109 protein-coding genes and 1 riboswitch (1 of these 110 running past the window's edge) are annotated in these 115,343 nt (G+C 65.4%); of the genes, 32 read left to right on the forward strand and 77 right to left on the reverse strand.

Annotation, left to right across the window (positions count from 1 at the left end; translation table 11 throughout):
* Positions 1–74 precede the first annotated feature (74 nt).
* Both R3P95_RS03745 and R3P95_RS03750 read right to left on the reverse strand, forming a co-directional pair.
* Positions 75–1,496, reverse strand: a complete 1,422-nt coding sequence (locus tag R3P95_RS03745) for an NAD(P)/FAD-dependent oxidoreductase (protein ID WP_317547336.1) — start codon at positions 1,494–1,496, stop codon at positions 75–77.
* Positions 1,493–2,998 carry a gamma-aminobutyraldehyde dehydrogenase gene (locus R3P95_RS03750; RefSeq protein ID WP_317547337.1) on the reverse strand — a complete coding sequence of 502 codons (1,506 nt, stop codon included), beginning with the start codon at positions 2,996–2,998 and terminating at the stop codon, positions 1,493–1,495. Before R3P95_RS03750 ends, R3P95_RS03745 begins: the two co-directional genes overlap by 4 nt.
* Before the next feature lie 142 nt (positions 2,999–3,140).
* Here R3P95_RS03750 and R3P95_RS03755 point away from each other — a divergent pair, with 142 nt between their 5' ends.
* Both R3P95_RS03755 and R3P95_RS03760 read left to right on the forward strand, forming a co-directional pair.
* Positions 3,141–3,605, forward strand: coding sequence for an Lrp/AsnC family transcriptional regulator (locus tag R3P95_RS03755; RefSeq protein WP_032376836.1), 465 nt, complete (start codon positions 3,141–3,143; stop codon positions 3,603–3,605).
* On the forward strand, positions 3,602–4,969 hold the full coding sequence (locus R3P95_RS03760; RefSeq protein WP_032404734.1) for an aspartate aminotransferase family protein: 1,368 nt from the start codon (positions 3,602–3,604) through the stop codon (positions 4,967–4,969). The genes R3P95_RS03755 and R3P95_RS03760 overlap by 4 nt, the downstream gene beginning before the upstream one ends.
* Positions 4,970–4,994: 25 nt before the next feature.
* On the opposite strand, the gene R3P95_RS03765 is transcribed toward R3P95_RS03760, so the two are convergent.
* Positions 4,995–6,278, reverse strand: coding sequence for a thymidine phosphorylase (locus tag R3P95_RS03765; RefSeq protein WP_269593453.1), 1,284 nt, complete (start codon positions 6,276–6,278; stop codon positions 4,995–4,997).
* A complete protein-coding gene (locus tag R3P95_RS03770; protein ID WP_283347094.1) occupies positions 6,271–6,684 on the reverse strand; it encodes a cytidine deaminase in 414 nt (137 codons plus the stop codon). Before R3P95_RS03770 ends, R3P95_RS03765 begins: the two co-directional genes overlap by 8 nt.
* 265 nt (positions 6,685–6,949) lie before the next feature.
* On the opposite strand from R3P95_RS03770, the gene sdhC reads away from it, so the two are divergent.
* The 4 genes from sdhC to R3P95_RS03790 are packed head-to-tail and all read left to right on the forward strand — an operon-like array spanning position 6,950 to position 10,364.
* Complete coding sequence (gene sdhC, locus R3P95_RS03775) at positions 6,950–7,360, forward strand: succinate dehydrogenase, cytochrome b556 subunit (protein ID WP_082898767.1); 411 nt, start codon at positions 6,950–6,952, stop codon at positions 7,358–7,360.
* Positions 7,360–7,812, forward strand: coding sequence for a succinate dehydrogenase hydrophobic membrane anchor subunit (locus tag R3P95_RS03780; RefSeq protein ID WP_032397462.1), 453 nt, complete (start codon positions 7,360–7,362; stop codon positions 7,810–7,812). Before sdhC ends, R3P95_RS03780 begins: the two co-directional genes overlap by 1 nt.
* Positions 7,813–7,828: 16 nt before the next feature.
* Positions 7,829–9,580: a succinate dehydrogenase flavoprotein subunit gene (gene sdhA, locus R3P95_RS03785; RefSeq protein WP_032397463.1), complete on the forward strand. Its 1,752-nt coding sequence runs from the start codon at positions 7,829–7,831 to the stop codon at positions 9,578–9,580.
* 1 nt (position 9,581) lies between these two features.
* Entirely contained in the window at positions 9,582–10,364 is a 783-nt protein-coding gene (locus tag R3P95_RS03790) for a succinate dehydrogenase iron-sulfur subunit (RefSeq protein WP_008718029.1), read from the forward strand.
* Between the two features lie 61 nt (positions 10,365–10,425).
* On the opposite strand, the gene R3P95_RS03795 is transcribed toward R3P95_RS03790, so the two are convergent.
* The 4 genes from R3P95_RS03795 to R3P95_RS03810 form a co-directional block, all read right to left on the reverse strand.
* Positions 10,426–11,631: an acyl-CoA dehydrogenase family protein gene (locus R3P95_RS03795; protein ID WP_317547338.1), complete on the reverse strand. Its 1,206-nt coding sequence runs from the start codon at positions 11,629–11,631 to the stop codon at positions 10,426–10,428.
* Between the two features lie 97 nt (positions 11,632–11,728).
* The gene (locus tag R3P95_RS03800) at positions 11,729–12,511 is read right to left on the reverse strand and encodes an ATP-binding cassette domain-containing protein (protein ID WP_317547339.1); all 783 of its coding nucleotides are present in this window, start codon (positions 12,509–12,511) and stop codon (positions 11,729–11,731) included.
* A 2-nt stretch (positions 12,512–12,513) separates the two neighbouring features.
* The gene (locus R3P95_RS03805) at positions 12,514–13,572 is read right to left on the reverse strand and encodes an ABC transporter permease (RefSeq protein ID WP_317547340.1); all 1,059 of its coding nucleotides are present in this window, start codon (positions 13,570–13,572) and stop codon (positions 12,514–12,516) included.
* A gap of 29 nt (positions 13,573–13,601) precedes the next feature.
* Positions 13,602–14,603, reverse strand: coding sequence for a substrate-binding domain-containing protein (locus R3P95_RS03810; protein WP_300523973.1), 1,002 nt, complete (start codon positions 14,601–14,603; stop codon positions 13,602–13,604).
* Between the two features lie 118 nt (positions 14,604–14,721).
* On the opposite strand from R3P95_RS03810, the gene R3P95_RS03815 reads away from it, so the two are divergent.
* Genes R3P95_RS03815 through R3P95_RS03825 form a run of 3 tightly spaced genes read left to right on the forward strand, consistent with a single transcriptional unit; the run spans position 14,722 to position 17,183 of the window.
* On the forward strand, positions 14,722–15,042 hold the full coding sequence (locus tag R3P95_RS03815; RefSeq protein ID WP_068051693.1) for a hypothetical protein: 321 nt from the start codon (positions 14,722–14,724) through the stop codon (positions 15,040–15,042).
* Positions 15,043–15,066: 24 nt separating this feature from the next.
* Positions 15,067–16,536 (forward strand): sensor histidine kinase, encoded by a 1,470-nt coding sequence (locus R3P95_RS03820; RefSeq protein ID WP_317547341.1) that lies wholly within the window; start codon positions 15,067–15,069, stop codon positions 16,534–16,536.
* On the forward strand, positions 16,521–17,183 hold the full coding sequence (locus tag R3P95_RS03825; protein ID WP_068051697.1) for a response regulator transcription factor: 663 nt from the start codon (positions 16,521–16,523) through the stop codon (positions 17,181–17,183). Before R3P95_RS03820 ends, R3P95_RS03825 begins: the two co-directional genes overlap by 16 nt.
* Positions 17,184–17,219: 36 nt before the next feature.
* Here R3P95_RS03825 and R3P95_RS03830 read toward each other — a convergent pair whose 3' ends face one another.
* Positions 17,220–17,588, reverse strand: coding sequence for a hypothetical protein (locus R3P95_RS03830; RefSeq protein ID WP_317547342.1), 369 nt, complete (start codon positions 17,586–17,588; stop codon positions 17,220–17,222).
* 297 nt (positions 17,589–17,885) lie between these two features.
* Between R3P95_RS03830 and R3P95_RS03835 the strand changes: the two genes are divergently transcribed.
* On the forward strand, positions 17,886–19,154 hold the full coding sequence (locus tag R3P95_RS03835; RefSeq protein ID WP_317547792.1) for a D-alanyl-D-alanine carboxypeptidase family protein: 1,269 nt from the start codon (positions 17,886–17,888) through the stop codon (positions 19,152–19,154).
* Here R3P95_RS03835 and yhjD read toward each other — a convergent pair whose 3' ends face one another.
* The 10 genes from yhjD to R3P95_RS03885 all read right to left on the reverse strand — a co-directional run bounded on the left by yhjD (position 19,155) and on the right by R3P95_RS03885 (position 28,379).
* Positions 19,155–20,174 (reverse strand): inner membrane protein YhjD, encoded by a 1,020-nt coding sequence (gene yhjD / locus R3P95_RS03840; RefSeq protein ID WP_283347099.1) that lies wholly within the window; start codon positions 20,172–20,174, stop codon positions 19,155–19,157.
* 114 nt (positions 20,175–20,288) lie between these two features.
* A complete protein-coding gene (trpS, locus tag R3P95_RS03845; protein WP_283347100.1) occupies positions 20,289–21,329 on the reverse strand; it encodes a tryptophan--tRNA ligase in 1,041 nt (346 codons plus the stop codon).
* Positions 21,330–21,370: 41 nt separating this feature from the next.
* The gene (locus R3P95_RS03850) at positions 21,371–22,117 is read right to left on the reverse strand and encodes an exodeoxyribonuclease III (protein ID WP_394855392.1); all 747 of its coding nucleotides are present in this window, start codon (positions 22,115–22,117) and stop codon (positions 21,371–21,373) included.
* A gap of 132 nt (positions 22,118–22,249) precedes the next feature.
* The gene (gene yidC, locus R3P95_RS03855) at positions 22,250–23,152 is read right to left on the reverse strand and encodes a membrane protein insertase YidC (protein WP_317547344.1); all 903 of its coding nucleotides are present in this window, start codon (positions 23,150–23,152) and stop codon (positions 22,250–22,252) included.
* A gap of 63 nt (positions 23,153–23,215) precedes the next feature.
* Positions 23,216–23,554 carry a DUF6412 domain-containing protein gene (locus R3P95_RS03860; protein ID WP_300521001.1) on the reverse strand — a complete coding sequence of 113 codons (339 nt, stop codon included), beginning with the start codon at positions 23,552–23,554 and terminating at the stop codon, positions 23,216–23,218.
* 62 nt (positions 23,555–23,616) lie between these two features.
* Positions 23,617–23,901 carry a DUF6412 domain-containing protein gene (locus R3P95_RS03865; protein WP_068051721.1) on the reverse strand — a complete coding sequence of 95 codons (285 nt, stop codon included), beginning with the start codon at positions 23,899–23,901 and terminating at the stop codon, positions 23,617–23,619.
* A 40-nt stretch (positions 23,902–23,941) separates the two neighbouring features.
* The gene (locus R3P95_RS03870) at positions 23,942–25,372 is read right to left on the reverse strand and encodes a DUF4153 domain-containing protein (protein WP_317547345.1); all 1,431 of its coding nucleotides are present in this window, start codon (positions 25,370–25,372) and stop codon (positions 23,942–23,944) included.
* An 88-nt stretch (positions 25,373–25,460) separates the two neighbouring features.
* A complete protein-coding gene (locus R3P95_RS03875) occupies positions 25,461–26,435 on the reverse strand; it encodes a HAMP domain-containing sensor histidine kinase (protein WP_317547346.1) in 975 nt (324 codons plus the stop codon).
* The gene (locus R3P95_RS03880) at positions 26,432–27,106 is read right to left on the reverse strand and encodes a response regulator transcription factor (RefSeq protein WP_283347107.1); all 675 of its coding nucleotides are present in this window, start codon (positions 27,104–27,106) and stop codon (positions 26,432–26,434) included. The genes R3P95_RS03875 and R3P95_RS03880 overlap by 4 nt, the downstream gene beginning before the upstream one ends.
* Before the next feature lie 133 nt (positions 27,107–27,239).
* On the reverse strand, positions 27,240–28,379 hold the full coding sequence (locus R3P95_RS03885; RefSeq protein WP_068051784.1) for an MFS transporter: 1,140 nt from the start codon (positions 28,377–28,379) through the stop codon (positions 27,240–27,242).
* Between the two features lie 354 nt (positions 28,380–28,733).
* Positions 28,734–28,856, forward strand: a riboswitch (SAM riboswitch).
* 172 nt (positions 28,857–29,028) lie between these two features.
* On the opposite strand from R3P95_RS03885, the gene R3P95_RS03890 reads away from it, so the two are divergent.
* Together R3P95_RS03890 and metX are read left to right on the forward strand one after the other, a co-directional pair.
* The gene (locus R3P95_RS03890; RefSeq protein WP_082323496.1) at positions 29,029–30,378 is read left to right on the forward strand and encodes a bifunctional o-acetylhomoserine/o-acetylserine sulfhydrylase; all 1,350 of its coding nucleotides are present in this window, start codon (positions 29,029–29,031) and stop codon (positions 30,376–30,378) included.
* Positions 30,372–31,520, forward strand: coding sequence for a homoserine O-acetyltransferase MetX (gene metX / locus R3P95_RS03895; protein WP_394855393.1), 1,149 nt, complete (start codon positions 30,372–30,374; stop codon positions 31,518–31,520). The genes R3P95_RS03890 and metX overlap by 7 nt, the downstream gene beginning before the upstream one ends.
* 36 nt (positions 31,521–31,556) lie before the next feature.
* Here metX and R3P95_RS03900 read toward each other — a convergent pair whose 3' ends face one another.
* The 3 genes from R3P95_RS03900 to R3P95_RS03910 are packed head-to-tail and all read right to left on the reverse strand — an operon-like array spanning position 31,557 to position 33,408.
* Complete coding sequence (locus R3P95_RS03900; RefSeq protein ID WP_317547348.1) at positions 31,557–31,874, reverse strand: DUF3017 domain-containing protein; 318 nt, start codon at positions 31,872–31,874, stop codon at positions 31,557–31,559.
* Positions 31,875–31,885: 11 nt separating this feature from the next.
* Entirely contained in the window at positions 31,886–32,743 is an 858-nt protein-coding gene (locus tag R3P95_RS03905) for a bifunctional methylenetetrahydrofolate dehydrogenase/methenyltetrahydrofolate cyclohydrolase (RefSeq protein ID WP_149405382.1), read from the reverse strand.
* A 56-nt stretch (positions 32,744–32,799) separates the two neighbouring features.
* Complete coding sequence (locus R3P95_RS03910; protein WP_317547349.1) at positions 32,800–33,408, reverse strand: pentapeptide repeat-containing protein; 609 nt, start codon at positions 33,406–33,408, stop codon at positions 32,800–32,802.
* A 33-nt stretch (positions 33,409–33,441) separates the two neighbouring features.
* Here R3P95_RS03910 and R3P95_RS03915 point away from each other — a divergent pair, with 33 nt between their 5' ends.
* On the forward strand, positions 33,442–33,906 hold the full coding sequence (locus R3P95_RS03915; RefSeq protein ID WP_188078563.1) for a tRNA (cytidine(34)-2'-O)-methyltransferase: 465 nt from the start codon (positions 33,442–33,444) through the stop codon (positions 33,904–33,906).
* Positions 33,907–34,010: 104 nt separating this feature from the next.
* Here R3P95_RS03915 and R3P95_RS03920 read toward each other — a convergent pair whose 3' ends face one another.
* Positions 34,011–34,295 carry a DUF4349 domain-containing protein gene (locus tag R3P95_RS03920; protein WP_317547350.1) on the reverse strand — a complete coding sequence of 95 codons (285 nt, stop codon included), beginning with the start codon at positions 34,293–34,295 and terminating at the stop codon, positions 34,011–34,013.
* Between the two features lie 275 nt (positions 34,296–34,570).
* Here R3P95_RS03920 and R3P95_RS03925 point away from each other — a divergent pair, with 275 nt between their 5' ends.
* The 3 genes from R3P95_RS03925 (at position 34,571) to R3P95_RS03935 (ending at position 38,870) form a co-directional block, all read left to right on the forward strand.
* The gene (locus R3P95_RS03925) at positions 34,571–35,125 is read left to right on the forward strand and encodes a DUF6764 family protein (RefSeq protein WP_188078561.1); all 555 of its coding nucleotides are present in this window, start codon (positions 34,571–34,573) and stop codon (positions 35,123–35,125) included.
* Between the two features lie 301 nt (positions 35,126–35,426).
* A complete protein-coding gene (locus R3P95_RS03930; RefSeq protein WP_317547352.1) occupies positions 35,427–37,748 on the forward strand; it encodes a DUF222 domain-containing protein in 2,322 nt (773 codons plus the stop codon).
* 168 nt (positions 37,749–37,916) lie between these two features.
* Positions 37,917–38,870, forward strand: coding sequence for a methyl-accepting chemotaxis protein (locus tag R3P95_RS03935; RefSeq protein ID WP_149405376.1), 954 nt, complete (start codon positions 37,917–37,919; stop codon positions 38,868–38,870).
* A 13-nt stretch (positions 38,871–38,883) separates the two neighbouring features.
* Here the strand turns inward: R3P95_RS03935 and R3P95_RS03940 are convergent, their stop codons facing one another.
* Both R3P95_RS03940 and R3P95_RS03945 read right to left on the reverse strand, forming a co-directional pair.
* Positions 38,884–39,813, reverse strand: a complete 930-nt coding sequence (locus R3P95_RS03940; protein WP_317547353.1) for an SDR family oxidoreductase — start codon at positions 39,811–39,813, stop codon at positions 38,884–38,886.
* 120 nt (positions 39,814–39,933) lie between these two features.
* Positions 39,934–40,773 carry a helix-turn-helix transcriptional regulator gene (locus R3P95_RS03945; RefSeq protein ID WP_317547354.1) on the reverse strand — a complete coding sequence of 280 codons (840 nt, stop codon included), beginning with the start codon at positions 40,771–40,773 and terminating at the stop codon, positions 39,934–39,936.
* A gap of 78 nt (positions 40,774–40,851) precedes the next feature.
* Between R3P95_RS03945 and R3P95_RS03950 the strand changes: the two genes are divergently transcribed.
* Positions 40,852–41,577, forward strand: a complete 726-nt coding sequence (locus R3P95_RS03950; protein ID WP_317547355.1) for an SDR family NAD(P)-dependent oxidoreductase — start codon at positions 40,852–40,854, stop codon at positions 41,575–41,577.
* Between the two features lie 14 nt (positions 41,578–41,591).
* Here the strand turns inward: R3P95_RS03950 and R3P95_RS03955 are convergent, their stop codons facing one another.
* The 6 genes from R3P95_RS03955 to R3P95_RS03980 form a co-directional block, all read right to left on the reverse strand.
* Complete coding sequence (locus R3P95_RS03955; protein WP_068051769.1) at positions 41,592–42,092, reverse strand: metallophosphoesterase family protein; 501 nt, start codon at positions 42,090–42,092, stop codon at positions 41,592–41,594.
* Positions 42,093–42,119: 27 nt separating this feature from the next.
* A complete protein-coding gene (locus R3P95_RS03960; RefSeq protein ID WP_068051772.1) occupies positions 42,120–42,878 on the reverse strand; it encodes an iron ABC transporter ATP-binding protein in 759 nt (252 codons plus the stop codon).
* Positions 42,875–43,894, reverse strand: a complete 1,020-nt coding sequence (locus R3P95_RS03965) for an iron chelate uptake ABC transporter family permease subunit (RefSeq protein WP_262498290.1) — start codon at positions 43,892–43,894, stop codon at positions 42,875–42,877. Before R3P95_RS03965 ends, R3P95_RS03960 begins: the two co-directional genes overlap by 4 nt.
* The gene (locus R3P95_RS03970; protein ID WP_068051775.1) at positions 43,881–44,849 is read right to left on the reverse strand and encodes an ABC transporter permease; all 969 of its coding nucleotides are present in this window, start codon (positions 44,847–44,849) and stop codon (positions 43,881–43,883) included. The genes R3P95_RS03965 and R3P95_RS03970 overlap by 14 nt, the downstream gene beginning before the upstream one ends.
* A gap of 33 nt (positions 44,850–44,882) precedes the next feature.
* Positions 44,883–45,851, reverse strand: a complete 969-nt coding sequence (locus tag R3P95_RS03975) for a siderophore ABC transporter substrate-binding protein (RefSeq protein ID WP_317547357.1) — start codon at positions 45,849–45,851, stop codon at positions 44,883–44,885.
* A gap of 77 nt (positions 45,852–45,928) precedes the next feature.
* A complete protein-coding gene (locus R3P95_RS03980; protein ID WP_317547358.1) occupies positions 45,929–49,204 on the reverse strand; it encodes an error-prone DNA polymerase in 3,276 nt (1,091 codons plus the stop codon).
* Between the two features lie 124 nt (positions 49,205–49,328).
* Between R3P95_RS03980 and R3P95_RS03985 the strand changes: the two genes are divergently transcribed.
* Together R3P95_RS03985 and R3P95_RS03990 are read left to right on the forward strand one after the other, a co-directional pair.
* Entirely contained in the window at positions 49,329–51,458 is a 2,130-nt protein-coding gene (locus tag R3P95_RS03985) for an MMPL family transporter (protein WP_317547359.1), read from the forward strand.
* 34 nt (positions 51,459–51,492) lie between these two features.
* Entirely contained in the window at positions 51,493–53,493 is a 2,001-nt protein-coding gene (locus R3P95_RS03990; RefSeq protein ID WP_149405370.1) for an SDR family oxidoreductase, read from the forward strand.
* Positions 53,494–53,502: 9 nt separating this feature from the next.
* On the opposite strand, the gene R3P95_RS03995 is transcribed toward R3P95_RS03990, so the two are convergent.
* From R3P95_RS03995 to R3P95_RS04010, 4 genes are read right to left on the reverse strand one after another with little or no spacing between them, the layout of a single operon-like run.
* A complete protein-coding gene (locus R3P95_RS03995; RefSeq protein ID WP_068051266.1) occupies positions 53,503–54,012 on the reverse strand; it encodes a hypothetical protein in 510 nt (169 codons plus the stop codon).
* 11 nt (positions 54,013–54,023) lie between these two features.
* Positions 54,024–54,788: an alpha/beta fold hydrolase gene (locus R3P95_RS04000; protein ID WP_394855385.1), complete on the reverse strand. Its 765-nt coding sequence runs from the start codon at positions 54,786–54,788 to the stop codon at positions 54,024–54,026.
* A 22-nt stretch (positions 54,789–54,810) separates the two neighbouring features.
* The gene (locus R3P95_RS04005; RefSeq protein ID WP_317547360.1) at positions 54,811–56,400 is read right to left on the reverse strand and encodes a DNA polymerase Y family protein; all 1,590 of its coding nucleotides are present in this window, start codon (positions 56,398–56,400) and stop codon (positions 54,811–54,813) included.
* Positions 56,397–57,209, reverse strand: a complete 813-nt coding sequence (locus tag R3P95_RS04010; protein WP_317547361.1) for a hypothetical protein — start codon at positions 57,207–57,209, stop codon at positions 56,397–56,399. The genes R3P95_RS04005 and R3P95_RS04010 overlap by 4 nt, the downstream gene beginning before the upstream one ends.
* 205 nt (positions 57,210–57,414) lie before the next feature.
* On the opposite strand from R3P95_RS04010, the gene R3P95_RS04015 reads away from it, so the two are divergent.
* Positions 57,415–58,638 (forward strand): serine/threonine-protein kinase, encoded by a 1,224-nt coding sequence (locus tag R3P95_RS04015; protein WP_231893962.1) that lies wholly within the window; start codon positions 57,415–57,417, stop codon positions 58,636–58,638.
* A 136-nt stretch (positions 58,639–58,774) separates the two neighbouring features.
* Here the strand turns inward: R3P95_RS04015 and R3P95_RS04020 are convergent, their stop codons facing one another.
* Genes R3P95_RS04020 through R3P95_RS04030 form a run of 3 tightly spaced genes read right to left on the reverse strand, consistent with a single transcriptional unit; the run spans position 58,775 to position 61,768 of the window.
* Positions 58,775–59,782 (reverse strand): DNA polymerase III subunit beta family protein, encoded by a 1,008-nt coding sequence (locus tag R3P95_RS04020; RefSeq protein ID WP_317547362.1) that lies wholly within the window; start codon positions 59,780–59,782, stop codon positions 58,775–58,777.
* A 52-nt stretch (positions 59,783–59,834) separates the two neighbouring features.
* Entirely contained in the window at positions 59,835–60,482 is a 648-nt protein-coding gene (locus R3P95_RS04025; RefSeq protein WP_068051262.1) for a response regulator, read from the reverse strand.
* Positions 60,479–61,768, reverse strand: coding sequence for a sensor histidine kinase (locus R3P95_RS04030; protein WP_394855394.1), 1,290 nt, complete (start codon positions 61,766–61,768; stop codon positions 60,479–60,481). The genes R3P95_RS04025 and R3P95_RS04030 overlap by 4 nt, the downstream gene beginning before the upstream one ends.
* A 210-nt stretch (positions 61,769–61,978) precedes the next feature.
* On the opposite strand from R3P95_RS04030, the gene R3P95_RS04035 reads away from it, so the two are divergent.
* Both R3P95_RS04035 and R3P95_RS04040 read left to right on the forward strand, forming a co-directional pair.
* Positions 61,979–63,355: a PspC domain-containing protein gene (locus R3P95_RS04035; protein ID WP_317547364.1), complete on the forward strand. Its 1,377-nt coding sequence runs from the start codon at positions 61,979–61,981 to the stop codon at positions 63,353–63,355.
* Positions 63,352–63,612: a hypothetical protein gene (locus R3P95_RS04040; RefSeq protein WP_317547365.1), complete on the forward strand. Its 261-nt coding sequence runs from the start codon at positions 63,352–63,354 to the stop codon at positions 63,610–63,612. Before R3P95_RS04035 ends, R3P95_RS04040 begins: the two co-directional genes overlap by 4 nt.
* Before the next feature lie 5 nt (positions 63,613–63,617).
* Here R3P95_RS04040 and guaA read toward each other — a convergent pair whose 3' ends face one another.
* The 4 genes from guaA to guaB form a co-directional block, all read right to left on the reverse strand.
* Positions 63,618–65,207: a glutamine-hydrolyzing GMP synthase gene (guaA, locus tag R3P95_RS04045; protein ID WP_032397497.1), complete on the reverse strand. Its 1,590-nt coding sequence runs from the start codon at positions 65,205–65,207 to the stop codon at positions 63,618–63,620.
* A gap of 30 nt (positions 65,208–65,237) precedes the next feature.
* A complete protein-coding gene (locus R3P95_RS04050; RefSeq protein WP_317547366.1) occupies positions 65,238–66,992 on the reverse strand; it encodes a GMC family oxidoreductase in 1,755 nt (584 codons plus the stop codon).
* A gap of 186 nt (positions 66,993–67,178) precedes the next feature.
* Entirely contained in the window at positions 67,179–68,318 is a 1,140-nt protein-coding gene (locus R3P95_RS04055) for a GuaB3 family IMP dehydrogenase-related protein (protein WP_037188243.1), read from the reverse strand.
* A 57-nt stretch (positions 68,319–68,375) separates the two neighbouring features.
* Complete coding sequence (guaB, locus tag R3P95_RS04060; protein ID WP_188078559.1) at positions 68,376–69,899, reverse strand: IMP dehydrogenase; 1,524 nt, start codon at positions 69,897–69,899, stop codon at positions 68,376–68,378.
* Positions 69,900–70,198: 299 nt separating this feature from the next.
* Here guaB and R3P95_RS04065 point away from each other — a divergent pair, with 299 nt between their 5' ends.
* Positions 70,199–70,603 carry a DUF5319 domain-containing protein gene (locus tag R3P95_RS04065; RefSeq protein ID WP_032378069.1) on the forward strand — a complete coding sequence of 135 codons (405 nt, stop codon included), beginning with the start codon at positions 70,199–70,201 and terminating at the stop codon, positions 70,601–70,603.
* An 80-nt stretch (positions 70,604–70,683) separates the two neighbouring features.
* Here the strand turns inward: R3P95_RS04065 and R3P95_RS04070 are convergent, their stop codons facing one another.
* The 3 genes from R3P95_RS04070 to R3P95_RS04080 form a co-directional block, all read right to left on the reverse strand.
* Positions 70,684–71,700: an anti-sigma-D factor RsdA gene (locus tag R3P95_RS04070; protein WP_317547367.1), complete on the reverse strand. Its 1,017-nt coding sequence runs from the start codon at positions 71,698–71,700 to the stop codon at positions 70,684–70,686.
* Positions 71,693–72,271, reverse strand: a complete 579-nt coding sequence (locus R3P95_RS04075) for a sigma-70 family RNA polymerase sigma factor (RefSeq protein WP_032397500.1) — start codon at positions 72,269–72,271, stop codon at positions 71,693–71,695. The genes R3P95_RS04070 and R3P95_RS04075 overlap by 8 nt, the downstream gene beginning before the upstream one ends.
* A gap of 136 nt (positions 72,272–72,407) precedes the next feature.
* Positions 72,408–73,235: a hypothetical protein gene (locus R3P95_RS04080; protein ID WP_317547368.1), complete on the reverse strand. Its 828-nt coding sequence runs from the start codon at positions 73,233–73,235 to the stop codon at positions 72,408–72,410.
* 719 nt (positions 73,236–73,954) lie between these two features.
* Here R3P95_RS04080 and R3P95_RS04085 point away from each other — a divergent pair.
* On the forward strand, positions 73,955–74,248 hold the full coding sequence (locus R3P95_RS04085) for a WhiB family transcriptional regulator (RefSeq protein WP_027496361.1): 294 nt from the start codon (positions 73,955–73,957) through the stop codon (positions 74,246–74,248).
* A gap of 65 nt (positions 74,249–74,313) precedes the next feature.
* On the opposite strand, the gene groL is transcribed toward R3P95_RS04085, so the two are convergent.
* Both groL and groES read right to left on the reverse strand, forming a co-directional pair.
* Positions 74,314–75,927, reverse strand: a complete 1,614-nt coding sequence (groL, locus tag R3P95_RS04090) for a chaperonin GroEL (protein ID WP_149405362.1) — start codon at positions 75,925–75,927, stop codon at positions 74,314–74,316.
* Positions 75,928–76,025: 98 nt separating this feature from the next.
* Positions 76,026–76,325, reverse strand: coding sequence for a co-chaperone GroES (gene groES / locus R3P95_RS04095; RefSeq protein WP_008718149.1), 300 nt, complete (start codon positions 76,323–76,325; stop codon positions 76,026–76,028).
* 521 nt (positions 76,326–76,846) lie between these two features.
* Between groES and R3P95_RS04100 the strand changes: the two genes are divergently transcribed.
* Entirely contained in the window at positions 76,847–78,511 is a 1,665-nt protein-coding gene (locus tag R3P95_RS04100; RefSeq protein ID WP_317547369.1) for an Hsp70 family protein, read from the forward strand.
* Here R3P95_RS04100 and tsaD read toward each other — a convergent pair.
* The 8 genes from tsaD to glmS all read right to left on the reverse strand — a co-directional run bounded on the left by tsaD (position 78,496) and on the right by glmS (position 86,860).
* Positions 78,496–79,533 (reverse strand): tRNA (adenosine(37)-N6)-threonylcarbamoyltransferase complex transferase subunit TsaD, encoded by a 1,038-nt coding sequence (gene tsaD / locus R3P95_RS04105; RefSeq protein ID WP_269594421.1) that lies wholly within the window; start codon positions 79,531–79,533, stop codon positions 78,496–78,498. The genes R3P95_RS04100 and tsaD overlap by 16 nt on opposite strands.
* On the reverse strand, positions 79,530–80,021 hold the full coding sequence (gene rimI, locus R3P95_RS04110) for a ribosomal protein S18-alanine N-acetyltransferase (protein ID WP_317532245.1): 492 nt from the start codon (positions 80,019–80,021) through the stop codon (positions 79,530–79,532). Before rimI ends, tsaD begins: the two co-directional genes overlap by 4 nt.
* A complete protein-coding gene (gene tsaB, locus R3P95_RS04115) occupies positions 80,018–80,689 on the reverse strand; it encodes a tRNA (adenosine(37)-N6)-threonylcarbamoyltransferase complex dimerization subunit type 1 TsaB (RefSeq protein ID WP_269594419.1) in 672 nt (223 codons plus the stop codon). Before tsaB ends, rimI begins: the two co-directional genes overlap by 4 nt.
* A 64-nt stretch (positions 80,690–80,753) precedes the next feature.
* Positions 80,754–81,257, reverse strand: a complete 504-nt coding sequence (gene tsaE, locus R3P95_RS04120; RefSeq protein WP_317547370.1) for a tRNA (adenosine(37)-N6)-threonylcarbamoyltransferase complex ATPase subunit type 1 TsaE — start codon at positions 81,255–81,257, stop codon at positions 80,754–80,756.
* Entirely contained in the window at positions 81,250–82,269 is a 1,020-nt protein-coding gene (locus tag R3P95_RS04125; protein ID WP_269594418.1) for an alpha/beta fold hydrolase, read from the reverse strand. Before R3P95_RS04125 ends, tsaE begins: the two co-directional genes overlap by 8 nt.
* A 3-nt stretch (positions 82,270–82,272) precedes the next feature.
* Positions 82,273–83,475, reverse strand: coding sequence for an alanine racemase (gene alr, locus R3P95_RS04130; protein WP_197478044.1), 1,203 nt, complete (start codon positions 83,473–83,475; stop codon positions 82,273–82,275).
* A gap of 80 nt (positions 83,476–83,555) precedes the next feature.
* Positions 83,556–84,989: an NAD(P)H-hydrate dehydratase gene (locus R3P95_RS04135; RefSeq protein ID WP_317547371.1), complete on the reverse strand. Its 1,434-nt coding sequence runs from the start codon at positions 84,987–84,989 to the stop codon at positions 83,556–83,558.
* 8 nt (positions 84,990–84,997) lie between these two features.
* Positions 84,998–86,860, reverse strand: coding sequence for a glutamine--fructose-6-phosphate transaminase (isomerizing) (gene glmS, locus R3P95_RS04140; RefSeq protein ID WP_068051303.1), 1,863 nt, complete (start codon positions 86,858–86,860; stop codon positions 84,998–85,000).
* A 100-nt stretch (positions 86,861–86,960) separates the two neighbouring features.
* On the opposite strand from glmS, the gene R3P95_RS04145 reads away from it, so the two are divergent.
* Positions 86,961–87,821 carry a dienelactone hydrolase family protein gene (locus R3P95_RS04145; RefSeq protein WP_317547372.1) on the forward strand — a complete coding sequence of 287 codons (861 nt, stop codon included), beginning with the start codon at positions 86,961–86,963 and terminating at the stop codon, positions 87,819–87,821.
* 12 nt (positions 87,822–87,833) lie between these two features.
* On the opposite strand, the gene R3P95_RS04150 is transcribed toward R3P95_RS04145, so the two are convergent.
* The 3 genes from R3P95_RS04150 to R3P95_RS04160 are packed head-to-tail and all read right to left on the reverse strand — an operon-like array spanning position 87,834 to position 90,264.
* On the reverse strand, positions 87,834–88,103 hold the full coding sequence (locus tag R3P95_RS04150) for a hypothetical protein (RefSeq protein ID WP_317547373.1): 270 nt from the start codon (positions 88,101–88,103) through the stop codon (positions 87,834–87,836).
* Positions 88,100–89,962, reverse strand: a complete 1,863-nt coding sequence (locus R3P95_RS04155; protein ID WP_317547374.1) for a hypothetical protein — start codon at positions 89,960–89,962, stop codon at positions 88,100–88,102. Before R3P95_RS04155 ends, R3P95_RS04150 begins: the two co-directional genes overlap by 4 nt.
* Complete coding sequence (locus tag R3P95_RS04160) at positions 89,959–90,264, reverse strand: type VII secretion target (RefSeq protein WP_317547376.1); 306 nt, start codon at positions 90,262–90,264, stop codon at positions 89,959–89,961. The genes R3P95_RS04155 and R3P95_RS04160 overlap by 4 nt, the downstream gene beginning before the upstream one ends.
* Before the next feature lie 151 nt (positions 90,265–90,415).
* Here R3P95_RS04160 and R3P95_RS04165 point away from each other — a divergent pair, with 151 nt between their 5' ends.
* Positions 90,416–91,456, forward strand: a complete 1,041-nt coding sequence (locus R3P95_RS04165; protein WP_317547377.1) for an LLM class F420-dependent oxidoreductase — start codon at positions 90,416–90,418, stop codon at positions 91,454–91,456.
* Between the two features lie 6 nt (positions 91,457–91,462).
* Here R3P95_RS04165 and glmM read toward each other — a convergent pair whose 3' ends face one another.
* The 8 genes from glmM to eccCa form a co-directional block, all read right to left on the reverse strand.
* Complete coding sequence (gene glmM, locus R3P95_RS04170; RefSeq protein ID WP_317532241.1) at positions 91,463–92,818, reverse strand: phosphoglucosamine mutase; 1,356 nt, start codon at positions 92,816–92,818, stop codon at positions 91,463–91,465.
* A 106-nt stretch (positions 92,819–92,924) separates the two neighbouring features.
* Complete coding sequence (rpsI, locus tag R3P95_RS04175; RefSeq protein WP_032397516.1) at positions 92,925–93,449, reverse strand: 30S ribosomal protein S9; 525 nt, start codon at positions 93,447–93,449, stop codon at positions 92,925–92,927.
* Complete coding sequence (rplM, locus tag R3P95_RS04180) at positions 93,446–93,889, reverse strand: 50S ribosomal protein L13 (protein ID WP_037188282.1); 444 nt, start codon at positions 93,887–93,889, stop codon at positions 93,446–93,448. Before rplM ends, rpsI begins: the two co-directional genes overlap by 4 nt.
* 174 nt (positions 93,890–94,063) lie before the next feature.
* Positions 94,064–94,405, reverse strand: coding sequence for a TraR/DksA family transcriptional regulator (locus R3P95_RS04185; RefSeq protein ID WP_317547378.1), 342 nt, complete (start codon positions 94,403–94,405; stop codon positions 94,064–94,066).
* Positions 94,406–94,502: 97 nt separating this feature from the next.
* Entirely contained in the window at positions 94,503–94,784 is a 282-nt protein-coding gene (locus tag R3P95_RS04190; RefSeq protein WP_068051312.1) for a WXG100 family type VII secretion target, read from the reverse strand.
* A gap of 64 nt (positions 94,785–94,848) precedes the next feature.
* A complete protein-coding gene (locus R3P95_RS04195; RefSeq protein WP_269594400.1) occupies positions 94,849–95,214 on the reverse strand; it encodes a WXG100 family type VII secretion target in 366 nt (121 codons plus the stop codon).
* A gap of 158 nt (positions 95,215–95,372) precedes the next feature.
* Entirely contained in the window at positions 95,373–96,827 is a 1,455-nt protein-coding gene (locus tag R3P95_RS04200) for a type VII secretion-associated protein (RefSeq protein WP_317547379.1), read from the reverse strand.
* Positions 96,824–100,822, reverse strand: a complete 3,999-nt coding sequence (gene eccCa, locus R3P95_RS04205) for a type VII secretion protein EccCa (RefSeq protein ID WP_317547380.1) — start codon at positions 100,820–100,822, stop codon at positions 96,824–96,826. The genes R3P95_RS04200 and eccCa overlap by 4 nt, the downstream gene beginning before the upstream one ends.
* A gap of 232 nt (positions 100,823–101,054) precedes the next feature.
* Here eccCa and R3P95_RS04210 point away from each other — a divergent pair, with 232 nt between their 5' ends.
* The 3 genes from R3P95_RS04210 (at position 101,055) to mycP (ending at position 105,175) form a co-directional block, all read left to right on the forward strand.
* On the forward strand, positions 101,055–102,044 hold the full coding sequence (locus tag R3P95_RS04210; protein ID WP_317547381.1) for an LLM class flavin-dependent oxidoreductase: 990 nt from the start codon (positions 101,055–101,057) through the stop codon (positions 102,042–102,044).
* 129 nt (positions 102,045–102,173) lie between these two features.
* Positions 102,174–103,787: a type VII secretion integral membrane protein EccD gene (eccD, locus tag R3P95_RS04215; protein WP_317547382.1), complete on the forward strand. Its 1,614-nt coding sequence runs from the start codon at positions 102,174–102,176 to the stop codon at positions 103,785–103,787.
* On the forward strand, positions 103,754–105,175 hold the full coding sequence (gene mycP / locus R3P95_RS04220) for a type VII secretion-associated serine protease mycosin (protein ID WP_394855234.1): 1,422 nt from the start codon (positions 103,754–103,756) through the stop codon (positions 105,173–105,175). Before eccD ends, mycP begins: the two co-directional genes overlap by 34 nt.
* A gap of 8 nt (positions 105,176–105,183) precedes the next feature.
* Here mycP and eccB read toward each other — a convergent pair whose 3' ends face one another.
* Entirely contained in the window at positions 105,184–106,638 is a 1,455-nt protein-coding gene (gene eccB, locus R3P95_RS04225) for a type VII secretion protein EccB (protein ID WP_317547383.1), read from the reverse strand.
* 132 nt (positions 106,639–106,770) lie between these two features.
* Here eccB and eccE point away from each other — a divergent pair, with 132 nt between their 5' ends.
* Entirely contained in the window at positions 106,771–108,459 is a 1,689-nt protein-coding gene (gene eccE, locus R3P95_RS04230) for a type VII secretion protein EccE (protein WP_317547384.1), read from the forward strand.
* A gap of 7 nt (positions 108,460–108,466) precedes the next feature.
* Here eccE and R3P95_RS04235 read toward each other — a convergent pair whose 3' ends face one another.
* From R3P95_RS04235 to infA, 9 genes are all read right to left on the reverse strand, one after another.
* Positions 108,467–109,024, reverse strand: a complete 558-nt coding sequence (locus tag R3P95_RS04235) for an NADPH-dependent FMN reductase (RefSeq protein ID WP_068051320.1) — start codon at positions 109,022–109,024, stop codon at positions 108,467–108,469.
* Between the two features lie 30 nt (positions 109,025–109,054).
* Positions 109,055–109,951 (reverse strand): tRNA pseudouridine(38-40) synthase TruA, encoded by an 897-nt coding sequence (gene truA / locus R3P95_RS04240; protein WP_317547385.1) that lies wholly within the window; start codon positions 109,949–109,951, stop codon positions 109,055–109,057.
* A 5-nt stretch (positions 109,952–109,956) separates the two neighbouring features.
* Positions 109,957–110,544 carry a 50S ribosomal protein L17 gene (gene rplQ / locus R3P95_RS04245; RefSeq protein WP_068051325.1) on the reverse strand — a complete coding sequence of 196 codons (588 nt, stop codon included), beginning with the start codon at positions 110,542–110,544 and terminating at the stop codon, positions 109,957–109,959.
* 34 nt (positions 110,545–110,578) lie between these two features.
* Complete coding sequence (locus tag R3P95_RS04250) at positions 110,579–111,643, reverse strand: DNA-directed RNA polymerase subunit alpha (RefSeq protein WP_008718222.1); 1,065 nt, start codon at positions 111,641–111,643, stop codon at positions 110,579–110,581.
* A gap of 99 nt (positions 111,644–111,742) precedes the next feature.
* The gene (rpsD, locus tag R3P95_RS04255; RefSeq protein ID WP_032397528.1) at positions 111,743–112,348 is read right to left on the reverse strand and encodes a 30S ribosomal protein S4; all 606 of its coding nucleotides are present in this window, start codon (positions 112,346–112,348) and stop codon (positions 111,743–111,745) included.
* A 21-nt stretch (positions 112,349–112,369) separates the two neighbouring features.
* The gene (rpsK, locus tag R3P95_RS04260; RefSeq protein ID WP_027496331.1) at positions 112,370–112,783 is read right to left on the reverse strand and encodes a 30S ribosomal protein S11; all 414 of its coding nucleotides are present in this window, start codon (positions 112,781–112,783) and stop codon (positions 112,370–112,372) included.
* Positions 112,783–113,157: a 30S ribosomal protein S13 gene (gene rpsM, locus R3P95_RS04265; protein ID WP_008718227.1), complete on the reverse strand. Its 375-nt coding sequence runs from the start codon at positions 113,155–113,157 to the stop codon at positions 112,783–112,785. Before rpsM ends, rpsK begins: the two co-directional genes overlap by 1 nt.
* Before the next feature lie 204 nt (positions 113,158–113,361).
* Entirely contained in the window at positions 113,362–113,475 is a 114-nt protein-coding gene (gene rpmJ, locus R3P95_RS04270; protein WP_025347279.1) for a 50S ribosomal protein L36, read from the reverse strand.
* A gap of 89 nt (positions 113,476–113,564) precedes the next feature.
* A complete protein-coding gene (infA, locus tag R3P95_RS04275) occupies positions 113,565–113,786 on the reverse strand; it encodes a translation initiation factor IF-1 (RefSeq protein WP_005140011.1) in 222 nt (73 codons plus the stop codon).
* A gap of 348 nt (positions 113,787–114,134) precedes the next feature.
* Between infA and R3P95_RS04280 the strand changes: the two genes are divergently transcribed.
* Positions 114,135–115,028: a glycosyltransferase gene (locus R3P95_RS04280; RefSeq protein ID WP_317547386.1), complete on the forward strand. Its 894-nt coding sequence runs from the start codon at positions 114,135–114,137 to the stop codon at positions 115,026–115,028.
* A gap of 18 nt (positions 115,029–115,046) precedes the next feature.
* Here R3P95_RS04280 and map read toward each other — a convergent pair whose 3' ends face one another.
* Positions 115,047–115,343, reverse strand: partial view of a type I methionyl aminopeptidase gene (map, locus tag R3P95_RS04285; RefSeq protein ID WP_032397529.1) — the end only. The gene runs 501 nt beyond the window's last position; the window shows 297 of its 798 coding nt (coding positions 502–798); its start codon lies beyond the right edge, outside the window; it ends in the stop codon at positions 115,047–115,049.

Below are 115,343 nucleotides of genomic sequence, written 5' to 3' on the forward strand. Positions count from 1 at the left end.
ACCGGCCAGGACCCACTCCTGTCGGCAACCCACGCTTACATGCGGAGGGGCCCCAGCCAAGACCTCCATACCGTCTAACTGTCGAAGCCCAGACCCAGCGCGTCCATGCCCTTGAGCCACAGTCCTCGTTTACCGCCGTTGCGGTCGGCTCGGGCGAATGCCGCGCGGGTGATGTTGATCCCGATCGACTTGAGGGGCTCGGGCGGGAACGGCAACGGCATGCTGCGCACCATCTTCAGGCGTGTTCGTTCGGTGTCCTTGCCGTCGAGAAGGTCGAGGGCGGTGCGGGCACCGAAGTGCGACGCGCCGACGCCGAGGCCGGTGAACCCGGCGACCGAGGCCACCCGTCCGTTCATACCGAGATCCCAGAAGGCGCTGAACCGCGAGCACGTGTCGATCGATCCGCCCCAGGCATGGGTGGCGCGAATCCCCTCGAGGCTCGGGAACATCTGCAGCAGGTGTTCGGCGAGCAATGCGAACTCTTCGGGATGTTGGGTTCGGCGTGGGTCGGTGTCGCTACCGTAGAAGTAGTGCGCATCCCACCCGCCGAACAGGATGCGGTTGTCCGCCGTCAACCGGAAGTAGTGGAATCTGTTGCCGGAGTCGGCCAATCCTTCGCGGCCGGACCAGCCGATGCCGGCGAGCTGCGCCGACGTCAGTGGTTCGGTCATGATCACGTAGTCCCACACCGGGACGATCCAGTGACGGAGTTTGCGGCGCAACGATTTCGATGCCGAGGTGGCCAGCAGCACCTTGGCGGCCTCGATGGTGCCGTAGCCCGTCTTGACTCGAATACCCCTGTCGGACTTGCTGATCGACAGCGCCCGAGTGTTCTCGTGAATGCGAACGCCGAGCGACTCGGCCGCGTCGGCCAGGCCCCAGGCGAGTTTGGCGGGGTCGATCATCGCGACATCGGGGTCGAACAGTGCACCGCGCGCCATCGGCGAGGTGATCCTGGACCGCACTGCAGCGGCGTCGAGGTATTCCATCGGCTGCGCCAGTCGCCTCCCCTCGTCGCCGAGCTCCCGCAGGTCGTCCACCTGCCAGTCGAAATTGGCGATGTCGAGCTCGCCGGTGCGTTCGATGTCGGCGTCGATCCCGTACTTGTCCGCAGTCGCGCAGATCGCGTCGAGCGTCTCGGTGCCCATCCGCAGCAGTTCCGGTAGTTCGTCGGCGTAGCGATCGAGTCCGTTGCCCAGTCCGTGCGTCAGACTGGCCGCACAGAAGCCGCCGTTGCGTCCGGTTGCACCCTCGGCGATGCGGTCGCCTTCAAGCAGCACGATCGATCGGTTCGGGTTCTCCTCTGCCGCATGCAGAGCCGCCCACAGTCCGGTGAATCCGCCGCCGACGATCACCAGATCCGCTGCAGTCGAACCGGTGTGCCGGGCCCGTGGCTCCGGGCGTTCGGGACGATCGAGCCAGTAGGACTCCGGTGCCGCGCCGGCCACCATGGTCACGCCGCGGTCGGTGGGAGTGGTTGCCCACGGTGCATTCATCGGGCATCTCCCTGCGTTGCAGCGTCGGCGGACGCGAAGACCGTTCGGTGCCAGGGCTTTCGGGCCACACCGGTGATGTCGGTCATGACGTGCTTGACGGTGAGGTACTCGTCGAGCGAGTAGCTGGACATGTCCTTGCCGAAACCCGAGGCCCCGAATCCGCCGTGTGGCATCTCGCTGATGATCGGGATGTGGTCGTTGATCCATACACAGCCGGCGGCGATCTCCCGCGTCGCTCGGCCCGCGCGGTACAGGTCGCGGGTCCACGCCGAGGCGGCGAGTCCGAATTCGGTGTCGTTGGCGCGTCGGATCGCGTCGTCGTCCCCGTGATGCTTGGACACCGTGAGCACCGGACCGAACACCTCGTCGCGATAGATCTCGTCCTGCTCACCGACATCGGCGATCAGGGTGGGCGGATAGAAAGCGCCTCGCCCCTCGGGCACACGGCCTCCGGTCACCACCCTGGCACCTGCGTCGCGGGCCCGATCCACCATCGCAGCCACCCGATCTCGGTGCGCGACGGAGATCAACGATCCCATGTCCGTTGCGGGATCCCTCGGGTCTCCCACGACGACGCGACCCATCAACTCGGCGACTCCGGCGACGAAGTCCTCGTACAGGGATTCGGCGACGATGGCGCGGGTGGCCGCCGTGCAGTCCTGGCCGCCGTTGATCAGCGATCCCGCGACGGCACCGTGGATGGCTGCGTCGAGGTCGGCGTCGTCGAACACCACCAGCGGCGCCTTGCCCCCGAGCTCGAGCTGCACCCGCGTGCCGTGCGCGGCGGCCTGCGCCATGACGCGCCTGCCGACGGGAGTGGAACCGGTGAACGTCATCAGGTCCAGTCCGGCATGGGAGGAAAGAGCGACTCCGGCGTCCACTCCGGTTCCGGTGACGACGTTGAACACCCCGTCGGGCACGCCTGCCTCGGTGGCCAAGCGCGCCAGCCGCAGGGTGGTCAGCGGCGTTAGTTCACTGGGCTTGAGCACGATGGAACACCCGGCCGCCAACGCCGGTATCGCTTTCCACACCGCCATCTGCAGCGGATAGTTCCACGGAGTGATCGACCCGACCACTCCGACGGCGTCCCGGCGGATGGCGGAGGTGTGCTCACCCGAGTACTCCGCAGCAGCCTTGCCGTCCAGGTGCCGCGCCGCCCCGGCGAAGAACTCGATGTTGTCGATGCTGCCCGGAACATCGAATTCGGTTGCCAGCCTTGTCGATTTGCCGGTCTGCGCCACTTCCTCGGACACGAAGTTCTCCGCGTCGGCCGCAACGAGACGCGCCAGTTCCATCAACACGGCGCTGCGGTGCGCGGGGGTGGCGGTGGACCATGCCGGAAAGGCCGATCGAGCATGCGAGAGAGCCGAATCGACGTCTTCGGCGGTGGCCAAACCGACGTCGGCAACGACAGTTCCGGTCGCGGGATCGTCGACCTCGTACCGATCACCGCCACCGTCGACCGCGCGTCCGTCGATCCAACAACCAGGAATGTTCGCCATGCCTGCAGAGTACCGGCGAACCCACTGATTCTCTCTGTTTCGAGCCTTTCGACAACTGATTCTGTCGTTTGAATCGAAAATTGACACGCTTTTCATCGTGGACGGGTTGTGTTCACGGCCACGACAGTGACAAGATCGAGCCATGCCCGAGCAACCGCCCATCGCACTCGACGACGTCTCCAAGGCGATCATCGAGCAACTCCAAGAGGACGGGCGTCGCTCGTACGCCGCCATCGGCAAAGCCGTCGGACTCTCGGAAGCGGCTGTCCGTCAACGAGTTCAGCGCCTGACGGACTCCGGCGTCATGCAGATCGTCGCGGTGACCGATCCGGTGCAGGTCGGATTCAAGCGGCAGGCCATGATCGGCATCAAGTGCACCGGCGACAGTTACGCACTGTCCGAGGAACTGTCGGCGATCGATGCGATCGACTACGTCGTCCTCACCGCAGGATCGTTCGACGTCGTCGTGGAAGTGGTGTGCGAGGACGACGAACAACTCCTGCAGATCCTGAACAAGCAGATCAGAAGTCTCGACGGCGTCACCAGCACCGAAACCCTGGTCTATCTCAAACTCGTCAAGCAGCAATACAATTGGGGAACACGATGACACGAACGACAGCCGAGCTCGACGCTTCCGCAGCCAAGCACCTGTGGGGCCACTTCACCCGCCACGGCGCAGGGGTCACTCCCCCGATCATCACCCGCGGGGAAGGCTCGACCATCTGGGATTCCAACGGAAAGAGCTACATCGACGGCCTGTCGGGGCTGTTCGTGGTCCAGGTGGGACACGGCCGTGAAGAACTGGCCGAGGCCGCAGCCAAGCAGGCCAAAGAACTGGCGTTCTTCCCACTGTGGTCGTACGTCACCGAACCCGCCATCGAACTTGCCGAGCGGCTCGCCGGTTACGCCCCCGGCGACCTGAACCGGGTCTTCTTCACCACCGGTGGCGGCGAGGCCGTCGAGAGCGCATGGAAGTTGGCCAAGCAGTACTTCAAGAAAGTCGGCAAGCCCGGTAAGCACAAGGTGATCTCGCGAGCGATCGCCTACCACGGCACCCCGCAGGGTGCGCTGGCCATCACCGGAATCCCCGCGCTCAAGGAACCGTTCGAGCCGCTGACGCCGGGCGCGTTCCGAGTGCCGAACACCAACATCTACCGCGCCCCCGCTCCCCTGGACACAGATCCGAAAGCATTCGGAATCTGGGCCGCGGACCGCATCGCCGAGGCCATCGAGTTCGAGGGCCCCGATTCGGTGGCCGCGGTGTTCCTCGAGCCGGTTCAGAATGCCGGGGGCTGCTTTCCTCCCCCGCCCGGATACTTCGAGCGCGTCCGTGAAATCTGCGACCGCTACGACGTGCTCCTGGTCTCGGACGAGGTGATCTGTGCGTTCGGCCGGATCGGATCGATGTTCGCGTGCAACGACTTCGGCTACGTACCGGACATCATCACCTGCGCCAAGGGATTGACCTCGGGCTACTCCCCCATCGGCGCAATGATCGCCTCCGACAGGCTCTTCGAGCCGTTCGACGACGGCACGTCGAGCTTCGCGCACGGGTACACCTTCGGCGGCCACCCCGTCTCCGCCGCCGTTGCCATGGCCAATCTCGACATCTTCGAGCGCGAGGGCATCAACGCGCACGTCGCAGACAATGCACCGGCGTTCCGTGCCACGCTCGAGAAACTGCACGACCTACCGATCGTCGGCGACGTGCGCGGCGAGGGATTCTTCTACGGCATCGAGTTGGTCAAGGACAAGGCCACGAAGGAAACGTTCAGCGATGCCGAAGCAGAGCGCATCCTTCGCGGCTTCCTGTCCACCGCACTGTTCGACGCCGGGCTGTACTGCCGCGCCGACGACCGCGGCGACCCGGTGGTACAGCTGGCACCACCGCTGATCTGCGGTCAGAAGGAGTTCGACGAGATGGAGCAGATCCTGCGCAGCGTGCTGACGGAGGCAGGCAACCTGATCTGACCGGGCCCGCTACTGCCCGAGCTCCTCACCGGCCGATGCGGTCGATCACCAGGGGCCTCGGCTGCGAGGCCGTGGCCCCTATCTCCCAACTGGATTCGAGTGCCTGCTGCGCATACTCGAAACGCTCGGGGGTGTCGGTGTACAGCGTCGCCAGTCGATCCCCAGCACGTACCCGATCGCCGGGTTTGGCGTGCAGCCGCACACCGGCCGCGCTCTGAACCGGCTCACCCTGTCGCTCGCGGCCCGCGCCCAGTCGCCAGGCCGCGAGCCCGACGCCCATTGCGTCCAATCCGGTGACGACGCCGTCGGCGGTGGCGGTGAAGTCCTGGCTCTCACGGGCGACGGGTAGTGCGGCATCGGGATCGCCGCCCTGCGCGGCGATCATCGTTCGCCAGCGATCCATGGCAGAACCGTCGGCGAGCTTGTCGGCCGGATCGATGCCCTCGATCCCGGCTGCGGTGAGCATCGTGCGCGCCAAGGTGATCGTCAGCTCGACGATGTCGGCCGGGCCACCTCCGGCGAGAACCTCGACCGACTCCTCCACCTCGAGCGCGTTGCCTGCGGTGAGCCCGAGCGGGGTGTCCATCGCCGTCAGAACCGCCAGAGTCCGCACGCCCGCATCGGTTCCGAGCTCGACCATCGCGGTCGCGAGCTCGCGTGCGTCGTCGACGTTCTTCATGAACGCGCCGCCGCCCACCTTGACGTCCAACACGAGGGCACCGGTGCCCTCGGCGATCTTCTTGCTCATGATCGAGCTGGCGATCAGCGGGATCGATTCGACCGTTCCCGTCACGTCGCGCAGTGCGTAGAGCTTCTTGTCGGCCGGAGCCAGATCGGCACCGGCAGCGCACACGACAGCACCGATCGCCGGATCGGCCAGGATGCGATGCATCTCCTCACCGCTCAGATCCGCTCGCCAGCCGGGGATGGACTCGAGCTTGTCGAGCGTTCCGCCGGTATGTCCGAGCCCTCGACCCGACAGCTGCGGCACAGCTGCCCCGCAGGCGGCGACGAGCGGAGCCAGCGGCAGCGTGATCTTGTCTCCGACACCACCGGTCGAGTGCTTGTCGACGGTGGGCAGCGGCAGCGCCGAGAAGTCCATTCGGGTACCCGACGCGATCATCGCGTTCGTCCACGTACCGAGCTCGCGACGCGACAATCCACGCCACAGAACGGCCATCGCGAGGGCCGACATCTGTTCCGGCGCGACGGATCCGCGGGTGAACTCCGCGATCACCCATTCGATCTGTTCGTCGTCGAGAACGCGCCCGTCTCGCTTGGCGCTGATGATGGATACGGCGTCAGGCATGGTTGTTCACGCGTCCTTCGTCGAGGTTGTCGGGGCCGAAAGCATTCGGAAGCAACTCTGCCAGTCGAGCCGGTCCCGAGACGGTGTCGACGAGCAGATCCGGGCCGCCGAACTCGTACAGCAGCTGTCGGCATCGCCCGCACGGCATCAGAATTTCACGCCTGGAATCGCAGCAGGAAAAGGCCAAGAGTCTGCCGCCGCCGGTCGAGTGCAGGTTGGACACCAACCCGCACTCCGCACAGAGCCCCAAACCGTATGAGACATTTTCCACATTGCACCCGGTGACTATCCGATTGTCGTCCACCAGAGCCGCCGCTCCGACCGGAAAGTTCGAGTATGGGGCGTAGGCACGGCCCATTGCCTCATGAGCATTGTCGCGCAACGTCTTCCAGTCGATTTCGTTCATGGTGAACCATCCAATCACGGTGTCTGAATTGATGCAGAGATCCGGCCTGAAGAGCATCCATCAATTGGGAAGGCAAACCTAACACCGCATTTCGCCACCGTACGAACCTCGAGTCGAATTAGTTCCGTGTTTCGAATGGGTTTACAGTTTCCAGTAAGCGGCTAGTACAACCAGCACTAGGGCCGAATCGCGACAAATCGAGCCAGGCAAGACCGGCCACCGGGGCTCGATGCGTCCACCAACGACGTTGGAGGCATTGCACTCGATGAGTAGCACGACGGAAGTCGCTCCGGTCAAGGAGCGCAAGCGGTCTCTGTACCGCGGGGACCCGGGCATGTGGTCCTGGGTTCTCCACCGCATCACAGGCGTTCTGGTCTTTTTCTTTCTGTTCGTCCACGTCCTCGACACGGCGATGGTTCGGGTCAACCCCGAGACGTACGACGCCATCATCGAGACCTACAAGACCCCGCTCGTCGGCCTGATGGAAATCGGCCTCGTCGCGGCAGTGCTGTACCACGCGTTGAACGGCATCCGCGTGATGCTGATCGACTTCTGGTCCAAGGGACCGCAGTACCAGAAGCCGATGCTGTGGGCGATCGCAGTCATCTGGCTCGTCGTCATGATCCCCGGCGCGGGACGAATCTTCTACAACATGTTCACGGCGGGTGGTCACTGATGTCGACGCAGGGTCCCGAGGCCAAGGTCCTCGGCACGAACTACGACCGTCCGGCCAGCTTGGCCAACCCGCGTTCGCCGCGGCGGCAGAGCAAGGGCAACTTCGAGCTCTACGCATGGCTGTTCATGCGCTTCTCCGGCCTGGCACTCGTCGTGCTCGTCCTGGGCCACATGTTCATCATGCTGATGCTCGACGACGGTGTGCACCGCATCAACTTCGCTTTCGTCGCCGGTCGTTGGGCCAGCCCGTTCTGGCAGTTCTGGGACCTGACGATGCTGTGGCTGGCGCAGCTGCACGGCGGCAACGGCCTGCGCACGATCATCGCGGACTACTCCCGCAAGGATTCGACGCGATTCTGGCTGACCACGCTGCTGGTGCTGTCGATGATCCTCATCATGGGCGTCGGCACGTACGTCATCTTCACGTTCGATCCCAACATCACGGCGAGCTAAGGACACTGACGCTTACATGCAGGAACATCGTTACGACGTACTGATCGTCGGCGCAGGCGGTGCCGGTATGCGTGCTGCGATCGAGGCCGGACCCCGTGCTCGCACAGCCGTACTGACCAAGCTCTACCCCACGCGCTCGCACACCGGCGCAGCTCAGGGTGGCATGTGTGCCGCCCTGGCCAATGTCGAGGAAGACAACTGGGAGTGGCACACGTTCGACACCGTCAAGGGCGGCGACTACCTCGCCGACCAGGACGCGGTGGAGATCATGGCCAAGGAAGCCATCGACGCGGTTCTCGACCTCGAGAAGATGGGCCTTCCTTTCAACCGGACACCCGAGGGCAAGATCGATCAGCGGCGCTTCGGTGGCCACACCCGCGATCACGGCAAAGCTCCCGTGCGTCGTGCGTGCTACGCGGCCGACCGCACCGGCCACATGATCCTGCAGACGCTCTACCAGAACTGCGTCAAGCACGACGTCGAGTTCTACAACGAGTTCTACGCGCTGGATCTGTGTCTGACCGAGACCGACGACGGTCCTGTCGCGACCGGAATCATCGCCTACGAGCTGTCCACCGGTGAGCTGCACATCTTCCATGCGAAGTCGATCATCTTCGCCACCGGAGGCTCGGGCCGGATCTACAAGACCACCTCCAATGCCCACACCCTCACCGGTGACGGCATGAGCATCGTCTTCCGCAAGGGTCTTCCCTTGGAGGACATGGAATTCCACCAGTTCCACCCGACAGGTCTCGCAGGCCTGGGCATCCTCATCTCCGAGGCCGTGCGAGGCGAGGGCGGCATCCTGCGCAACGAGTCGGGTGAACGCTTCATGGAGCGCTACGCACCGACCATCAAGGACCTCGCGCCCCGCGACATCGTCGCGCGCTCGATGGTGCTCGAGGTGCTCGAAGGACGCGGTGGCGGCCCGAACAAGGACTACGTCTACATCGACGTCACGCACATTCCCGAGGAAGTTCTGGACGAGAAGCTCCCGGACATCATGGAGTTCTCTCGCACGTACCTCGGTGTCGACCCCGTCAAGGAGCCGGTGCCCGTCTACCCGACGTGCCACTACGTCATGGGCGGCATCCCCACCAAGATTCGCGGCGAGGTTCTGCGCAACAACGAGGACATCGTCCCCGGCCTCTACGCGGCCGGCGAATGTGCCTGCGTCTCCGTGCACGGAGCCAACCGTCTCGGCACCAACTCGTTGCTCGACATCAACGTCTTCGGACGTCGTGCAGGCATCGCGGCGGCCGAGTACGCGAACTCGGTCGACTTCACCCCGCTCCCCGAGGAGCCGGCGAAGATGGTGCAGGACTGGCTGGAGCTGATCCTCTCCGACCACGGACACGAGCGCGCAGCCGACATCCGTACCGAGATGCAGCAGTCGATGGACAACAACGCATCGGTGTTCCGTACCGAGGAGCGTCTCGAGACGGCACTGAAGGATGTCCGCGCCCTCAAGGAGCGGTACAACAAGATCACCGTCGAGGACAAGGGCAAGCGCTACAACAGCGACCTGCTCGAGGCCATCGAACTCGGCTTCCTGCTCGAAATGGCGGAGGTCACGGTCGTCGGTGCACTCAACCGGAAGGAATCGCGCGGCGGACACGCTCGCGAGGACTACCCCGAGCGCAACGACGCCGAGTACATGAAGCACACCATGGCCTACAAAGAGGGCGAAGGTCTGCTCACCGAGATCCGCTTGGATTACAAGCCGGTAATCCAAACCCGCTACGAGCCGATGGAGCGGAAGTACTGATATGAGCGCACCCACCCTGGACAAGAAGTCCAACGAGTCCGATCTGCCACCCGTCCCCGAGGGCGCGGTGATGGTCAACCTCAAGATCGCGCGCTTCAACCCCGAGAGCGGTGACGGTCAGCGCTGGGACACCTTCCAGGTCCCCACTCTGGCCACCGACCGTCTGCTCAACCTGCTGCTGTACGTGAAGGGCTACCTGGACGGCACCCTGACGTTCCGTCGTTCGTGCGCACACGGTGTCTGTGGCAGCGACGCGATGCGGATCAACGGTGTCAACCGTCTCGCCTGCAAGGTGCTCATGCGCGACATGCTCCCCAAGGACTCGTCGAAGACGCTGAACATCACCATCGAGCCCATCAAGGGTCTGCCGGTGGAGAAGGACCTCATCGTCGACATGGAACCCTTCTTCGACGCGTTCCGCGCCGTGAAGCCGTTCCTGATGACGACCGGTAACGAGCCGACCCGCGAGCGGATCCAGTCCGCTGCGGACCGTGCCCGCTTCGACGACACCACCAAGTGCATCCTGTGCGCGTGCTGCACCACCTCGTGCCCCGTGTTCTGGAGCGACGGCAGTTACTTCGGTCCGGCCGCCATCGTCAACGCACACCGGTTCATCTTCGACAGCCGTGACGAGGGCGCAACCGAGCGTCTGGACATCCTCAACGACGTCGAGGGTGTGTGGCGTTGCCGCACCACCTTCAACTGCACCGACGCATGCCCTCGCGGCATCCAGGTGACCAAGGCGATCCAGGAAGTCAAGCGAGCGTTGCTCTTCGCACGCTGACAACTCCCCCGCAATCGAAAGGCCCCTTCGCACACGCGGAGGGGCCTTTCGACGTTCTACGTCAGACGAACGCGCCGAAGCCGGTCACTCCGCGGCCGACGATCAGATTGTTGATCTGCGCGGTTCCCTCGTAGGAGTACAGGGCCTCGGCGTCGGCGAAGAATCTGATGACGTCGTGCTCGATCAGAATTCCGTTGCCGCCCAGGATCTCTCGGGCCCAACCCACCGTCTCGCGCAGCCGCGTCGTACAGAACGTCTTCGCGAGCGCCGCATGCTCGTCGTGGTGGACGCCGTTGTCCTGCAACTGAGCGACACGAATCGCCATCCCGAGCGCGGCGGTGATGTTCGCCGTCATGCGGGCGATCAGGTCGGAGATCAGCTGGAACGAGGCGATCGGAGATCCGAACTGTTCGCGTTCGCGCGCATACGCCACGGCCCGCTCGTACGCGCCCATCATCACACCCACGGCCTGAAAGGCCACTCCCCCGCGCGTCAGCCGAAGCACCTTTGCGGTGTCGGCGAACGAATTGGCCTCGGCTAGCTTGTTGCCCACCGGGACTCGGCAGTTCTCCAGATGGATGTCGGCGTTCTCCACCGCACGGAGCGAGTACTTGCCCTCGATCTTCTCGGCCCGGAAGCCTTCGAATCCTTGCTCCACGACGAAGCCCTTGACCTCGCCGTCGGCCTCGTCCTTGGCGAAAACGATGGTCAGATCGGCGAAGGTGGCATTGCCGATCCACCGCTTGCTGCCGTTGAGGATCCAGTGATCACCGTCGAGGCGGGCGGTGGTCTCCAGCCCGCCCGCGACATCGGAGCCACCGTGCGGTTCGGACAGGCCGAACGCGCCGATCTTCTCCATTCGACGCATGGCAGGCAACCACCGTTCGCGCTGCTCCTCGGAGCCGAGAATCGAGATACTGCTCATCGCCAGCGAACTGTGCACGCTGAACATCGTTCCCGTCGACGGATCGACCCGCGCGAACTCCATTTCGAGCCAGCCGGTGAGCAGCTTGCGCGAGGCCTTGCGATCACCGAATGCGTAACCGAGACCGGCGATTTCGAGTTCGGCGATCTTCGGCATCAGGTGCACCGGAGAGGTGGCCTTCTCCCAGAACTCGTTCGCCCTCGGCGCGACCTCGTCCTGCAGGAACCGACGGGTACGCAGGACCACCTCGATCTCGGAGTCGTCGAGCATGCTCTGATACCCGTAGAAATCGGATTCGAGAAAGTCCGGCGACAGTGGTCCGAGGGGCTCGTGCTCGCTCATGTTCGGCTCCTTCGTCTGGCACCTCCATCGGGCACCGCTATCGGTCTTCTACCCGCCACGCGCGATTCTCACGCATGGGCCCGCGACCGCCGACCGGTCAGCGGCGCAGTTCGTCGGAGAGGGTCTCCAGTTCGTCCCCGCCCGCCATTTCCTTGGTGAGATCGTCGAGTGAGATGTCGTCGTGCGCGCAGTCCAACGTCTGACGTCCGCGATCGAGGAGGACGAAGTGGTCTCCGACCATGTACGCGTGGTGAGGATTGTGGGTGATGAACACGACGCCGAAGCCTTTCTCCCTGGCCGCGGAGATGTATCGGAGAACCATGCCGGACTGTTTGACGCCGAGAGCGGCGGTCGGCTCGTCGAGAATGAGCACCCGCGCACCGAAGAAGATGGCGCGAGCGATCGCCACGCACTGACGTTGACCGCCGGACAGGGAGCCGATGGGGGCGTCGACGTCGGGCAGATCGATACCCATCTTGCGCAGTTCGTCGATGGTTCTCGCGCGCATGGCATGGGTGTCCAGGGTCTTGAAGATCTTGCCCCTGCGCAGCTCCTGGCCGAGAAAGAAGTTGCGCCACACCGGCATCAGGGAAACGACCGCGAGGTCCTGATAGACCGTCGATATGCCCTGTTCCACGGCCTGTTTCGGCGAGCCGAACGTTGTCGCCTTGCCGTCGACGAGCAGTTCCCCCTCCGACTGGCGATGCAGACCGGACATGATCTTGATCAGAGTCGACTTGCCTGCGCCGTTGTCACCGAGGACGCAGGTGACCTCACCGGCACCGACACGCAGGTCTATCCCATGCAGCGCGATGATGTTGCCGTAGCTCTTACCGACGCCTTTCAGCTCGATCAGGGGCGTGTTCACAGAAGACGTCATGGTCACCTTTTCGCCGCGTAGTTGCGGAAGGAGCTGTTCGCGACCACTGCGAACAGCAGCATCGCGCCGAGGAAGAACTTGAACCAGTCCGGGTTCCAGCCTGCGTACACGATGCCCTGATTGGTCATGCCGAAGATGAACGCTCCGATGAAAGCACCGACCGCCGTACCGTATCCACCGGTGAGCAGGCAGCCGCCGATGACGGCGGCGATGATGTAGAGGAATTCGTTGCCCACGCCTTGGCCGGACTGCACGGTGTCGAAGGCGAACAGCAGGTGCATGCCGACGAACCAGGCGCAGAAGCCGACGAACATGAACAGGCCGATCTTGACCCTCGTGACCGGGACGCCGACGGCACGCGCCGATTCCTGGTTGCCGCCGACGGCGAAGATCCAGTTGCCGACCCGGGTCTTCATCAGCACCCAGGTCGCGGCGAGCGTGAACACGATCCACCACACGACGGTGATGCGGACCGAGACCCCCAGCAGCGAGAACGAGGACGAGAAGAAGGTCTTGGCCGAGTCGAATCCCTCCATGTCCGAGATGGATGGGGTGGCGACCTGGCCGGTGACGAGTTTGGTGACGGCGAGATTGATGCCGGTGAGCATCAGAAACGACGCCAACGTGATCAGGAACGACGGAATCTTGGTCGTCATCACGAGGTATCCGTTGAGGAAACCGACCGCCAGTGCCAGCACCAGCGCCAATGCAGAGCCCGCCCACACGTTCAGGTGCAGGTTGTAGGCCAGCATGGAGGCCATGATCGACGAGAACGTCACCGCGACTCCGGTGGAGAGGTCGAATTCTCCGCCGATCATCAACAGCGAGACCCCGATCGCCATGATGCCGATGGTCGAGGATGCGTACAGCACGGTCGCGAGAGCCTCGGGTGATCGAAACGGTGGTGCCACGATGCAGAAGAAGACGAAGATGGCGACCGCACCGAACAGGGCACCGATCTCCGGGCGAATCAGCAACCGCTGCAACGGTTTCTGCTTCTTGATCCGCTCATCGGTGATCACGGTGTGTTCGGACAGAGCCGGATCGGCCTGTGTGGACATGCTCTTCCTTCCGCGCCGAAGCGACGCACTCAGCGTGTGCCGTTGCGGGCGTACTCGGCGACCGCGTCGATGTTGGTCGAGTCGATGAACGCGGGCCCGGTCAGCACCGGGGTTCCGCCGCCGATCGTGTTGCCGTTGTTGAGGTAGAGCCACAGCGAGTCGACGGCCAGGTAACCCTGCAGGTAGGGCTGCTGATCGATGGCCCACGCCACGTCGCCCGACTCGATCGCGTCGACGAGTGCGGCGTTGGTGTCGAACGTGACGATCGTGGCGTCGCTGCCCGCGTTGTTCTTCGACTGAACCGCAGTCAGCGCGATCGGAGCGGCGAGGGCAATGACGTGGTCGATGGTCGGATCCTGCTGCAGCTTGGCGGTGATGGTCGACTCGACGGACGGCATGTCCTTGCTGTTGACGTTCAGGATCTCGGTGGTGCCTCCGAAGCCCTGCGTCACGCCGGCACAGCGAGCCTCGAGGGCCACCGCCCCCTGCTCCTGGATGATGCACAGAGTCTTGCGGGCACCGTCATCGGTGAGCCGCGCACCCGCGGCCTCGCCGGCGATGGTCTCGTCCTGGCCGAAGTACTGCTGGACTCCCATGTCCTTCCAGGACTCGTAACCGGAATTGAACGCGACGACCGGTATCCCCGCGGCGGTCGCTACCTCGACGGCGGGGGCCATCGCGTCGGGTTTGGCCAACGTGACCGCGATACCGTCGACCTTCGAGTCGATCGCACTCTGGACGAGGTTGGCCTGGTTGGGCGCTTCGGGATCTGCGGAGTAGCGCAGTTCGATGTTGTCCTTGGCCGCGGCGGCCTCGGCACCCTTTCGAACCAGATCCCAGAAGGTGTCGCCGGGAACCTCGTGCGTGATCATCGCGATCGTCGCCGACGGAGTGTCGGCAACTCCCGCGTTGCTTCCGTCGTCGGACGATCGAGGAGCACCACCGGTGCTCGAACAGGCAGCGACCGTCAGTGCCGCAACCGCACAGATCGCGCCGACCGCGATCGGTCCGCGCCTTTGCCGAACCCTCATTGCATTTCCTCTCGAACAACCGACAAGTATTCGGAGCAGCACGGGACCTCGGACGACATGAGAGAACTCTCATCTCCGATTCACGTAGCCACAATCCGCCGTCGTAAGACTCGACTGTGTGCGAACCATCATCGTCTCGGCCCTGGGTCTGCTCACGCTCGGCGTGCTCGTCGTGGCATTGCTGACGACTCGATCGACGGGCGAGCAGACCCCGTTGCCCGCACCCATAGTCGCACCCGCCGCACCCGTGCAATCCGCCCCGGGTACTCCGCAACCCGTTCCCGGTGCACCACAGCCGGGCGAGCCTGCGCCCAGCACCGCGCCGACCGCCGCGCCACAGCCGGTGGCACCGGACGGATTCGTGCCCCCGCCGCCGCTGCCGCCTGCCGACTGGGACGATGACTTCGACGACGACTGGGATGACGATGACGACGACTGATCCTGCTGCAAGACCGACCACGTAATGCGGACGCGACTGCTTGCCCTACGCCCGACCAGCGCCAGGAGCCGCATCTTCTCGTGGGTCCTGGCGCTGGTGTTGGCGTCTCTGGCGGCCGTCACCGTCACCACCTGGCTGCTCATGATCCGCGCCACCGACAATCGCATGCGTGAATCGCTGCGCACCGAGATCGCCGAGTTCACCACCCTCACCGACGCAGGCGTCGATCCCGGCACCGGCGCACCGTTCGACGACATCAACGACGTGCTCCGCGTGGTGATCACCTACAACCTCGCCCGCCCCAACGAGAAGTTCCTGGGCTACGTGGACGGCGCTTTCGCCGTGCAGAGCAGGCAGCAGGCACCGGTGCGACTGTCCGACGACACCGGCTTCACCGCCGAAGTCGGGACCGTCACCGCGCCCGTCGAGGGTTCGTATTCGAGCGCCGCAGGTGAAGTGGTGTACCTCGCCGTGCCGGTCTCGCTGGCGGGCGACCCGGTGACCGGGGTCGTGGTCGCCGCGTACTTCGCCGACCAGGAACGCGCCTCCGCCGACGAGACCGCGACCTTGATGCTCGTCGTCGGCGGCGTCACCTCGGTGCTGGCGGCAGTAGGGGCGTGGTTGGTCGCGGGCCGCATCATGTCGCCGATCAGACACATCACCGCAACCGCCAGAACGATCACCGAGACCGACCTTTCCGGCCGAATCACCGACGCCAGAACAACGGGTCGAGGCGACGACATCGGAGCCCTGATCGACACACTGAACTCGATGCTCGATCGGATCGAGTCCGGCGCGGCCAGTCAACGCCGATTTCTCGACGACGCAGGCCACGAACTCCGCACTCCCATCACCATCGTCCGCGGCCATCTCGACGTGCTCGACCACGACGACCCCGTCGACGTGCGCGATACCGTCGCGCTCGTCGACGACGAACTCGATCGGATGAACCGGCTCGTCGCGGACCTGTTGCTGCTCACCCGAGCCGACCAGACAAGCTTCGTCAACCCCGTCGTCACCGATGTCGACGCGCTCACCCGAAGCGTGTTCGACAAGGTGACCACCCTCGCCGACCGGGAATGGGTGCTCGAGGCCAGCGCGACCGTCCACGCGCCGCTCGACGCTCAACGGCTGACCCAGGCGCTGCTGGCGTTGGCGGACAACGCAACCCACCACACGATGCCCGGCAGTCGTGTCGGCATCGGATCCCAACTGTCCGACGGTGACATCCGGTTCTGGGTCACCGACTCGGGCCCTGGAATCGCGCGCGACGAGCAGGAACGAATCTTCGAGCGCTTCGCCCGCGGTCGCAACGGAACCAGACGCACCGAGGGCGCAGGGCTCGGGTTGTCCATCGTCACCGCAATCGCACAGGCCCACCGCGGACGGGTGAGTGTCGGCAGCGCACCGGGGCACGGTGCCACGTTCACCATCACGATCCCACTGACCGATTCCGTTCCCTCGCAGAAAGATCGACCATGGCCCGCATCCTGATCGCCGAAGACGAACCCCGCATCGCCTCGTTCGTCCAGAAGGGGCTCCGAGCGAGCGGCTTCAGCACGACCACCGTCTCCGACGGTAGATCCGCTTACGAACACGCCCGCAGCGGTGACTTCGATCTGGTGGTACTCGACATCGGTCTGCCGAACATGGACGGCTTCGAGGTACTGCAGCGACTGCGCGGAGAGCAATGCGAGATACCGGTGATCGTGTTGACTGCCCGCGACAGCGTCCACGACGTGGTGTCCGGTCTCGAGACCGGTGCCGACGACTACATGGCCAAACCGTTCCGGTTCGAGGAACTGCTGGCGCGCATCCGAGTTCGCCTGGGCACCAAGAGAACCGTCGACACCACCCAGCTCACCGTCGCGGACCTCACCCTGGACCTGCGTACTCGACGAGCTGTGGCGGGAGACCGCACTGTCGACCTGTCGGCCCGTGAGTTCGCCCTCGCCGAGACCTTCATGCGCCACCCGGGCCAGGTCCTCTCGCGAGAGCAACTCCTGTCGCAGGTATGGGGCTACGACTTCGACCCGGGCTCCAACGTCGTCGACGTCTACGTCCGCTACCTCCGGGCGAAATTCGGAGCCACCCGAATCGAGACCGTCCGCGGAATGGGGTACCGACTGTCCGAGACATGAATGGCGTCGGCCGGTGCCGACGCCACTGCTCGAGTCTCAGTCGTCCCGGTCGTTGTCGTCGTCCTGATCGTCGTTGTCGTCGTCCTGATCGTCGTTGTCGTCGTTACGATCGTCCAGATCGTCCAGATCGTCCCGGTCATCGTCGCGATCGTCCCAGTCGTCGTCGTAACGGTCGTCCCAGTCGTCGCCGTAACGGTCGTCCGAGATCCGGGTCGATGCGGACTGCTGGGGCGCTGCCGGCGGGGTCGAGGCCGAATCTGCCTCCGACAGAGGCTGTTCCACCGAGATCGACGACGGCCGCTGCTGGGTGGGGCCGTCGTCGGCGATCGCGAGTGCGCCGACGCTTCCGAGGGTGACGACAACGGCTGCTGCACCGACGATCATGAACTTTGCCGGCATTCTCATGACTGCTCCTTCGATTCGAGTTCTGTGGGCCACCGTTTCGGTGATGACTCAACGATCGCGGTCGAACGTGAGAACCGAAGGAAGACAACATGAGCGAGTTCTCATTCTGGCGACGGGCGCGGGCCGCTGCGCGAGGGGCTGCCTTCGGCCGTCGCCGCTGACGATGTCGGGACGAGGATCGGAGCGGTCGTTCGAGCGACGCGCGCCGGTGGGTCGCCACGTCGACCGACCCCCGAGCGCCTATGGTGATTCGCGATGAAGAGGATTCGAGTGTGCGTGGCCGCGTCGGCAGTGTCGATGGTTCTCGTCGGCTTCGGCTGTGGACCGGCTCTGGCACAACCTGCCGCCGAGCCACCGGTGGTGACGACGACACCGCCGTTCACGACGCCCGACACCGACAGCTGCCCCTTCGCCGCGTCACCGCCCCCGGCGATCGACCTGTCCGAGGTACCGGCCCCTGGAAGCACTGCCCCGCAACCACTCCCGATTCCCGCGGAGGCCGTCGGCGGGGATCGGCTCGCCGAGTGTGGAGCGGTACTGCCGGACGGGGCTCCCCCGTTGCCTGCGGACATCTCGGCCACCGGATTCGTGGTGGCCGACATGGACTCGGGCTCCGTTCTGGTCGCCAAGGATCCGCACGGGCGGCATCGGCCGGCGAGCACGATCAAGGTGCTGCTCGCACTCGTTGCGCTCGACGAACTGAACCTGAATACCCAGATCACCGCGACCGCGGAGGACGCCGATGCAGAGGGCAGTGCCGTCGGCATCGGCGAGAACGGTGTGTACACCAATCTCCAATTGATGCAGGGACTGGTGATGGCATCGGGAAACGATGCAGCGCATGCGTTGTCCAGGCAGCTGGGCGGTGACTCCGCCACCGTGGACAAGATGAATGCCAAGGCCGCGGAACTGGGGGCGCTCGATACGCGCACCGCCACGCCGTCGGGTCTCGACGGTCCCGGCATGGCGAGCTCTGCCTACGATCTGGCGTTGATCTACCGCGCGGCCATGCGTAATCCGACTTTCGCACAACTGATTTCGACCGAGACGGTTCAGTTTCCCGGCTACCCGAAGGATCCCACGATCCCGGACGACCAGGACCGGCCCGGGTTCACCCTCTCCAACGACAATCAGTTGCTCTACAACTACGAGGGCGCACTCGGCGGCAAGACCGGGTACACCGACGATGCGCGCCAGACGTTCGTCGCAGGAGCAGAGCGGGGCGGTCGACGCCTCGTCGTGACGATCATGAAGGGAGACGTGCTGCCGATCCGGCCGTGGGAGCAAGCGGCCCGCCTGTTGGACTACGGTTTCGCTCTCGATTCGAGCCGCGGCGTCGGCGAGCTCGTGGAGCCGCAATCGACGTCTCCGGTGACGAGCACCCGCGCGCCCGAGGCCACGCCGACTCTTGCCCAGCCACCCGCATCGGCGTCGGGCTCGAGCTCCCGCCAGTCCGAGATGCAGGCCCAAGGCGACACCGTCGTTCGCATCGCGATCGGTGTCCTCGGGTCGATCGTGGTGATCGGGCTGTTGTGGGGCGCTCGGCGTCTTTCGCGCCACCGCTGATCAGCGACGCCGGTTGCGCAGTCCTGCGAAACCGAGAGCTGCGAGGGCACCGGCACCCACCAGAGCCAGACCGCCCGTGACGCCCGGCCCATCACTGACCTCGACCCTCGTGTTGATCACCGCCGGCTCCGGGGCCGGAACGTGGGCTTCGGCCAAGCTTTCTCGAGTCGTCGCGGCGAACGACGTGGAGAACAACACGAGACGCGACGTCGTGAACACGAACACCAGCAGACCGATGATCGGTCCGAAGACCACGCCCGCAGGACCGCTCGTCACCGAAGCCAGGTAGAGGGCACCGAGCTGCTTGAAGATCTCGAATCCGACGGCAGCGAGCAGCGCACCTTTGGCTGCGCTGCGCCACGACACCGGCTCGCGCGGAAGCCTCGAGATCACCCAGGTGAACAACGCCCAGGTACCCGCCAGCGCAAGTAGAACGGAGAACACGCGCAGTGCGACGCCCACTCCTGGAACGGAATCGAGATTGGCCCACTCGAGAATGCTGCGCATCAGGTCACCACCGGCCAGTGCCGACAACGCCAACGACAGCACCAGTGCGGTCCCCAGCCCGAGCAGCGCGGCGAAATCCTTGGCCTTGGTGGCCAGAAAACCACCCTGCTCGTGCTGGCTCTCCCACATGGCAGTCAGTGCCTCACGCAGGTTGGCGATCCAACCGAGACCCGCATACAACGCACCGAGCAGACCGATGATGCCGACGCTCGTCCGAGACTCGATGGCAGTCTGGATCAGCGAATTGATCGTCTCACCGAAGCTGCCCGGCACGTTCTCGGCAATCTGCGACTGGATCTCGGCAAGCCACTCGGGCTGGTTCACCAGCACGAACCCAGCGATCGCGAAGGCGACCATCAGCAAGGGAAACAAGGCCAGCACGCTGAAATACGTCATCCCGGCCGCGTAGTAATCGCCCTTCTGGCCCTGATACCGCTGCGCAGCAACAACAGTGTGATCGAGCCACGGCCACCGGTTGCGCCGGTCGTCGAGGATCGCCTTGAAATCTGGCATGGCACTCGCCTTCTCGCTGTTGTCGGCTGCTGTCGGATCGTGTCGCCGCGGTGCTGCGTCTCGAAGTACTGTTTGCCGGAATTCAGAACGACGAAACTCGGTGTGCCGTAGATGCTATGCACCCGGAGGCAGGAAACCCACCCTGTCGTAGACCTGAGCGAGCGTTCGACTCGCCACTTCCCTGGCTCGATCCGCACCGGACGCGAGGATGCGGTCGAGTTCGGCCACATCCGCCATGAACCCGTCCATCCGCTCCCGCAGCGGAACGACGAACTCGGTCAGAACGTCGGCGGTGTCGGATTTGAGGTCGCCGTAGCCCTTGCCCGCGTACCCGGCAACGAGATCGTCGATACTCACGCCCGACAGCGCGGACTGAATCACCAGTAGATTGCTGACGCCCGCTTTGTTCTCCGGATCGAACACGATGTCGCGTTCGTTGTCCGTCACTGCCGATCGAATCTTCTTGGCCGACACCTTCGGATCGTCGAGAATGTTGACGATGCCCGCCGGATTCGACGAGGACTTGCTCATTTTTGCGGTGGGATCCTGTAGGTCGAAGATCTTCGCGGTGCCCTTGATGATGTGCGCATCGGGCACGACGAACGTCTTCTTGAACCGCGTGTTGAAACGCTGCGCCAGATCGCGAGTCAGCTCCAGGTGCTGCCGCTGATCCTCGCCCACGGGCACCAGATTCGGCCGATAGAGAAGAATGTCCGCGGCCTGCAGAATCGGGTAGGTGAACAGCCCGACGCTGGTGTGATCGCGACCCTGCTTGGCGGACTTGTCCTTGAACTGCGTCATCCTCGCTGCTTCGCCGAATCCGGTGATGCAGTTCAGAACCCACGCCAGCTGCGCATGCTCGGGCACCTGACTCTGCACGAACAGCGTCGACTTCTCCGGATCGATCCCTACCGCGAGCAACTGCGCCGCGGCCACCCGGGTGCGGCGGCGAAGCTCCTTGGGATCCTGCGGAACGGTGATCGCATGCAGGTCCGGAATGAAATAGAACGCGTCGAACTCGTCCTGCAACTCCACCCAGTTCCGCACCGCGCCCAGGTAGTTACCGAGATGGAACGAATCCGCAGTCGGTTGGATGCCGGAGAGCACCCGCCGACGCGGACCTTGCGGAGTGTCGATGGAGTCGGAAGAAGACATACCGCAATCTTTTCACGACCCCATCGACGCCAACTCCCTGCCTAGCGGTAGCGCACTGTCACCGGAGCATGATCGGACCATCGCTGGTCGTACGCCTCGGCCCGCTCGGTGATCGCTTCCTTGGCGCGCTCGGCCAGATCGCTCGTGGCCAACTGATAGTCGATCCGCCACCCGGCGTCGTTGTCGAAGGCCTTGCCGCGGTAGGACCACCAGCTGTACGGACCTTCGACGCCCGGGTGCAGCGCACGTACGACGTCGGTCCACGGTGCCTTCTCGGCGAGCAACCGCGCCACCCACTCGCGTTCCTCGGGCAGGAAGCCGGAGTTCTTGCGGTTGGTCTTCCATGCCTTGAGATCGGCCTCGGTGTGGGCGATGTTCCAATCGCCGCACACCACCACGTCCCGATCGTCGGACTTCGCGGCCTTGGCCGTCTTGGCCAGATACTTAGCGAACGCCGCCATGAAGCGTTCCTTCTCGTCCTGACGTTCGGTACCCACCTCGCCCGACGGCAGATACAGGCTCGCCACGGTGACATCGCCGAAGTCACCTTCGATGTAGCGACCCACATCGGCGAATTCGGCGGCACCGATGCCGGTGCGAATCGCATCGGGAGCCGACTTCGACAGCAAGGCCACCCCGTTGCGGCCCTTCGCGGACGGCTCGGCCGAGGCCAGGTGCCAGCCCGCATCGAGGGCCGGGGCCAACGCCTTGGTCAGTTCCCCGTCGTTGGCGCGGGTTTCCTGCAGGCAGATGACGTCGGCATCGGTGGTCTCGAGCCATGGCAGCATGCCCTTGCGAACAGCTGCGCGAATTCCGTTGACGTTGACAGTGGAAACAGTGATCGGCACGCCGACGACGGTAGCGGAGCCCACCGACAGTCGGCAGGTCGCCTTCTGCCGGCGGCACCTCCTGCGAGATTGCTAAGGACGCCTCGGCTTGGCCCCGGGTTTCGGGGCGGTGACCGCCGATGTCACCTCCGGCGAGGTGATCGGTTCTCGATCGATGCGTCGGTAGACGAGGTGCTGCTGGGCGTACGTCCAGATGTTGTTGCTCACCCAGTACAGCAACACCGCAACCGGAAGTACCGGCCCACCGACGAGCACGCCTGCCGGGAACACCCAGAGCACGAGCTTGTTCATGATCGCGGTCTGCGGGTTGGCGAGCGCCGCTGCGTCCTGCCGGGCAACGGACGCCCGCGAGTTCAGATGCGTCGCCACCGCAGCGACGATCATCAGCGGGACCGCAACGACCGCGATGCTCAACACCGACGGCACTCCCCCGAACGGGCCGAATGCCTCCAGTACCTCACGCGAGCTGTTCATGGCAGCAGAGATCGGCGCACCGAACAGTCGCGCGTGGAGAAAGGACTGCACATCGGCGGCATTGAACACGTAGCTCGCGGTGTTCGCATTCTCCTGCGCCGTCATGCCGAGATGGCCGAATCCGGTGCCGGTTCGGTTGAACGAGCGCAGCACGTGCAGCAGACCGATGAAAACCGGGGCCTGCGCCAGCAGGGGCAGGCACCCCAGCAAGGGGTTGAAACCGTGTTCCTGCTGCAGTTTCCGCATCTCGGTTGCCTGTCGAGCACGGTCCCCGGAGTACTTCTTCCGTACGGCCTCGAGCTGTGGTTGGAGCCTTTTCATGGCGAGCTGCGAACGAATCTGACTGACGAACGGCTTGATCAGCAGCGCGCGCAGCGTGAAAACCAGGAATATCACCGCCAAGGCCCAGGCGAAGCCGTTGTCGGGGCCGAGCACAGCCCCGAAGACTTTGTGCCAGAACCACAGCACCGCGGAGACGGGATAGTAGACGACATCGAGCATGGTGGAGCACCTCACTGTGAGAGAAGTCGGTCGGTTGGCGTCTCGACCGGATCTCGCAGTGGCTCAGGAGAACTGGAGCCACCGGTCCGGTCCGTGGACCGAACCGGGTGCTCTGGGCATGGGGCGACCGGGCGCATCGGGTTGCTGTTGCCTGCGGAACGATCCCCGAAGCCGCCGCCCGTCCGCGCCTGCGGCGCAGGACGACAGCGGTGCGATCACGGCGAGGTCGGACGGCGCACCGAGGACGACCAGGGACGCCGCGACCAACGCACCGAACATCGCTATCTGTGCGGCGGGTTGTGCGTCGACGACGGCGAAGACGACGAGCAGGACGGCAAGGACGCCGACCAACGTCCCGGCGTAGCGTCGCATCGCCAGGTGGAGGGTTCGAGAATCGAGCATCTTCGGTTCCTTGGGACAGCCTCGCGGACAACGGATTGCGAAGGCGTGGGGGAACTGTCGAGCTACAGCGCCCCCACCAGTGCACCGGGTGCTCGTGGCTGTGGGCGGCCCGGAGCATCCGGGCGATGTTGACGCCGGAACGACCCTCGAAGGTGTCGTTCCTCTGCGGCGGGGCCGACGTTCGGCAGCAGGCGCAGCAGTGCCGGAACATCGACACGGTGTGCGAGCAGCATCAGCGTTGCCAGCGCCGCGACGAGGATCAGGGCCACGTCTGCGGTTGCGGTCGGCATCGTCAGGTACAGCGTCACGAGGAGCAGCGAGGTGACGACCATGCGCTGGTATCTCATCCCGCACCTCCCTGGTATGCCACCGAACCCGAGTCGTTGCTCAGGGTACAGATACCGCAGGGTCCGTGCACAGGTGCCAGGTATCCCCGACGAACACCGGACCTCGGGCTTGCACGCAAGGACGCACGTAGTCGGGCAGTCGCTCGAGCTCCGCGTCGGCGTCGGACGACAACCCACCGACGTAGGACGTATCGATGCGTCCGGTCTGCTCGAAGCGATCGACGTTGTGCCGTGCGATGTACGCATCGGGGTTCAACGCCGCCAGAGTGAGCACGGTCAGAACCGCACCGACGCCCACGGCTCTCGGTAGCCAGCGCCCCGACATCCGCGCGCCCGAGATCAGAAGCAGTACGAACACCGATCCCAGCCACCACTCGACGGCCGTGACGAACAATCTGAGCGTCGTGTAGCCGTACTGCTGCTCGTACAACGACATTCGATGCAGCGCCGACGCAACGATCACCAACGACAGCAGGCACAGCGCTCCGAGCAACGCCCGCAATGCGATTCGATCTCCTCTGCGGTTTCGCGGGGCCTTCGCGACCGTCACCGCAATGACGAGCAGAGTCAGTACCGTGACCGCGAGCAATTGCCAGAAGCCCTGCCGGGCGTACTCGGCATTGGTCAGTCCCTCCGTGGTCGCCACATGCCCCTGCCCGCCGAACAGCGTCGGAACCTGGAACCCGACGAACACGACGAACAACGCCACCACCGCCCCGAGCGGAACCATCCACTCCCACAACTGCACCGATCGACGCGGCGACGGAGCAAGGCGATCGAATCGAGGCGAATGCAGCGCGACGTAGCAGACCGCGAGCGCACCTGCTGCAGTGAGCACGAAGACGAGAATGCGTCCGAAGATGGACGCGGCATCGAACTCGGGCGTCACCGCGCCCAGCGCATCCGAGAAGCGCTTGTCGGCCGCACCGAACAGCGCTGCGAACACGACGACGAGTGCGATCGTCACAGCAGCGACCATGCCGGCCCGCACCGGCCGCGGCCCCTCCAGGTCGATCGAACCGGCTCCGCGTCGGATCCACCGAGCAACCCGCACCGGCAGCAACACCGGCAGGAGACCGCCGAGTGCAATTCCCGTCCATGTCCAGGCGCGGGAGAGCACCACCACTGCGACCACGATGGCCAGCGTCGTCGACATCGTCACGATCCACTCGGCCGCGCGCAGTGCAGACACGCTCGCCAAGGCCAGTGCTCCTGCCACGCCGGCCCATTCCCACCGCGAGAGCCTGCCGCGGCGGGCTGCGAGTACGACGACGACGAAGGCCACGGCAGTGACCAGCACACCGAACGTGTTGTCCATCAACGTCACTGCACCGACCAGTCCGGCGAGAGCCGACCCGAGGAGTGCCGCGCGAGGGGGCTGCGAATACCGCAGCACCGGCCAGGTGCGCGGCCCCCAGACAGAGCGCCCGTGCTTCGATCTCGGCTGAATCGGAATGTCGATCGTGCTCATAACACTTCCTTCTTGTGTGTTTCGGGCATGGAAGGTCGGCGGCTGCAGTCCGGAGACGAGCAGTCGCGGTTCGGGTGGATCGGGAAAGTCAGTGCTCGGGGATGGCCACTCTGATGTGGCAGCCGAATTCGGTGTCGAGAACTTCGATGGTTCCGCCGTGCAGCTCGGTGGCCCAGCGGGCGATGCCGAGGCCGAGACCTGTTCCGCCGTCGGTGGATCCGCCGCGGGTGAATCGGTCGAACACCGCATGGCGATCGGCGAGGGCGATGCCCGGCCCCTGGTCTACGACGTCGAATGCATAGGCTCCGCCGATTCGGTGAGCCCGCAGCGTCACAGTGCTCGCATGGGGGGAATGCCGCACGGCGTTGTCGACGAGGTTGGTGATCACCTGTGTCATGCGAGATCGGTCGGCCACGACGGTCGAATCTCCGGGCGAGACGACGATCGCCACTCGTCCTCGGTGAACGGAGGTCGCGTCCTCGAGGAATTGCTGCACCGCGAACTCCTCCGGGGCAATGGTGAGCACACCGCCCTCCACCCGAGACAGGTCGAGCAGTTCGCTGACCAGGTCTCCGAGTCGTTCGGTTTGACGCAGCGCCACCGACAGCGTTGCGGGATTCGCGTCGGTCACCCCGTCGACCATGTTCTCGAGCACGGCACGCAGCGCAGCGATGGGCGTCTTCAACTCGTGCGAGACGTTGCCGATCAGTTCGCGGCGGTACTTCTCGGCAGCTTCCAGATCACTCGCCATGGTGTTGAACGCCGTGGCGAGCTCACCCACCTCGTCCCTCGACGTGGCTCGCACTCGTGTCGAATAGTCCCCTCGCGCCATCGCTTTGGCGGCCGAGGTCATCTCGCGCAGCGGCGACGTCATCCCGTGGGCGACGAACTGTGTCACGGCCAAGGACACGACGAGAGCTGCGAGGAGGGTGTAGCGAAATTGCCAGCCCGCCCCGATCCAGAAGACGACGCTCGCGAGCACCAGCACGATACCGACGACGAGCGAAACCTTGAGCTTGAACGACCGCAACGGATCCAACGGACGCGGCAGCATGCGCGTCATCGCGGCGACTCCACGGCATAGCCGACGCCGTGCACGGTGCGGATGAGATCGCCACCGAGTTTGCGACGCAACGCTTTCACGTGAGAATCGACCGTCCTGCTGCTGGCGGAATCGTCCCAGCCCCAGAGTTCGGACAACAGGGTCTCCCGCGAGACCGCAGTGCGCGGTCGAGCAGCCAAATAGGCGAGGATGTCGAATTCCGTTCTGGTCAAGTGAATGTCACCGGAGGAAGTGGTCACCCGCCGTTCCCGGTGATCGATCTGCACGTCACCGACTCGAACCGCCTGCGGTTCGGCGGCCACCGTTCGCTCGGCACGCCGAACCAGGGCGTGCACGCGAGCGACCAACTCGCGCATACTGAACGGCTTACCGAGGTAGTCGTCTGCGCCGACGCCCAGGCCCACGAGCATGTCCGTCTCGTCGGACTTGGCCGTCAACATCAACACCGGGACCGGGCGGGACGCCTGAATACGGCGACACACCTCGAGCCCGTCGAACCCGGGCAGCATCAGATCGAGCACCACCACGTCGGGATCGATCCGGGCGCACGCGTCGACGGCAGCCGGTCCGTCGGCGGCAGTGACGACCTCGTACCCTTCGCCGCGCAGCCGAGCGGCAACGGCGTCGGAGATCGTGGGCTCGTCGTCGACGACGAGAACTGTGCGGCTCATGAGAACTGACCCTAGAGGGCGCACGTGGAGGAGCCCGTCGGGAAATGTGGAGGTTCGGTGAAGGTTGAGCCAGGCGTTTCACATCGCACTCGGTGGAACGCCGGTAACGATCACCGGCTGATCCTGGGCGCTCCTACGCGGCGGAACGCTTGTCCATCCACATGGCGGTGGCCAGTACACCGAGACCGGCCACCGCCAGGCCTGAGCCGACGGCGGCGGGTGCCGTGTACCCGAATCCTGCGGCGATCACGGCACCACCGACTGCCGCTCCGATGGCGTTGGCCAGGTTGAACGCGGCATGGTTGAGCGATGCGGCGAGCGTCTGAGCGTCCTCGGCCACGTCCATCAACCTCGTCTGCAGACCGGGGACCACAGAAGAGCCGGACGCGCCGATGAGGAACACCAGCAGGAGTGCGGTGATCGGATTGTGGGCGGCCACGACGAACACCGCAAGAGTTACCGCAGTAGCGGCCAGACCGACGAAGGTGCCCTTGAGCTGGTACCTGTCGGCGAGCCAGCCGCCGGCGTAGTTTCCGACGACCATTCCGAGTCCGTAGATCATCAGGGCGACCGGAACGAGTGCGCGGGCGAGACCGGCGACGTCGGTCAGAGTCGACGCGATGTAGGTGTAGACCGCGAACATGCCGCCGAATCCGACGATGCCCACGAACAGGGTCATCCACACCTGGCTGCGCCGCAGTGCGCCCAGCTCGGTGATGGGGCTGGTGGTCGGCATCGCGTCGAGTCGTGGCATCCAGAGGACTAGCGCGGCGACGGTGAGGGCACCGATGACAGCAACGAGCGTGAATGCACTGCGCCATCCCAACGCCTGCCCGATCCAGGTCGCCACCGGGACGCCGACGACGTTCGCGACGGAGAGTCCCATCATCACCATCGCGACGGCCTTGGCTCGCTTGCCCGGTTCGGCGAGGTGAGCAGCCACCAGGGCCGCGACACCGAAGTACGCACCGTGCGGCAGGCCGGCGACGAAGCGCGAGGCGACGAGTTCGTTGAAGCTGGGCGCGAACACCGTGCCGAGGTTGCCGAGGGTGAAGGCCACCATCAGCGCCAGTAGCAACATCCGCCGGGGAACGCGAGCAGCCAGGGCTGCGATGGTCGGCGCACCGACCACGACGCCGAGAGCATACGCGGAGATCATGTGGCCGGCCGAGGGCTCGGAGATCCCCATCGTCGTGGCGATGTCCGGCAACAGACCCATCGACGCGAACTCCGTGGTGCCGATCCCGAAGCCGCCGATGGACAGTGCCAGCATCGCGAGCTTGCGGCGGGTGGAGTGCGGTCGGTGACTGACACTCAGGCCACTCGACACCTTGCCGCGCACAGCGCTGACTCGGGCAAGAGCGGAATCGGTGACAGTCACAGCAGTACAACCTTCGTGTGCAAATCGGGGGCAGAGGAAGCGGCCGGAATTCGAGCCTGCGGTCGGGGACCCACCGGGCCCGACCCAGAAGGCAACGTCGCTCCCGTCAATTGTCTTCCCGACGGCTGATTGTTTCGCGTGGATGCACCGTGATTGTCCTCACCCGAACATCTGCTCGAGCTCGACCCGATCGGATGCCGTGCCCTCGTTCCGATGGGGTGCCGTTACCCGCTACGATGATCGCCAGGTCATGAGTGCCAGCATCGAGCCCCGGCTTGCTGGCCGGCAACCCTCCAACCGCGGTGGGGTGCCCCGGGTGAACGACCAGGCCGATACGGCACGCGAGTGCCGTTTCGACAAGCGCGGGTCCGCAGGAAGCGGACCCACTGAACCTTCGGTCCGCAGGGGCCGAAGCCTGTCAGGAGGTTCTTCCATGTGTTGCTGTACCGATACGCCCCGTAGCGCTCGACTTCTCGAGCTTGATTCGACATTCGATTCGTCTCAGACACACTCGTCTCAATAAAACGGAGTATCACCAGCCATGACCGATTCCACCCCCGACGTCGTCGACGCCACCGGAGCACCCACCGAGGATCCGTTCACCGATCCCGCAGCCGACTGGAGCTTCGAGACCAAGCAGATCCATTCGGGTCAGACACCGGACGGCACCACCAGGGCTCGTGCGTTGCCCATCTACCAGACCACCTCGTACACGTTCGACAACACCGATCACGCCGCCGCCTTGTTCGGTCTGGCCGAGCCCGGCAACATCTACACCCGGATCATCAACCCGACACAGGATGTCGTCGAGCAGCGCATCGCGGCCCTCGAAGGTGGCGTCGCGGCATTGCTGCTCGCGTCGGGGCAGGCCGCCGAGACGTTCGCGATTCTCAACCTCGCCGAGGCGGGCGACCACATCGTGTCGAGCCCGCGGCTCTACGGCGGCACGTACAACCTGTTCCACTACACGCTCCCCAAGCTGGGTATCACCGTCTCGTTCGTCGACGATCCCGACGACCTCGAGCAGTGGCGTGCCGCGATCACTCCGTCGACCAAGGCGTTCTACGGCGAGTCGATCTCGAACCCCAAGAACGACATCCTCGATATCCCGGGGATCTCGGCAGTGGCCCACGAGAACGGCATCCCGCTGATCGTGGACAACACCGTGGCGACGCCGTACCTGCTGCAGCCGTTGAAGCACGGTGCCGACATCGTGGTGCACTCGGCGACGAAGTACCTCGGCGGACACGGCACAGCAATCGCGGGCGTCATCGTCGACGGTGGCACCTTCGATTGGACGCAGGGCCGTCATCCCAACTTCACCACCGCGGATCCGAGCTACCACGGCGTCGTGTTCGCCGATCTGGGCGCGCCCGCGTTCGCATTGAAGGCACGCGTCCAGCTGCTGCGTGACATCGGTGCTGCAGTCTCGCCGTTCAACGCCTTCCTCATCAGTCAGGGTCTGGAGACGTTGAGCCTTCGGATCGAGCGGCATGTGGCGAATGCGCAGAAGGTTGCTGCCTTCCTCGCCGGTCGCGACGACGTCGTCTCGATCAACTACGCCGGACTCGAATCGTCGCCGTGGTACCAGCGTGGGCAGGAATTGTTGCCGAAGGGGCAGGGCGCGATCATCGCGTTCGAGCTGAAGGGTGGTGTGGACGCGGGCAAGAAGTTCGTCAACGCTCTCACTCTGCACAGCCACGTCGCTAACATCGGAGACGTGCGCTCACTCGTCATCCACCCCGCATCCACCACGCATTCCCAGCTGACTCCGGAGGAGCAGCTGGCATCGGGCGTCACTCCCGGCCTGGTCCGTCTCGCCGTGGGCATCGAGGGGATCGACGACATCATCGCCGATCTCGAGGTCGGATTCAGCGCGGCGGCATCTTGAGCAACAGCTGCGACACAGGCGTTCGTCCGGAGGCGGTTCTTCCGTCTCCGGACGGGCGGTTGGGCACCATCGACATCGGTGGTCTCGATCTCGAGAACGGCGAGCGAATCCCCCAGGTGACCGTCGCGGTGCAGCGGTGGGGTGAACTCGCCACCGACCGCAGCAACGTCGTGCTCGTCGAACACGCCCTCACCGGGGACTCGCACGTGTCCGGTCCGCCGGACGCCGATCACGCTCTACCCGGGTGGTGGAACGGAATGGTCGGTCCCGGCTGCCCCATCGACACCGACGAGTGGTGCGTCGTGGCAACCAACGTGCTCGGTGGCTGCGGCGGCACTACGGGCCCGAGCAGCGTCTCGCCCGACGGAACCCCCTACGGCTCTCGTTTCCCGGACATCTCCATCCGCGATCAGGTCGCTACGGAAGCGGCGGTGGCCGACGTCCTCGGAATCGAGCGGTTCGCTGCTGTCGTCGGCGGCTCGATGGGCGGTATGCGCACCCTGGAATGGATCGTGGGACATCCCGACCGAGTGGCGGCGGCGTTGGTCCTTGCGGTCGGTGCCAGGGCGACTGCCGACCAGATCGGCACCCAGACAACACAGATCGCGGCGATCAAGGCCGATCCAGGATGGCTGGGCGGCAACTATCACGACACCGGCACCTCACCGTCGGCCGGACTCGGCATCGCGCGGCGCATCGCGCATCTGACGTATCGGACCGAGAGCGAACTCGACATCAGGTTCGGAAACTCACCACAGAACGACGAAGACCCGTGGGCCGGTGGCAGGTACTCCGCGCAGAGCTACCTCGAGCATCAGGCTGCCAAGCTCGTCAACCGGTTCGACGCGGCGACGTACGTCCTGCTCAGCGAAGCGATGAACCGACACGACGTAGGCCGTGGCCGCGGCGGAGTGGCCGACGCTCTTGCGTCCACATCTGTCCCGACCATCGTCGGCGGAGTCGACTCCGATCGCCTGTATCCGCTTCGACTGCAGAAGGAGATCGCTCGCGAACTCCCCCAGTGCCGCGGACTCGAAGTGATCCAGTCGCGCGACGGACACGACGGCTTCCTCACCGAGGCCGATTCGGTGGCCAAACTGCTCGCCGAGACGATGGAGCTGGCCCGCCTCGGTCGGCGCTGACTCCGCACTCGTTCACCGGGTGCTCGAGCGCCGAGGTCAGTCGGTTCCCAGCGGATCGATCGACAGCGACAGAAAGACAATGGCTCCGCCGACGCCACCCAGCGCCAACACATCGAACGCGCGACTGCGCACTTGCAGTGTGCCGACACGTGTTTCGGGCAGACACAGCCGCAGGACGGCCGCCAGCAGCGCTGCGCATCCGAAGATGAACGCGCCGCGCCGCCAGCGATCGGCCAGCACCAGGATCAGCGCGGCGAGGACGACGACCGAGACTGCGACGATCGGTAGGTTGCGCGCGACTGCCGCACGAAATCCCGGATCGGGCTCGCTTCGCTCGTCCTCTGCATCGTTCACGTCGGGTCCGCTCAGCTCTCGGCGGCGACGCGTTCGGCGCGCTCGACGACATTGGTGAGCAGAAAGGCCCGCGTCAGCGGACCGACACCGCCGGGGTTGGGCGAGAGGAACCCTGCCACCTCCGCGACACCGTCGGCGACATCGCCGCGCAATCCGTCCTCGGTGCGGGTCACCCCGACATCGAGCACAGCAGCACCAGGCTTGACCATGTCCGCAGTGATCAATCCGGGCACTCCGGCAGCGGCGATGACGATGTCCGCACGTGAGACCTCGGCGGCCAGATCACGAGTTCCGGTGTGGCACAAAGTAACTGTCGAGTTCTCCGAACGCCTCGTGAGCAGCAGTCCGATGGGTCGCCCGACCGTCACACCGCGGCCGATGACCACCGCGTGCGCGCCGTCGAGAGCAACGTCGTAGCGGCGCAGCAGATGCACGATCCCGCGAGGTGTGCACGGCAGTGCGGCGTCCTTGCCCAGCACCAGACGGCCGAGGTTGATCGGGTGCAGACCGTCGGCGTCCTTGTCCGGATCGATTCGCTCGAGCGCAGCGTTCTCGTCGAGATGCTTCGGCAACGGCAATTGGACGATGTAGCCGGTGCATTCGGGGTTGGCATTGAGTTCGTCGATGACGGCCTCGAGATCTGCCTGGGTGATGTCCGCGGGTAGGTCGCGACGAATCGACGTGATGCCTACCTTGGCGCAGTCGTTGTGCTTGCCCCGGACGTACGCAGCCGAACCCGGATCGTCGCCCACCAACACGGTCGCCAGACCTGGGGTGATGCCCTTGTCACGCAGCGTTGCCACGCGGGCGGTGAGATCGACGAATATCTCGTCACGGGTCGCTTTGCCATCGAGAATCGTTGCAGTCACCCGGTCATTGTTCCAGGTTCTGCGTCAGCAGCGGCGCACCGGTCCGATCACCGCCGTCAGCCCTCGACTACGAGCCCGTGCGCTCCTGCATATGAAACGGCCTGCATCAGCTCGATCTTCGTATTACGCACGCTCGCGCTGACCCACAGAGATGCGTCGACGACGGCTCCGCGCAGATCTGCCTCGTCGAACTTCGCGTCGACGGTGCGGGCACCGGTGAAATCGACCGAGCGCACCGTGGCCTTGCGGAAGTCTGCCGATACCAGGTTGGCCTCCCGCATTCGGCACCCCGTCAGATCGAGGCCGCGAAGGTCGGCCCTGCCCAATGACGCGAGGGTGAAGTCGACCTCGTCGTACGTCGCGGGACGCATGCGACTGTCGACGAACATCGATCCCATCAGAGTCGAATGGCGAAAAGTACTGTGCTGCAGATTGGTCCGGGTGAAAGTGCACGATCGAAATGCGGAGTTCGTGTGAATCGATTCGGTAAGGTCCGTGCCGGTGAAGTCGCATTCGGTGAACACCACCGAGTCGGTTCGGACGCCGCTCATGTCCGCATCGCGAAAGGTGCACCGAACGAACTGCCTACCGGTCCACTCCTGCCCGTCCAGTCGCGTGTCGGAAAAGTCCTCACCGATCGTCTGTTCGTCGTCCACCTGCCCCATACTTCCCGGGCTCGAGATGGCAGAGTGAACCGGGTGTTTCGACTCATGTTCTTCGAGCCCCGCATCCCACAGAACACCGGCAACGCGATTCGCCTGGTCGCCGGCACCGGCTGCGAACTGCACCTGGTGGGTCCGCTCGGCTTCGACATGTCCGAGCCGAAGCTCAAGCGGGCAGGCTTGGACTACCACGACCTGGCGTCGGTGACGGTGCACGATGACCTTCCCTCGGCGTGGGCCGCGCTGGCACCGACTCGCGTGTTCGCCTACACCGCCCACGCGGCCCGGTCCTACGCCGACGTCGCATACGAACCCGGTGACGTCCTCCTGTTCGGACCGGAACCCACTGGATTGCCCGACGACGTTCTGGACGACCCGCACGTGACCGATCGGCTGCGAATCCCGATGATTCCCGGCCGCCGATCGTTGAACCTGGCGAACGCGGCAGCAGTGACGATGTACGAGGCATGGCGCCAGCACGGATACGAAGGCAGCGTCTGACGGGTTGGCGTTCGACCGCGCTCGAACGCCCTAGCTGTCGGAGCGCGCTCTGACCGAAGGTGCGTTGGGCGCGGGCGAGACCGTGGTCGCGTCGGATCGTGAGTTCAGGTCTTCGACCATCGACGTAGACGGCCAGCATCTTCGGCCTCGGAGGTGAAACTGATTGTGAGCGTCGACAAATCGATCCGGTACGCGAGGTAGTTCTTCTGTGACACCGACCTGTCGAGTTCGCCCTGTCGGCTCGACCGTGTCGATTCCACCTCGACGAGATCGGCAGTATTCGACGCGGCCGCGGTCGGATCGTCGGCGATCAGCGAGAGCCGTCCGGTAACGATTTCCTTGCATTCGATCGGCGCCGGGGCCCGCTGCCGGGCGGAGTCGACTGCCATCTCGTGCGCGAGCGCCGGCCCTGCCAGAGAAGTCGAACAGTCAAGTGGTGGAGGCACATTCGATGGATCGGAAGCGGAGCACAACAGCAACACGAACGCGCATCCGGGTACCGCGACCGCTGCAGTCAGGGTGCGGGGAACCGGACTTCTACGACGATTCATCCCCGGACGCCAGCGGCACCGTTACACAAACCTCACCGGCTTGCTGCCATGGACTCGCAGGGCGGGGTACCGTGTGCCGCACCGGCCCGTTTCGCTCGTGAAGGAGCTTTCTTTTGTTCTCTGTTTCCCTCCCCCGTCTCTCGTCCTCCAACTCCTCCTCCGCGCGCACGTCCAGTCGGTTCGGTAGTCGAATTGCCCGCACCGCAGCAATATTCGCCATGGGCTCGGGATTGACGGTTGCAGCCCTGTCGGGCACGGCCACTGCGTCGGCAGCCCCCGTCAACTGCGTGTCTCCGCCCTCGGCCAACGACATCCAGGTCGACGACACCGCGAGCTGCGGAGCAACCTCGAACGGAACCGGACGGGCCACCGCAGGTGCTGCCGACAGCGGCACCGCAGTCAGCGTCAACGACGGCCCGGGCTCGACGACCACCTACGCCAACGGATACGGCGTCGCCCTCGGAGCGAGCAAGAATGCAGGGACGGCGTACTCACTGGCACTCGGCGGCGGAATCGCTCACTCGTGGGCAGACGCCGGACAGACGACTCTCGCTGTCGCCGGGTGGGGATCCGGCGCTACCTCCGAGGCTCAGGGCGTCGATTGCGTCGGCCCCTTGTCACTGGCACTGAACCTCACCAGCGGCCAGTTCTGCGTCCTCGGTAGCTGATCGCCCGGTTGCAGGCACAAATCCGGTCTACGGAGCCGATTACCCCGACACGAACTCGTCGAGGTAATCGGCTCCTCCTACATACACGGTGTGACCGGACTTCCTGGGCCGCTCCGCACATCCCTCGGGAAGCCGCGGCGCGGCTCGTTCGGTTTGCTCGAGGACTCCGACGGCATGATCACCACCTCTGACCAGCAAGCCAGCTGCCCCGAAGCGCCTTTCCGTTCTTGTCGGTGGGTCGAGATAGTCTTCTTTCAGTTCGAACGCACGTTCTGAATGTTGCTCACCGGGGGGTGAAAAAATGGGTGCAGTACCGACCGTGTCATTGGAGGCGTTGACCGCTGCCGCGCGTGAGGAGAATCGACAGGCCGCCCGCAAGATCACCGCCTGCTATCGCGTGCACTGCGACTGGGTCACCCGCGACTCCAAGCACAAGCATTACAGCCGGTATGGGCGCACCGAAATGTCAGTGGCGTTGGGCTGCTCGGCGACCGTCGCCGAAGCGTATGTCTCGATCGGTGTCGCCCTGCACACGCGGATGCCGCTGGTGAAGACCGCGTTCGAGGCAGGCGATATCGATCTCGCGCGGGTGCGGACGGTATGTCGGATCCTCGACAATCTCTCCGACGACATCGTCACCCGCGTCGAAGCCGACGTGGTCGAGGCGGCGCGGAGGTCGTCCCCGGGCCCGCTCGAGCAGGCGATCTGGGACATCCTGCTGCGCGTGGCACCCGAGGAAGCGGCCGCGTTGCGGGAGTTCGCGAAGAAGTTCCGGACCGTCACCTACAGTCCCGCCGGAGAACTCGCCCGCATCCGAGCCGAGCTGACCGCCCCCGAAGCCGCCGCCGCGTGGCAACTCCTCGAAGAGATGGCCGATACTCTCTGCCCGAAAGACCCGCGCGGGAAGAAAGAACGCCTGTGCGATGCATTCATGGCCCGCATGCACGGCGAACCCCGACTGGCATGCCTGTGCCAACGCACCGACTGCCCCAAAACCGAGGCGACATTGCCGGATCGGCGGGTGCCGTTGACGATGATCACCGTCGACATCGCCACCCTCATCGGGCTACTCGCCAACCCGGCCTATCTGGCCGGGCACGGTTCCATCGACCCCGATCTCGCGCGAGAGTTGGCACGCAACAGTCACTGGCAGATCCTGCTCACCGAAGCAATGACCCTCGCCGAGAAACTCGGGCTCGCTGTGCAGAACCCGGAGACCGGGGAATGGGAACAAACACCGAAAAACCCCACGCCGGAAACAGAAGAAGATAAGGATCCGCCGACGAACACCGACCCGGCACCATCAGCGGCAGCGGCAGCGGCATCAGCAGCGAACACCGGCTCGGCAGCACGCGGGAACAGGACTCGCACAGACACAGCATCGGCAACGGACTCCGAGACCGGATGCGGCACTTCCACCGATACCGATGCGACCACTGCACCGGAAACGGAACCGGCGAACGAATCCGCCGCAAGCAATGACCCCGCCACCGAATCAACCACCGCACCATCACCCACCCCAGCTTCTTCGCCGACAAGCGTGACGGCAACGACCACCTCGCCCTCGCCGACAATCGTGATGGCAACGGCCACTGCGCCAGCACCGGCGACAGCAGCGGACTCGGCCTCCGGCCCGGGAACAAATCCCGGCGGTGGCTCCGCTGCAGCACAAGCACCTGCGCCGATTGCGGAGCCAGCACCCAGCGTTGCTTCCGATACACGTTCAGCTGCAACACAACACGAACGGTCCGACACCGCAACGGCGGCACCGACGGATGAAACTTCACCAGCAATGGAGGACGGACCATCGAGTCCGAGCGCTGACACATCCTCACCCACAGCTGACAGCAGCGACAACCAGCGACGCCCGCAATCGCTGACCTCCGCCGCAGCCCTGTTCTGCACCCACACACCCCTCGGCCGGGGCACACGGCACAGCTCTGCCCTCGACCTGGACGACATCAGACACCCCGCCCACAACATGAGAGCACTCGACCTACGCTCGGCAATCCGGCTGAACAACCCGACGACCCCCACAGGCCACACACCCGCAAACCGCACACCCTCAGGCCTCTACCTCGGCAACGCCTCCCTCGCCGCAGCACTCGAAGCCGCCATCGCCGCAGACCCCACCCTCGGAAAATCAGTACCCCGCGACCCACTCACCGACCGCGCCCTGATCTACCGACCCGACACCCTCACCACCGCCGCCGTCCGACTACGCGACAAACACTGCCGATTCCCCGGCTGCCACCGACCCGCCGCACGCTGCCAACTCGACCACATCACCCCCTTCGACCACGCCAACCCTCGCGGCGGCGGCTGGACCACCGTCAACAACCTCCAATGCCTCTGCGACTACCACCACTCCGTCAAAACCGCCGGCTATTGGAAGGCCGTCATGCTCCCCGGCGGAGCGATCCTGTGGACATCGACATCCAAGACCACCCGAATCACCCTGCCCACCAACGCAACATCCGTACCCATCCTCGGCAACGACCTCAGACCACACATCCCCACCACACCGAAACGATCCGGCCACATCGCCTACCCCAACCCACCCGACAACCAACAGCCCGAGACAGAACCCACAGCCGAAGACACCGACACCCCGCCCTTCTGAAGATCGGAGTTTCACGGAAGTACGGCGGACCCATGCCGCGCGTGCACCAGGGTCGGGGAGCCGAACCCCGCTGCACGAACCCGCTCGGCCCCGACCGTCGCCGAACGTCGACGTCGGCCCACGCGGCCTGCAGAGTGGACCTCGCTCATCGACCGGCATACTCGAGAAATGAGCAATCCACGTGCAACCGCTCGCCCCCGAGCACTGACGTTGCACGGCCGCATCAGAGTGTTGACGATGAGCGTGGCAGCCCTGGCGGTCGCAGTGAGTGCTCTCGCGATCTATCTCGTCGCGGAGCAGGCCCTCCGCTCACAGATCGCGGACCGCGTGGAACGCAACAGCGACGCCATTATTGCCAGCGCGGCAACGGGGGTTCCGGCCAATCTGCTCGGCTTCGCCATCGGAGACACCGAGGGCACCGCGGTGAAGGTCGCCTTCGCGACGACTGACGGCGCATTGGTGACGTCGACGAACGGCTCCGAGCCGTTCACCAATTCCGACGGCGTTCTGGACGCCGCGGAAAGATCGGTCATCGACGGCGACACCGATCAGTCCCTGCGCGAGGCGCGGGGCTATTACATTTCGGCCAAGCGCACCGACTCAGGCGAAACGATCCTGGTGGCCGAATCGCTCAGCGCGGCGTCACCGCTACTCGGCAAACTCACTCTCGCCCTGGTCCTGGTCGGTGCGTTTCTCGTCGCACTGGCAGGTGTCGCGGGTGCCGCCGTGGCACGCACCGGACTCCGCCCGGTCAGGCGACTGCGGGCCGGTACCGAACGTGTTGCCCGCACGGGAGACTTCGAGCCCATCGACGTCAACGGAGACGACGAACTGGCATCACTGGCCAACAGCTTCAACGAGATGCTGGCTTCCCTGTCTCGTTCACGAGCACGGCAGGGTCAGCTGATCATCGATGCCGGCGCGGAACTGATGGAGCCGCTGACAGCATTGCGCACCAACATCGATCTACTGATGTCCCTCGATCGGCCGGACACTCCGGACATGCCGGAGGACCAGCAGGACCGATTGCGCGTCGAAGTCATCGCTCAGATGGACGTCATCATCGGGCTGGTGCACGACCTGGTCGACCATGCCCGGGAGCCCTCGCCGACCCCTCGGTGACGACCGAGAACTTTCAGGACGAGAGCCGCACGCCGGTCAGGTGTTCCGAGGCGTCCCAGAGGCGACGCGCATCGTCCATCCTGCGCATCGGCTTCCACATGCCGACCTCGGTCGGTGGCCCGCCGATGACTCGCTTGGGGCCGAAGAACTGATCCCCACCTGCGTCGCTACCAGCGGCCGCAACCAATCCCGGCTGAGCTGCGCTGTCCACAGTGCCGGCAATGCCGAGGCGGGCAAGAACGCCGATCAATCGTCGGCCGGCAGAATCCTTCGGTCGCCCCAATCCCGGTTGTGCCGCAAGCAGATTGGTCGGCGAAATCCCCGGGTGAGCGATATTGCTGGTGATTCCCCAGCCGCCTGCCCTACTACGAGCCTCGAGTTCACGTGCGAACAGAGCCACCGCGAGCTTGGATTGGCTGTAGGCCTTCATGACGTCGTAGGAACGCTCCCAATCGAGGTCGTCCCAATTGATGGTCGCCGATCGCGCCGCGATGCTCGTCTGATGGGTGACCCGCGCACCACCCTTCCGCAGCAGCGGCAGCAGACCGAGGGTGAGCGCGAAATGGCCGAGGTGATTGGTACCGAACTGCAGCTCGAACCCATCCCGGGTGACCTGACGCTCGGGCGGCTGCATGACGCCGGCGTTGTTGACGAGAATGTCGATCGACCGGCCTTCCGAGACGAGTTCGCTCGCCAACGCTGCCACCGAGTTCAGTGACGACAGATCCAACGTGCGGGTGCTGATCTGTGCGCCGGGTACTGCAGTCCGGATCGACTCGGCAGCACGCTCCCCCTTGGCGGCCGAGCGGACCGGCATGACGACCTCGGCTCCGGAGCGGGCGAGTTGCGTGGCGATGACCGTTCCGATCCCGTCGCTTGCTCCCGTGACGACTGCAACCTTCCCCGTCAGATCGGGAAGTGAGGTGTGTGTTTCGCGGCCCATGACAAGCTCCTGTGCTGGTGTCGATCTGCGGATTCGATCTGCAGAACCCATGTTCGACGATTACCCCGAGCTCATCCAGGACTTCCCGATCCACTGATACGACCGAGACCGTGGATCACGTCAGGACAGAACCTGAGTTCCCACCACCGCGAGCAGCTCCAACTTGGCGTAGCTTTCGCTGCCGGGGACTGCCGTGTACACCAGCAGGCGATGCGCTTGCTCGGGGTCGAGAAGGGTCTGACAGTTCAGCTCCAGCAGACCGACCGTCGGGTGCAGAAATCGCTTGAAATCGGGCGGGCGTACCCCCACTTCGCGTTTCGCCCACAGGGTTCGAAATTCCTCGCTGACCTCGAGTAGCTCTGTGGAGAGGTGCGCAGCTGTCGAGTCGGGTCCGCGAAGAGTGACGATTTCGCGCAGACCCGACGCGTACACCCGAGACAGCGCTGCACGCTCCTCTGGCGGATACGACTGCCGGGCCTCGGGGTCGGTGAACCAGCGATACCCCAGACTTCGCCCGGGGCCGGTGCGCTGCGAGGCATCGCCGGTCAGTGCCGCACCCAGCGGCGTCTGACGGAGCGTCTCTCCGAGTTCGGACACGATCTCGGCGGGCGTGTCGTTCAGCCGATCCAGAATGCGTAGTAGTCCTGGGCTGATGTGGTCGCTCGACGACCCGCGCACGGGAGGATTGTGCCCGGCGAGCCGGAACACGTGATCACGCTCGCCGAGCGACAGATGCAATCCCTGCGCGATGGAGGCGATCATCTGAGTCGACGGGGCAGGTCCGCTGGCCCGTTCGAGTCGTGCGTAATAGTCGGTCGACATGTGGCTCAGCTCTGCGACCTCCTCACGGCGGAGGCCTTGCGTGCGTCTGCGCTGCCCCCGTGGCAGACCGACGTCCTCCGGCTGCAACGACTGCCGTCGCTGCCGGAGAAACGCTGCCAATTCCGGTCGATCGATCACGTCGGTTCCTTCTTTCCCGTGCGTGCGCATCGCGTCTGCAGTGCATTGTGCCTGCTGCGCGATGGTTATTGTCGAGAGATGAATGCTCCCTTGACCGTCGTCACCGGCGGTAGTCGCGGAATCGGCGCGGCGGTGTCCAGGCGGCTGGTGGCCGACGGGCACGATGTGGTGATCGGCTATCGCTCCGACGCCACTGCCGCGGAAGCGTTGGCCGCCGAATTGTCGACCGACGGCCGAACGGTGATCGCCGTGCAAGCCGATACCACCGACGAGCAGGCGGTGATCGATCTGTTCACCGCAGCCGCCGAGATCGGCGCAGTCACCGGTCTGGTGAACAACGCCGGTTCGGCGCGCGCCGTGGGCGCGCTGGTGGACAACGACGTCGAGACCATCAGAGCGGATCTCGACGTCAACCTCGTCGGGGTACTCACCTGCTGCAAGTACGCGATCGCGGCCATGGCCGAATCGGGTGGCTCTATCGTCAACATCTCCTCCGCCGCCGCGACACTGGGCAGTCCGGGCATGTACGTCCACTACGCGGCAGCCAAGGCCGCCGTCGATACACTGACGGTCGGACTGTCGAAAGAAGTTGCTGCGCAGAACATCCGCGTCAATGCCGTGGCACCCGGGATCATCGAGACCGACTTCCACCGAGATCGTGAGCGGCCACAGAAGATGGCGTCGAGCATTCCCCTCGGTCGCCCCGGTGTGCCGGACGAGATCGGCGGTGCGGTGTCGTGGTTGTTGTCCGAGGATGCGCGATACGCGACCGGAACCGTCATCAGGGTGGCCGGCGGAATGTGAGTACGTCGACTCCTCTATCGAGGGGCGATGCGGTGCAGCTCCACATCCGTCAGCGCACCACCTTCGGCCGTGGCCGTCATGTACGTACAGAACGGTTGCCGACGCCGATCCGTCGGCGATCCCGGGTTGAGCAGCCGTAGGCCGTTGTCCGCGACCGTGTCCCACGGTATGTGACTGTGGCCGAACACGAGCACGTCCGTCTCCGGGTACGCCGCTGCCATTCGTCGTTCACGTCCCGTCGCGGCACCGGTCTCGTGCACCACGCTGAATCGGACTCCGCCGAGCACGACGTCGGCGCGTTCGGGCATCAGAGCCCGCAACTCTTCGCCGTCGTTGTTGCCCCAGCATGCAACCAGTCGACGCGACCGCTGCGAGAGTTGCTCGAACGCAGCCAGGTTCACCCAGTCGCCTGCATGGATCACCACATCGGCGTCGTCCACAGCCGACCACACCTCGGCGGGGAGATCGCGAGCGCGCTTCGGGAGATGAGTGTCGGCAATCAGCAGTAGCTTCACCACTCGATTGTGCACGTCGCCGATCCACTACCGCACATAGACCGCAGTGCGGTGCCCCTCGACGACGTGGACGCGAACGGGGGTATCGAACACCTCGGTCAGCACGTCGTCCTGCATCATCTCCTCGGCGGTACCCGTGTTCACGATGCCGCCGTCGCGCATCGCGACGATACTGTCGGAGTAGGCAGCTGCGAAGTTGATGTCGTGCACTACGAGCACGATCGTCTTGCCCAGTTCGTCTGCAGCACGACGCAATTGCCTCATCATCAACACCGAATGCTTGAGATCGAGATTGTTCAGGGGCTCGTCGAGCAGAAGATATTCGGTGTCCTGAGCCAGCACCATCGCCACGAACGCTCGTTGCCGCTGCCCACCGGAGAGTTGATCCAGAAATCGCCCTTCGAGGGCCTTCAGGTTCAAGAATTCCAAGGCGTCGTCGACGTGCGCCTCGTCCTCGGGACCGAGCTTGCCCTTCGAGTGCGGGAACCGGCCGAACCCGACCAGCTCACGGACCGTCAACCGCGCGGTGATGTGGTTCTCTTGACGCAGGATCGACAGGTGCTTGGCGAGTTCCCGAGACTTCGTGACGCGAACATCCATCCCGCCCACGGTGATCGTGCCCGAGGTCGGATCGAGCAATCGCCCGATGATCGTCAGCAAGGTGGATTTTCCTGCACCGTTCGGCCCGACGAGCGAGGTGATCCCGCCCTCGGCAATGGTGCCGGTGACAGGACCGAGGACGACCACGTCCTGATAGGACTTGGTCACATCACGAAAGTCGATCACAGCGTGCCCCTACGAAGAATCATGATCAAGAACAGGATGCCACCGGCGAATTCGATGATGACAGTGAGGAATCCGCCGGCGTAGAAGATGTGCTGCATGACGAACTGCCCGAGCAACAACGTCAGGAAGCCCAGCAGGAACGCCATCGGGAGGACGTAGATGTGCTTGTAACTGCCGGTCACCTGGTAGGCCAGCGTCGCCACGATGAAACCGAAGAACGTCATCGGTCCCACGAGCGCCGTCGAGAACGCCACCAGTAGAGCGATCAGCATCAGCATCGACGTCAGTTCGCGCTTGTACGACACCCCGATCCCCATGGCTGCCTCCCGCCCGAGCAGCAGTGCGTCCAGGTGGTGTCGTCGCTTCCACAGCACGACTCCGGCGAACAGACACACTCCGAACGCCAACGGCAGGTAATCCCCCTTCACCGCGCTCAGTCGGCCGAACAGCTCGACCGAGAGCATGTCGTATTCGGTGGGTGAGAGCAGGCGTTGCAGAAACGTCGAGATACTGTCGAACGCCAACCCGAGCACGACGCCGACCAGCAGCATCAGGAACAGGCTGCCGAGCTTTCCGGAGAACAGCCAGCCGTACAGCACGGTGGCCAGTGCCACCATCAATGCCGTCTGTGCCAACAGCTTCGGGATCCCCTCGGTGTCGGCGATGACGGTGCCGCCGAAGACGAACACCATCAGTGTCTGCATCAGCGTGTAGAGCGAATCGAACCCGATGATGGACGGTGTCAGAATGCGGTTGTCGGTGACGGTATGGAAGACCACCGTGCCGAGGCCGTGCGTGAACGCCGCAACGGCCATGGCTCCCAACATGTTCAGCCGCCGAGGGAACGCGAATGCGAACGATCCGCGCACGAACAGGAACAGAAAGCACACGATGGCGATCGCCACGATCACCGAGAGCACCGCCAACCGCATCCTCGGAGTGAAGCGCGAGGCCTTGGGTCCGTCCAGAACCGGGCCGGCGATGCGCGGGGCCACTCGGGAACTAAGCACTGACATACCGGCGCTGCCTCACGATCAGAACGACGAACACGACTGCCCCCAGAACTCCGAGAACGACCGATGCGGGAATTTCCATGGGTGCCACGACTGTTCGACCGACGAGATCGCATGCCAGCAGCAGACCGGCACCGACGAGCGCCACCCAGGGGAGGTTCTTGCGAACGTCGTCGCCGAGCATCATCGACACCAGGTTGGGCACGATGAGTCCGAGAAACGGAATGAACCCGACGACGACCGTGGTGACGCCGGTCGCCACGGCAACCATGGCGACTCCGACCAGAACGATCTGCTCGTACCTCATACCGACGTTGGTCGCGAGCTCCTTACCGAGCCCGGCAACTGTGAAGCGATGCGCCAGCAGGTATGCCAGCACGGCAATGACGATCACCGCCCACATCGGTTCGTAGAATCCTCGCACGATGCCACTGAACCCGCCGGACCGCCAGGCCGACATCGCCTGCAGCAGATCGAAAGTCCCGGCGAGGAATGTGGTGACGGCCCCGACGACGGCCCCGAGCATGATGCCGACGAGCGGGACCACCAACGTCGTCCGGACCGACAGTCGCCGGAGCACGCCGACGAACAGCAGCGTGCCGACCAGAGCGAACACCGTGGCGATGAGCATCTTGGTCATCGGCGGGGCGTCGGGCAACACGATCAATGTGGCCAGAACGCCGAGGCCGGCCCACTGCGCCGTACCGGCGGTGGTGGGCTCGACGAACTTGTTCTGGGTGATCATCTGCATGATCACCCCGGAGATGCTCATGGCCATGGCTGCGAAGATCAACGCCAGCGTGCGCGGAACCCGCGAGATCAGGAACATGTTTCTGGCCGCGGGATCGTCGACCATCGAGGCGACGGTGATGTCGTATCCACCGACGAGTAGCGACGCGACGGTCAACAGCGTCACGACCACCACGATCGCGGCAAGCAGGAGTCTCTTGTTCGTCATGTGGGCGATGCGTCGAACGGTGTTCGCCGGGGCCTACGCGGCGTTCTCGAACGCGTCCGAAATCGATTGGAACGCTTCGGTGTACGCCTGGATTCCCTCGCGGGTGTAGAAGAACGGATCGAGGTAGATGATCTGGTCCTCGGTGGTGAAGGTGGTGTCGGCGAAGGCTTCCTGAGCGTCGAAGACGGCCTTGGCGGGGGACGAACCGGGCTCACCCGCTGCGGCGTCGCGGTCCAGAACGATCACCCAATCGGGGTTGGCCTGAGCGATGGTCTCCGGTGCCAGACCCGAGTCACCATGGACATCGCCTGCCTGCCCTGCGAATACGTCGGTCAGTGTGAGGGGTTCGAGGAGACGACCGATGCGCGCGGCACCGTTGTCGATCTTGCCGCCGTTGACGTTGGCAAGAAACACCGTCTGACCGGTGGTCTGCGCCGCGGCAGAAGCCTCCGCGGCGTCGAGGGCCGCGACGATCTCGGCCGCCCGGTCCTCCTTGTCGAAGATGACGCCGAGTGTCTCGGTCTGGGTCTTCAGAGTGTCGACGAAGTTCTCGTCGTCGGGCGAGATGTCGATGGTCGGCGCGATCTGGCCGAGCTCGTCGGTGTACTCCTGAAATCGGTAGCCGCCGATGATGAGATCGGGTTCTGCTTCGCTGACCACTTCGAGGTTCGGTTCGCGATGTGTTCCGACGTCGAGAATGGCATCGTTGTCGATCCACTCCTCGAAGCCCGTCGACGGCATGATGGGTTTGGGCAGAGCGACCGGCTCGATACCGAACGCCCGAAGCGTCTCGAACGAGGTGTTGTCCAGTGCTGCCACGCGCACAGGATTCGCGGGAACCTCCATGCTGCCGTTGTTCGTCTCGATGGTGACGGTTGCTGCGTCGGTCGACTCACCTGTGGCCGAGTCGGTGCTGCACGCACCGAGCACGAGCAGCGAGGTCGCGGCGGCTGCGACAAGCAGGTGGGGGACGCGGAACGTTCTCACTTCGGTGTACTCCATTGCTCGATCTTTACTGGAACTTTGGTTGAGCAGTAAAGTAGCACTTAGGCAAGGCTATGCAAATTTTAGCTCGAGTGTCAGCGAAAGTCCCTGGATCTGGATGCGACTCGGAGATCCATCAGTTGCAGATGGTCGGCCACCACGGTCACCGCCCCCTCGGCGTTCTGCACCTTTCCCCGAATCAGCAACGCCGGAGCCGTGATCGCCAGCTTGCGGTACTTGGCCCACAACCCGACCGAGCACACCACGTTGACCATCCCGGTCTCGTCCTCGAGGTTGATGAACGTGACGCCTCCGGCAGTTGCCGGCCGCTGGCGATGCGTCACCGCTCCGCCGACCAGCACTCGGTCTCCGTCCGGAATCTGCAGCAGCCGGTTCGCGGGAATCACGCCGAGCGAATCGAGCCGATCTCGAAAGAACTGCGTGGGATAGGAATTCGGTGACACACCGGTTGCCCAGACGTCGGCCGAGGCCAGATCGAGATCCGACATTCCCGGTAGCGCAGGCGCTTTCGTCGACGCTCCGATGCCAGGGAGCAGTCCCGGACGCTCCCCCGCCGCTGCACCCGCAGCCCACAGTGCCTCTCGGCGAGTGATGCCGAAGCACCCGAGTGCACCTGCCGTTGCCAGCGATTCCGCCTGCGCCACCGACAGTTCGACGCGTCCGGTCAGGTCCAGGAACGAGGTGTAGAGCCCGTGTGCGTCTCGCGCGTCGACGATCTTCTGGGCCACTGCGGTCCCGATGAACTTCACATCGGCCAACCCCATGCGAATCTCGAGGCCGTTCGCCTCGAGATTCGCATGGCCGAGACTGGCGTTCACGTCTGCACCGTGGACGAGCACACCGTGCCGCCTGGCGTCGGCGACCAGGGATTGCGGCGAGTAGAAACCCATCGGTTGAGCGCGCAGCAGGCCGGCACAGAATGCCGCCGGGTGGTGCAGCTTGAACCACGAGGAGTAGAACACCAGTGAGGCGAAACTCTGCGAATGGCTTTCGGGGAAGCCGAAATTGGCGAATGCAGACAGCTTTTCGTAGATTCGGTCTGCCGCCGCGCCGGTGATGCCGTGAAGATCGCGCATCCCGTCGTAGAACCGCCCACGCAGCAGTTCCATCTTCTCCGGTGATCGCTTCGACCCCATCGCACGGCGCAGTTGATCGGCGTCGGCGGCACTGAAGCCGGCGACGTCGATGGCCATCTGCATCAGCTGTTCCTGGAACAGCGGCACTCCGAGTGTTCGATCGAGTGCCTTCTTCAGCGACGGATGCTCGAAGATCACCGGCTCGAGTCCGTTGCGGCGCTTGATGTACGGGTGCACCGAACCACCCTGGATCGGACCGGGACGGATCAGCGCGACCTCGACCACCAGATCGTAGAAGTTCCGCGGCTTGAGCCGCGGCAGAGTGGCCATCTGCGCGCGAGACTCGACCTGGAACACCCCGACCGAATCGGCTCGCTGGAGCATCTCGTACACCGCAGGCTCGGACAGGTCGATCGAGGCGAGTTCGATATTGATGCCCTTGTGCTCGGCGATCAGGTCCATCATGTAGTGCAGCGCCGAGAGCATGCCGAGCCCGAGCATGTCGAACTTCACCAAACCCACTGCGGCACAGTCGTCCTTGTCCCACTGGAGCACACTGCGATTCTCCATCGTCGCCCATTCCACCGGGCAGACGTCCGCGATCGGCCGATCGCAGATCACCATGCCACCGGAGTGAATGCCGAGGTGCCGCGGGAAGCCCTCGACCTGCCGCGCGAGTTCGAGAACCGATTCGGGAATACCGTCGCCCTCCTGATCACCGATTCCGGACCAGCGGGTGATCTGCTTGCTCCATGCGTCCTGCTGCCCTTGTGAGAAGCCCAGCGCACGGGCCATGTCTCGCACGGACGACTTGCCGCGGTAGGTGATGACGTTGGCCACCTGAGCGGCATGAGTGCGGCCGTACTTGGCGTAGACGTGTTGGATCGCCTCTTCTCGACGATCGGATTCGATGTCGATGTCGATGTCCGGTGGCCCGTCGCGCTCGGGTGCGAGGAACCGCTCGAACAGCAGCTTGTTCGCCACCGGGTCGACGTTGGTGATGCCGATCGCGAAGCAGACAGCCGAGTTGGCCGCCGAACCTCTTCCCTGACAGAGGATGTCGTGTGTCTTGCAGAAGTGGACGATGTCGTGGACCACCAGGAAATAGCCGGGGAATTCGAGCCTCTCGATGATGTCGAGCTCGTACTCCAGCTGCGAATAGGCCGCCGGGTTCGCCGACTGCGAGCCGTACCGACGGGCGGCCCCCTCGAACGTGAGTCGACGCAGATAGCTGATCTCGGTGTACCCGTCGGGCACCTCGAAGGGCGGGAGGCGTGGCGCGATCAGCTTCAGATCGAACGAACACTCACGACCGAGCTCGACGGCACCGCGCACCGCGCCCGGATAGTGCTCGAACAGTTCCGCCATCTCCGCTCCGGACCGTAGATGTCCGCCGCCGGTCGGTGCCAACCAACCGGCAGCCTCGTCCAAACTGCTCCGAGCGCGCACAGCGGCCATCGCCATGGCCAATCTCCTGCTGCGCGGACTGGCGTAGTGCGCGGCCGTGGTCGCGATCGTCGGAAGACCGTACTTTCGAGCCAGCATCGCCAGCGCATCGTTGCGCTCGTCGTCGTCGGCAATTCCGTGCCGGGTGAGTTCGACGGTGACGCGATCGGCCCCGAAGCGGTCGACGAGAGTGCGCAGCGCGGACTCGGCCGCCTCCGGACCACCGCGCGAGAGCGCCTGCCGAACATGACCCTTTCGGCAACCGGTGAGAATCTGCCAGTGCCCGCCCGCCGATTCGGTGAGTTCGTCGATGTCGTACTGCGGCTTGCCTTTGACTCCGCCGGCCAGGTGTGCGGCCGCGATCCGACGCGAGAGCCGGCGATACCCCTCCTGGCCGCGAGCGAGCACCAGTAGATGAGTGCCGTCGGGATCGGTCTCCCCGGCTCGGGATCGATGCGTGTCCAGTGAGAGTTCGGCACCGAACACGGTTCCGATGCCGAGAGCTCTGGCTGCCTCGGCGAAGCGCACGACCCCGTAGAAACCGTCGTGATCGGTGATGGCGATGGACTCGAGGCCCAGGCGTACCGCCTCCTCGACCATCTCCTCGGGCTGCGAGGCACCGTCGAGAAAGCTGAACGCCGAGTGCGCATGCAATTCTGCATACGGCGTCGTGGACAGCACGGGCTTGTCGATGGTGCGGTCGTAGACGTCCCTCTTTCGCGACCAAGCCGGGCTGTCGCCGCCGTCGCCCTCGGCCGCCGGCTTGGGACGTCCGGACAGGACGCGCTCCATCTCCGACCACGTGGGTGGTCCGTCGTTCCATCCCATCGAGCCCTCCCCTCACCGCATCGCCGTTGTATCGAACACTTGTTCTAATGAGAGCACGGGGGTCCGACACGATCAACTACAGTCGAGTCGCCACTGACCCCTTCCACAGAGCCGGAGCACCGTCGTGACCCGTTGGGCCTCGTTCGTCGTATCGCACAAACGATGGGTGCTGGCTGTCGTCGTCGCCGTCGTCACAGTCGGCGGGGTGTTGGGACTGAGCGTCTTCTCGAAACTGAGTGAGGGCGGCTACGCAGACGCCGGCAGCGAATCGTCCGAGGTGGCACGGCTCCTACAGGGCATCGGCCAACCGACTCCCGACATCGTGGCGATCTACACCGCACCCGAGGGCGAGACGATCGACGACATCGGCCCCCGAGTGCAAGCGACGATCGACGAGTTCACGAGTCGATACACCCTCGGCAACGTCAACTCGTACTGGACCGCAGACCCGGTCAGCAGAGAATTTCTGATCTCGAAAGACAGAACCAAGGCCTTGGCGACGGTGTCCCTCGGGGCGAACTCGGGCGTCACGTTCAACACCTTCGGCGACCTGCCGCCCCAGCTCGAAGTACCCGGCATCGAATCGCAGTTCGCCGGCGCGTCGGTGGTCGGGGTATCGCTCAGCGAAACCCTCGAACGCGACCTCGTCCGCTCCGAGATCATCGCTGTTCCCATCACATTGCTGCTGCTGATATTCATCTTCGGCGGCGTCGTCGCCGCAGCGGTCCCGGTGTTCGTCGGCATCCTCAGCGTGCTCAGTTCACTGGCCATCCTGCGGGTGCTCACCGAGTTCACCGAAGTCAGCTCGTTCTCCATCAATGTCGCGTCGCTACTGGGGCTCGGCCTTGCCATCGACTACGGACTGTTCATCGTCAGCAGATTCCGCGAGGAACTACGCGGCGGGTCGACGCCGTTCGACGCGACCGTCCGCACGGTGTCCACCGCAGGCAAGACCGTCGTCTTCTCCGGACTGCTGCTGATCTGCGCATTCGCGGGCATGCTCGTCTTCCCGCAGGCGGTGATCCGATCCCTCGGGTTCGGGGCCATGGCGGCGGTGGCGAGCGCGGCCGTCCTGTCCCTGACGGTGATTCCGGCACTGCTCGCGATTCTCGGCCCCCGCATCAACTCCTGGACGTGGTCGCGTACCGCGTCCGATCGCAGCGATGCACGGGCACACAAGTTCTGGGGCGGCGTCGTCACCCGCGTGATGAAGCATCCGGGAATCGTCGCGGCCGTCATCGTCGCCGGGTTGCTGATCATCGCCACCCCGATCCTGAAAGTCTCACTCGGCGAGGTCGACTACACGGCGCTGCCGAAGGACAATCCTGCGCGCATGGCGTTCGAGACGCTCGGCACCGACTTCGAATCCACCGGCGAGGGTGCCACCGTGGTTCTTCGCGGCCTGGACGGCGTCAAGCCTCAGGGCGCACCCATCGCATCCCTCACCTCGGCTGTGGAATCCACACCGGGTATCGCTCGCGCCGAATTCCTGGGCTCCAAAGACGATTTCGTGACACTTCAGGCGTCCTACAGCGAGCCGACCGGCGGCCTGACCGAGGCCGAATCTCAATCCGAGGCAGTGTCTGCACTGCGCTCGATTGCCCCTCCCGACGGCACCGAGATCCTCGTCGGCGGTGGACGAGCCAACGTCGACGACGGCAATGCTGCAATCGCAAAGTGGCTACCGGTGATGATCGCCATCATGGTCGTCTCGACGCTGGTGTTGCTGTTCCTCGCGTTCGGCTCGATCGTGCTGCCCGTCAAGGCCGTACTGATGGCCGGACTGAGCCTGGGCGCAACCTTCGGCGCACTCACGTGGGTGTTCCAAGAGGGCCACGGAGCCTCCCTGCTCGGCGTCACCCCAGGACCGCTCGAGTCGACGTTCGTCGTTCTCATCCTCGCGGTCATCTTCGGCTTGTCGACCGACTACGAGGTGTTCCTGATGTCGCGCATGGTCGAGGCCCGCGCGGCGGGAGCGACTACCGAGGAAGCGGTGATCTTCGGTGCCCAACGCACCGGACGCATCGTCACTGCGGCGGCGTTGATTCTGATCGTCGTCACCGGTGCCTTCACCATCTCGGGTCTGTCGATCATGAAGTTCCTCGGCGTCGGAGTCATTCTGGCTCTGATCATCGACGCGACGATCATCCGTATGTTGCTGGTTCCGTCCTTGGTCAAACTCATGGGCGAGGCCAATTGGTGGGCACCCGCCTGGATGAAGAAAGTGCACGAAAAAGCCGGTATCGGGCACTAGCACCGGAACTTACTTCGGAGTAGGGTCGGCTCGCATGGCGAACTTCATCGTAACCGGCGGTACCGGGTTTCTCGGGAAGAACGTGCTGCCCCGATTGCTCGACCGCGATGCACTCGCGGCAATCCACGTGCTGGTGCGTCCGAGTTCGGTGGCGCGGCTCGAGCGACTGGCACAGCACCTCGACGGCGGCGACCGAATTCACCCGCTGGTCGGCGACCTCACCGAGCCGGCGCTCGGACTCCGAGACGTGCCTTCCGACATCGACCACATCCTCCATCTCGGAGCCGTCTACGATCTGACCGCGGGCGACGAGCAGACCCCGACCAACGTCGCCGGAACGGCCTCGGTGATTCGTCTCGCCGAGAAGACGGGGGCTCGCCTGCACCACATCTCGTCGATCGCCGTCGCGGGCGATCACCGAGGAACGTTCTCGGAGAACGACTTCGACCTCGGTCAAGCCTTTCCGACGGCATATCACCGCACCAAATTCGAGTCCGAGAAGCTGGTGCGAGACAGCGCTGTGGACTGGCGGGTCTACCGGCCCGCCGCGATCATCGGCCACTCGGAGACCGGTGCGATCGACAAAGTGGACGGCCCGTACTACTTCTTCCCGTTCTTCGCCGAACTTGCCAAGCTGCCTTCTGCCATACCGATCACGGTGCCGAAGATGGGCTCCACCAACCTCGTTCCGGTCGATTACGTCGCCGACGCCATCGTCGAGCTCGTACATCGAAACACTTCTTCCGGCAGCGTGTTCCATCTGGTGAACACGAGTCCGCAATCCATGGCCGAGGTGTATTCCGCATTTTCGTCGGCAGCCGGATCGCGAGCGAAGATCGTCGACGTACCGGGTGCACTGGTCGCTCCGGTCGTCTCCCCCAAGTACCGAGCCGTACGCAAGCAACGCGACGCCGCCCTCCGTGATCTCGGCGTACCTCCGGTGATGCTCGAGCACTTGACCCTGCCCACGGTGTTCGAGTCGGCAGCGACACAGAAAGCATTGCAGGGCAGCTCGATTGCACCGCCTCCACTGCGCACGTACGCCGATCGCGTGTGGACCTACTGGCGGGAGAACTTCGACCCCAAGCGCAATCGCCGAAACGATCCGCGCGGGCCACTGTTCGGTCGTCACATCATCATCACCGGCGGCTCCTCCGGCATCGGCCGGGCCAGTGCCGAGGCGGCCGCACGCAAGGGCGCAGTGGTCATTCTTCTCGCACGCGGGCAGGATCAACTCGACGAAGTGGTCGAAAGAATTCGCGAATCAGGTGGCACTGCATACGGTTACCCGTGCGACGTGACCGACAGCGAGTCGGTCGAGCACACCGTGAAAACCGTTCTGAGCGAACACGGTCATGTCGACATGCTGGTCAACAATGCCGGGCGATCCATCCGCCGCTCGCTCTATCGGTCCACCGATCGGTTGCACGATTACGAGCGCACCATGGCCGTCAACTACTTCGGGGCAATTCGGTTGGTGCTGGCGCTGCTGCCACACATGCGTGAACGTCAGTTCGGGCACGTGGTCAACATCTCCAGCGCTGCCGTCCTGGGACACCCCCCACGGTTCTCCGCCTATGTCGCCAGCAAGGCAGCGCTCGACGGGTTCACCGATGTTGCTGCGGCAGAAACACTCTCGGACGGAATCACGTACACCACGATCCACATGCCGCTGGTGGACACTCCGATGATCACCCCGACGGGCGACAAGAACGTCGGCCCGGTGTTCTCACCGGAGAAGGCCGCGGCCATGGTGATCCGCGCATTGAGCGACAAGCCCAAACGCATCGATACGCCGCTGGGAACGCTCGGACAGTTCGGAGCCATCTTCGCCCCCAAGGGCAAGGACCGCACGATGCACCAGCACTACCGCACGTTCGCCGAATCCGCGGCTGCCAAAGGAGAAGCGCAGGTACCCCTCGAGGACGGAAAGGTGCCCTACCGAGTCCGGCCCTACGATCCGAAAGCTCCGAGCGCTCGCATCGGCAAAGTGATCCGTCGCGCCGGCAGATTGGTACCCGGCACCAGCTGGTGACCGGCGGGGTCAGCGCAGCAGTGCCTTTCCCCAGACACGCAGGAATCCCTGACTCAGGTGTGTCAGAGTGCCGATGGCCAGCACCCATTTGACGGTGCTGACCACGGTGGTGGCGCGAACGACGGTGTCGGTGATCTGTTCGCGGTTGTCCACCAGAATCAGTCCGACGATGTTCTCGATGTAGTCGCCGGCGGCAGAGGCCACGGGTGCGACGGCCAATGCAGTCGTCGCCGCAGGGCTCAGCGGCGTCTTGTCCGCCAGGCTCCTCGCGCCGGCACGCAATGCAACGGCGTAGATCGCCGGATGGACGAAATCGGGCAGATAGTGGCTGCGGAACCGGGCGATCTCGGTCTCGTCCATGCTCGCCAGGATCTGCCGATAACGCTCGGCGGACCACGCCGTCTGCACGGCAAGCACCTTCGGAGCTGCTGGGCCGAGCAGTCGGGCGATGTTGGCCTGGGATACGACGAACAGTGCCGACCAGCCCAGCATCCTGCGATCCAGCGCACTCGGTGTCATGTCCGAAGACACTAGTGCGTCAGAAACGGGAGGACGGTGGCCTCGAACGCCGAGTAGCCGTCACGATGAATGCTGTGTCCGGTGCGAAACGCCTCGACGCGGCAGGTCGAGATCTCGGAGACCATCGCGTCCAGTCGTTCCGGATCGACCATGCCGCCGGGACCGCCGCGAAGCACCAACGTCGGAGCAGCGATGTCGGCCAACGACTCCCACCACTGCGGATTCGGCCGACGGAACTGGTCGAGAGCAGTGGCGGTCATCGAGCGATCGAAGGCGAGTACCGCGCGGGGATGCAGAACGACGCTGCTCGCTGCGTGCCAGAGCTCGGTGATCGACGGCATCTTGCCGGTCAGCGTCGGCGGAGCGTCCCCCGGCCTGATCGGTATCGGGAGCTCTTCGAGTACCAGACGCCGAACGAGCTCCGGGCGACGTTGCGCGACGAGCGAGACCGCATATCCGCCGAGGGAATGGCCGACGAGATCGACTTCGTTCAGCCCGAGGTGGTCGATCAGGGCCAGCAGGTCTGCCCCGAAGGAATCGAACTCGTACGTGGACGTGTGCGCACTCTTGCCGTGCCCGCGCAGATCGACGGTGATCACCCGGCGGCCCTGCGCGGTGAGCGCCCGGGTGAACCGATCCCAGGTTGTGCTGTCACCGCCCATGCCGTGTACCAGCATCACCGGTGTCGATTCCGAGTTCGCATGCCCCAGCGGGGTGAACGAGCGATACGCGATATCGACGCCATCGAGGTCGACCGTCTCCGACATCATCTGCATTCCCTCGACGGTAGCGGTGCCGCTATTCGTAGATTCCTTCCACCCGCCACCGACCCTCGTCGAACACCAGCAGCAGGGCCCTCTCGTCGTCGAGCACCACCTGGGCTCGCGCCGTCGGACCCGTCGCCGCGTGGCCACTGTCCCACCATCGCTCGTCCACCGGCCACGGTCCGGCCAGACCCGTCAACGCCCATTCCTTGGTGCCCCAGCGCAACCGCGACGGGGGCGCATCGAACACACCACGATCGGTGACGCCGATTCCGGTTCCCGCTCGATTCATCAACGTCACTGTCGGACGTGTCTCGATCACTGCCGCCGGAGCAGGCTCGGGTAGCCGTCCCGGCCAAGGAGCCGACGGGTCGGATATCGGCACCAATTCGTCGCCGAGCGGACGCAACGTGATCCGCTCGGACGGCCCACGACCCCCACTGAGCACACCACCGAGCACCGATTCGCCACCGAGCAGACCCTGCACGCGCACCAACGCCCGACGCGCCCTCTCGTCCTCGTCGCCGACACTGCCCCACAACCCCAGTTGCAGCTCACCTGCGGCCACCACTTCGATCGGTTCGAGCCGCAGCACGGTGATCGCGGACGTCGGCTTGTTCTCGCTGCGCCCGGTGATCCAGCCGTCCAGTTGCCACCGCACACGATCGGCTGTTCCTTCCGGCGTCAACGGCTCCGCGCAGCGCCAGATCCGCGACAGGTTCTCACCGTTACCGGTACTGGCATGCACCAGCAGCCGAGTACACGCAACGGCAGCGGCGGCAAGCTTGGTGTGCAGCTGCTCGGCCAGGCCGCGCCCGGCGAAGGCAGCGGCGTCGACTCGATCGATCGGCGGGTCGCACAGGTACTCCACATCCAGGTCGGGTGGAAGAGCCCTGGCCGACGGCGGACGCTCGGGCTCGCCTCGTGCACTGCGATGCGCCAACACCGCGTCGGTACCGAACCGGGACGCCACATCCCCCGGAGACAGTGCAGCGAAGTCGCCGATGGTTCGTAGACCCAAGCGCCGCAACAGATCCACCAGCTCGCCGCGATCGGCAGCAGACATGCTCGGTTCCGCCGAGAGTTCCGCCACCGGCAACGGCGCGAGGAAGCCTGCACCCCCGCCGCGCGGCACCACCTGCGCATACCTCGCAGCGACGACCGCGGTGGACAGCTCGTCGGCGATACCGATCTGACATTCCACTCCGGCAGCCGACGCTTCGTCGATCAGCCGTTCCGCGGCCCGATGCTCGGTACCGAAATACCGTCCGACGCCGCGGGCAGAAAGAACCAGCAGGCCCGGTCGCAGTACTTCGACTCCCGGTGCGATGGCGGCGATCGCCGAGACCACGGGCTCGAACAGTCGCGCATCACGATCGGTATCGGCCAGAGCGACATGCACTTCCGGGCACCGCGCCTGCGCTTCCCGACGGCGCAGGCCGCGCTTGATGCCCGATGCCCGTGCCGTCGCCGAGCACGCGACGACCCGATTGGCCGAGGTGACGACCACCGGATGCGTCGCAGGGAGATCGGCCTGGGCAGCTGCTGCAACGGCAGGCCAATCGGGGCACCACAGAGCCAGAACACGGTTGGCACGAACACGGCTGGAGCGGTCGATGCTCATGTCGAGACCGCGATCGACAACGGATTCTGTTCGCGCCCCTCGGCATGCCACTCGATGCGGCCGTTCTCCGAACGCAGGTCGAGTCGAACGGTGCGGGGCCGCGTCGCCTTGCCGCGAGCGCACACCGACAAACGGACGCCGCGCAGTCGGCCGCGACCCAGCTCCCGGCCCGTGCCGAGGCCGTCGTATCCGTGGACCGATGCGTCCAGTCGTAACTCTGCCCCGTCCCAGTGCCCATCGGTCACCAGCAGCGTCGAGCCCTTGCTACGCGCTCTGGCCACCACGGCCCTGGCCCGAGTGGGCGATACCGACAGACCACCGAGACCGAGCACGACGAGGTCGACACCGTCGAGCAGAATTGCCGCCACTTCCACCGGATCGGGACCGGGATCGGGAATCAGGGCCAGCTTGCTCAGCTTTGCACCCATCTCGACCGCGGCCAGAATCCCGAAACGGGGCTGCCCGATGACGGCGACATGCCCACCGGCACCGGTCACCGCAGCCACCAACCCGATCAGGAGCGAGCCGGCACCGGATACCGAGGCCACCGTTCCACGCACCAGGCCGCCGTGCGGTAGTACCTCGATCAGCGCGGACGGCACCGGGAGAACGGGCCGCTGACGGGTTGGACGCTGCGTCGACGGTTCCTGAATCACGGGCTCGACAGGGTCCGAATTCTCGATGCGCACCGATGCCGTTTCGCCCCGAGAAGGCACGGCAGCCATCCGGCTACGCAGCAACGCCACGCGCTCCGGCAGCGACAACCCGTCGAGCGCATCCGGCGTGACAGAAGCTCCCGATACAGTCATGTCACTCCACTTCGCGGCGTAGAAAATCGAGCCGAAACTTCGGTGTTCGACGGACGCGGGAAGTGGCGCATTCGAACACAATTTCGATCTGCACCCAGTAAAGCCGCTCGGACGGCAACTCGTCAAGGTGATGCCGAAGCCCCTGGTAGATGCCTCCGTTCCGTGGCTGCAGGCACGTCCCGCCATCGTCAACTAACCTGTGGACGTGACGGATCAGCAGCGTGTTCGACGGGGCGTCGGGCCCGACTACCTCCTGGCAGGCAGATACCGCCTGGCCGGCAAACTCGGCGGTGGAGGCATGGGCGCGGTATGGCTCGCCACCGACACACTTCTGCACCGTCAGGTGGCCGTCAAGCAGGTCACGTCCACCACTCGACTGACCCCTCAGCAGGCCGAGGAAGTACGCAACCGGGCCATGCGCGAGGGTCGCATCGCTGCCCGACTCTCCAGCCCGCACGCCATCGCGATGCACGACGTCGCTCTCGTCGACGGTGAGCCGTGGTTGGTCATGGAATACCTGTCCTCGCGCAGTCTCGCGCAGGCCCTCGGCACCACCGATTCGCTACCACCGTTCGAGGTCGCACAGATCGGCGCACAGATCGCCGATGCACTGACCGAGGCGCACGAGGCCGGAATCGTGCACCGCGACATCAAACCGGGCAACATTCTGATCGCCGATCGCGGCAAGGATCTGGGCATCGTCAAGATCAGCGACTTCGGCATCTCCCGCGCCAAGGGAGACGTCGAAGAAGCCGACGACAGTGTGATCACCGGCACCCCGGCATATTTCGCCCCCGAGGTCGCGCGCGGACAGGACCCCACCGCGTCCAGCGACGTATTCTCCCTCGGCGCAACGCTGTACACGGCCATGGAAGGCAAACCGCCGTTCGACATCGATCACGATTCGATCGCACTGCTGCACCGAGTTGCCAAGGGGCAGATCATCGCTCCCACCCGCAGCGGCGATCTCACGGGACCGTTGCTGCACATGCTCGAGCCCGATCCTGCCCGACGCCCCACCATGGCGCAGGCGCGCGACGAGATCATCGTCGCCGCGATCAGCAAGCGCGGCACCATAGCTCAACTGCGCGGGGCACCGCTGACATCTGCGGACGGTGTGGTCCCGGCATGGGCCAGGCGCTCGACACCGGTCTCCGAATCTCGCCGTCCGTCGCGGGAGTTCGGCAGAACCATCGCGGGCCTACCGGCCGTGCAACCCGGTGAGAGCCAAGCCAATCCGGTCCCGTCCACGTATTCGCCACCACCGTTCGACCTGCCGAAAAAGAAGAAGAACCCGATCGACGACGTCCTGATGCGGATCGAGGACGTCATCGGCGATCGAACGTCGATTCCGTCGACCGCAATCCTCGCAGCACTCGTGCTCGCCGTCGTGGTCGTTCTCGTTCTGGTGATCATGCTTGTGATCTGACCCTCGACACCGATCTCCGCATCGGATTTCCCCCGACCCGACAGCACCCGCAACCACGCGTCGACGATGGGGATCGGCAAGCACCCGCCATCGAAAGTCGATGTAGCCGAGAACTTTCGGGCACGTCGCCCATCGATCAGCCGAGAACCGGCATCACCAGCGTCGTCAGAGCGCCGTCGACTGCCGACCGCACCAGCATCGGCTGATCCGGCGCGGCGATATCGAGCATCAGGTCCGGCCCGACGGCCGATGCGACGGCAGCCTGCAGGACGGCCGCATCGAAGAACACCGTCGTCTCGGAACCGGTGACCCGTGCGGGGACGGCAACTCCCTCGACCGTCAGGCCGTCCGGGCCTGCGTCGATCCGCAGCGTGCCGCTGTCGAGGGGAACGAAATCTCGTTGCACCACAACCCGCGTCGCAGTCGGGGCCAGACCGTCGACGATCGTCCGCCAGTCGGGGAAGTCGCCGTCGACGAGATCCACGGTGTGCTGGACGCCTTCGGACTCGAGCATCATCGCGTCGTCGGTTGCCGTCAACGCACAGTTCCCCGACGCGGGTAGAGACCCGAGGGAGCCGACCGCTGCGATACGCGACCAGGATGCACCGGGTGAGCTCTGCGCGACGAGGCTTCGAGTGGAGAGTCGGTACCGATCCGTCGCGGTGAGCGTGACAGTGCCACCGTCCACCTCGACCAACACGCCCCGCAGCACCGGAAACTCCTCGCTCGTTCCGGCCGCCGACACGACCTGTTCCACCGCCGACGCGAAGTCGGCAGCAGATACCGTTGCTGTGCAGTACTTTTCGTCGAACAATCGGCGAATGGACACCGCGGCCTCGGCAGCTGCCCGCGCACGTGCGGCGAGCTCGTCGACGTGCCGATCCACCATCTCCACCGCTGCAGCTCCGTCGCCGTCGAGGGCGGAAGCCACCGTGTCGAGCGGCATGCCGATTTCGCGAAGTTGTCGAATGATGTTCGCCCGCTTCGCTTGTGCTTGGGTGTAGTAGCGATAGCCGGACCTGGCGTCGATGGATGCCGGCACGAGCAACCCACAGTCGTCGTAGAAGCGAAGGGCACTGGGGGTCAGCCCGCTCGCGCGAGCGAACACACCGATGGTCAGGAATTCTTGGTCCGAATCAGTCATGGGGAAATCCTGAGGCTTCGGGTAGGTCGAAGGTCAAGCGAGATCCGGTCACCTAGTCGATTCGACGCTTGTGCGCCCATCTGGTGAGCGCATTCCTGTTGGACTGCTGAGTCTTTCGGAGAACGTTCGAGGCGTGCGTCTCGACGGTCTTGACCGAGATGAACAGATCCTCGGCGATCTCACGATAGGTGTACCCGCGGGCCAACAACCGCAGCACCTCCAGTTCACGGGGCGTCAGCGAATCCAGTTCCGGATCCAGCGGGGGCTCCGGAGCGGCGCTGCGACCGGTGAACGAGTCGAGGACGAACCCGGCCAGGCGGGGGCTGAACACGGCATCTCCCCCGGCGACGCGTCGAACACCGTCGGCGAGCTCAGAGCCGGAGATCGTCTTGGTGACGTATCCCCTTGCCCCGGCACGGATGACGGCGATGACGTCCTCGGCGGCGTCGGACACACTCAGAGCGAGACACACCGGCCCCTCGGAGATACGGTTCAACACGGCCACGCCGCCGCCGTCGGGCATGTGCACGTCGAGCAACACCACGTCCGGCTTGGTCGATTCGATTCCCGAGACCGCCTCGGCGACGCCTCCCGCTTCCCCGACTACCTCGATGTCCGCCTCGCGGCCGAGTTCGGCTCGCACACCGGAACGGAACACCGCATGGTCGTCGACCAGGAAAACGCGGAAAGGTTCGGTCACGTCGGCTGCTCCTGCTGGGTGGATTCGGATGATTCGGTGGTCACGGAGGCACCGTTGCGGGGCATGAAGATTCGCACTTCGGTTCCCTTGCCGACGGTCGACCGTACCTGCACCGTGCCGCCGCGGCGCTCGATGCGTCCCCGAATGGACTTCGCCAGGCCCTGTCGATCCTCGGGTACCGCGGACTCGTCGAATCCGGTGCCGCGGTCGCGAACGAAAACACTGACCTGGTCCGGTTCGGTTTCGGCGTACAGGTCGATATTGGTCTCACCGGAGTGCTTGGCCGCGTTGACCAGTGCTTCTCGGGTTGCACCCAGCAGAGCGGTGAAACTTTCCCTGGACAGGCCAGATTCGACGTCGTCGGGCAGTAGTTGCACGTCACCGACCGTGATCGGTCTGACGGTGACACCGTGCTGATCCTCGACCTCACCGGAGATGGTCTCGAGCGCATCGGACAAGTTCGAGTTGTCGGTGTCGCCGCCGTCGAACAGCCACTTGCGTAGTTCACGCTCCTGGCCGCGCGCCAACCGCATCACCTCCTGTGGACGATCGGACTGCTTCTGGATCAGGGCCAGTGTCTGCAGCACCGAATCATGCAGGTGCGACGCGATTTCCTCGCGTTCGTCGTTGCGGATGCGCGCAGACCGCTCGGCACCGAGCGCACGCCAGGTGCGCAACCAGATGGGAACCGTCAACAGGCCGACGCCGACGAGAGTGACCACCACCGCCAGCAAGGACGAGCGCAGCGCCGCCAGATCGACGCGGGCGAGCACCACCACGGCGAGACCGAGCACGATCAACGTGGCTCCGCCGACGACCCTCGCCCAACTCAACACGGTCGGATGCTTGGGGAGCCCCAGAGCCGTTCGCGGGCCCTCGGAGTCGAACTCGCGCCACACCAGGGCAGCACCGATCACCACGACGATGACCGGCACGATGACCGAAGCAGCGGTGCCGCTGAGTAGCCAGGCGAGCCCGACGGCGAGGCCGAGACCGATGGCAGCCAACCCGAGCGCACGCTGACGTTCGGCGGCACTCGGGTGCGCAGTGTCCTCGCCCGCGGGCGTGAACATCCAGATCAGTCCGTAGGCGGCAATTCCGGCACCGGCCGACGCGGCGAGCAGTGCGAATGCGACCCGGACCTTGAACACGTCGACGCCGAGGTGGTCGGCGAGACCACCTGCGACGCCGCCGACGATGCGTCCGCCGCCGCGTCGTTGGAAGGCGGCAGGAGCGGAGCCTGCAGAAGCGACAGGGAGAACAGGAGCGGCATGGGTGACCGGCACGTCGCCGGCTTCGGAAGATGTGTTGCGGGCGGCGTCAACGGGTGGATTGTCGACAGGGTGCACGCCTCGATCCTGGCACGGACCGGGTCGGTGTCGCATCAGGGTTCGCCCTGATGTTTTCGCGCGTTCACCGACGTCCGATCACGCTCGGGGTGGATATCAGGGGTATCCCTGATGTGTTTCTCGACCGGCACCGCCACGATGATTGGCATGAGCAACGTGACCGTCTCGGATCAACTTCAGCAGATGTGGCGCACCCGTCCGCACCGCTTGCCGCAACGCGGGCATGTGGCGGGTGTTGCGGCCGGTATCGGCTACCGCTACGACGTCGACCCCGTTCTGATTCGGATCGCGTTCGTCGTCTCCACCTTGTTCGGCGGTACCGGCATCGTGCTGTATCTGGCGGGGTGGCTGGTGCTCAACCGCGCCGGTGATACGGCGTCGGGTGCGGAGTCGCTGGTCGGGCGTGGGAACAGCTCCGATTCGACGACCAAGATGGTGGTCGTGGCAGTGGCCTTGGTCATCGCGGTGTCGACCATCGGCCCGGTAGGTGTCGGACTCGGCGGTTCGGGGCTGATCTCACTGGTGGCGATGCTCGGTGGACTGTGGCTGCTGCACCAACGGTGCCCGGAGCCGCCGCCGTACATGCGGACGGCGGAGTTCTCCCGTAATCGCTACGCTCCGATGCCTTTCGGCTCGACCAGCACATCGGCCGAGCAGTGGACGGCCGCGCAGTATCGTCCGCCACAGTTCCAGCACGAGCGCTACACCCCGTACACGACCCTGCCGAAAAGCTACGTTCCGACGCCGAAGCCCATCGAGCACAACGGCATCGACGCCGACGCGCTCACCGTGAACCTGAGCAAGTCGACCGCATCCGCCGAGAAGCCGGCCGACCTGCCCACCGACCTGCCGACCGTGACTCCCCCGTCGTGGGATCCGCTCGGTGTGGCCCCGTTCGCCTGGGATCTTCCCGAACCGGCAGGCACCTTTCCGCCTGCGGCAATCGAACGCAAGCGCCGATCACGTTGGACAGCAAGCTTTCTCGGCCTGGCTCTGCTCGCTGCCGCAGTCACCGCGGCAGTCGGTTCGGCTACCGGCGGAGACTGGGCATCACCGGGCCGCGTCGGTGCCGTCGCTCTGGCAATCATCTCCGTGGGACTCGTACTGGGCGCGTTCCTACGCAAGGGCTACGGACTGCTGGTGGTCGCAGCACCATTGGCCGGCTTCGTCGTCCTGGCGTCGGCGGTCGGTCCGGTGGACCTGAACAACAGAGTGCCGGGGAATCAGACGATCGCCCCACTCACCGCCGCCGAGCTCGACCCCTCCTACGACGTCGGGGCCGGCGAGCTGAACCTCGACCTCACCGGCCTCGAACTCGCCGAAGACCACACCGTCGAGATCGATGTGGCGCTGGGCAGCGCGTCGGTCACCGTGCCCGCTTCGATGAACGTGATCGTGGAGTGCGAGGCGGCGATCGGTCAGTGCCCCACCGAGACAAGCTTCGGTCCTGGCACCACCGATACTCCGGTTCTGACGATCGTGGGCGATCTGGCACTCGGCGAACTGAAGGTGGAGAACCCGTGAAGAAGAACAAGACCGACCGCATCGGACTCGACCACGGCAGCGCCGATTCCGACACCGAGGATCACACCTCTAGCCGACGCGGCCCCTCGGCACTGTTGCTCCTCGCCGGCCTCGCTGCCATGGTCGTCTCGGTCGCAGCACTCATCGGCCGAGATGCGATCGCGGCACTGGGCGACGTCCAGTTCCGCTGGGTGTTCGTCGTCGCCGCGGTGGTCGTGGGCTTCGCGCTTCTACTGGGCCCCAGCAGAAAGAACTGACGCCGTCACTCCCACTCGATGGTGCCCGGCGGCTTGCTGGTGACGTCGAGAACGACTCGGTTGACCTCCGGAACCTCGTTGGTCACCCGAGTCGAGATCGTTTCCAGCACGTCGTACGGCAGCCTGGTCCAGTCCGCCGTCATCGCGTCCTCGCTCGACACCGGACGCAACACGATCGGGTGTCCATAGGTACGACCGTCGCCCTGCACTCCCACGCTACGCACATCGGCCAACAGCACCACCGGGCACTGCCAGATCTGCTGATCCAATCCCGCGACCGTAAGTTCTTCTCGGACAATCGAATCGGCATGACGGAGCGTGTTCAGACGGTCGCGGGTGATCTCACCGACGATGCGGATCGCCAGGCCGGGTCCGGGGAACGGCTGCCTGCCGACGATGTCCTCGGGCAATCCCAGTTCGCGTCCGACTGCACGCACCTCGTCCTTGAACAGCGCACGCAGCGGCTCGACCAGGGCGAACTGCAGATCGTCCGGCAGTCCGCCGACGTTGTGGTGACTCTTGATGTTCGCGGTACCGGACCCGCCGCCGGACTCGACGACATCCGGGTACAACGTGCCCTGCACCAGGAACTCGACGGCGTCGCCGTGCTCGGCGTTCTCGCCCAGCACCTCGGCCACAGCACCTTCGAAGCTCCGGATGAACTCGCGGCCGATGATCTTGCGCTTCTCCTCCGGGTCGGAGACGCCCTCGAGCGCGCCGAGGAAGGTGTCGACCGCATCGACCGTGACGAGCTTGGCTCCGGTCGCGGCCACGAAGTCCTGCTGCACCTGCTCACGCTCGCCGGCGCGCAGCAGTCCGTGGTCGACGAAGACACAGGTCAAACGGTCACCGATGGCCCGCTGCACCAGTGCCGCCGCCACCGCGGAGTCGACGCCGCCCGAGAGGCCACAGATGGCCTTGCCCGTGGGGCCCACCTGCTCCTGCACTGCGTCCACCAGAGCGTCGGCGATATTGGCCGCAGTCCAGTCCGGGGCGATGCCCGCCGTTTCGTGCAGGAATCGGCTGAGCACCTGCTGCCCGTGCGGGGAGTGCAGAACCTCGGGGTGATACTGCACGCCCGCCATGCGCTTGCCCTCGTTCTCGAAGGCAGCGACCGGCGCGCCTGCGCTGGTGGCCGTGACCGTGAAGCCTTCCGGGGCCGCGGTGACCGCGTCACCGTGACTCATCCAGACCGGCTGCGTTGCGGGCAGGCCGTCGTGCAGGCGACCGCCGTCCACGCTGAGCTGAGTGCGTCCGTACTCCCGCGTTCCGGTGTGTTCGACGGTTCCGCCGAGGGCCTGGGCCATGGCCTGGAATCCGTAGCAGATGCCGAACACGGGGATGCCGAGGTCGAGGAGAGCGGAGTCGAGCTCGGGCGCACCCTCGGCGTAGACGCTGGAGGGTCCACCGGAAAGCACAAGCGCGACAGGGTCCTTCGCCGCGATCTCCTCGGCCGTCGCGGTATGCGAGATCACCTCGGAGTACACGTTGGCCTCGCGCACACGGCGGGCGATCAACTGCGCGTACTGGGCGCCGAAATCGACGACGAGAACCGGGCGTGCGTGTGCGGGATCGTGTGCAGAGGAGTCGGTCACCGGGTCAGTCTAGTGGGACTGTTCCAGCACTCATGCAACACCCGAATGCTCGACGGGCATCGCCGAGGAACCCGACCGAATCTCCACGATCGGCAGTCGCAGACCGCCCGGAGCATCCACCGGGACGACCGGAGAGTTCGGGGCGATCGGATCGAGACGCTGGTACGGCAGCCCCTGTGCCGGACGGAGATCCAGCTCGCCCTTGTTCGGCCACAGTGCCGCGGAACGCTCCGCCTGCGCGCTGATGGTCAGCGACGGGTTCACTCCGAGGTTGGCCGAGACGGCAGCCCCGTCGACCACACTGAGCGTCGGGTAGCCGTGGACGCGGTGGTACGGATCGATGACGCCGTGCTCGGAGTCCGTGGCGATGGCGCAGCCGCCCAGGAAGTGGGCCGTGAGTGGGATGTTGAACAGTTCACCCCAGGTACCCCCTGCGACGCCGCCGATCTTCTTGGCGATGCGGCGGGTGGCGTCGTTGCCCTCGGGGATCCAGGTCGGGTTGGGCTCACCGTGACCCTGTTTGCTCGAGATCTTGCGGCCGAACGGCCCGCGCTTGGTGAACGTGGTGATCGAGTTGTCGAGGTTCTGCATCACCAGCGCGATGATGGTGCGCTCGCTCCAGTGCCGGACGTTGACGACGCGGACGAACTGGATCGGATGCGCGATCAGCGCGAACACGAACTTGAGCCACCGTGGGATTTTTCCGCCGCCGTCGGTCATCAGCGTCTGCAGCAAGCCCATCGCGTTCGAGCCCTTGCCGTAGCGGCACGGTTCGATGTGGGTGTTGGGGCTGGGATGGAACGAGGACGTGATCGCGACTCCGCGGGTGAGGTCCATGTTCGGATCGACCGCCAGCTTGGCCGCTCCGACGATCGACTCGGAGTTGGTGCGCGTCAGCTCCCCGAGCGTGTCCGACAGACGGGGCAGCGCACCCGTGTCCTTCATCTTGTGCAGTAGGTTCTGCGTGCCCCAGGTGCCCGCGGCGAGAACGACATTGGCTGCGCTGTAGGTCTTGCGCCCCTTGCGAAGCCGAGCGCCGGTGCGTTCGGTGTCGACGTCCCAGGTGCCGTCGGATCGCGGAACGAGACCGGTGACGGTCGTCATCGGCACGATCTCGGCTCCTGCGCGCTCGGCCAGGCCGAGGTAGTTCTTCAGCAGGGTGTTCTTGGCTCCGTGGCGGCAACCGGTCATGCACTCGCCGCACTCGATACATCCGGTGCGTTCAGGACCTGCGCCGCCGAAGTACGGGTCCGGGACGGTCTTGCCGGGCTCGTCTCCGAAGAACACGCCCACCGGGGTCTGAATGAAGGTGTCGGCAACGCCCATGTCCTCTGCAACCGACTTCATCACCTCGTCGGCGGGGGTCATGTGCGGGTTGCGCACGACGCCGAGCATGCGGGTGGCCTGGTCGTAGAACGGGGAGAGTTCACTGCTCCAGTCGGTGATGTGCGCCCACTGCTTGTCCTCGAAGAACGGTGTCTGAGGCTTGTAGAGGGTGTTCGCGTAGTTCAGCGAGCCGCCGCCGACTCCGGCACCGGCGAGGATGAGGCAGTCGCGCAGCAGGTGCACGCGCTGGATGCCGTAGAGGCCGAGCTTCGGAGCCCACAGGAAACGCTTGAGGTCCCAGCTGTTCTTCGCGAAGTCCTTGTCCTCGAAGCGCTGCCCGGCTTCCAGGATGCCGACGCGGTATCCCTTCTCCACCAGGCGCAGCGCGGTGACACTTCCGCCGAAGCCCGAACCGACGATCAAGACGTCGTAATCCGTGGCGCGAACAGCTGAACCCATGGTGACCTCCGCTACATCCGATGCTGTCGAACAGTATGCACACCCCCATGTGACTACCGCCACAAGCGATTCTAGCTGTTACGAGAGGTATCACCAACCCGGGGTCGACTTGCGTGGACGCAATGCAGCAGAAAGGGCGCGCACCCCCGTGTGAGAGGAGTACGCGCCCTGCTGGAACAGACGTCGTCAAGCCCTGACGTTCAGGCCCACCTTCTGGAATTCCTTGAGATCGGAGTATCCGGACTTCGCCATCGACCGACGCAGTCCGCCGACGAGGTTGATCGAGCCGTACGACTCACGCGACGGACCGTTGAGCACCTGATCCAGGCTCGGACGGTCCCCCGCCGACATCGGCAGCAGCGCACCGCGCGGCATGGACGGGTGCGCCGCGGCGGACGGCCAGTACCAACCTCCGCCGGGAGCCTCGGCAGCGACGGCCAGCGGAGCACCGAGAACCGCAGCATCGGCCCCGCAGGCGATGGCCTTGGCGAGTGCACCGGAGGTGGTGATGTCGCCGTCGGCGATGACGTGCACGTAGCGCCCGCCGGTTTCATCGAGATAGTCCCGACGCGCCGCGGCCGCATCGGCGATGGCGGTGGCCATCGGAACGCCGATACCGAGCACCTCACCGGTGGTCGTGCCACCTTCGACCGAACCGTAACCGACGATGACGCCTGCCGCACCGGTACGCATCAGATGCAGTGCGGTGCGGTGATCGCTCACGCCGCCGGCGATGACGGGAACGTCGAGCTCCGCGATGAAGGTCTTGAGGTTGAGCGGCTCGTCCTCGCCGTGCGCAACGTGCTCGGCGGAGATGATCGTGCCCTGGATGACCAGCAGATCCAGGCCCGATGCAACGAGGGCAGGGGTGAGCGAGCGAGCGTTCTGGGGGCTCACCCGAACCGCGACGGTCACCCCGGAGTCGCGGACCTGACCGACCGCTGCGGCCAGCAGATCCGGCCGGAGCGGTGCGGCGTGCAGTTCCTGCAGGAAGGCGATCGGCGCGTCGGGATCGAGATCGGTCTCGGCGATGTGGATCAGCTGATCGATCTTGGCCTGCACGTCCGAGTGGCGGGCCCACAGCCCTTCACCGTTGATGACCCCCAACCCACCCTGTCGACCCAGCTCGATCGCGAACTCGGGCGAAACCAGAGCATCGGTCGGATGCGCGAGGAGGGGAATGTCGAAGCGGTACGCGTCGAGCTGCCATGCCGTCGACACCTCCTTCGACGACCGGGTACGACGGGACGGCACGATGTCGATGTCGTCCAGCTGGTAGGTGCGGCGGGCTTCTCTGCCCATGCCGATTTCAACGAGGTCGCGCACGCGCGCACCTTTCTACTTCGGGAGCGAATCGAATCGGCCCAGGACAGGCCGAAGCGACTATCGGGTGGTGTAGTTCGGGGCCTCTGCGGTCATCGTGATGTCGTGGGGGTGGCTCTCCTTGAGCCCGGCCGCCGTGATCTGCACGAACTGAGCCTTCTGCAGGTCCTCGATCGAGGTGGACCCGGTGTACCCCATCGCAGCGCGCAGACCACCGGTGAGCTGGTGGATGACCTGATTCAACGGTCCGCGGTACGGGACGCGACCTTCGATGCCCTCGGGCACCAACTTGTCCTCGGCCAACACGTCGTCCTGGAAGTAGCGGTCCTTGGAGAACGACTTCGCTCCCCCGCGTCCCTGCATCGCGCCGAGCGAACCCATTCCGCGGTAGCTCTTGAACTGCTTGCCGCCCACCAGGATCAGCTCGCCCGGAGACTCGGCGGTTCCGGCCAGCAACGATCCGAGCATGGCGGTCGAGGCACCGGCAGCGAGAGCCTTGGCGATGTCACCGGAGAACTGCATACCGCCGTCGGCGATGACCGGCACACCGTGCGGCTTGCACGCGGCCACGGCTTCGAGGATGGCGGTGATCTGCGGAGCGCCGACACCTGCGACCACACGGGTGGTGCAGATCGATCCCGGTCCGACGCCCACCTTGACCGCATCCGCGCCTGCCTCGACGAGAGCGAGTGCGCCCGCGCGGGTGGCAACGTTGCCGCCGACGACCTGAACGCGGTCGCCCACCTCCGCCTTGAGCTTGCTGACCATCTCGAGCACCTGCGAATTGTGGCCGTGTGCGGTGTCGACGATGATGACGTCCACCCCGGCGTCGGTCAGCGCCATCGACCGAGCCCAGGCATCCTGCCCGACGCCCACAGCGGCACCCACCAGCAGACGACCGTCACGGTCCTTGGTGGCGTCGGGGTGCTGCTCGGTCTTGACGAAGTCCTTCACGGTGATCAGGCCGGTCAACGCACCTTTGCCGTCCACGATCGGCAGTTTCTCGATCTTGTGACGGCGCAGCAGGCCGAGCGCCGCTTCCGCAGTCACGCCCTCCTGTGCGGTGATCAACGGGGCCTTGGTCATCACGTCGGCGACGCGGCGATTCTGATCGACCTCGAATCGCATGTCGCGGTTGGTGATGATGCCGACCAGTGCGCCGGTCTCGTCGGTGACGGGAAGACCGGAGATACGGAACCGCGCACACATGGCGTCGACCTCGGCCAACGAGTCGGTGGGCTTGCAGGTGACGGGGTCGGTGACCATCCCGGCCTCCGAACGCTTGACCGTCTCGACCTGGGACGCCTGATCCTGCAGTGACAGGTTGCGGTGCAGCACGCCCATACCGCCCGCGCGGGCCATGGCGATGGCCATCCGGGCCTCGGTGACGGTGTCCATGGCCGAGCTGACCAACGGCACTCGCAAGCGGATCTCGCGGGTGATCTGGCTGGACGTATCGACCGAGCTGGGAATCAGATCCGAAGCGGCCGGCAGCAGCAGGACGTCGTCGAACGTGAGGCCGAGCATCGCGACCTTGTTTGGATCGTCGCCGCCTGTGCGGACGTGGGCTCCGGGACTACTCATGCGAATCTGGCCCTCCCTAGAGCCTGGTTGCACTTCGGCGCGGCGTGCGGCCGGTGAGAGCTCGCAGGCGCACCGCAGTGCGGGATTGGAGAACGGATGGAGTTTCGGCACTTGCACTCATCTGTTCAGCGCCGTGAACCATGGTATCGGCTAGGGCACAACCAGTGCGAATGCGTCTCGCTGTCAGTGGCCTGCGAGCCCCGAAACGACGGTCCTCGGCGTTGTCGGTGGCGGGTACGTCCGGCATGTCGCGTTCGAACGGCTGGCGCAGACCCACCAGTCCTGCGTACCGTGGAGGCGTGCGCGATCAACTGCCTCCCGGTCTACCCCCGGATCCGTTCGCCGGAGACCCAGCCGACCCGTCGGCCGCCCTCGACGCCATCGAGCCAGGCCAGCCCCTCGATCCTCAGGAGCGCCTGGCCGTCGAAGAGGATCTGGCGGACCTGGCTGTCTACGAGGCTCTCCTGGGCCACCGCGGCATCCGCGGCCTCGTCGTGTGCTGCGAGGACTGCCAGCAGGACCACTACCACGACTGGGACATGCTGCGCGCGAATCTGCTCCAGCTGCTCGTCGACGGAACCGTCCGGCCGCACGAGCCTGCCTACGACCCTGTACCCGACGCCTACGTGACCTGGGACTACTGCCGAGGTTTCGCCGACGCTTCCATGAACGACGCGTTGCACGGCGACGGATTCGACAGCTGAACCCTGACTTCCGACACGAAGAAGCCCGACACGGTGATCGTGTCGGGCTTCTTCGTTTCCGGTGAAAGATCGAGAACCTGTCAGCTGCCGCCGGATGGAACCGACATACGGTCGCGGTTCTCCGAGGAGCTGCTGCCTCCGGCGGTTGCCGTCGGCTGACCGGGCTCTTGCAGCACCGTCGGCACGACGTCGGTGGTCGTTGTCGGGCTCGGCGTCGTCGTCGTGGGCGGGACCTCGGGCGTCGTCGTTGCCGGAGCCGGAGTGCTCGGCACACCCGTGGTGTCGGGCGTGACCTGATCCACCGGTGCCGGTGGCACGAAGACCTCCGGACTGGGGACCGGAGCCGGGACGACCTCCGCAGGGAGCGGAACAGGCGCGGGCAGCGTCAGAGCCTGCAATTCCTGCAGCAGACGTTCCAGCCACTGGTCCAGCTCGGCGCGCTGACCGTCGTCGAGAACAGCGGAACTGCTGTTCGACGCGCCGTCGAGGAGTGCGCGAGCGGCAGTGGTGTCCCCCGAGGACAGGAGATTTTCCGCCTCCTGCAACTTCGACGTCGTATCGATCTGAGCGACAGTCGAATCCGCCTGCTCGGAGAAGACGACCGACTTGACGCTCCAGAGCGGATCGTCCGGTGTCGAGTTGTACGAGATGACCACCAGGCCACCCATCACGACGGCGATCGCGGCTGCGGCACCGGCGATGGGACGCAGCAGACGCATGCGTCCACCGCGGTTGGCCGAGCTCGAGCGCGCCATGTCGGCGGCGAGCTTCTCGCGTTCGACGGAGGCGACGACCACGTCGAGGGAGGGTCCGGCCGGCATCGCCGGCGTGATCACGTCTGCTCGCCAATTGGCCAACAGAAGGGCGAGTTGGTACTCGTCTGCGTCATCGGTGGCAATCGGTCCGTCGCCACTGATCGCGTCGATGAACGCATCGTCACGACGTACGGCGACGAGGTCCACAGGACCACCGTCTGCGCCGATGTCGGCATAGGGATCGTTCTGCTTCGGTCCAGTGGAGTTCACGTGCTCACCGATACGCGAGATTCCGCGACGCGGCGTCTCACCGGGGCCACCGTGACCATTGTCCCTAGCCATACATTTCACCTGCTCTCACAACTTCGTTCTTCAGTTTTGCGATAGCTCGGTGCTGAGCCACGCGGATAGCGCCTGCAGTGCTGCCGACGGCGGCTGCTGTTTCCTCGGCCGACAATCCGACGATGAGTCGGAGCACCAGAATTTCGCGGTGCTTGGCGGGCAAGGTGTCCAGCAGTGCAGTCATCTGTCGACTCGACTCGGATTCGAGAGCGCGTTGCTCCGGTCCGTGCTCCATCGACACGACATCTGGTACTTCGGCGGCCGGGTCCGATTTGTTACGCGAGGCGCTGCGATGGGCGTCGGCGACCTTGTGAGCCGCGATGCCGTACACGAATGCCATGAACGGACGACCTTGATCCTGGTATCGCGGCAAGGCGGTCATGACTGCCAAACAGACCTCCTGCGCCACGTCGTCGGCCGAAAGCTGACCGCGCTCAGCCGAACCGACCCGTGCCCGGCAGTACCGAACGACGAGTGGTCGGATGAATTCCAAGACCCGGGACAGAGCCAGTCGATCGCCTTGCGCTGCGGCAACGACGAAAGAGTCCAACTCCTCACCCGCACTGTTCATCGTCGACAAATTTCCCCGCGTTACAGGTACGCACCCGCCTGGGAGCGCTTCCACGTGGTGGTGGAACGAGACCAAGGATAGCGACACCACCCGGCCACAACCGAACCAATCGGTCCGCCTTCGACCCAGGTCCTGGTCAACCGACCGTCGAACCACCCAGGCGATCGATCGCGGCGGCCAGGTCGGCGGACGAGGCCATCCCGGCGTCGACCCCGCCGGTTCCTTCGCAGAGCATCGTGGCGGCCCAGCGCAGGGGCAGCAGCCCGGCCATCTCCGCAGCGCAGGCCACCTGAACGGCCGACTCACGAGCACGTCCGGTCTCACCGATACAGCTCAGCGCCGCCGCAGACACCAGGTCGGTCTTGACGATGTGGCGTAACGAATCGGCATCGTTGGCGAGAGCCCGAGCGTTCTCGGCGTGTCGGACCGCCCCTGGGCCGTCGCCGCGCATCATCGCCAGCTCGGCCGCTACCCACGACGCCCGTAGTGCCGGACGCCACAGCCCTCGACCGGCGGGGTCCTGCCGCTGCTCCGCACTGCGGGCCAACAGGGTGTCCGCGAGGCCGAAACGTCCGATCCCCAACGCATCTGCGGCCAGGCCGGTCAGCGCATCGCTCCGGGCCTCCACCGAGTCAGTCGATCTCGGCGGTCCCCCGAGTCCGACGAGAAGGACCGCGATGCCGTCCCAGCGGCGGGCTCGCTCGTGTTCGCCCACCTGACGCAACCACGACGCTGTGGTCGACGCGTGCAGCGACCGAAGCTCCGCGCTGCGGGGTCGATGCCGCCGAAGCTCGACTCCGGCGGCGCTGTACCGGCCCTGCCCTGCCAACGCGACACTGCGAAACCAGCTCTCTCGCGGATCGGTGGCTGCGGGCAGCAGGAATCGGCCGGGGTTGCCGCCGAATGCGGCGTCGAAGAGTTCGGACTGCGTCGCGGTGGACAGCGAGCTCTGCTCTGAAGGCACGGAGGCAAGGGTAGGGCCATCGCCGATGACGAACGGCGTCCGAGTCCTACCGATACGACGCGACGCAATTGCGTGGGGCGAATTCACCGTCGGTACGAAAAGGGACAACAGCGCGTCGTTTCGCGCGCACAGAATGCAGTTTTCAAGGAATTAACAATGTGAACGCAGCCGACTCGAAGACGAGAATCTGAACGCTGTGTGGCGAATAGGTTAATCGGCGCAGTCGGTCACACGATCGGCAACCGATGCGTCGCACGCCGTCCGTGCGCCCCTTCGGTCACCGGACGGCGATCCGCGCAATCGCGTCGGACACCTCGCGCGGCCTCGACCGAATGGATCGACGCCTCACCCGACGCGAGCAACGGAGCGGCCCGAAGCACCAAAAAAACGCCTGTGATCAGGCGAAACACCGACTAGTGCCAGTCGGTCGCATCGAGCGATCACCCTGACGACCGATGCAGGACAACTGAGCTCCGCGGCTTCGCTTCGACAGCCGGAATGCCGATGCCCTTCCCATCGTCTCCCGTGTCGACGGATTCTTCAACAGGAAGGACACGCACGCGGGTGAGTCGAAGTAAATATCGCGCGTGTTAATTCTTTGCCCCATAACTATGCATTTGCACACGACAGAGAACTATTGACTCGATTTCGTCGATCCACATAACGTTGTCGGCATTCGGATCACGAATCCGAGAAGCCACACCACCCTAGGAGTTTCCATGCCGCAGCCGAATCACCTCCCTGGGCCGAACGCCGACATTTGGGATTGGCAGATGCACGGCCTGTGCCGTGGCGTCGATTCGTCCATGTTCTTCCACCCGGACGGCGAGCGGGGCCGGGCACGAGCACAGCGCGAGATGCGGGCGAAGGAAATGTGCCGTAGTTGCCCCGTCCTCGCCCAGTGCCGTACACACGCTCTCAACGTCAGCGAGCCCTACGGGATCTGGGGCGGAATGTCGGAGACCGAGCGAGAACTGCACGCTCGTCACAACCGCCGCCGCATTGCGGTGTAGTCACCCGAACACACGACAAAGCCCCCAACCCGAAAGGGGTTGGGGGCTTTCTCGTGTCATGAACGTCAGTGAGCGTGTCCGTGCCCGGAAGAAGGCTCGGAGGCCTCTTCCGGCTTCTCCACGATCGCGCTCTCGGTCGTCAGGATCATGCGTGCAACCGACGCGGCATTGACCACAGCGGAGCGAGTCACCTTGACCGGATCGACGACGCCGTCGGCCAGCAGGTCGCCGTACGTCAGGGTCGCGGCATTGAATCCGTGTCCCTTCGGCAGTTCTGCCACCTTGCTGACGACGACGGAACCGTCGATGCCCGCGTTGGAGGCGATCCAGAACAGCGGTGCGTTGAGTGCGTTGCGCACCACGGCCACACCGGTGGCTTCGTCGCCGGTCAGGCCGAGGTCGTCGGCCAGAGCCAACGCTGCCTGAGTCAGAGCCGAGCCGCCGCCGGGGACGATGCCCTCTTCGACGGCGGCCTTGGCCGCAGCCACAGCGTCGTCGACGCGGAACTTACGCTCCTTGAGCTCGGTCTCGGTGGCAGCGCCGACCTTGATGACCGCGATGCCGCCCGAGAGCTTCGCCAGACGCTCTTCGAGCTTCTCGCGATCCCACTCGGAGTCGGTGTTCTCGATCTCACGGCGGAGCTGACCGACGCGCGCGTCGATGTCGTCCTGCGTGCCCGCACCGTCGACGATGGTCGTGTCGTCCTTGGTGACGACGACGCGACGAGCGCGACCGAGCAGCTCGAGTCCGGCTTCCTTCAGGCTCAGACCCACATCGGCGGTGATGACCTGGCCGGCCGTCACGACCGCGAGATCGTCGAGGAACGCCTTGCGACGATCACCGAAGAACGGCGCCTTGACCGCCACGGCCTTGATCGTCTTGCGAATGGAGTTGACGACCAGCGTCGAGAGAACTTCACCTTCGGTGTCCTCGGCGATGATGAGCAACGGCTTGCCGCTCTCGGCAACCTTCTCCAGCAGAGGCAGAAAGTCCGGAAGCGAGGTGATCTTCTCGCGGTACAGCAGGACGTACGCGTCCTCGAGAACTGCTTCCTGCGCGTCGACGTCGGTAACGAAGTACGGCGACAGGTAGCCCTTGTCGAACTGCACGCCTTCGGTGACCGAGAGCTCGGTGAGCAGCGTCGAGGACTCCTCGACGGTGACGACGCCGTCCGCGCCGACGCGGGTGAGCGCCTCGCCGACGAGTTCACCGATCTCGGGGTCACGCGAGGACACGGTGGCGACCTGAGCGATCGCCTGCTTGCCCTCGACCGGGGTTGCGGCGGCGAGCAGAGCCTCGGCGACCTTGTCGGCCGCCTTGGAGATGCCGGTGCCGAGCGCGATCGGGTTGGCACCTGCGGCGATGTTCTTCAGACCGCCACGCACGAGCGCCTGCGCGAGGACCGTCGCGGTGGTGGTTCCGTCGCCTGCGACGTCGTTGGTCTTGGTGGCGACGCTCTTGACCAGCTGCGCGCCGAGGTTCTCGAACGGATCTTCCAGGTCGATCTCACGAGCGATCGAGACACCGTCGTTCGTGACGGTCGGACCGCCGAATGCCTTGGACAGGACGACGTGGCGTCCCCGCGGCCCGAGCGTCACCTTGACGGCGTCGGCCAGCTTGTCGACGCCGCGTTCGAGTGCGCGGCGCGCTTCCTCGTTGAATTGGATTTGCTTTGCCATGTTTCGGTGTTACTCCTTCGAGTAAAGAAACTCGATCGAACGCACACCGCCCCGGGACCGACACGAAAATCGGATACCGGGGCGGGATGCGTTGTGGCCTACTTGGCGATGACAGCCAGCACGTCGCGTGCCGACAGAATCAGGTACTCCTCGCCGGCGTACTTGATCTCGGTGCCGCCGTACTTGCTGTAGATGACGGTGTCACCTTCTTTGACGTCGACCGGGATGCGGTTGCCCTTCTCGGTGACACGGCCTTCGCCTACGGCGACGACGGTGCCCTCCTGGGGCTTCTCCTTGGCTGTGTCGGGGATGACCAGACCGGAGGCGGTCGTCGTCTCGGCCTCGTTGGCCTGGACGAGGATCTTGTCCTCGAGCGGCTTGATTTTCACGCTCGCCACGTTGAGCCCTCCAAAGTTATGGGGTACGCGTCCGGGGTCGGATCCCCGGACAGCTGTGTGTAAGTACTTCTCCTGCGGTTCTGACAATCACGGCCTGAACTCGTTCCCGTCGTCGCGGGTGCCGGGACTTCGCTCGGTGCCAACTAGCACTCTATACACGAGAGTGCCAGCACTCAAGGGCTGGGTTCGCCAGGTTCGTGACGCGTGGGTCGCGCGGGTACACACGCGCCCTCCCGCACCACCACAAAGATCCGAAAACGGGCGAATCAGGACCCGAAACGCCGAACACCGGAGTCGTTTCCCGCTGTTTTACCGGCGTCCGCGAAGTCATCGAACGACCAGGTAGGAGGCTATGAACTCTCACCGAAGAACCTACCGAGCGGCATATTACGCTCGCGATGAGGCACGAAGTAACGTTACGATAACGGAGCTGTCCGAGCGATAACGGTCGACAGCCGTGCCGCGACATGGCACACAGAGCAGTCGATTCCGGACAGGTACACAGGGGCGGGAGGTGCAGCATGCGAGTAGGCGTGGGTATATCCACCGGATCCGAGGTCGTGTGCGCAGCCCTCGTCACCGTCGACACCGACGGTAGTCGCACGGTCGAGTACCGCACCGTATCCACCGATCGCCAAGCGAACACCGACATCGGCGATCTGGTCACCTCGGCCATCGAACTGATGGCCTCTCTGATTCCCGGTCACCGGTCGCCCGACGCGATCGCCGTCACCTACCGCACCGAGGAGCACGCTGCGGGTATTCGCGCCGCGCTGGCCCACACCACCCGCGATGTTCGACTGGTACCCGAGTCCGCTGCCGCGTCCGCGCATCTGGCGACCACCGGCCTGATCGATCGATACGACACGATCGCGCTGGTCGATCTCGGCGCCTCGGGCATGTCGGTCACCGTCACCGATCGGACCACCGACAAGGTACTGGCGCACGGCCGATCGGACGCCGTCGGCGGCGACGCACTCAACGTGCTCGTCCGGAACCTCGTGCAGGACATGACCCGTGACAACCTTCGGGACGACATCCGCGACGACCGCGGAATCGGGTCCGCGCGGTACCGATCGGTCAAGGAACAGCTGTCCCACTCGGACGAAGTCAGCATCGCGCGTTACAGCGGAATTCCGCTGACGGTCACCCGGGACGCGTTCGACACCGCCGCGACCCCCATCTTCGGCACCGCCGCCGAGTTCGTACGAGGAGTGTTCGACGAGAGCACTCACGAACCCGAGGTCATCGTGCTGATCGGTGGAGGGGCGCACATCCCCCTGCTCGCCGCCACGCTCACCGACATGTTCCACGCCCCGGTCGTTCGAATGTCCGAGCCCGACGCGGTTCTTGCCGTCGGCGCTGCCTCCGTTGCCGCGTCGGCCGACGGCGGCGGCTACCAACTCGTCTCGGCCACGCGCAACACCGCGACCCGGATGAGCCGATACTCCGGTGCGATCGCGGCCGCCGTCGTCGCAGGTGGTCTCGTTCTCGCCTACGGCGTGCAGACGATGACGCCTGCCGACGATGCCAGCGTCTCTCCGGCCGGAAGTACCGCGCGATCCGCGACCGAATCCAGCGATACCGGTGCGCCGGCCACCGGGGGGTACTCCCCCGACGAGGATCAGACGACAGCAGGACGCACCCCCGGGGATCGATCCGACCCCACGGCAACCTCGGTGGACGCCACCGGATCGTCGGCGCGGTTCACCACGACCGCTCCGCCGACCAGTACCCCGACACTGCGTCCCGCACCGGACCTCCCGCGGATCGACTGGCCGATCGACCCCACCACGAACCCTGCGTCCCCCGATGCCACCACCGGGATCCCGATCGAGCCGCCGACCTCGGTCACCACGACTCCGGTTCGACCCTCCGAACCGATCGAGTCCTCGAACCCGAGCGATACGACCGAGATCGTTCCCGGCCCGACGCCCGACCCCACTACCGAGGTCACACCCGAGTTCACTCCGGTGCCGACCGAGTCGATCACCGTGCCGACCACCGATGTCAGCGGTTCGGAACCCACCCCGGAACTGACGGCACCACCGACGGTATGGTCGCCGCCGGTCGCAGCTCCCGCGGCGTCCGGATCCCCGACCGATCCACTGTCGGCAGCCGAGCCGTCGGCTCCGCGTTCGTCCGAGACCACAGCCGCAACGCAGGACGCTCAGCCGGGCACCTGACTGGTCGCGACCGAGAGGCCGGGGTCGGTCACAGCGGTCAACGCCGACGGCTCGGCTCCGCCCGCAACCAGGTGGGCACCCAGTGCTGCGATCATCACGCCGTTGTCGGTACACAGTCGGGGCTTCGGAATTCTCAGCGTCAAACCCTGCTCTGCACAACGACTTTCGATCAGCGAACGAATGCGAGAGTTGGCGGTGGCACCCCCACCCAGCACGATCGTGTCGACATCGACGTCGGTTGCCGCGCGAACGGCCTTCATCGTCAGGACATCGGCGACGGATTCCTGGAAGGACGCCGCGATGTCTGCGACAGGAATCGGATCTCCCGCACGTTGCCTGGCCTCGACGAATCGAGCGACGGCCGTCTTGACCCCGGAGAAGGAGAAATCGTAACGGGCATCGCGTGGGCCGGTCATGCCTCGGGGAAACGCGATCGCAGCCGGGTCACCGTCGCGCGCAGCATCATCGAGCGCCGGGCCACCCGGATATCCCAATCCGAGGAGCCGCGCAACCTTGTCGAAGGCCTCCCCCGCTGCGTCGTCGACCGTGGTCCCGAGCTCGGCGATCGGCCGGGACAGATCGTCGACGTGCAGCAGATGAGTGTGACCTCCGGACACCAACAGCGCCACGCACGACGGCATCGGGCCGTGCTCGAGAGTATCGACCGCGACGTGGCCACCGAGATGGTTCACCGCATAGAAGGGCACGCCCCAGGCCGCGGCGTACGCCTTCGCAGCGGCAACCCCGACCAGCAACGCCCCGGCCAGCCCCGGCCCGATCGTCACCGCGACGGCGTCGGGACGCTCGATGTCCGCGGCCGCCAGAGCGCGCCGCATGGTCGGCACGATCGCTTCGAGATGTGCGCGCGACGCCACCTCGGGCACCACTCCGCCGTACCGCGCGTGTTCGTCGACGCTGGAGGCGACCTCGTCGGCCATCAGCTCGCACGTCCCCGCTCCGCCCCAGCGGACGATCCCGACTCCTGTTTCGTCGCAGGAGCTTTCGATACCCATGACGATCATCGGGCTGATCCTTTCGTCTTCTGAGGCCGACGCATGGTGAAGGCGTCGGCCCCGCTCGGCTGGTAGTACCCGGCCCTGGTGCCCACGATCTCGAACCCTTCACGTCGGTACAGCTCGATGGCGGGCTCGTTGTCGGTGCGCACCTCGAGAAAGACCGGCCCACCGTGCTCGTCGGCCACGCGCAGCAGTTCGTCCAGCAAACGCCCGCCGATTCCCCTGCGGTGATGCGACGGATCGACTCCGATGGTGTGCACCTCGGACTCACCGACGACGAACGCTCCGCGGCTCGGCTGCCCCAGCAGCGAGATGCCTGCGTAGCCGACGACCTCATCGTTCTCTCGCGCGGTGACGTAATGATTGTGTGGCGCGGCCAGTTCCGCGATGAATGCATCCTCGGCCCACGGGTCGTCACCCGGGAACAGCAGGGTCTCGAGATACGCGCACCGAGCAGCATCCGCCGCCGTCATCGACTCGATCGACACGGTCACTTCAGAGCCTTCGCTGCGGCACGCTCGTCGAGCGTCTTGGCGTCGGGGCGGCGCAGATACAACGGCACGAGCGGGCCGGGGACGATCCCGCTGCCGATATCGGCGGCGGCCACCGCGACCAGTCCGGCCGGAGACGGTGCCTGCACATCACGAATCGGAAGCTCGAATGCCGCTGCATGCGGTGCCGATCCGGCGACCGAATCGACCCCGACACGGTCCAGTTCGGCCGGGGCCACGACGTCGGGTCCCGCGACTCGCACTCCCGCTTCGTAACGCGCCCAATAGATTTCGCGTCGACGCGCATCGGTCACCACCAACAGGGACCCGGGTTCGGAGACATCCGAGGCAATGGCGTCGAGACTGCAGACGCCGAACACCGGAAGACCGAGTGCGTCACCGAAGGCCGCTGCCGTCGCCATTCCCACCCGTAAACCGGTGTAGGGCCCGGGACCGACGCCGACGACGACGGCACCGAGATCGGCGGCGGTGATCTGCGCCTCGGACAGGCACTCGAGGATGTTGGGGGTGAGTATTTCTGCATGCGATCGCGCGTCCACCCGAACCCGCGTGGCGAGCGTCGTGGCCACTGCACCGACGGCGGACTCGGTCAGACTCACCACACCTGCGGTGACGGCGGGGGTCGAGGTGTCGACGGCAAGTACAAGCACGATGCTTCAGATTACCCGCACGCTCGCATGCCGACTCACTGCCGTCGCGCACAGCCGACCGGGCTCAGTGCTGCGGCGTGACCACCGATTCCACGCGGCATGCCGTCACGCGTCGAACGTCGGAGTCCGGGTCACGCGTCAGACGAACCGACACATGGCCGTCCGACAGCTTCTCGACCAATCCCTCACCCCACTCGACCACGACAACGGCGTCCGTGAGGTCGGTGTCGAGGTCGAGGGCATCGAGTTCGTCGAGCGCCGACTGCCCCGTCATCCCCAGCCGATACGCATCGACGTGGACGAGCGCAACCGGCGGCAGACCACGGGGCCGCGACCCGGCCCGGTGCTCACGGGCGATCACGAACGTCGGCGAGGTGACGCGGCCCTGCACACCGAGTCCGGCCGCAATCCCCTTCGTCATGGCTGTCTTTCCGGCACCGAGCGGGCCGTCGAGAATCACCAGATCGCCGGCGACCAGAACGCCCGCAAGCCGTGCACCGAACTCGGCAGTGTCTGCGGCAGTGGCCAATTCGACATCCACCGGCAAGATCAGCGGCTCGTCAGACAACGCCCCACCGCCGCTTCTTGCCCGCGGCCTCCGTTGCCCGTGCCACGAGGCGCGCGATCGCACCGTTGACCTGTTCCGGAAATTCGAGTTGAACCAGGTGCCCGCCCTGGCGCACACGCACCATCTCCGAACGCGGCAGGGCCTGAGCCAGAGCCTCCGAGCTCGCGAACGGAATGATCCAATCCTCGTCGCCACACACGACCGATACCGGAATGTTCTCGAATTCCAGCAAGGCCTCGGACTCGTCGTGCAACTCGAGCGTCTCGAGGAAATTGACGATCGTGACGACGGACGTGTCGTCGATCATCGACTGGGAGAATGCCACCAGTCGTGGGGACACCCTGGTGCCGTAGGACGCCGCGCGCAGTACCGGTGAGATGAGCGCGCGCACAGCTCCGCGACCGAACTGCACGAAGCCGGGCGACGTCCGCACCGCGAGCCGGAACGCGTCGACCGCCGGATTCTGCAGACTACGACCCACCCCGGATTGCGCGAGACCGGCAGCTGTCGTCGAGATCAGGACCGCGCCGATCACTCGCTGGCGCAGCACGTCCGCTCGTTGCCGCGCCATGGACAGGATCGACATCCCGCCCATCGAGTGCCCCACGAGAACGATGCGGCCCTTGGGTACGACAGAGCGAATCACCGCATCGAGATCGAGGCCGAGTTGACCGATGGTGCAACTCTCCGGGCTCGGTACTCCCGACCGCCCGTGACCGCGCTGGTCGTAGAAGACCATGCGGACCGTCGAACCCCATTGCTGTTCGAGTGCACGCCGTTGGAAATGCCACGACGACGTGCGAAGGCAGTAACCGTGTACGAATATCACGGTCAGTTCGGCATCCGACGGACCGACTTCGCGAACCGCGAGCGGCACGCCGTCGTCCGCGGTGACGATACTGCCTCGGTCGGCATCCATCAGGTCGAGATTCTCGGTGGCCAGCGGATCCTTGTTGGACCGGAACGCCGTCTCGCGCACCACAATTGCAATACTCTGCAGCAATCCGAGCATGATCTATTTCGTCGCCTCCCCTGAGTGCGCGGCGACGAACCGTCGTCGAACACGTCCACGAATGCCGGTGACGACCTCGTAGCTGATTGTGTCGAGCGCATCCGCCCAATCCTGAGCGTGCGCTTCTCCCCTGTCCCCTGGCCCGAACAGTAGCGCCTCGTCGCCGACCGCGACACCCGAGCCGCCGCCACCGAGGTCGACGACGAATTGATCCATGCACACGCGCCCCACCGAGGGGTAGCGGCGACCTCCGATGGTCACCTCGAACCGCCCGCTGAGGCGGCGAACGACACCGTCTGCGTAACCGAGAGCGACGAGTGCGACCACGGTGTCTGCGGGAGCGGTCCAGGTGTAGCCGTAGGACACCGATTCACCTTCGCTCACCTTCTTGATGTTCGCCACCTGCGCCGACAGCGTCATGACCGGACGCAGCCCGAACGTTCCCAGCTCGGGCACCGGCGACAAGCCGTACAGAGCAATACCCGGGCGGACCATGTCGAAACCGAGATCGGGTCTGGTCAACGTGGCAGCCGAGTTGGACAGATGCACGACGGCGGGAGGTGTTCCGCGGCGGGTGGAGCGCCGCACCGCGTCTCGAAGCCGCTCCGCCTGGGCATCGTTGGCCGGATGACCCGGCTCGTCGGCGCATGCCAAGTGCGAGAACATTCCGGTCAACCGAACGGTGCCCTCCGCGACGGCAACCGCCGTCGTGTCGAGGACGTCGTCGAGATCAGCTTCCGCGACCCCGTTGCGGTTGAGCCCGGTATCGATCTTGAGCGAGAGATCTGCGGTTCGGCCGACTCGACGCGCGGCGTCGACCACGGCATCGAGCTGGGCGGCCGTGGACACCGCGATCCCCACCTGCTGGGCGATTGCCGCAGCGAAGTCCGAATCCGTTCGATGCAACCACGCCAGCACCGGGACCGTGATTCCCGCTGCCCGGAGTTCGAGGGCCTCGCCGATGGTGGTGACGCCGAGCTCCTGCGCCCCCGCTGCCACTGCGGCGCGTGCGACTTCGACGGCACCGTGGTTGTATCCGTCGGCCTTCACGACCGCCATCACAGCGGCGTCCCCGGCGAACTGCTGCAACACGTGGACGTTGTGAGCCACTGCGTCGAGGTCGACGGACGCCACAGCGCCCGAACCCGTCCGAGGATCGGTCCTCTCGTCGTCGCAGCCGATAGTCACAACATTCGATAGTGCCATCCGGGCCGCCGATACGACGGATCAGGGTGCCACAACTCGTGACACACCTGGTGTCGGACGTGGGCCACGCACGACCACGGTCACAGAGTGAGTGAGCGCACTGTTCGGATCGCGTCGGGAATGGCCTCACACAGCGGGCTCGCAGAAATGGGTGCTGCGAACTCTCCGCCCGAACCGTGAGCCGCACGTGCCGCGGCCAGGGCGTGGACCTTCGCCCCGCAGGCAGCCGCCGTGGACGGTGCCATTCCCGACGCGAGCAGGGCCCCGAGAATGCCCGACAGTACGTCGCCCGAGCCGGCCGTCGACGCGGCCGATCCTCCGGCATCGCTGACGAACGTGGTGCCGTCCGCATCGGCCACGATCGTCGCCCGTCCCTTGAGCAGAACGGTGACGCCCCAGCGCGCGGCGAGATCTCGAACCGATCCCACTCGGTCGGGTGCGGGGTCGGATCCGGTCAGGCGGGCGAATTCTCCGGCATGCGGGGTCAGCAGGGTCGGTGCGGCGCGTCCGGCAACCCAGCCTTCGTTCTGTGCGAGGACAGTGAGCGCATCCGCGTCGACGACCACCGGCAGGTCCGTGTCCAGAACTCGACGCACGATCTCCGCGGATTCCTCGTCGGTGCCGAAACCGGGACCGACCACCCACGCCTGCACCCTCCCAACCGTGTCGAGATCCGGGGCGGCAACGACCTCCGGATAGTGCGACACGACCTCTGCGCCTGCACTTCCCACGTAGCGGACCATCCCGGAGGTGGCCGCGACAGCCGCGCCCACGCAGAGCAGTGCGGCACCGGGGAACGTGGCGCTGCCGGCCAGGACACCCACCACGCCCTGCGAATACTTGTCGTCCGCGGCCGTGGGAATCGGCCACACCCGTCCTACGTCGGCCGGCTCGAGCGACGCCATCGCCGGCGCGGGCAGCTCGAGGCCGATGTCCACGAGTTCGATTCGGCCACAACGAGGTACGGCCAGTACATGCACAGGCTTGCGGGCTCCGAACGTCACCGTCACGTCGGCGGTCACGGCCGGCCCCGGTGCGGCACCGGTCTCCGCGTCGACTCCGCTGGGAATGTCCACGGCCACGATCGGTGCGGTGATCTGCTCGACCACCGCAGCCGCATCGGGCCGCAACGGACCCTTGCCGGAAATTCCCACAATGGCGTCGACCACGATGTCGGCAGGTCCGCACCGAGTCACCACTCGTCCGCCCGACGCTCGCAGGGCTGCAAGACCTTCGGCGTGCACCCGCGTCGGGTCGAGCAGAAGAGCCGACACCGAGACACCGCGGCGACGCAGATATGTCCCCGTCCACAGACCGTCGCCGCCGTTGTCGCCCGTGCCCACCAGAATCGTCACACGTCGTCCGCCGACGCCGCCCGTGCGCGCGGCCAGTTCGCCCGCCACGACGGTCGCCAAGCCGTACGCGGCGCGCCGCATGAGAACACCGTTGGGCAACGAGTTCAGCAGCGGCGCTTCCGCATCCCGGATCTGTTCGGGTGTGTAGTAACCGCGCATGCCGAGCGCTACTCGACGGTGACGGACTTGGCCAGGTTGCGCGGCTTGTCCACGTCGTAGCCGCGCGCCTGCGCGACCTCGGCGGCGAACACCTGCAGCGGAATCGTCGACAGAAGGGGTTGCAACAGCGTCGAGGCTGCCGGGATCTCGATGAGATCGTCGGCGAAAGGCCGTACGGCTTCGTCGCCTTCTTCGGCGATGACGACCGTTCGCGCACCACGAGCCTGAATCTCGCGAATGTTGCTCAGCATCTTCGAGTGCAACACCGCACGACCCTTCGGCGACGGCATCACGATGATCACCGGGACACCGTCCTCGATCAGCGCGATCGGTCCGTGCTTGAGCTCGCCCGCTGCGAATCCCTCCGCGTGCATGTACGCGAGTTCTTTGAGCTTGAGCGCGCCTTCGAGCGCAACCGGGTACCCGACGTGTCGGCCGAGGAACAGAATGGTCGTGGCCGTCGAGAGCTCTCGTGCGAGCGCCCGAACAGGTTCGACAGTCTCGAGCACCCGCTGCACCAACTCGGGCATTGCTTCGAGTTCGGCGAATTCACGCGCGACCTCGTCGGGATACTTGGTGCCGCGAGCCTGCGCCAACGCCAACCCGACCAGATAGTTCGCGGTCACCTGCGCGAGAAAGGCCTTGGTCGACGCGACGCCGATCTCCGGACCGGCACGCGTGTAGAGGACGGCGTCGGCCTCACGCGGAATCTGCGAGCCGTTGGTGTTGCACACCGCGAGAACCCGGGCCTTCTGATCCTTGGCGTGCCGAACCGCTTCGAGAGTGTCCGCAGTCTCGCCGGACTGCGAGATGGCGACGACCAGGGTCGATCGATCGAGAACCGGGTCGCGATAGCGGAACTCGCTGGCCAGTTCCACCTCGACCGGAAGCCGGGTCCAGTGCTCGATCGCGTACTTGGCGAGCAGGCCCGAGTGGTACGCGCTACCGCAGGCCACGACGAACACCTTGTCGACGTCGCGCAGTTCCTGATCGGACAGTCGCTGCTCGTCGAGCACGATTCGACCGTTGTCGAAGTGGCCGAGCAACGTGTCCGCCACCGCCGCGGGCTGCTCCTGGATTTCCTTGAGCATGAAGTAGTCGTGGCCGCCCTTCTCGGCGGCTGCCAGATCCCAATCGATTCGGAACGGACGCCCCTGCGCCTCGTTGCCCTCGAAATCGCTGATGTCGTAGCCGTCGGCGGTGATGACGACGACCTGGTCCTGGCCGAGTTCGACAGCGTTGCGAGTGTGCTCGATGAAGGCAGCGACATCGGACCCGAGGAACATCTCGCCCTCGCCGACGCCGAGAACCAATGGCGTGGAGCGGCGCGCCGCGACGATCGTGTCTGCATGATCGGAATGGGTGAACACCAGGGTGAACGCACCCTCGAGACGACGCAGAACTGCTTTCGCGCTGGCCACGAAATCGCCCGCGGTCGGGCCATCGGCGTAAGCACGCGAGACCAGGTGCACCGCGACCTCGGTGTCGGTATCGGAGAGGAACTCGATCCCGACCGCTTCCAGTTCGGCACGCAGCGGTCCGAAGTTCTCGATGATGCCGTTGTGCACCACCGCGACCGTTCCGGACGCGTCCCGATGCGGATGGGCGTTGCGGTCGGTGGGACGGCCGTGTGTCGCCCACCGGGTATGACCCATTCCGGTGGTGCCGACGAACGTATCGGTACCGATGTCGTCCAGTTCGGCTTCGAGATTCGCCAGTCGACCCGCCTTGCGCTCGACGGCTGTCGCTCCCGCACCGTCGAGAATGGCGATGCCCGCGGAGTCGTAACCCCGATATTCCATACGCCGAAGCGCCTCGACCACCACACCCAGAGCTGGGCGGTGGCCGACGTAACCCACGATTCCGCACATGGACAATCAGGGTACTCGGCGGGGCGCGCACGACCCATTCGCTCAGGTTGACGTGTCCGGTGTCCCCCTGACGCGCCGCGGTTCGGTAGCGTCATCTCTCGTGGCGAAACCGAAGAAGCTGGCATCTGCTCTCTCCAAGCGCGGCCCGCACAAGGTGCTGCGAGGCGACCTGGCCCTCGCCGGGCAACCCGGTGTCGTCTACACCCCAGCCGAGGGTTACGGCCTGCCCGGCGTCGCCTTCGCACACGGCTGGATGCTGCGTCCCAGTCATTACACCGACACCCTGAAGCATCTCGCGTCCTGGGGCATCGTGGTTGCGGCACCGGACACCGAGCACGGTCTCGTACCGTCTCATCGCGGCCTCGCCACCGATCTGGGCACTGTGCTCGACATCATGACGGGCGTTCGACTGGGCCCAGGCAACATCAGCGTGCATCCGGACAAACTCGCCACGGCGGGCCACGCGATGGGTGCAGGCACCGCAGTGCTCGCCGCTTCCCGACGATCGGACATCAAGGCCGTCGCCGCGCTGTTCCCCGCACCGACTGCGCCCTCGTCCGAGGACGCCGCAGCCGGCCTTTCCGTGCCGGGACTCGTCGTCGGAGACAACTCGAACGCCGATTCGCTCACCGACAACTCGCTCGCGCTCGCCCAGGCCTGGAACGGGCCGTCCATCCTGCGACGAGTCGACGGCTCGACCGCGGACGGTTTCGTCGAGGGTCGCCGGATTCTCGGCGCACTCGGTATCAACAAGCCCGACCGCAAGACTCAGCAGCGCACCCGCGCCGTCCTGACGGCCTTCCTGCTGTTCCATCTGACCGGTGACTTCGACTACGAGGAACTGGCCGGATCGACCGGCGAGATCGACGGCACCAGAGCTGTTGATCCACACGCGCCTCTCGACGCGCAGCCCAAGCCCAAGGCGTCTGCGTCGATCAAGGCGCTGCTCGGACGGGGCTAGTCCCGGCTGTTGTCAGACCAGCCAGGACCTCGGCCGTTCGTCGGGTTCGGTCTCGACGTGCGGTGGGGGCTCTCGCTGGTCGAGATGAGCCGGTTGCAGCACCGAGCCCGACCCTGGCTCGACGTCGGAGTCCGCTCCGCTCACCTCTGCTGAAATCCGTCCGCCTCGGTCGACTGCCGGAGCCTGTGCCCGACTCAACGTCTCCGCCGCCCGCCCCATCGCGATGCGGTGCTCATCGCGTATTCGATGCAACTCCCGACGCCACCCACTGTCGGTGCTCACAGCTCCCCTGCTTCACTGAGGCCCGCGCCGCTACCGGTGTCTGCGGGTTGCGGATCGGTGACCGGTCGATCCGCAACCACCGGATGCTGCACAGCAGGCTGCTCGATGTCGGGTGACTCCGGCGTGCACTGCACCGATGCATCCGAGTCGAATTCGGACGTGGGTGCCGGTTCGGCAGCCGGCACCGGTTCCGCAGATGGCACGGGTTCGGCGGATGGCACCGGTTCCGCCGCCTGTACAGGTTCCTCCGCCGCGACGGATTCTGCCGTGGGTTCCGGTTCGGACGGGGGTTCCGGTTCGGACGTGGGTTCCGGTTCGGACGGGGGTTCCGGTTCGGACTGCAACGCTGCAGCTGGGGCCGGCGCGTCCACCGCGTCGACGACACCGGGGACCTCGACGATCTGAGGTAGGCCGAGCGGTCCGATTCCGAGCTCGAAAGAGCGAGTTCCGAGTCCGGGAGTCTCGAGTTCGAGAGACACCGTGCCGTCGTGTTCGAGTGCGATGCGAGCGCGATGCCCGTCGAGCTCGGCCTCGAGATGGCCGCGTTCGTCGCCGGCCTCGGACCACGACTGCCCGGGCTGCGGCAACGGAACCGACTCGGGTGGCCGATCGCCGCTCACGTCCGGAGAAGCTTCCTCGGTGTTCTCGTCACCTGTCCGGCTGTCGACTGCGGTATCGCCTGAGCCCTGGAGATCTCCGCTGTCGATCGTCTCGGTCAGCGCGTCGTCGACACGGTCGGCGATCTCGGCGACGACTCGATCCACGAGTCCGTCCAGAGAATCCCCCAATTGATCGACGACACGACCGTCGGCGACCAGGGATTCGGCCGGATCCACGCTGTCCGATCCGGCGAGTGCGTTGCCGCCGGGTGGCGAGACGGCCGGGCCGACAGCTGGCGACGCGACAGCTGGCGACGCGACAGCTGCGGGCCCGACAGCTGGTCCGGGTCCGGAACCGGCAGGCGTGGAACCGATCCCGGCAGGAGCCGGGTCTACCGAAGAGCTGTCGGGCCCCGTCCACGGCGCTGCTGTACCGGGCTCGAGTGCCCAACTGCGCTCGTCGAGTCCGCCGAACGAAGGCTCGTGGACACTGCCCAGAATGTCCACCACCAACTTCAGACAGTCTCTGACGGCGGTGTCCGTGGCGGTACATGCTGCGAGGACGGCCTCGCACGTGCCCTGCACCCGCGGAACGAACTCGGTGTCGATCCAGCGCCCGCAGCGTTCGGTCGCCTCGGCAGCGAACTCGTCGGAGACATCGCCGCTGCGCACACCGTCGTTCAGATCCTCGAACGCAGACGCCAATCGTGGGAACACCGACTCTCGATCGACCGGCAGGCACTCGATTCCCGACGCAAGCAGAATCGCATCGATCTGGTCGACGTCTTTGCCGTCCACCAGGTCGGTGTCGAGGCCGCCGACGAGCTCGGCCTTGTCGGTCACTGCGTCACGGAGAACGTCGACGGCCGCACACATCGTCTGGTGAGAATCTTCGATCGACGCGAGGAACTGGGAAGCCTTTTCCTGTTCGGCCGAAAGATAGGTCTGCACGGCATCCCCCGCCTCACCGTGCCAACGCAACTGCAGGACACGGCGAAGCTGAATCTGCTCCTCGAGCTGATCGGCAAGTACTGCGGACACCGTCCCCACGGCGTCTGCATCGTGTCCGAGCGCACCGAGGTTCAGCCCACGCTGCTCGTCGTACCTGGCGCACATGTCCTGATACTGCGGAACCTCGACGCCCGGGACACGGCCGACCATTGGCAGAAAGCGCTCGAAGAACAGCAATCCTTCGGCGTTCGCATCGAGAATCTCGTCTATCGACGCCCTGTCACCGGACGAGGCCGAAGGAGGTGTCACCGGGGTGACTCGATCGCGTACGCGGTGGCGTCGTCCTGTTGCTCGTACTCGTTCATCGCGGTGGTGAGGGCATCGGCAATGTCGTCGACCGCGGACCGCCATGCGCCGACGGCACGCCCGAGCCCGAGGTACGCCTGGGAGTACGCAGCGCCCAGGTCACCGTAGTTCCGTCCGGCCCCGGCTGCGCCGAAGCCTGCGTCGGCGACGGAATCGGCGGCGTCACCGAGCACTTCCGCCGACGACACCAGTGCATCTGCCACCCCGCGAACCCGGTCCGCGTCCACCAGAACTCCGTCGCTCATACGTTCCCGTTCCCCCTCCGAGTACCCCTTTCTCACTATGACGTGCGCCGACTCACATCGGTTCCCCAGGGAGCGGTAACGTCCCGATGTGAAATGTCCGTAACAGGTACCTGAAGTGGCTGCACCAGCTACTCACCGAACGAGGAGTCCCATGCACATCGGAACGATGCTGAACTACAGCGGTGGTTTCAACGAGACCGTTGCCGAGGTCGCCGAGCTCGAGAAGGCAGGTCTCGACATCATTTTCGTGCCCGAGGCCTACTCGTTCGACGCCGTCAGCCAACTCGGATTCCTCGCGGCCAAGACGAGCACGATCAAGATCGCGTCCGGCATCTTCCAGATCTACACCAGGACACCGTCACTGACCGCCATGACCGCCGCCGGTCTCGACTACGTCTCCGAGGGCCGATTCGTGCTCGGGCTCGGCGCATCGGGACCGCAGGTCGTCGAGGGCTTCCACGGCGTCAAGTACGACGCACCGATCGCCAGAACCCGCGAGGTCATCGAGATCTGCCGCCAGGTCTGGCGTCGCGAGAAGGTGCAGTATCAGGGCAAGCACTATCAGATCCCGCTGCCGGCCGACCAGGGAACCGGTCTGGGCAAGCCGCTCAAGCTGATCAATCACCCTGTGCGCGATCGCATTCCGGTCGTCATTGCCGCACTGGGCCCCAAGAACGTCGAACTCACCGCCGAGATCGCCGAAGGCTGGCAGCCCATCTTCTACTTCCCGGAGAAGGCCGCCGACGTGTGGGGCGATTCCCTCGCAGCAGGCAAGGCCAAGCGTGACCCGTCACTCGGCGAACTCCAGGTCTTCGCAAGTCCGACGCTGGCGATCGGCGAGGACGCAGAGAAGTACCTCCCCTGGGTCAAGCCACATCTGGCGCTGTACATCGGCGGCATGGGAGCCAAGGGCAAGAACTTCTACAACTCCCTGGCTCAGCGATACGGATACGAGGCCGAGGCCGAGAAGATCCAGGACCTCTACCTGGCCGGCAAGAAGGACGAGGCCGCAGCGGCAGTTCCCGACGAGCTCGCGCGCGCGGTCAACCTCATCGGCCCGGAAAGCTTCGTCAAGGAGCGGGTCGCAGCCTTCGCCGAAGCGGGTGTCACCACCCTCAATGTCGCGCCGCTCGCCGAGAACACCGCAGGTCGCGTCGCGCAGCTGACCGCACTGCGCGAACTGACGGCCTGAGAAACGTCAGACCGACGCGACCCGGCCCGCCAGCTCTTCGGCGAGCCGGGTCGCGACGTCGAGTTCGGACGCTTCCACCATCACCCGCACCAACTGTTCGGTACCGCTGGGGCGCAACAGAACTCGACCCGATTCCCCCAGTTCACGCTCGGCCGACGCGACGGCGTCCGATACCGACGGTGCGGACGCCACCGCTGCTTTGTCCGACACGCGGACGTTGATCAGAACCTGCGGCAGTGTCCGCATCGCCGACGCCAGGTCCGCGAGGGACCGCCCGGTCTGCGCCATCCGCTCCATCAGTCGCAGGGCAGTGGCAATTCCGTCTCCGGTCGTTCCGACTGCGGGCAGCACGACGTGTCCACTCTGCTCACCCCCGAGCGCGAACCCGCCGCGGCGTAGCTCCTCGAGCACGTATCGATCTCCGACCGCGGTGGTACGCAACGTGATTCCGGCCTCGCGCATCGCAATGTGCAGACCGAGGTTGCTCATCACCGTTGCGACCAACGTGTCGTCGGTCAGGTGGCCGGCGTCGTGCATCGCGATGGCCAACACCGTCATGATCGCGTCGCCGTCCACCACGGAACCCGACGCATCGACGGCGAGACAACGGTCTGCGTCTCCGTCGTGCGCGATACCGAGGTCGGCACCGTGCTCCACGACGGCCTTCTGCAATCCCTCCAGGTGCGTCGACCCGCACCCGTCGTTGATGTTGATGCCGTCGGGTTCTGCATTGATTGCCACGACCGTCGCACCGGCCCGTCGGTAGATCTCGGGCCCGACGACAGAGGCGGCACCGTGCGAGCAATCCACCACGACGGTCACGCCGTCGAGTCGATGCGACACCGACGAAGCGAGATGCTCGGTGTAGCGGGCTGCCGCGTCGTGCGCGACGTCGATTCGGCCGATCGCGGCACCGGTGGCGTCGTAGGGCTGTGCGTTGTTCCGGGAGCGCCCCTCGGGATCGAGGGCAGCTTCTATCCGGTCTTCGACGTCGTCGTCCAGCTTGTGTCCGCCTGCGGCGAAGATCTTGATTCCGTTGTCGGGCATCGCATTGTGAGACGCCGAGATCATCACGCCGAGCGCCGCGTCGTATTCGGCGGTGAGGTAGGCAACCGCAGGCGTGGGGAGAACTCCGACGTCGATCACGTCGACACCCGATGCGGTCAGTCCCGCGGACACGGCTGCGCTCAGCATTGCCCCACTGATGCGCGGATCACGACCGACCACTGCCACCCGCCTGACGCCGTCGACGTTCGGTGCCAACACGGCGGCTGCGGCTCGCGCGATCGTCAACGCCAGTTCTGCGGTCAGAACCCCGCCTGCCAGTCCGCGAACTCCGTCGGTGCCGAACAATCGCGCCATGAACCAAGAACCCTTCGAGCGGAGAGAATGTGGTGGGAAACGCCTCGAGGGCAGGCGTCCGATACTGCTGGATGCCTGCCCTCGAGGATGAAACGAGTAAGACGCGTCAGCGCTTGGAGTACTGCGACGCCTTACGGGCCTTCTTCAGGCCGTACTTCTTGCGCTCGACTGCACGCGCGTCACGCGTGAGGTAGCCCGCGGCCTTGAGCGGCGGGCGATCGTCGGGTGCGAGTTCGATCAGTGCGCGCGAGATGGCCAGACGCAGTGCGCCTGCCTGTCCCGACGGTCCGCCACCGTGCAGCAGTGCGACGATGTCGAAGGACTCCGCGCGGTCCACCAGAACGAGAGGAGCCTTGATCAGCTGCTGGTGCACCTTGTTCGGGAAGTAATCCTCGAGGGTGCGGCCGTTGAGCTTGAATCCGCCGGTGCCCGAGGACAACCGAACACGAGCGACGGCTTCCTTACGGCGACCGACGGTCTGGATCGGGCGATCGAACACGATCGGGGCCGGAGCGGCTGCGGCTTCGATGTCCGAGACGACCTCGGGATCTTCGACTGCCACGAACTCGTCGGCGGCGATCTCTTCGATGTTCTCCTGCGACGTCACGTCATTTCCCTCCGGCGCCGTCACTGGGACACCTGCTTGATCTCGAACGGAACGGGCTGCTGAGCGGCGTGCGGGTGGTTCGGTCCCGCGTAGACCTTCAGCTTGCTCGCGATGGCACTACCGAGCTTGTTCTTGGGGATCATGCCGACGACGGCCTTCTCCACGAGACGATCGGGGTTGCTCTCGAGGACCTGACGGGTCGAGCGCGACTTCAGACCGCCCGGATGGCCGGAGTGGTGGTGGTGGAACTTGCCGTCGAGCTTGTTGCCGCTGATGGCAACCTTCTCGGCGTTGATGATGACGACGAAGTCGCCGCCATCGACGTTGGGTGCGTAGGTGGGCTTGTGCTTACCGCGGAGCAGTGTCGCGGCCTGGACGGCGAGGCGTCCGAGCACGACGTCCGTGGCGTCGATCACATGCCACGTCCGGGTGGTGTCCCCGGCCTTCGGGGCGTAAGTAGACACAGAAAATTCCTGTCTTCATGATGTCGCTGCTGGCCAAGACGTGTGGATGCCCTCGGCGGCCAGTTGAGACCCGAGGACAAGAGCTCGATACGCACGTTAATACGCGGCGAGCCCATACACGCCAACGGGGAACGATACCGGGAGCGGACGCCCAGGTCAAAACGCCTCCGCTCGTCAGCGCAGGCGCACACACTGCACGCACCGACGGGCAGCGGGTAGCGCCTCGAGCCGGATCGCCGGAATCTCACCACCGCACCGCTCGCAGAAGCCGTGCGTGCCGGCCGAGAGCCGTGAAACCGCCGCGTCGATCTCGCGTATCTCGGATTCGGTGTCGGTGATCAGCGCCGCAATCTTCGCCCGCTCGAACGCGATCGTCGATCCCTCGGGATCGTGCTCGTCGTCGTCGGTGGTGAGCCGCGATCCCTCGATCACCGACGCGAGTTCGCCACGAAGCGACTCGAGACGATGCAGGGAGCGCGACCGCTCCGTCCCGAGTACTGCTGCGAAGTCCGTCACCACTCCAGTAGACACCGCGACGGACCGGCGTGCGACGAAACGACGTCTGCCCCGACCGATGTTCTCGGTCGGGGCAGATGCGTGGTGTCGAGACCGGTCAGCGAGCCATCCGCGCCTTGTTGGCCATCTCGACGCCGTGCATCGTCTCGCCACCGGTACGGGCGGCTGCGACGAGGCTCGACAGAATGAGGTTGAGCTCGTCGGATGCAGAATTCCACTGACGCTGCAGCTCGTAGTAGGACGTCATCGCGTCGCCCTCCCACGACTGGTAGAGCCGCTTCGCGGTGCTGTCCACGTCCCCGAGGAGGTCCTTGGTCACGTTCGCCTGCTTGTTCATCGCCTCTGTCAGCGCCGCGATCTGCGCGAAGTCGTATTTCATATCGGATCGGTCTCCTTGGTCGAGCGTGGTCGTGTGAGTTGTCGTGTGGTCACCGGATGCGCCGTCACTTGAACGAGGACAGTCCCGAGTTCAGGGATCCGGCCACCTGGTTCACGGCCGACACGTTGTCGTCGTCGGCGTCCGAGTAGCCGTGGCCGTTGGTCTTGATGTCCGCGGAGATCTGTTCGAGCGCACTGCGCATCTTCTGCGCACTGGTGTCCCACTGGGCCATCACGTCCTGAAACGATTTGCCCGCCTTGCCGACCCACGCCTCGGCGGTCTGCTCGACGATCGAGCGAACGGCCGAATTGGACGCGTTGATCGACACGCTCAGGCCTTCGATCGTGGCTCCGGCAGCCATGAGCTCCTGCGGCGTGACCGTGACGCCGTTCGACGAACCCGTAGATTCCGGTCCCCCTGGATATCCCACTTCGACTCCTTGTCTTCGATACTCGATTCACCTGCACCCGCGGCGCACGTGCTGCTCGACCGAGAGGCCACTGTCGGCCCGCTCACTCCCCTACATCTCCTTGGACGCAACGACCCCTCGATTCGGTTCCGGCCGTGCGCGAAAAATGTGGGCCGCTCTCACGAGGCCGGAACGATGTCCAAAGTCTGCGTTGCCTGCCCGCATTCGACGTCGATCACCGCCGCGTCGCCTCCCTCGAACTGACAACCGATGCTGACCTGCAGGTCGGATTCGACGAACACCCGCCACAGCACCGTCGAATCGTCGATCGGCCTCTCGGTGTAGGCGATTCCGACGCGGCCGCCGAAATCTCGTGTGGATTCGAGAGATCCGATGGTCGAATCCGGCCCACGGGCATCGACGGCCGACCGGAGCTCGGCAGCGACCTGCTCCTGCGTCGAGCCCGGCAACAGGTCCGCCACGGTGACGACGATCCGACGCTCGGGCGGGGTCGGTGGAATCAGCACCATGCGGTCGGGGTCGTCCAGCTTCGTCCAGGTGCTCGGCAACTGCATCGACACCCGCCCGGACACGAAGGTGACCGTCTCGACCGGCGGTGGCGCATCCGCTGTCGTGGTCGGTAGCGGTGCGGCTACGGACGAGGATGTAGCACTCGGGACCACGACCGGCGAAAACGGTTGCGCTGCAGTACCATCCGGCTCTATTGGAGACTGTCCGGCGAAATACACAGCTGCGCAGACGAATACGAGGATCGCCGCCACGGCACCCACGGCTGCGAACAAAGGGCGACGTCTTTTCTCCCGGGACCGCGGCGGCGCGGCGACGTCGTCGAGCCATGCCGCCGATCGCGTCGTCGCGGCACGTACCGACGGTGCCGGGACGAGATCCGCCCCGGCTCGCCGATACAGCGATCCGGCGACATCGAGACCGGTCAGCCATTGCGTGGGGTGATCGACGACGGGATCCGCTCCGATGGGCGCCCCCACCACGTACACCTCATCGGGGCAGCGCGTGATCGACGACCGAACGCATTCCCCGACCGCTCGTCGCCACGCATCGTCGTCACCGATGCCGAACGGAAGGATCGCGCCGGTGTCTTCGCCGTGCGCCCCCGACTCGTCGAGCACGACGACGGACGTATCGAGAGCTCCGACTTCGACGACCACCGCGGCCGACGGTGCCCGTTCACCCGACGACGCAACGGCGGCCTCGGCCGTCTCCACGAGCACCACCTCGTTTGCCGAGGTCGCGAACATCGCGCGAACGATGCCCACACGTTCCTCGCCCCAGGTCGACGGATACGCGATCTCGAGCACGTCGAGTCGGTCGTGTACGCCGGCACCGTGCAGGGCCGACCACACGATTCCGTGGAACACCACCTCTCGATCCCACACCGTGGTCCCGACCGGGATCGACGCATCGTCGATACAGAGCAGCGGCGGTATCTCGTCTCCGGCTGCGCCCCGGCCGAACACCAATCGGCCACCCTCCTCGATGGCGAACGCCGATCCGACGCTCTCTCTCGGCCCCTCGAAGGCTGCGCCCGTGGCAACGACGGAAATTTCCGTGTAGCCCAGATGCACTGCGGCATACCGCCACGAGTGGCCCGTCAACTCGAATGTCCGAGCTGGACGAGCGACTGGCCGGAGCGGTCGACGAAGACCCCGCGTCCGGGTGGCATGGCACTGGGACGGACCGTCCCGAGCAGGTTCCCCTCGTCGCGGCTTCCGCTCATGACCAGTCCCGGCGTCACCAGATCGCGCAACCGTCCGATCACCGGGTCGAACAGCGCCCGGCCTGCCCCGCCCGAACGACGCGCCACGATGACGTGCAGCCCGATGTCCCGCGCATGAGGAAGGTGTTCCACCAACGGGACCAACGGATTTCCCGACGACGTGGCAACCAGATCGTAATCGTCGACGACGACGAACACCTCGGGGCCGTTCCACCACGACCGCTCGCGAAGCTGCTGTTGGGTCACGTCTGCTCCTGGCATGCGATCGGCCATGCGGCCGGCGAGGTCGACGAGCATGGCGGTCAGCGTCGCCTGCGAGGCCGCGTACCCGGCCAGATGCTCGGAATCGACGGTGCCGAGCAGAGTTCGGCGGTAGTCGGCGACGATGAGTTTGACGCTGTCGGGCGAGTTCGCCTCGACGAGCGATCGACAGATTCCGCGCAACAAGGAAGTCTTACCGCACTCGCTGTCACCGAACACTACGAAATGTGGATTCTCCGCGAAATCGACCACCACCGGTGCCAATTCGGCCTCGTCGATGCCGATGGGAACTGCGAGCTCAGGAATGCCGCCACGGGTTCGTGGCCACGCATCACCAAGCTGATCGAGCACCGCTGATCGTTCGAGCAACTCCGGCAGCATCCGCACCGGCGGCGCTGGAGTTCCCGCAGATGCAGCCGCGATCGCGGCGACCGACTCACCGACTGCGCGAGACAGGTCGTCGACGGAACAGACGTCGTCCACTCGCGGAAGTGCGATCAGCAGATGTAGTCCGTCCCTGGTCATGCCCCGGCCCGGCCGCCCCTCGGGAACGCTCGCCGCCTTGGCGCGACCCATGTCCGAATCCGACGGGTCACCGAGCCGCAGTTCCAATCGGGTGCCGATCAGGTCCTTGGTCGCGGGCCGAACTTCCGCCCACCGCGATGCGGTGAGGATCAGATGCAAACCGAAGGCGAGGCCCTGCGACGTCAAAGTGGCGATCTGCTGTTCGAGACTCTCGAAATCGGACCTGATCGACGGCCAACCGTCGATGACGAGAAAGACGTCGCCGAATCGATCCTCCGGGTCGACGGGTTGCGTTGCACGTCGCCGTCGGAACTCGGCCATCGAGTCGATCCCGCGATCACGGAACGTCCTCTCTCGCTGCCGAACGACGCCGGCGACTTCGGCCACGGTGCGCCGAACCCGATCGACGTCGAGCCGATTGGCCACCGATCCGACATGCGGCAGATCGGCCAACCCGGCCAGCGTTCCGCCGCCGAAGTCCAAGCAGTAGAACTGGACCTGCGCGGGCGAGTGCGTCATCGCGAGCGCCAGGATCAACGACCGAAGCGCCGTCGACTTGCCCGATTGCGGGGCACCGACGATGGCGACGTGGCCCGCAGCACCGGACAGATCGACGGTCAGCAGATCGCGGCGCTGATCGAAAGGCCGGTCGATGATCCCGATCGGGGCGCGGAGGGTGCTGAGCGGACCGATCCGCTCCGTCAGAACCGATCCGGGCAGCAACCGGTTCAACGTCGGTGCGGTGTCCAACGGCGGCAACCACACCTCGTGGGCCGGAATTCCCCGACCCTGAATTCGTCCGACGACCACGTCGAGCACCGTCGCACCGGTGCTCTCGGAGTCGACCGGATCCAGTTCTGCCGCCGGCGCAGTGGCAGCCTCGATCCGGCCGACATCGATGGAATCGAGTGGTACCGCGTAGGCAGTGAAGGGCTTCGGCCTGATGTCACTGCCGAGCGAGGGCCGCGCGCCAGGACCGGAACGCGGCGGCGAGTAAGGACCGGAGACGTATGCCGCAGCGAACCTGACGATCTCGGCCGAGTCGCACTTGAGATAGCCCGCACCCGGCTGAGCAGGAAGGTGATACGCGTCCGGAACCCCGAGCACCGAACGAGACTCGTTCGCGGAGAACGTCTTCAGACCGATTCGGTACGACAGATGACTGTCGAGACCGCGTAGTTTTCCTTCTTCGAGGCGCTGGCTGGCCAGCAGCAGGTGCATGTGCAGCGAGCGCCCGAGCCGACCGATCGCGACGAACAACTCGGCGAATTCGGGTTGCTGACTGAGCAATTCCGAGAACTCGTCGACCACCACGAACAGGGCGGGCATCGGTGCCAGATCCGCTCCCCCGGCGCGCGCCCTCTCGTAGTCGGAGACGTTCGCGAAGTTGCCGGCCGAGCGCAGCGACTCCTGCCGCCGGTTCATTTCGCCGGCCAACGCATCGCGCATTCGATCCACCAACGCCAAGTCCTCGGACAGGTTGGTGATGACCGCGGCCACGTGCGGTGCCGATTCGAGACCCGCGAACGTCGCGCCGCCCTTGAAGTCGACGAGCACCAGGTTCAGCTGTTCCGGCGAGTGAGTCGACACCAAGCCGAGCACCAGCGTACGAAGAAACTCGGATTTACCGGAACCCGTTGCGCCGATGCACAATCCGTGCGGCCCCATACCGTTCTCGGCGGATTCCTTCAGGTCGATCTCGACAGCACTGCCGTCGGGGGCGACACCTATCGGTACCCGCAGCCTCTCGCGTCCCCGGCGCATCGTCCACGCTCGGTCCGTGTCGAGTGCGCCCACATCGGCGATACCGACCAGGCTGTTCCACCCCGAAATCCGAACTCCGCCGTCGTCGACCACATCGACGACCGACGAGGACGACGGCGCGCGGTACGGCGACAGGCGTCGCGCAACGGCGTGTGCTTGCGTGGTGCTCATCGAATCCGCGACGGCGAACACCTCGACCGTGGTTCCGCTGACCGCTCCGATCGACCCGTTCTCGACGAACAGCTGGATTCCACGCGATGCAGCCAGTCGTGGGCACAGGCCGGACAGATCGATGATCGTGACGGAATCGAGGCCCGTGTCGGTGAGATCGGTCGAACGGTTGTCGAGGAGCCCGCCGTCCACCACGATCACCAGCTGCACGACGCCGGCAACCGGCACAGCTCCACGCGCAAATCGATTCCGCACACTCAGCACGTCGCCCAGCGCACCCTCGAGTTCGAGAAAACTACCGAAGATCATCCGAGCGGACCCGGCCCCGTCGCGCAGAACGTCGTGCTGAGTGTGTGGAAGCCACTTGGCCCACTCCCACTGCTGCACGGTGTCCGGACCACAGACGATCGCGACCGCGACCTGGTCGGGCCCGTGAAAGGTGCACAGCGAGGCCAACATCGCGCGCACCATCGCGCGGGCACCGTCCCGGTCGCCCGCTACGGACAGCGCCGCGAACCCCCTCAGTGACACCGCAGTCGGCAGCGCGGGCACCACCGAATGCGCCCGCACGAATCGACGCAGGGACACCGCCGAAACCGGTTCGAGTTCCTCCACCGGCCCGGTCTCGGGCGGAACCAGTCGAGTGGCAAGCCGCTGATCCCCCAGGCCGACTCGGACGTGAGCGAAATCCGGATCCGACAGTCGCCGTTCCCACATGCGCTCGGTTCCGGCGACCGACCACAACGTATCGGGGCCCGGGTGGCTCCATTCGAGGGCTCGGCGCTGCGCGCGTTCGGTTTCCGCGACGTCGCGGCGGAGCTGATCGAGATAGCGGAGGTAATCCTTGCGGTCCTCGTTGGCCTCGGCGGTGCGCGCCCCGCCGGACTTCCCGCCGCCGGCCAACATCCCCACCATGGACATCAGCATCATGGCCGGGAACATCAACATCATCGGGTTCGCCGCTGCGCCGGAGGTGAACATCAGCGCGACCATCCCGACCATCGCGGCAACCATCACCAGCGGCATCAGCTTCATCAGCAGATTGCCCGGCACCGCGCGTGGGATCTCGGGCGGCGGCTGCAGGGTCACTTCCCCACCAGGAGATCGAGGCACTTCCCGTCGGGCACCGCGAACGAAGCGCACGGTACTCATAGATCCGCCCCCACGGCCACGCCCCCAGAACTGCATCGCGGCAGCCTCCCCCCGAGGCTGCAGGACGACAGGCTAACGCATCGAAGACGGGGCGGTCCACAGTCGGCATCGCCACCCCGGACGGACATGACCACCGGTACGTCCGACGAGAAATAGAACGCTGCCCGACACCGTTGCAATTGAATGCGGCTCTTCGGCCGCGTGCTCGACGAACGAAAGGCTGGCCCCAACCGTGTCCGTACCTCTGTCCATCCTCGATCTCGCTCATGTGGGCGAGGGCGAAACAGTCCGCGACAGCTTCGATGCAAGCGTCACACTCGCTCAGCATGCCGAGAACTGGGGATACCGACGCATCTGGTACGCCGAGCACCACAACATGAAGACGATCGCGTCGTCGGCCACGTCGGTTCTCATCGCGCACGTAGCTGCCCACACCGAGCGCATCCGGCTCGGATCCGGCGGAATCATGCTTCCCAATCATGCGCCGCTGACCATCGCCGAGCAGTTCGGCACCTTGGCGACGCTGTACCCGGGACGGATCGATCTGGGGCTGGGCCGCGCACCCGGCAGTGACCAGGTGACGATGCGGGCGATGCGGCGCGATCCCGCGTCGGCCGATCGCTTTCCGCAGGATGTCCAGGAATTGCAGGGCTACCTGTCGGAAGAGTCTCTGATCCCCGGAGTGAGCGCGACTCCCGGCGCAGGTACCGAGGTACCGCTGTACATCCTGGGGTCGTCGCTCTTCGGCGCACAGCTCGCCGCTGCACTCGGCCTGCCCTATGCCTTCGCCTCACACTTTGCACCCGACGCTCTCGAGCAGGCCGTCGAGATCTACCGACGTGACTTCCGGCCGTCCGCTCAATTGTCCGAGCCACACCTGATCGTGGGCGTCAACGTGATCGCGGCCGATTCTCTGGCCGACGCACAGGCCCAGTTCCTCCGCACCAAGCGCAGCCGCGTCAGCCTCCTGCTCGGCCGCGGCCGGACCTTCACCGACGAGGAAGCCGACATGGTCCTCGAAGCGCCTGCGGGCCAACAGATCGCGAAGATGACCAAGTACTCGGCCGTCGGCACTCCGGACATGGTGAAGGACTACCTCGACCGTTTCGCCGAACGCACGGGAGCGGACGAGCTGATCGTCGCGTCCGGTGTGTCCGACCGCGCATCGTGGCTTCACTCGTTCGAGTTGCTCGCACAGGTGAGTGACCTGGTTCCTGCCTGACGGCGGTGCCGCGTCACCGGCAGATCCCGACGGGCAATTGCTTGTCGCCGCGATGTCGTAAGGTTTGGACACCGATGCCCACTGGGGCGGGCATCGGAACGCGAATCGAACGTATCCGGGGGGATATCCATGACACGCGCCGACAGCCGTCCACCGGCCGGCATTGCGCCGTCACGCACGGCACCTGCCGATCCGACACAGTCACCCGCCGCGTCGGACGTGGGTCGGCGGGCATCGGGTGCGCAATCCGTTTTTGCGCAGGAAGTCTGTCGGGTGACGGTGTTGGCCAGGTCCACGCAGGTGGACATGGCGCTGCCGGTGGACGTTCCGGTCTCGCTTCTCGTACCGGGAATCGTCGACCTGATTGCGGCGGGAGTGGAGCCTGCGGAACGACCCAGTAGAGCGGGAGTGGAGCCTGCGGAACGACTTGGTAGAGCGGGACGAGGAGGATCCCGCGACGGGGATCCCGCGTCGGATGGGTTGCACGTGGCGTGGACGCTCGCGCGGATCGGGTTCCCACCGTTGTCACCGACTGCGACGTTGGCGGAGCTGTCGGTGCGTGACGGTGAGTTGCTCGTGTTGGGTGTGGCCGAGCGGCCCGCGCCGGTTCCACTGTTCGACGACCTCATGTATTCCGTTGCGCGATCGGGTACCGACGATGTTCCGCACTGGACTGCGCGTACCGCGCGCACGGTGGGTTCGGTTGTCACCGGTGCGCTGGTGTTGCTGGCGTGCGCGGTCCTGTTACGTGGGCCGATCCGGGCCGGAGCCGAGCACGTCGGCAGTCTCGTCGAGGGGCGGGCTGCCGTCACTGCGTCGATTCTCTTCGCGATAGCGGGGGTGATTCTGGGGCGGATGTATCACCAGCACTCCGTCGCCGTCCTCTTCGGTGGATGCGCCGTCGCGCTGATGTTCACCGGCGGAACTGTGCTGGTACCCGGGCAGTTCGGCGCGGCTCAGCTGATGCTGGGTTCGGCCATGGCCGGTGCGACGGCTCTGCTGTCCCTTCGTATCGGCGGGACCGGGTTCGCACTGTTCACCGCTGCGATATCGGTGGCGCTTCTGACGTTCGCTGCCGCGGTGTGCGCATTGTTCACCACGATGGCACCACCGGCGATCGGTACTGCCGCGGCCCTCACCGGCCTGGCTGGAATCGCGCTCTCTGCCCGCGTGTCGATGATGCAGGCCAAATTGCCGCTTCCACCGGTCCCCACCGCGGGAGCACCGCTGGACACCGTCGAGGAAGCAGAACTCGACGCGATCTCGTTCGACGATCTGCAGGTCGCCGCGGCCGAAGCGCGTAGTTACCTGACCGGTCTGCTGTCGGCGTTCAGCGTCGCCGTGGTGGCGGGCGTGCTTGTCGCGGCGGGAGCCGATTCGGGAGATGGCGTCCGTTGGCCTGCGGTCGCGCTGGCGGCGCTGTGTGCGCTCGTCCTGCTGCTGCGTGGACGCACCTATGCCGTTGTGACGCATGCCGTTCCGCTGGTCGCAGGCGGAGCGACGATTCTGCTGGCGCTCCTCGTCGGTGCGGTCGTCGCACTGCCGGATCTCGTCCTCGCTCTGTTCGGGGTGGCACTGGCCGGCGCGGTGGCCTCGTCGATCTTCGGGGCATTCGTGCCCACACGGACGTACTCGCCGGTGATGCGGAGAGCGGCCGAACTACTCGAATACGCCGCCATCGCCCTGGTCATTCCGATTGCAGTGTGGGTGTGCGGTCTGTACAGCGTCGTCCGCGGGCTGTGACGCCGCACCGACGGCGAACGGTCGTCATCGCGGCGTTCACTGCTCTGTCGCTGTCGTTCGACGCAGCCTTCGGCGGGTATCCCGCACGCGCCGAACGTCCGGTGATCGACCCCTTCCAGCTGCCTGCGCCGAGCGCTCCCGGCCCGCTCGAACCCACGGAACAGAAGAACGCCTGCGCGCTGCCGTCCGCGACTGCCGACGCCCAGGACGTGCCGACCGCACTGAAGGCGCTCGACTTCGCATCGGTCTGGCCCATCACCCGTGGGGCAGGTCAAGTGGTTGCCGTCATCGACACCGGCGTCACCGCACATCCGCGCCTGCCGGGTCTGATCGCCGGCGGCGACTATGTCAGCGCAGGCGACGGGCTGTTCGACTGCGATGCACACGGAACGATGGTCGCCGGCCTGATCGCCGCACAGACCGCACCGGGCAGCGGATTCGCTGGAGGCGCACCCGACGCCCGCATACTGTCGATTCGTCAGTCCAGCAGTGTCTTTCAGATCGTCGACAACCGGCCCGAGGAGGAGAAGACAGCAGAGCCGGAGAATGCCGCGGGCTACGGCAACGTGCGCACCATGGCCATGGCCATCCGAACTGCGGTGGACTCGGGTGCCTCGGTCATCAACATCTCCGAGGTCGCCTGCGTGCCCGCCGGAGGCGGTGTGGCCGACGGTCCGCTCGGCGCGGCCGTGCAGTACGCCGTCCGAGAGAGGAACGTCGTGGTCGTCGCAGCAGCTGGAAATCTCGGCAGCGCTGCCTGCCAGGCACAGAACCCGATGACCGATCCGCTTCGGCCTGGTGCCGACCCGTGGGCGTCCATCGCGACCATCGCGACTCCGGCGTGGTTCGACGACGTGTTGACTGTCGGTTCGGTCGAGTCGGACGGCACACCGTCTCCGTTCAGCCTGGCCGGTCCGTGGGTCGACGTCGCCGCTCCGGGCTCGAATATGACGTCGCTGTCGCCGACGGGCAACGGACTGGCGAACGGCACCCGGGGCACCGATGGCGTGATTCCCATGACCGGAACGAGTTTTGCGGCACCGCTGGTTGCCGGGGTTGCGGCGCTGGTGCGCTCCCACCGGCCCGAACTGTCGGCGCTGGAGGTGATCGATCGGATCGAACGAACGGCGCACGAGCCGGCCGAAGGGTGGAATCCCTTCGTCGGCCACGGCGTCGTCGATCCGCTTGCAGCGGTGACCGATTCGGTGACGCCCACCCCCCGGTCGGTTCCTGCGGACAGTGTTGCGATGAGTGCGCCGTTGCCGCCGCCCACGCCGGATCATCGACCGCGGACCGCAGCCGTCACCGGTTCGGTGCTGGTGGCAGTGATCCTGGCACTCGGACTCGCACTGTCGGTACCGCTGCGCCGACGCGGCAGAACCGACTGAGCCAGGCGCTACTTCGTCGGAAGCGCCGCGGCCTGCGGGTCGGGAGCAACACCGTCGTGCATCGTCAGGGCCTGGCCGCGCCCGAGAGTTGGCCCACTGCCGAGCAATTGGAGTATCTGCCAAGGCGCGGGTGCCGGCGGTCCGAACCCCAACGCCGACGCAGCCTCGGCACCGTCGACGCCGTATCGCACTCCGGTATCGGCCACGAAGAAGACGCTGCCCCGACGTGTACTCGACGCGGAGATACCGGTACTGCGCACGAAACCGCCGCTACCGGGTGCCAGATAGACCTGGTCGACGGCGTCACCGCCACCATCGGCCTGAGCCAGCGAAACCGGTTGTGCATCTGCCTCCAGCGGCAGCCCGCGACCGGCGGACTCGACCAGTCGAGCCGACGGCCCGCCGTCGGCAACTGCGAGTGGCTCCCACGTCAAGCAACCCACCGGGCGCTCCCCGGTATCGACGATCGTGGGAGCGGTCTCCGGAAACGTCGAAACCTCCAGCCCGAAGGACGTTTTGGGAGCATTCGCGAGCAGGTCGGGATTGACGGCTACGATTTCCGGACTGCCCTGCGAATCGGTGAATTTCAGGAGGAGGGCCGCAGTCTCGTTGATCGCTTGTATTCCGTCCTCGAGAACCACGTAGTACTGGACGTCGCGACCGGCGACCTTGACGACCGATCCGATCGTCCGGCCGTCGAACGGAAACGCAGGAGCCTCACCCGCTCGAGGCACGAACGGTGCTGCGACGGGGGGTGATTCGGGCACGGAATTGAGCAGACCGGCACTGACCGGAGATGGTGTCGCGTCCTCGAGTCCGAGTGCCCGGACCACTGCCCTGTTGTTCAGGTCGACCGGCGATTTGGTGCCGTCGTGCACGAGATAGGCAGTGCCGTCCGATGTCCAGAGGAACGCCTCGGAATCGGCGAGCGCAGCCGTGCTTTCACCGAAGCGAGGATCACCCACCACAACCGTTGTCGAGGTCACTCCCGTGATCCGGTCGACGGTGTCGCAGACGGTCCACGTTTCTGCGCTGCCGTCACTGTCGTGCGGTAGCGCAGACGGAGCACCGGGAATACCCACCAGCGCGCCGCGGGGTCGTGCGGACAATTCGGATTCCTTGACCGTCAACGGGTCGTCGGGCTTGCCTACGATCAATCGAGCCGACGCGAGATTGAGCACCGGATGGAACACGTCGTCCACTTTCACGAACATCGCGGCCGAATCCTTGCCCACCACGATCGACGCGTCGCCGATCTTGTCCAGCGGCCGAAACAGTGCCAGCGCAGCGCATCCCGCCAAGCCGATGCAGGCGACGACGACGCCCACGAGCAGTGCCCGCGACTGCGACTTCATCGGATCGTGCAGCATCCGAACGTCGCGTCTGATCAGTGCATGTTCCATTCTGCGGACGAGAAAGCGGTAACCGCCAACCTGCCACTTCGTTGTCGGCGTCGACGCCACGCTTCCTCCCCAGGATTGTGCGGACCCGATCCCCATTCGGGTCACGCGACACAGTACAGTTCGTCCGCACACCTCGGCGACCGCGTTGGCGTTCGTCGATGGGGCACTGCGACCTTCGGGGGGAGGGTTTCGATGACGCGTACCGGTCGGGCAGGGCGTGGGCGAGCCGCCGTTCCTTTCGTCGCGCCCACGGTGCGGCGGGTGATCTTGGCCGAGACCGCAGCCGTGGCGATCGGCTCGGCTCTGTTCGCGGCACAGGTGAGACCAGGGCTGACTCTGCTCGCTGTTGCGACGGTAGCGCTCGTTCCGTTCGTCGCCGTTCGGCGCAGATCGGTCGTGGACTGGGTCCGGACAATCTGGCGGTTCCTCGCCGATCGTGCCCCCGATGTCGGTGTGAGTACGGACCACACCGACACGGCAGTCGGCCCGGTCGGTGTCCACTGGCAGCGCGACACCGTCACCTGCACCATCGAGATCGTCCCGCCCGGGCACGCCACCACAGTCCTCGGCAAGGCGAGCGCCGAGACGCAACACACGCTTCCTGTCGACGCGTTGGCGTCGTGTCTGCGACAGCACGACATCGAGGTCTGCTCCATCGACGTCGTTGCACTCGGATTCCGCAGCTCGGCAGGCTCGGTCGCCACCGAGGTGTACGAGTCACTCATCGGTCCGCTACCGGCAGTAGCGGTGCGAACAGTCTGGGTGGCAGTCACTCTCGACCTGCGTGCGAATGCGCGTGCGATCGGGGCCAGAGGCGGAGGCAGGGCCGGGGCAGCCCGCGCCGCTGTCGTCGCGACCACTCGCGTACATCGCGCTCTGAACGCCCACGGGCTGTCCTCGCGACTGTTGACGAGCTCCGAACTACGATCGGCTGTGTTGCACCTGTGCCGGGGCGTGAGTATCGACGACCTCACCCAGACGTGGTCGACAGCACCCCTACCGGGTGCGTCGAGTACCGGCTTCGGAATCGATTGCAGCACAGTCACTGCCGAGGACATCGCGACCCTGTGGGCAACACCGTCCCTCGGAACGACGCTGTCCTTCCGCCTGCAACCGACCCACGACACCGGGAAGGTGCGCATCCATGGGTCGTGCAGATTCGCCACTCGAACACCGATCACGAAGCCTCGTGTACGCGCGCTGACCTCGATGAGCGGGAGTCAACGCGACGGCATCCTCGCCCAGCTCCCGCTGGCCCTACCCGCCCTGGATTCGTTGTCTCCCAGACGATTTCTCGACACAACGACAATGCACGAGCTGAAACTCCCGGTAAGCGGGTGCGGCCAGCTGTTGGGAGCCGATGCTCACGGACACGGTGTCGCGGTGCGGCTGTTCGGACCGGGCCTGACGCGAGTTCGAATCGCCGGAGAGCTCTACCTCGCCCAGCAACTGATCTTCCGCGCCATCGCCACCGGTGCCAGGGTTCTCGTCCGCACGGATCGCCCGCACGCCTGGCGCGCGATCCTCGACGCCATCGGCGCACCCGATCGACTACTGGTCGACGGCACCACGACCCGATCCCGGCCGTCGTACGACGTGATCCTGATCGACTTCGCCGACGGTTCGGCACCGCCTGTGCAACAGGGACTTTCGGGCGTCACCATGATCTCGTTGTCCGAGCACCTACCGCGGACCGGCCGCCCCGAACAGGAGCGAAGCGTGCCTGAGCCGGATCTGACGATCGTCCAGCCCCATGCGTCGGGAGATCGAATTCGAGTCCGATCCGGTCCACTCGACGTCGAGCTGACATTGGTCACGATTCCGCAGGAGACGGCGTTCATCGGCCGCCCCAGGAGTCTGCGCCCCGCGGTTCGTGCATGACCGATTCTCAGCCGGGGTAGTCGGCGCGCCCACGAGCGCCGGCGACCGCATCGGCCCACCACTCCAGCTGATCGAGAAGACGCCCGAGAGCGTCGACGGCTGCGGCATCGTCGATCCGTCCCGACTCGTCGAACCGCTTGCGCACCCGGTGCAGCGACACGGCGTCTCGGACCGAGACCATGTGCAATTCGGCAGTGATCTGCCGCAGCTGTTCGGTCGCTCGAATCCCACCGCCCAGCCCGCCGTAGGAGACGAATCCCACCGGCTTGCCACGCCATTCGTACTTCACCGTGTCGAGCGCAGTCTTCAACGCACCGGGTACGCCGTGGTTGTACTCCGGAGTGACGAACACGAAGGCATCGGCGGCACCTATGATCCCGGTGAAGCGTTCGGAGTCCTCGCACGGAACGAGAGAATTCGGTAACTCGAAATCGGCCAGGTCGACGTCCACCACCTCGACGGTGGTGCGTTCGGCTGCGACACCTCGAACCCAGGCCGCGACGGTCGGTCCCACTCGACCGGCACGCACACTACCGACGACGATGGCGAGCTGTATCGGCTGCATCGCTCCGACACTAGACCCGGTGACGCTCGGTCAGCCCTCTCCCCCACAGCAACCGCCGCCGGTGATCGCCGAGCGCACTTCTCGGGTGGCCGCGTTCCGAGCGGCCAGCTCGTCGGCCGGCGGGTAGTCGACTCCAACCAAGGACAAGCCGTGCGCCGGAGCCACCGCCACCTCGCTCGCCCGCTCGCGCCGAGTCAACAATGACCGCGCCCAGTCGGGAGTTCGACGCCCTTCCCCCACGGCCTGGATGGCACCGACGAGGCTACGGACCATCGACCAGCAGAATGCGTCGGCGCTGACGTATGCGGTGAGACGATCGCCGTCGCGCTCCCAGTCGAAGCGCTGCAGTTCCCGAACGGTGGTGGCACCGTCACGTCGCTTGCAGAACGCGGCGAAATCGTGCAGACCGACCAATCCCACGGATGCCTCACGCATCGCACCCAGATCGATGGGCCTGGGCCAGGAGACGACACCGGCGACATCGAGGGGGTCGACACCGTATGGCGCAGTGCCGAAACGATATTCGTAGTGCCTGCGGTATGCCGAGAATCGCGCGTCGAAATCACGGGAGACGGCGGTGATGGCCCGCACTCGAACATCGGTGGGTAGAAACCGGGCCATTCGGCGGACCAGTCGGTCGTGATCGTCGGGAACGTCGACGGCGTCGAAGTGCGCCACCTGTCCCGTCGCATGGACTCCCGCGTCGGTTCGTCCCGCCACGGTCAGCTCTACCGATTGCCGCAGCACCGTGGAGAAGGCTTCTTCGAGCACTCCGCAGACGGTGCGGATACCCGGTTGGCGCGCCCACCCGGAGAATCTCGTGCCGTCGTACGAGATGTCGAGCCGAAATCTGGTGGGGACCGACAAAGCGGGCCCGCCTTCCCCTGGGGGAATGGCGGGCCCGCTTCGATCGTGCGCGGAGCTCAAAAGGACTAGTCCTTCTTGGCTTCCTCGGCCTCGGGGGCGTCCGACGCGTGTGCGTCGTTGTCCTCGATGCCTTCGATGACTGCGTCGGCGTTGGCCACCTCGGCGTCGGTCGCGTCGGCTTCGACAGCCTCGACGACGTTCTCGTCGGTCGCGTCCTCGGCCGGAGCCTCGGTTGCGGCGGGAGCAGCCTGCGAAGCCTTCACGCGGCGAGCGCGATCGGCTTCGTTGGACACCGTCTGCTCGTTGACGAGCTCGATGATGGCCATCGGCGAGTTGTCACCCTTGCGGGGGACGGTCTTGATGATGCGCGTGTAGCCACCGTCGCGATCGGCGAAGAAAGGCCCGATCTCGGCGAACAGCTTGTGCACGACATCTTTGTTGTTGATCGTCTTGAGAACCTCACGACGATGCGCCAGATCACCCTTTTTGGCGTGGGTGACGAGCTTCTCGGCGTGGGGACGAAGGCGCTTGGCCTTCGACTCGGTGGTGGTGATGCGGCCGTGCTCGAAGAGTGACGTCGCCAGGTTGGCCAGGATGGCCTTCTGGTGCGACGCCGACCCGCCGAGACGGCGGCCCTTGGTGGGCTTGGGCATGATGAATCTCCTAGTAAGAGCTCCAGCGAGCTGATTACAGCTGTTCTGTCTCGGCGTAGTCCTGCTCGGCACCTTCGGTGTCGCTGAAGGAGCCGGCGTCGGTGTCACTCCACGTGCCCGTGGTGGCGTCGTAGCCAGGCACGGTGCTCGGATCGAACGACGCGGGGCTGTCCTTGAGGGAGAGGCCGAGCGAATGCAGCTTGACCTTCACCTCGTCGATGGACTTCTGCCCGAAGTTACGGATGTCGAGCAGATCGGACTCGGTACGACCAACCAACTCGCCGACGGTGTGAACACCCTCGCGCTTGAGGCAGTTGTAGGAACGGACGGTGAGGTCCAGATCCTCGATGGGGAGTCCGAAGGAAGCAATGTGATCGGCCTCGGCGGGCGAGGGTCCGATCTCGATACCTTCTGCTTCGACGTTCAGCTCACGGGCGAGGCCGAAGAGCTCAACCAGGGTCTTGCCCGCCGAAGCGAGCGCGTCCCGCGCGGTGATGGAATTCTTGGTCTCCACGTCGAGAACGAGCCGATCGAAGTCGGTGCGCTGTTCGACGCGAGTGGCCTCCACCTTGTAGGTGACCTTGAGCACGGGTGAGTAGATCGAGTCGACCGGAATACGGCCGATCTCGGCACCCGAAGCCTTGTTCTGAACGGCGGGGACGTAGCCGCGACCGCGCTCGACTACGAGCTCGATCTCCAACTTGCCCTTGTCGTTCAGGGTCGCGATGTGCAGATCGGGGTTGTTCACCGTGACGCCGGCCGGGGGCACGATGTCGCCTGCGGTCACAGCGCCGGGGCCCTGCTTGCGGACGTACATGGTGACCGGTTCGTCTTCTTCGGAGCTCACCACGAGGCCCTTGAGGTTCAGGATGATGTCGGTGACATCTTCCTTGACTCCGGGGACGGTGGTGAATTCGTGGAGGACGCCGTCGATACGGATGCTGGTGACAGCAGCGCCGGGGATCGACGACAGCAGGGTGCGGCGGAGCGAGTTGCCGAGTGTGTAACCGAAGCCGGGCTCGAGCGGCTCGATGACGAATTTCGAGCGGTTGTCGGCGATGACCTCTTCGGTCAGCGTCGGGCGCTGTGAAATGAGCATTGTGTGTTCCTCCTGTACGGGCGTCCGCTATTTGACGCCCACGTGTGGAGGCGAAGACGCATGTGAGCCTCACGGGGAGACTCACATGCGTGCTGCGCCTTACTTCGAGTAGTACTCGACGATGAGCTGCTCCTGGAGCGGCACGTCGATCTGTGCGCGCTCCGGCAACCGGTGCACCAGGATGCGAAGACGGTTGGGGACGACCTGCAGCCACGGGGCGACGGGACGGTCGCCGTAGCTTTCGCGGGCGATCTGGATCGGCAGAGTCTGTGCCGACTTCTCACGCACGTCGATGATGTCGTACTGCGAGACGCGGTAGCTGGGGATGTCGACGCGCTTGTTGTTCACCAGGAAGTGACCGTGCGTGACCAGCTGACGGGCCTGACGACGCGTGCGTGCCAGTCCGGCGCGGTAGACGACGTTGTCGAGACGACTCTCGAGGATGGTCAGCAGGTTCTCGCCGGTCTTGCCGACCGTCCTGTTGGCTTCCTTGTAGTACAGACGGAACTGCTTCTCCATGACGCCGTAGGTGAAGCGAGCCTTCTGCTTCTCCTGCAGCTGGAGCAGGTACTCGCTCTCCTTGATCCGCGCGCGGCCGTGCTGGCCGGGCGGGTAGGGACGACGCTCGAACGCCTGGTCGCCTCCGACGAGGTCGACGCGCAGACGACGCGACTTGCGGGTGATAGGACCGGTATAACGTGCCATTTTCTAAACCTTTCCTTCCCGCTAGACCCGACGCCGCTTGGGCGGACGGCAGCCGTTGTGCGGCTGAGGGGTGACATCGGAGATGGTGCCGACCTCGAGGCCAGCGGCCTGAAGCGAGCGGATCGCGGTCTCACGGCCGGAGCCGGGACCCTTGACGAACACGTCGACCTTCTTGACGCCGTGCTCCTGTGCCTTGCGCGCAGCGTTCTCGGCTGCGAGCTGTGCGGCGAACGGGGTCGACTTGCGCGAGCCCTTGAAGCCCACGTGTCCCGAGGACGCCCACGAGATGACGTTTCCGGCGGGGTCGGTGATCGACACGATCGTGTTGTTGAACGTGCTCTTGATGTGCGCAGATCCGTGCGGGACGTTCTTCTTGTCCCTGCGACGCGTCTTCTGCGCCTTCTTCGGACCGGTACCGCGTGCTTTGGGGGGCATTACTTCGCCTTCTTCTTGCCGGCAATGGTGCGCTTGGGTCCCTTACGGGTACGCGCATTGGTCTTGGTGCGCTGTCCACGGACGGGCAGACCACGACGGTGGCGAAGACCCTGGTAGCAGCCGATTTCGATCTTGCGACGGATGTCGGCCTGAACCTCGCGGCGCAGGTCGCCCTCGACCTTGAGGGACTCGTTGATGTAATCGCTGAGCTTGCGCAGATCGTCGTCGCCGAGATCCTTGCTTCGCAGGTCGGGGCTGACGCCCGTCGCTGTGAGGATTTCCTTGGAGCGGGTACGGCCGACGCCGTAGATGTAAGTCAGTGCGATCTCCATGCGCTTTTCGCGCGGCAGATCCACACCTGCGAGACGTGCCATGTGGCATTTCCTTTTCTTGTCCGGAGGTCTGCTCCCAGTCCGTCCCCTGTGTCCTTCTCACCGCTGGGGTGTGAAGCGTCTTTCAACTAACTCAGTGGGGCCCCGGCCTCCGTGCCGGGGGTCTGCCGCGACGCGTGTGTCGCGGTTGGTGCTGGGAGGTCATCTTCTAGCTGTTGCCAAGCCGACGTGCGAAATGCTCGGTGGTTATCCCTGACGCTGCTTGTGACGCAGGTTGTCGCAGATCACCATGACGCGTCCGTTACGACGAATCACCTTGCACTTTTCGCAGATCTTCTTGACGCTCGGCTGAACCTTCACGTCGTTGATCTCCTGTGTGTAGCTCGGCCCCGCTGCGTGCAGTGGCCCCGAGCATGGTTCTCCCCGACCGGACGTGGCCGGGGAAGCTCTTACTTGTAGCGGTAAACGATGCGTCCACGCGTGAGGTCGTAGGGCGAAAGCTCCACCACGACGCGATCCTCGGGAAGGATGCGGATGTAGTGCTGACGCATCTTTCCGCTGATGTGAGCGAGTACCTTGTGGCCGTTTTCGAGCTCAATGCGAAACATCGCATTGGGCAGCGGTTCGACAACTCGGCCCTCTACCTCGATAGCACCGTCTTTCTTGGCCATATCCTCCGCGATCCTGGCTCTCACACCTGGTTGATTGCATCTGTTTCCGTTACCGTGATGCCCACTGACCGACCCGAATCAACGGGTCGACGTATCGCCGGAACGGTTCGCAGCCCACCAGGGCACGCGAACATCCGGTACGCAGGGCGCACCGTCGATCCATGCTACCGGGTAATGCACGTCTGGCCAAATGCGTCCAGTGTCCATACTCCAGGTCAACGTTTGCCCCAGTTCGATTTCCTGAGCTAACGTTCCGCCGGGCTGCATCACAGCCGCACAACCACTGGCCGTACCGACTGCGTTCGCAGCGGCGGCCGTGTCCGCGAAGACGACTACGAGGCACCCCTCTTGAGATCAGACACGCGCGCCGGAGACCCGGTCGTATCCGTCATCATCCCAATTCACAACGCCAAGGACGTTCTCGACGATCAACTGCGAGCTCTCGCTCGACAGGACTACGAGCATCCGTTCACGGTGATCATCAGCGACAACGGCTCGACCGACGGCCTTCGCGAACACATCGACAGCCATCACCTTCGTGGCGCTCTGGACCTGAGATACGTCGATGCTGCGGGAACCCCGGGGGCATCGTTCGCACGCAACCGGGGTGCAGACGCCGCCCGCAGCGAATTGCTTGCATTCTGCGACGCGGACGACGCGGTGCACCCGAGCTGGCTCCGACGCATCGTTGCGGGCCTCGACGAGTACGACCTCGTGGGTACCGGCCTGGAGACGGAGACACTGAACTCCGTTGCCACGCGAGCATCGACGCCTTTCGCACCGCCCACGGATCAGGGAAAGTCGACATTCCTGCCGTTCGTCATCGGTGCCAGCATGGCGTGCCGCAGATCGACCTACCGTCAGCTCGGCGGCATGCTCGAATACGTACACGCCAGCGAGGACATGGAATTCTCGTGGCGCGCACAGCACGCGGGCCGTCGGTTGCACTTCATCGCCGAACCGCTGGTCTCCTACCGACTGCGCACCGGCCACCGGGAGAACTGGAAACAAGCAGGCGCTTTGGGATACGGATCGGCTCACGTGCGCGGCCTCTACCGAGCACACGGCTGCCCACCCTTCCGAGCCCGCTCGATCTCCGTCGCCCTGCTGATGCTCGGCGTACGGAACCCACTGCTTCCGACTGCCGTGACCAGGATGCCCACTCGACTCTGGCTACGTCTGGTGGCTGCGCACCTCGGCCTGCTCCGTGGCGGTCGACGCTACGGATCGTTGGCCTGGTGACCCTGACCGGATCCGACCCTAACTGGGTCGCAGGGTCAGAATGCGCGGCCCGTCCTCGGTGACGGCAACGGTGTGTTCCCAGTGCGCGGATCGGGATCCGTCGGTGGTCACGACCGTCCACCCGTCGTCGAGAATGTCGGTGTCGTACGTTCCGAGGGTCAGCATGGGCTCGATCGCGAGGGTGGATCCGACCACCAACTCCGGCCCCTTGCCGGGCGCACCCTCGTTCGCAAGGAACGGGTCCATGTGCATTTCACGGCCGATGCCGTGACCGCCGTATCCGTCGACGATTCCGTACTTGCGGCCGTGTGCCTG

The sequence above is a fragment of the Rhodococcus cercidiphylli genome (genome assembly GCF_033042225.1).
Taxonomy (GTDB): domain Bacteria; phylum Actinomycetota; class Actinomycetes; order Mycobacteriales; family Mycobacteriaceae; genus Rhodococcoides.

Coding starts and splice junctions, on each gene's coding strand:
- R3P95_RS03745 (WP_317547336.1), bottom strand. CDS start 1,496: ATGAATGCACCGTGGGCAACCACTCCCACCGACCGCGGCGTGACCATG.
- R3P95_RS03750 (WP_317547337.1), bottom strand. CDS start 2,998: ATGGCGAACATTCCTGGTTGTTGGATCGACGGACGCGCGGTCGACGGT.
- R3P95_RS03755 (WP_032376836.1), top strand. CDS start 3,141: ATGCCCGAGCAACCGCCCATCGCACTCGACGACGTCTCCAAGGCGATC.
- R3P95_RS03760 (WP_032404734.1), top strand. CDS start 3,602: ATGACACGAACGACAGCCGAGCTCGACGCTTCCGCAGCCAAGCACCTG.
- R3P95_RS03765 (WP_269593453.1), bottom strand. CDS start 6,278: ATGCCTGACGCCGTATCCATCATCAGCGCCAAGCGAGACGGGCGCGTT.
- R3P95_RS03770 (WP_283347094.1), bottom strand. CDS start 6,684: ATGAACGAAATCGACTGGAAGACGTTGCGCGACAATGCTCATGAGGCA.
- sdhC (WP_082898767.1), top strand. CDS start 6,950: ATGAGTAGCACGACGGAAGTCGCTCCGGTCAAGGAGCGCAAGCGGTCT.
- R3P95_RS03780 (WP_032397462.1), top strand. CDS start 7,360: ATGTCGACGCAGGGTCCCGAGGCCAAGGTCCTCGGCACGAACTACGAC.
- sdhA (WP_032397463.1), top strand. CDS start 7,829: ATGCAGGAACATCGTTACGACGTACTGATCGTCGGCGCAGGCGGTGCC.
- R3P95_RS03790 (WP_008718029.1), top strand. CDS start 9,582: ATGAGCGCACCCACCCTGGACAAGAAGTCCAACGAGTCCGATCTGCCA.
- R3P95_RS03795 (WP_317547338.1), bottom strand. CDS start 11,631: ATGAGCGAGCACGAGCCCCTCGGACCACTGTCGCCGGACTTTCTCGAA.
- R3P95_RS03800 (WP_317547339.1), bottom strand. CDS start 12,511: ATGACGTCTTCTGTGAACACGCCCCTGATCGAGCTGAAAGGCGTCGGT.
- R3P95_RS03805 (WP_317547340.1), bottom strand. CDS start 13,572: ATGTCCACACAGGCCGATCCGGCTCTGTCCGAACACACCGTGATCACC.
- R3P95_RS03810 (WP_300523973.1), bottom strand. CDS start 14,603: ATGAGGGTTCGGCAAAGGCGCGGACCGATCGCGGTCGGCGCGATCTGT.
- R3P95_RS03820 (WP_317547341.1), top strand. CDS start 15,067: ATGCGGACGCGACTGCTTGCCCTACGCCCGACCAGCGCCAGGAGCCGC.
- R3P95_RS03825 (WP_068051697.1), top strand. CDS start 16,521: ATGGCCCGCATCCTGATCGCCGAAGACGAACCCCGCATCGCCTCGTTC.
- R3P95_RS03830 (WP_317547342.1), bottom strand. CDS start 17,588: ATGAGAATGCCGGCAAAGTTCATGATCGTCGGTGCAGCAGCCGTTGTC.
- R3P95_RS03835 (WP_317547792.1), top strand. CDS start 17,886: ATGGTTCTCGTCGGCTTCGGCTGTGGACCGGCTCTGGCACAACCTGCC.
- yhjD (WP_283347099.1), bottom strand. CDS start 20,174: ATGCCAGATTTCAAGGCGATCCTCGACGACCGGCGCAACCGGTGGCCG.
- trpS (WP_283347100.1), bottom strand. CDS start 21,329: ATGTCTTCTTCCGACTCCATCGACACTCCGCAAGGTCCGCGTCGGCGG.
- R3P95_RS03850 (WP_394855392.1), bottom strand. CDS start 22,117: ATGCTGCCATGGCTCGAGACCACCGATGCCGACGTCATCTGCCTGCAG.
- yidC (WP_317547344.1), bottom strand. CDS start 23,152: ATGCTCGATGTCGTCTACTATCCCGTCTCCGCGGTGCTGTGGTTCTGG.
- R3P95_RS03860 (WP_300521001.1), bottom strand. CDS start 23,554: ATGCTCGATTCTCGAACCCTCCACCTGGCGATGCGACGCTACGCCGGG.
- R3P95_RS03865 (WP_068051721.1), bottom strand. CDS start 23,901: ATGAGATACCAGCGCATGGTCGTCACCTCGCTGCTCCTCGTGACGCTG.
- R3P95_RS03870 (WP_317547345.1), bottom strand. CDS start 25,372: ATGAGCACGATCGACATTCCGATTCAGCCGAGATCGAAGCACGGGCGC.
- R3P95_RS03875 (WP_317547346.1), bottom strand. CDS start 26,435: ATGACGCGCATGCTGCCGCGTCCGTTGGATCCGTTGCGGTCGTTCAAG.
- R3P95_RS03880 (WP_283347107.1), bottom strand. CDS start 27,106: ATGAGCCGCACAGTTCTCGTCGTCGACGACGAGCCCACGATCTCCGAC.
- R3P95_RS03885 (WP_068051784.1), bottom strand. CDS start 28,379: ATGCTGGCACTGTCCATCGGCGGCTTCGGGATCGGCACCACGGAGTTC.
- R3P95_RS03890 (WP_082323496.1), top strand. CDS start 29,029: ATGACCGATTCCACCCCCGACGTCGTCGACGCCACCGGAGCACCCACC.
- R3P95_RS03910 (WP_317547349.1), bottom strand. CDS start 33,408: ATGGGGCAGGTGGACGACGAACAGACGATCGGTGAGGACTTTTCCGAC.
- R3P95_RS03920 (WP_317547350.1), bottom strand. CDS start 34,295: ATGGCAGTCGACTCCGCCCGGCAGCGGGCCCCGGCGCCGATCGAATGC.
- R3P95_RS03930 (WP_317547352.1), top strand. CDS start 35,427: ATGGGTGCAGTACCGACCGTGTCATTGGAGGCGTTGACCGCTGCCGCG.
- R3P95_RS03935 (WP_149405376.1), top strand. CDS start 37,917: ATGAGCAATCCACGTGCAACCGCTCGCCCCCGAGCACTGACGTTGCAC.
- R3P95_RS03940 (WP_317547353.1), bottom strand. CDS start 39,813: ATGGGCCGCGAAACACACACCTCACTTCCCGATCTGACGGGGAAGGTT.
- R3P95_RS03950 (WP_317547355.1), top strand. CDS start 40,852: ATGAATGCTCCCTTGACCGTCGTCACCGGCGGTAGTCGCGGAATCGGC.
- R3P95_RS03965 (WP_262498290.1), bottom strand. CDS start 43,894: ATGTCAGTGCTTAGTTCCCGAGTGGCCCCGCGCATCGCCGGCCCGGTT.
- R3P95_RS03970 (WP_068051775.1), bottom strand. CDS start 44,849: ATGACGAACAAGAGACTCCTGCTTGCCGCGATCGTGGTGGTCGTGACG.
- R3P95_RS03975 (WP_317547357.1), bottom strand. CDS start 45,851: ATGGAGTACACCGAAGTGAGAACGTTCCGCGTCCCCCACCTGCTTGTC.
- R3P95_RS03980 (WP_317547358.1), bottom strand. CDS start 49,204: ATGGGATGGAACGACGGACCACCCACGTGGTCGGAGATGGAGCGCGTC.
- R3P95_RS03990 (WP_149405370.1), top strand. CDS start 51,493: ATGGCGAACTTCATCGTAACCGGCGGTACCGGGTTTCTCGGGAAGAAC.
- R3P95_RS03995 (WP_068051266.1), bottom strand. CDS start 54,012: ATGACACCGAGTGCGCTGGATCGCAGGATGCTGGGCTGGTCGGCACTG.
- R3P95_RS04000 (WP_394855385.1), bottom strand. CDS start 54,788: ATGCAGATGATGTCGGAGACGGTCGACCTCGATGGCGTCGATATCGCG.
- R3P95_RS04005 (WP_317547360.1), bottom strand. CDS start 56,400: ATGAGCATCGACCGCTCCAGCCGTGTTCGTGCCAACCGTGTTCTGGCT.
- R3P95_RS04010 (WP_317547361.1), bottom strand. CDS start 57,209: ATGACTGTATCGGGAGCTTCTGTCACGCCGGATGCGCTCGACGGGTTG.
- R3P95_RS04020 (WP_317547362.1), bottom strand. CDS start 59,782: ATGACTGATTCGGACCAAGAATTCCTGACCATCGGTGTGTTCGCTCGC.
- R3P95_RS04035 (WP_317547364.1), top strand. CDS start 61,979: ATGAGCAACGTGACCGTCTCGGATCAACTTCAGCAGATGTGGCGCACC.
- R3P95_RS04050 (WP_317547366.1), bottom strand. CDS start 66,992: ATGGGTTCAGCTGTTCGCGCCACGGATTACGACGTCTTGATCGTCGGT.
- guaB (WP_188078559.1), bottom strand. CDS start 69,899: ATGAGTAGTCCCGGAGCCCACGTCCGCACAGGCGGCGACGATCCAAAC.
- R3P95_RS04070 (WP_317547367.1), bottom strand. CDS start 71,700: ATGGCTAGGGACAATGGTCACGGTGGCCCCGGTGAGACGCCGCGTCGC.
- R3P95_RS04075 (WP_032397500.1), bottom strand. CDS start 72,271: ATGAACAGTGCGGGTGAGGAGTTGGACTCTTTCGTCGTTGCCGCAGCG.
- R3P95_RS04085 (WP_027496361.1), top strand. CDS start 73,955: ATGCCGCAGCCGAATCACCTCCCTGGGCCGAACGCCGACATTTGGGAT.
- groL (WP_149405362.1), bottom strand. CDS start 75,927: ATGGCAAAGCAAATCCAATTCAACGAGGAAGCGCGCCGCGCACTCGAA.
- R3P95_RS04100 (WP_317547369.1), top strand. CDS start 76,847: ATGCGAGTAGGCGTGGGTATATCCACCGGATCCGAGGTCGTGTGCGCA.
- tsaD (WP_269594421.1), bottom strand. CDS start 79,533: ATGATCGTCATGGGTATCGAAAGCTCCTGCGACGAAACAGGAGTCGGG.
- R3P95_RS04125 (WP_269594418.1), bottom strand. CDS start 82,269: ATGCTCGGATTGCTGCAGAGTATTGCAATTGTGGTGCGCGAGACGGCG.
- alr (WP_197478044.1), bottom strand. CDS start 83,475: ATGGCACTATCGAATGTTGTGACTATCGGCTGCGACGACGAGAGGACC.
- R3P95_RS04135 (WP_317547371.1), bottom strand. CDS start 84,989: ATGCGCGGTTACTACACACCCGAACAGATCCGGGATGCGGAAGCGCCG.
- glmS (WP_068051303.1), bottom strand. CDS start 86,860: ATGTGCGGAATCGTGGGTTACGTCGGCCACCGCCCAGCTCTGGGTGTG.
- R3P95_RS04160 (WP_317547376.1), bottom strand. CDS start 90,264: ATGAGCGACGGAGTTCTGGTGGACGCGGACCGGGTTCGCGGGGTGGCA.
- R3P95_RS04165 (WP_317547377.1), top strand. CDS start 90,416: ATGCACATCGGAACGATGCTGAACTACAGCGGTGGTTTCAACGAGACC.
- glmM (WP_317532241.1), bottom strand. CDS start 92,818: ATGGCGCGATTGTTCGGCACCGACGGAGTTCGCGGACTGGCAGGCGGG.
- R3P95_RS04190 (WP_068051312.1), bottom strand. CDS start 94,784: ATGAAATACGACTTCGCGCAGATCGCGGCGCTGACAGAGGCGATGAAC.
- eccCa (WP_317547380.1), bottom strand. CDS start 100,822: ATGAGTACCGTGCGCTTCGTTCGCGGTGCCCGACGGGAAGTGCCTCGA.
- eccD (WP_317547382.1), top strand. CDS start 102,174: ATGACACGCGCCGACAGCCGTCCACCGGCCGGCATTGCGCCGTCACGC.
- eccE (WP_317547384.1), top strand. CDS start 106,771: ATGACGCGTACCGGTCGGGCAGGGCGTGGGCGAGCCGCCGTTCCTTTC.
- R3P95_RS04235 (WP_068051320.1), bottom strand. CDS start 109,024: ATGCAGCCGATACAGCTCGCCATCGTCGTCGGTAGTGTGCGTGCCGGT.
- rplQ (WP_068051325.1), bottom strand. CDS start 110,544: ATGCCCAAGCCCACCAAGGGCCGCCGTCTCGGCGGGTCGGCGTCGCAC.
- R3P95_RS04250 (WP_008718222.1), bottom strand. CDS start 111,643: ATGCTCATTTCACAGCGCCCGACGCTGACCGAAGAGGTCATCGCCGAC.
- rpsD (WP_032397528.1), bottom strand. CDS start 112,348: ATGGCACGTTATACCGGTCCTATCACCCGCAAGTCGCGTCGTCTGCGC.
- rpsK (WP_027496331.1), bottom strand. CDS start 112,783: ATGCCCCCCAAAGCACGCGGTACCGGTCCGAAGAAGGCGCAGAAGACG.
- rpsM (WP_008718227.1), bottom strand. CDS start 113,157: ATGGCACGTCTCGCAGGTGTGGATCTGCCGCGCGAAAAGCGCATGGAG.
- infA (WP_005140011.1), bottom strand. CDS start 113,786: ATGGCCAAGAAAGACGGTGCTATCGAGGTAGAGGGCCGAGTTGTCGAA.